Origin of the sequence: Priestia veravalensis (assembly GCF_001457055.1) — a bacterium.
GTDB lineage: Bacteria > Bacillota > Bacilli > Bacillales > Bacillaceae_H > Priestia > Priestia flexa.
This window is the reverse complement of sequence record NZ_KQ758629.1, coordinates 8,104-122,472: the sequence shown is the minus strand read 5'-3', so window position 1 is coordinate 122,472 and position 114,369 is coordinate 8,104. Positions and strand designations below refer to the sequence as shown.

Annotated in this window: 125 protein-coding genes, 1 pseudogene, 2 riboswitches and 3 other annotated features (1 of these 131 only partly in view); of the genes and pseudogenes, 97 read left to right on the top strand and 29 right to left on the bottom strand. The window is 38.2% G+C overall.

From position 1 onward, the window contains the following. A protein-coding gene (locus AS180_RS03390; RefSeq protein ID WP_025911285.1) for a GrpB family protein crosses the window boundary here: on the top strand, positions 1-273 show its end. Its footprint begins 294 nt before the window's first position; 273 of the gene's 567 nt are visible here — the last part of the coding sequence; the start codon falls outside the window, past its left edge; its stop codon occupies positions 271-273. A gap of 37 nt (positions 274-310) precedes the next feature. Here the strand turns inward: AS180_RS03390 and AS180_RS03385 are convergent, their stop codons facing one another. Next, positions 311-994, bottom strand: coding sequence for a DUF4397 domain-containing protein (locus tag AS180_RS03385; RefSeq protein ID WP_025911287.1), 684 nt, complete (start codon positions 992-994; stop codon positions 311-313). A 208-nt stretch (positions 995-1,202) separates the two neighbouring features. Between AS180_RS03385 and AS180_RS22170 the strand changes: the two genes are divergently transcribed. Continuing rightward, positions 1,203-1,364, top strand: coding sequence for a hypothetical protein (locus AS180_RS22170; protein WP_156413433.1), 162 nt, complete (start codon positions 1,203-1,205; stop codon positions 1,362-1,364). Positions 1,365-1,426: 62 nt separating this feature from the next. Here AS180_RS22170 and AS180_RS03380 read toward each other — a convergent pair whose 3' ends face one another. After that, positions 1,427-1,717, bottom strand: coding sequence for a hypothetical protein (locus tag AS180_RS03380; RefSeq protein ID WP_025911288.1), 291 nt, complete (start codon positions 1,715-1,717; stop codon positions 1,427-1,429). 181 nt (positions 1,718-1,898) lie between these two features. On the opposite strand from AS180_RS03380, the gene AS180_RS22165 reads away from it, so the two are divergent. Then, positions 1,899-2,048: a hypothetical protein gene (locus AS180_RS22165; protein WP_156413432.1), complete on the top strand. Its 150-nt coding sequence runs from the start codon at positions 1,899-1,901 to the stop codon at positions 2,046-2,048. Between the two features lie 186 nt (positions 2,049-2,234). Here the strand turns inward: AS180_RS22165 and AS180_RS03375 are convergent, their stop codons facing one another. Beyond that, positions 2,235-2,528: a putative quinol monooxygenase gene (locus tag AS180_RS03375; RefSeq protein ID WP_025911289.1), complete on the bottom strand. Its 294-nt coding sequence runs from the start codon at positions 2,526-2,528 to the stop codon at positions 2,235-2,237. Between the two features lie 177 nt (positions 2,529-2,705). Here AS180_RS03375 and AS180_RS03370 point away from each other — a divergent pair, with 177 nt between their 5' ends. Together AS180_RS03370 and AS180_RS22160 are read left to right on the top strand one after the other, a co-directional pair. After that, positions 2,706-3,020: an ArsR/SmtB family transcription factor gene (locus AS180_RS03370; RefSeq protein WP_025911292.1), complete on the top strand. Its 315-nt coding sequence runs from the start codon at positions 2,706-2,708 to the stop codon at positions 3,018-3,020. 113 nt (positions 3,021-3,133) lie between these two features. Continuing rightward, positions 3,134-3,295, top strand: coding sequence for a hypothetical protein (locus AS180_RS22160; protein WP_156413431.1), 162 nt, complete (start codon positions 3,134-3,136; stop codon positions 3,293-3,295). A gap of 62 nt (positions 3,296-3,357) precedes the next feature. On the opposite strand, the gene AS180_RS21500 is transcribed toward AS180_RS22160, so the two are convergent. Then, positions 3,358-3,720: a CHY zinc finger protein gene (locus tag AS180_RS21500; protein ID WP_076512423.1), complete on the bottom strand. Its 363-nt coding sequence runs from the start codon at positions 3,718-3,720 to the stop codon at positions 3,358-3,360. A gap of 161 nt (positions 3,721-3,881) precedes the next feature. Here AS180_RS21500 and AS180_RS03365 point away from each other — a divergent pair, with 161 nt between their 5' ends. Further along, positions 3,882-4,946, top strand: coding sequence for an undecaprenyldiphospho-muramoylpentapeptide beta-N-acetylglucosaminyltransferase (locus tag AS180_RS03365; protein ID WP_025911295.1), 1,065 nt, complete (start codon positions 3,882-3,884; stop codon positions 4,944-4,946). Between the two features lie 76 nt (positions 4,947-5,022). Here the strand turns inward: AS180_RS03365 and AS180_RS03360 are convergent, their stop codons facing one another. Then, positions 5,023-5,685, bottom strand: a complete 663-nt coding sequence (locus AS180_RS03360; protein WP_025911297.1) for a hypothetical protein — start codon at positions 5,683-5,685, stop codon at positions 5,023-5,025. Between the two features lie 340 nt (positions 5,686-6,025). Here AS180_RS03360 and lepB point away from each other — a divergent pair, with 340 nt between their 5' ends. From lepB to AS180_RS03315, 9 genes are all read left to right on the top strand, one after another. Beyond that, positions 6,026-6,580 (top strand): signal peptidase I, encoded by a 555-nt coding sequence (gene lepB / locus AS180_RS03355; RefSeq protein ID WP_035321281.1) that lies wholly within the window; start codon positions 6,026-6,028, stop codon positions 6,578-6,580. Positions 6,581-6,662: 82 nt separating this feature from the next. Further along, positions 6,663-7,766, top strand: coding sequence for an oxidoreductase (locus tag AS180_RS03350; protein WP_025911301.1), 1,104 nt, complete (start codon positions 6,663-6,665; stop codon positions 7,764-7,766). Positions 7,767-8,009: 243 nt separating this feature from the next. Next, the gene (locus tag AS180_RS03345; protein ID WP_025911303.1) at positions 8,010-8,903 is read left to right on the top strand and encodes a sulfite exporter TauE/SafE family protein; all 894 of its coding nucleotides are present in this window, start codon (positions 8,010-8,012) and stop codon (positions 8,901-8,903) included. A gap of 316 nt (positions 8,904-9,219) precedes the next feature. Then, on the top strand, positions 9,220-9,459 hold the full coding sequence (locus tag AS180_RS03340; RefSeq protein WP_025911304.1) for a hypothetical protein: 240 nt from the start codon (positions 9,220-9,222) through the stop codon (positions 9,457-9,459). Between the two features lie 96 nt (positions 9,460-9,555). Then, complete coding sequence (locus AS180_RS03335; protein ID WP_025911306.1) at positions 9,556-10,023, top strand: hypothetical protein; 468 nt, start codon at positions 9,556-9,558, stop codon at positions 10,021-10,023. A gap of 625 nt (positions 10,024-10,648) precedes the next feature. Then, the gene (locus AS180_RS03330) at positions 10,649-11,095 is read left to right on the top strand and encodes a hypothetical protein (protein WP_035321291.1); all 447 of its coding nucleotides are present in this window, start codon (positions 10,649-10,651) and stop codon (positions 11,093-11,095) included. Between the two features lie 12 nt (positions 11,096-11,107). After that, positions 11,108-11,404, top strand: a complete 297-nt coding sequence (locus tag AS180_RS03325; RefSeq protein ID WP_025911357.1) for a hypothetical protein — start codon at positions 11,108-11,110, stop codon at positions 11,402-11,404. 2 nt (positions 11,405-11,406) lie between these two features. Continuing rightward, positions 11,407-12,699, top strand: a complete 1,293-nt coding sequence (locus AS180_RS03320; RefSeq protein WP_035321296.1) for a glutathionylspermidine synthase family protein — start codon at positions 11,407-11,409, stop codon at positions 12,697-12,699. Next, positions 12,692-13,108, top strand: coding sequence for a DUF350 domain-containing protein (locus tag AS180_RS03315; protein ID WP_081801912.1), 417 nt, complete (start codon positions 12,692-12,694; stop codon positions 13,106-13,108). The genes AS180_RS03320 and AS180_RS03315 overlap by 8 nt, the downstream gene beginning before the upstream one ends. 51 nt (positions 13,109-13,159) lie before the next feature. Here the strand turns inward: AS180_RS03315 and AS180_RS23095 are convergent, their stop codons facing one another. Next, positions 13,160-13,300: a hypothetical protein gene (locus tag AS180_RS23095; RefSeq protein ID WP_175384183.1), complete on the bottom strand. Its 141-nt coding sequence runs from the start codon at positions 13,298-13,300 to the stop codon at positions 13,160-13,162. A gap of 178 nt (positions 13,301-13,478) precedes the next feature. On the opposite strand from AS180_RS23095, the gene AS180_RS03310 reads away from it, so the two are divergent. Then, positions 13,479-13,904, top strand: a complete 426-nt coding sequence (locus tag AS180_RS03310) for a DUF6843 domain-containing protein (RefSeq protein ID WP_061786392.1) — start codon at positions 13,479-13,481, stop codon at positions 13,902-13,904. A gap of 25 nt (positions 13,905-13,929) precedes the next feature. On the opposite strand, the gene AS180_RS03305 is transcribed toward AS180_RS03310, so the two are convergent. Then, positions 13,930-14,382: a hypothetical protein gene (locus AS180_RS03305; RefSeq protein ID WP_025911314.1), complete on the bottom strand. Its 453-nt coding sequence runs from the start codon at positions 14,380-14,382 to the stop codon at positions 13,930-13,932. Between the two features lie 182 nt (positions 14,383-14,564). On the opposite strand from AS180_RS03305, the gene AS180_RS03300 reads away from it, so the two are divergent. Beyond that, positions 14,565-15,902, top strand: coding sequence for a sodium-dependent transporter (locus tag AS180_RS03300; RefSeq protein WP_025911316.1), 1,338 nt, complete (start codon positions 14,565-14,567; stop codon positions 15,900-15,902). Between the two features lie 306 nt (positions 15,903-16,208). Beyond that, complete coding sequence (locus AS180_RS03295; protein WP_225002376.1) at positions 16,209-16,607, top strand: hypothetical protein; 399 nt, start codon at positions 16,209-16,211, stop codon at positions 16,605-16,607. Between the two features lie 61 nt (positions 16,608-16,668). Here the strand turns inward: AS180_RS03295 and AS180_RS03290 are convergent, their stop codons facing one another. Next, positions 16,669-18,366 carry a catalase gene (locus tag AS180_RS03290; protein ID WP_025911319.1) on the bottom strand — a complete coding sequence of 566 codons (1,698 nt, stop codon included), beginning with the start codon at positions 18,364-18,366 and terminating at the stop codon, positions 16,669-16,671. 423 nt (positions 18,367-18,789) lie between these two features. Here AS180_RS03290 and AS180_RS03285 point away from each other — a divergent pair, with 423 nt between their 5' ends. Then, complete coding sequence (locus tag AS180_RS03285) at positions 18,790-19,959, top strand: C40 family peptidase (protein ID WP_025911321.1); 1,170 nt, start codon at positions 18,790-18,792, stop codon at positions 19,957-19,959. 109 nt (positions 19,960-20,068) lie between these two features. Next, positions 20,069-20,380 carry an MTH1187 family thiamine-binding protein gene (locus tag AS180_RS03280; protein WP_025911324.1) on the top strand — a complete coding sequence of 104 codons (312 nt, stop codon included), beginning with the start codon at positions 20,069-20,071 and terminating at the stop codon, positions 20,378-20,380. Positions 20,381-20,685: 305 nt separating this feature from the next. Here AS180_RS03280 and AS180_RS03275 read toward each other — a convergent pair whose 3' ends face one another. Then, positions 20,686-22,287, bottom strand: a complete 1,602-nt coding sequence (locus AS180_RS03275; RefSeq protein WP_025911325.1) for a PucR family transcriptional regulator — start codon at positions 22,285-22,287, stop codon at positions 20,686-20,688. Between the two features lie 264 nt (positions 22,288-22,551). Here AS180_RS03275 and AS180_RS23795 point away from each other — a divergent pair, with 264 nt between their 5' ends. The 12 genes from AS180_RS23795 (at position 22,552) to AS180_RS03220 (ending at position 34,375) form a co-directional block, all read left to right on the top strand. Next, the gene (locus tag AS180_RS23795) at positions 22,552-22,863 is read left to right on the top strand and encodes a hypothetical protein (RefSeq protein WP_258954102.1); all 312 of its coding nucleotides are present in this window, start codon (positions 22,552-22,554) and stop codon (positions 22,861-22,863) included. A gap of 11 nt (positions 22,864-22,874) precedes the next feature. Further along, the gene (locus AS180_RS23790) at positions 22,875-23,108 is read left to right on the top strand and encodes a hypothetical protein (protein WP_258954101.1); all 234 of its coding nucleotides are present in this window, start codon (positions 22,875-22,877) and stop codon (positions 23,106-23,108) included. Positions 23,109-23,201: 93 nt separating this feature from the next. Then, on the top strand, positions 23,202-24,452 hold the full coding sequence (gene allC / locus AS180_RS03265; RefSeq protein ID WP_025911329.1) for an allantoate deiminase: 1,251 nt from the start codon (positions 23,202-23,204) through the stop codon (positions 24,450-24,452). Positions 24,453-24,464: 12 nt separating this feature from the next. Beyond that, positions 24,465-25,706 (top strand): pyridoxal-phosphate-dependent aminotransferase family protein, encoded by a 1,242-nt coding sequence (locus AS180_RS03260; protein WP_025911331.1) that lies wholly within the window; start codon positions 24,465-24,467, stop codon positions 25,704-25,706. A gap of 28 nt (positions 25,707-25,734) precedes the next feature. Further along, positions 25,735-27,348 (top strand): gamma-glutamyltransferase family protein, encoded by a 1,614-nt coding sequence (locus tag AS180_RS03255; protein ID WP_025911333.1) that lies wholly within the window; start codon positions 25,735-25,737, stop codon positions 27,346-27,348. A 33-nt stretch (positions 27,349-27,381) separates the two neighbouring features. Next, positions 27,382-27,960, top strand: a complete 579-nt coding sequence (locus tag AS180_RS03250; protein ID WP_025911334.1) for a chromate transporter — start codon at positions 27,382-27,384, stop codon at positions 27,958-27,960. Continuing rightward, entirely contained in the window at positions 27,957-28,487 is a 531-nt protein-coding gene (locus AS180_RS03245) for a chromate transporter (protein ID WP_025911336.1), read from the top strand. The genes AS180_RS03250 and AS180_RS03245 overlap by 4 nt, the downstream gene beginning before the upstream one ends. Before the next feature lie 265 nt (positions 28,488-28,752). After that, positions 28,753-28,957: a binding site (T-box leader), on the top strand. Positions 28,958-29,026: 69 nt separating this feature from the next. Next, positions 29,027-29,231: a binding site (T-box leader), on the top strand. 91 nt (positions 29,232-29,322) lie between these two features. Beyond that, positions 29,323-30,396 (top strand): bifunctional 3-deoxy-7-phosphoheptulonate synthase/chorismate mutase, encoded by a 1,074-nt coding sequence (locus tag AS180_RS03240; protein WP_062686368.1) that lies wholly within the window; start codon positions 29,323-29,325, stop codon positions 30,394-30,396. 6 nt (positions 30,397-30,402) lie between these two features. After that, positions 30,403-30,607: a binding site (T-box leader), on the top strand. A gap of 68 nt (positions 30,608-30,675) precedes the next feature. Then, positions 30,676-31,842, top strand: a complete 1,167-nt coding sequence (gene aroC / locus AS180_RS03235) for a chorismate synthase (protein ID WP_025911340.1) — start codon at positions 30,676-30,678, stop codon at positions 31,840-31,842. Between the two features lie 20 nt (positions 31,843-31,862). Then, positions 31,863-32,720, top strand: coding sequence for a prephenate dehydrogenase (locus AS180_RS03230; protein ID WP_025911342.1), 858 nt, complete (start codon positions 31,863-31,865; stop codon positions 32,718-32,720). A gap of 22 nt (positions 32,721-32,742) precedes the next feature. Further along, positions 32,743-34,020 (top strand): 3-phosphoshikimate 1-carboxyvinyltransferase, encoded by a 1,278-nt coding sequence (gene aroA / locus AS180_RS03225; protein WP_025911344.1) that lies wholly within the window; start codon positions 32,743-32,745, stop codon positions 34,018-34,020. A gap of 118 nt (positions 34,021-34,138) precedes the next feature. Continuing rightward, a complete protein-coding gene (locus AS180_RS03220; RefSeq protein ID WP_035321301.1) occupies positions 34,139-34,375 on the top strand; it encodes a hypothetical protein in 237 nt (78 codons plus the stop codon). Between the two features lie 12 nt (positions 34,376-34,387). Here the strand turns inward: AS180_RS03220 and AS180_RS03215 are convergent, their stop codons facing one another. Together AS180_RS03215 and AS180_RS22155 are read right to left on the bottom strand one after the other, a co-directional pair. After that, positions 34,388-35,896 (bottom strand): FAD-dependent oxidoreductase, encoded by a 1,509-nt coding sequence (locus AS180_RS03215; RefSeq protein WP_175384184.1) that lies wholly within the window; start codon positions 35,894-35,896, stop codon positions 34,388-34,390. Between the two features lie 196 nt (positions 35,897-36,092). Next, positions 36,093-36,251: a hypothetical protein gene (locus AS180_RS22155; RefSeq protein ID WP_156413430.1), complete on the bottom strand. Its 159-nt coding sequence runs from the start codon at positions 36,249-36,251 to the stop codon at positions 36,093-36,095. 387 nt (positions 36,252-36,638) lie between these two features. On the opposite strand from AS180_RS22155, the gene AS180_RS03210 reads away from it, so the two are divergent. Beyond that, positions 36,639-37,631: an extracellular catalytic domain type 1 short-chain-length polyhydroxyalkanoate depolymerase gene (locus AS180_RS03210; RefSeq protein ID WP_025911346.1), complete on the top strand. Its 993-nt coding sequence runs from the start codon at positions 36,639-36,641 to the stop codon at positions 37,629-37,631. Positions 37,632-37,796: 165 nt separating this feature from the next. Here the strand turns inward: AS180_RS03210 and AS180_RS21490 are convergent, their stop codons facing one another. Further along, positions 37,797-37,901 carry a YjcZ family sporulation protein gene (locus AS180_RS21490; protein ID WP_076512409.1) on the bottom strand — a complete coding sequence of 35 codons (105 nt, stop codon included), beginning with the start codon at positions 37,899-37,901 and terminating at the stop codon, positions 37,797-37,799. A gap of 282 nt (positions 37,902-38,183) precedes the next feature. On the opposite strand from AS180_RS21490, the gene AS180_RS03205 reads away from it, so the two are divergent. The 6 genes from AS180_RS03205 (at position 38,184) to AS180_RS22150 (ending at position 42,416) form a co-directional block, all read left to right on the top strand. After that, positions 38,184-38,600 (top strand): CBS domain-containing protein, encoded by a 417-nt coding sequence (locus AS180_RS03205; RefSeq protein WP_025911347.1) that lies wholly within the window; start codon positions 38,184-38,186, stop codon positions 38,598-38,600. 155 nt (positions 38,601-38,755) lie between these two features. Then, positions 38,756-39,097 carry a hypothetical protein gene (locus AS180_RS03200; protein ID WP_025911349.1) on the top strand — a complete coding sequence of 114 codons (342 nt, stop codon included), beginning with the start codon at positions 38,756-38,758 and terminating at the stop codon, positions 39,095-39,097. 144 nt (positions 39,098-39,241) lie between these two features. Beyond that, positions 39,242-39,556 carry a PadR family transcriptional regulator gene (locus AS180_RS03195; protein ID WP_025911351.1) on the top strand — a complete coding sequence of 105 codons (315 nt, stop codon included), beginning with the start codon at positions 39,242-39,244 and terminating at the stop codon, positions 39,554-39,556. After that, a complete protein-coding gene (chrA, locus tag AS180_RS03190) occupies positions 39,553-40,737 on the top strand; it encodes a chromate efflux transporter (RefSeq protein ID WP_025911353.1) in 1,185 nt (394 codons plus the stop codon). Before AS180_RS03195 ends, chrA begins: the two co-directional genes overlap by 4 nt. A gap of 329 nt (positions 40,738-41,066) precedes the next feature. Further along, positions 41,067-42,017 (top strand): sporulation protein, encoded by a 951-nt coding sequence (locus AS180_RS03185; RefSeq protein WP_025911355.1) that lies wholly within the window; start codon positions 41,067-41,069, stop codon positions 42,015-42,017. Between the two features lie 123 nt (positions 42,018-42,140). Next, positions 42,141-42,416: a hypothetical protein gene (locus AS180_RS22150; protein ID WP_139109145.1), complete on the top strand. Its 276-nt coding sequence runs from the start codon at positions 42,141-42,143 to the stop codon at positions 42,414-42,416. On the opposite strand, the gene AS180_RS03180 is transcribed toward AS180_RS22150, so the two are convergent. After that, positions 42,331-43,683 (bottom strand): hemolysin family protein, encoded by a 1,353-nt coding sequence (locus tag AS180_RS03180; RefSeq protein WP_062686366.1) that lies wholly within the window; start codon positions 43,681-43,683, stop codon positions 42,331-42,333. The genes AS180_RS22150 and AS180_RS03180 overlap by 86 nt on opposite strands. Before the next feature lie 151 nt (positions 43,684-43,834). Between AS180_RS03180 and AS180_RS03175 the strand changes: the two genes are divergently transcribed. Further along, a complete protein-coding gene (locus AS180_RS03175; RefSeq protein ID WP_061786372.1) occupies positions 43,835-44,578 on the top strand; it encodes a YwqG family protein in 744 nt (247 codons plus the stop codon). Between the two features lie 37 nt (positions 44,579-44,615). On the opposite strand, the gene AS180_RS03170 is transcribed toward AS180_RS03175, so the two are convergent. Continuing rightward, positions 44,616-45,248, bottom strand: a complete 633-nt coding sequence (locus AS180_RS03170) for a spore coat protein (protein ID WP_035321250.1) — start codon at positions 45,246-45,248, stop codon at positions 44,616-44,618. A gap of 172 nt (positions 45,249-45,420) precedes the next feature. Here AS180_RS03170 and AS180_RS03165 point away from each other — a divergent pair, with 172 nt between their 5' ends. Beyond that, positions 45,421-45,972 carry a hypothetical protein gene (locus AS180_RS03165; protein ID WP_025911234.1) on the top strand — a complete coding sequence of 184 codons (552 nt, stop codon included), beginning with the start codon at positions 45,421-45,423 and terminating at the stop codon, positions 45,970-45,972. A gap of 18 nt (positions 45,973-45,990) precedes the next feature. Here the strand turns inward: AS180_RS03165 and AS180_RS03160 are convergent, their stop codons facing one another. Next, positions 45,991-46,437, bottom strand: a complete 447-nt coding sequence (locus AS180_RS03160; RefSeq protein WP_025911236.1) for a Dps family protein — start codon at positions 46,435-46,437, stop codon at positions 45,991-45,993. A 172-nt stretch (positions 46,438-46,609) separates the two neighbouring features. Between AS180_RS03160 and AS180_RS03155 the strand changes: the two genes are divergently transcribed. The 5 genes from AS180_RS03155 to AS180_RS03140 all read left to right on the top strand — a co-directional run bounded on the left by AS180_RS03155 (position 46,610) and on the right by AS180_RS03140 (position 50,024). Continuing rightward, positions 46,610-46,888: a Fe-S cluster assembly protein HesB gene (locus AS180_RS03155; RefSeq protein ID WP_025911238.1), complete on the top strand. Its 279-nt coding sequence runs from the start codon at positions 46,610-46,612 to the stop codon at positions 46,886-46,888. A 119-nt stretch (positions 46,889-47,007) separates the two neighbouring features. Further along, on the top strand, positions 47,008-47,184 hold the full coding sequence (locus tag AS180_RS23090) for a hypothetical protein (protein WP_167556128.1): 177 nt from the start codon (positions 47,008-47,010) through the stop codon (positions 47,182-47,184). 588 nt (positions 47,185-47,772) lie between these two features. Continuing rightward, the gene (locus tag AS180_RS03150; RefSeq protein WP_025911240.1) at positions 47,773-47,997 is read left to right on the top strand and encodes a hypothetical protein; all 225 of its coding nucleotides are present in this window, start codon (positions 47,773-47,775) and stop codon (positions 47,995-47,997) included. Positions 47,998-48,412: 415 nt separating this feature from the next. After that, the gene (locus tag AS180_RS03145; RefSeq protein ID WP_025911242.1) at positions 48,413-48,958 is read left to right on the top strand and encodes a copper resistance CopC family protein; all 546 of its coding nucleotides are present in this window, start codon (positions 48,413-48,415) and stop codon (positions 48,956-48,958) included. A 4-nt stretch (positions 48,959-48,962) separates the two neighbouring features. Next, positions 48,963-50,024 carry a copper resistance D family protein gene (locus AS180_RS03140; RefSeq protein ID WP_025911244.1) on the top strand — a complete coding sequence of 354 codons (1,062 nt, stop codon included), beginning with the start codon at positions 48,963-48,965 and terminating at the stop codon, positions 50,022-50,024. 12 nt (positions 50,025-50,036) lie between these two features. On the opposite strand, the gene AS180_RS03135 is transcribed toward AS180_RS03140, so the two are convergent. Beyond that, positions 50,037-50,234 carry a spore germination protein gene (locus AS180_RS03135; RefSeq protein ID WP_025911246.1) on the bottom strand — a complete coding sequence of 66 codons (198 nt, stop codon included), beginning with the start codon at positions 50,232-50,234 and terminating at the stop codon, positions 50,037-50,039. A 159-nt stretch (positions 50,235-50,393) separates the two neighbouring features. On the opposite strand from AS180_RS03135, the gene AS180_RS03130 reads away from it, so the two are divergent. Next, the gene (locus AS180_RS03130; RefSeq protein ID WP_062686365.1) at positions 50,394-52,127 is read left to right on the top strand and encodes an ABC transporter ATP-binding protein; all 1,734 of its coding nucleotides are present in this window, start codon (positions 50,394-50,396) and stop codon (positions 52,125-52,127) included. 142 nt (positions 52,128-52,269) lie between these two features. Then, on the top strand, positions 52,270-52,419 hold the full coding sequence (locus tag AS180_RS22145; RefSeq protein ID WP_153301153.1) for a hypothetical protein: 150 nt from the start codon (positions 52,270-52,272) through the stop codon (positions 52,417-52,419). A gap of 154 nt (positions 52,420-52,573) precedes the next feature. Here the strand turns inward: AS180_RS22145 and AS180_RS23445 are convergent, their stop codons facing one another. After that, positions 52,574-52,711 (bottom strand): hypothetical protein, encoded by a 138-nt coding sequence (locus AS180_RS23445; RefSeq protein ID WP_226372918.1) that lies wholly within the window; start codon positions 52,709-52,711, stop codon positions 52,574-52,576. A 116-nt stretch (positions 52,712-52,827) separates the two neighbouring features. Here AS180_RS23445 and AS180_RS22140 point away from each other — a divergent pair, with 116 nt between their 5' ends. The 3 genes from AS180_RS22140 to AS180_RS22135 all read left to right on the top strand — a co-directional run bounded on the left by AS180_RS22140 (position 52,828) and on the right by AS180_RS22135 (position 54,024). Continuing rightward, positions 52,828-52,989, top strand: coding sequence for a hypothetical protein (locus tag AS180_RS22140; RefSeq protein ID WP_156413429.1), 162 nt, complete (start codon positions 52,828-52,830; stop codon positions 52,987-52,989). A gap of 372 nt (positions 52,990-53,361) precedes the next feature. Then, positions 53,362-53,751, top strand: a complete 390-nt coding sequence (locus AS180_RS03125) for a FixH family protein (RefSeq protein WP_035320781.1) — start codon at positions 53,362-53,364, stop codon at positions 53,749-53,751. Positions 53,752-53,862: 111 nt separating this feature from the next. Next, a complete protein-coding gene (locus AS180_RS22135; protein ID WP_156413424.1) occupies positions 53,863-54,024 on the top strand; it encodes a hypothetical protein in 162 nt (53 codons plus the stop codon). 44 nt (positions 54,025-54,068) lie between these two features. On the opposite strand, the gene AS180_RS03120 is transcribed toward AS180_RS22135, so the two are convergent. From AS180_RS03120 to folE2, 3 genes are all read right to left on the bottom strand, one after another. Beyond that, a complete protein-coding gene (locus tag AS180_RS03120; protein WP_062686363.1) occupies positions 54,069-55,478 on the bottom strand; it encodes a sensor histidine kinase in 1,410 nt (469 codons plus the stop codon). Next, positions 55,475-56,155, bottom strand: a complete 681-nt coding sequence (locus tag AS180_RS03115; protein WP_025910042.1) for a response regulator transcription factor — start codon at positions 56,153-56,155, stop codon at positions 55,475-55,477. The genes AS180_RS03120 and AS180_RS03115 overlap by 4 nt, the downstream gene beginning before the upstream one ends. A gap of 317 nt (positions 56,156-56,472) precedes the next feature. Continuing rightward, complete coding sequence (gene folE2 / locus AS180_RS03110; RefSeq protein ID WP_025910043.1) at positions 56,473-57,384, bottom strand: GTP cyclohydrolase FolE2; 912 nt, start codon at positions 57,382-57,384, stop codon at positions 56,473-56,475. A gap of 262 nt (positions 57,385-57,646) precedes the next feature. On the opposite strand from folE2, the gene AS180_RS03105 reads away from it, so the two are divergent. Further along, positions 57,647-58,978, top strand: a complete 1,332-nt coding sequence (locus tag AS180_RS03105; RefSeq protein ID WP_025910044.1) for a polysaccharide biosynthesis protein — start codon at positions 57,647-57,649, stop codon at positions 58,976-58,978. Positions 58,979-59,044: 66 nt separating this feature from the next. Here AS180_RS03105 and AS180_RS22130 read toward each other — a convergent pair whose 3' ends face one another. Both AS180_RS22130 and AS180_RS03100 read right to left on the bottom strand, forming a co-directional pair. Continuing rightward, on the bottom strand, positions 59,045-59,188 hold the full coding sequence (locus AS180_RS22130) for a hypothetical protein (RefSeq protein ID WP_156413428.1): 144 nt from the start codon (positions 59,186-59,188) through the stop codon (positions 59,045-59,047). A 116-nt stretch (positions 59,189-59,304) separates the two neighbouring features. Continuing rightward, the gene (locus AS180_RS03100; RefSeq protein ID WP_025910045.1) at positions 59,305-61,089 is read right to left on the bottom strand and encodes a transglycosylase domain-containing protein; all 1,785 of its coding nucleotides are present in this window, start codon (positions 61,087-61,089) and stop codon (positions 59,305-59,307) included. Between the two features lie 784 nt (positions 61,090-61,873). On the opposite strand from AS180_RS03100, the gene AS180_RS03095 reads away from it, so the two are divergent. The 27 genes and pseudogenes from AS180_RS03095 (at position 61,874) to metE (ending at position 86,786) form a co-directional block, all read left to right on the top strand. Next, positions 61,874-62,488, top strand: a complete 615-nt coding sequence (locus tag AS180_RS03095; RefSeq protein ID WP_025910046.1) for an alpha/beta hydrolase — start codon at positions 61,874-61,876, stop codon at positions 62,486-62,488. A gap of 241 nt (positions 62,489-62,729) precedes the next feature. Further along, positions 62,730-63,464 carry a polysaccharide deacetylase family protein gene (locus tag AS180_RS03090; protein ID WP_051567149.1) on the top strand — a complete coding sequence of 245 codons (735 nt, stop codon included), beginning with the start codon at positions 62,730-62,732 and terminating at the stop codon, positions 63,462-63,464. Beyond that, complete coding sequence (locus tag AS180_RS03085; RefSeq protein WP_025910048.1) at positions 63,455-64,051, top strand: DedA family protein; 597 nt, start codon at positions 63,455-63,457, stop codon at positions 64,049-64,051. The genes AS180_RS03090 and AS180_RS03085 overlap by 10 nt, the downstream gene beginning before the upstream one ends. Further along, positions 64,048-65,178 (top strand): MGDG synthase family glycosyltransferase, encoded by a 1,131-nt coding sequence (locus tag AS180_RS03080; protein WP_025910049.1) that lies wholly within the window; start codon positions 64,048-64,050, stop codon positions 65,176-65,178. The genes AS180_RS03085 and AS180_RS03080 overlap by 4 nt, the downstream gene beginning before the upstream one ends. Before the next feature lie 79 nt (positions 65,179-65,257). Further along, positions 65,258-66,007 carry an oxygen-insensitive NADPH nitroreductase gene (gene nfsA / locus AS180_RS03075; RefSeq protein WP_025910051.1) on the top strand — a complete coding sequence of 250 codons (750 nt, stop codon included), beginning with the start codon at positions 65,258-65,260 and terminating at the stop codon, positions 66,005-66,007. 280 nt (positions 66,008-66,287) lie between these two features. After that, on the top strand, positions 66,288-67,154 hold the full coding sequence (locus AS180_RS03070) for a 3D domain-containing protein (RefSeq protein WP_025910052.1): 867 nt from the start codon (positions 66,288-66,290) through the stop codon (positions 67,152-67,154). 329 nt (positions 67,155-67,483) lie between these two features. Next, positions 67,484-68,725, top strand: a complete 1,242-nt coding sequence (urtA, locus tag AS180_RS03065; RefSeq protein ID WP_025910053.1) for an urea ABC transporter substrate-binding protein — start codon at positions 67,484-67,486, stop codon at positions 68,723-68,725. 76 nt (positions 68,726-68,801) lie between these two features. Then, entirely contained in the window at positions 68,802-69,704 is a 903-nt protein-coding gene (urtB, locus tag AS180_RS03060; protein WP_025910054.1) for an urea ABC transporter permease subunit UrtB, read from the top strand. 13 nt (positions 69,705-69,717) lie between these two features. Continuing rightward, positions 69,718-70,788, top strand: coding sequence for an urea ABC transporter permease subunit UrtC (gene urtC / locus AS180_RS03055; protein ID WP_025910056.1), 1,071 nt, complete (start codon positions 69,718-69,720; stop codon positions 70,786-70,788). Continuing rightward, entirely contained in the window at positions 70,763-71,515 is a 753-nt protein-coding gene (gene urtD, locus AS180_RS03050) for an urea ABC transporter ATP-binding protein UrtD (protein WP_025910057.1), read from the top strand. Before urtC ends, urtD begins: the two co-directional genes overlap by 26 nt. Beyond that, complete coding sequence (gene urtE, locus AS180_RS03045) at positions 71,509-72,210, top strand: urea ABC transporter ATP-binding subunit UrtE (RefSeq protein ID WP_025910058.1); 702 nt, start codon at positions 71,509-71,511, stop codon at positions 72,208-72,210. Before urtD ends, urtE begins: the two co-directional genes overlap by 7 nt. A gap of 14 nt (positions 72,211-72,224) precedes the next feature. Beyond that, positions 72,225-72,527 (top strand): urease subunit gamma, encoded by a 303-nt coding sequence (locus tag AS180_RS03040; RefSeq protein WP_025910059.1) that lies wholly within the window; start codon positions 72,225-72,227, stop codon positions 72,525-72,527. 12 nt (positions 72,528-72,539) lie between these two features. After that, on the top strand, positions 72,540-72,863 hold the full coding sequence (locus AS180_RS03035; protein WP_025910060.1) for an urease subunit beta: 324 nt from the start codon (positions 72,540-72,542) through the stop codon (positions 72,861-72,863). Between the two features lie 7 nt (positions 72,864-72,870). After that, the gene (gene ureC, locus AS180_RS03030) at positions 72,871-74,580 is read left to right on the top strand and encodes an urease subunit alpha (RefSeq protein ID WP_025910061.1); all 1,710 of its coding nucleotides are present in this window, start codon (positions 72,871-72,873) and stop codon (positions 74,578-74,580) included. Positions 74,581-74,594: 14 nt separating this feature from the next. Next, positions 74,595-75,041 carry an urease accessory protein UreE gene (ureE, locus tag AS180_RS03025; RefSeq protein WP_025910062.1) on the top strand — a complete coding sequence of 149 codons (447 nt, stop codon included), beginning with the start codon at positions 74,595-74,597 and terminating at the stop codon, positions 75,039-75,041. Continuing rightward, positions 75,034-75,720: an urease accessory protein UreF gene (locus AS180_RS03020; protein WP_025910063.1), complete on the top strand. Its 687-nt coding sequence runs from the start codon at positions 75,034-75,036 to the stop codon at positions 75,718-75,720. Before ureE ends, AS180_RS03020 begins: the two co-directional genes overlap by 8 nt. A gap of 47 nt (positions 75,721-75,767) precedes the next feature. Further along, a complete protein-coding gene (gene ureG / locus AS180_RS03015) occupies positions 75,768-76,382 on the top strand; it encodes an urease accessory protein UreG (RefSeq protein ID WP_025910064.1) in 615 nt (204 codons plus the stop codon). Then, the gene (locus AS180_RS03010) at positions 76,379-77,194 is read left to right on the top strand and encodes an urease accessory protein UreD (protein WP_025910066.1); all 816 of its coding nucleotides are present in this window, start codon (positions 76,379-76,381) and stop codon (positions 77,192-77,194) included. Before ureG ends, AS180_RS03010 begins: the two co-directional genes overlap by 4 nt. A 166-nt stretch (positions 77,195-77,360) precedes the next feature. Then, positions 77,361-77,832 (top strand): annotated as a pseudogene (locus AS180_RS03005) (hypothetical protein). Between the two features lie 187 nt (positions 77,833-78,019). After that, entirely contained in the window at positions 78,020-78,430 is a 411-nt protein-coding gene (locus tag AS180_RS03000; RefSeq protein ID WP_051567150.1) for a lysophospholipid acyltransferase family protein, read from the top strand. After that, positions 78,361-79,422 carry a phytoene desaturase family protein gene (locus tag AS180_RS02995; RefSeq protein ID WP_025910068.1) on the top strand — a complete coding sequence of 354 codons (1,062 nt, stop codon included), beginning with the start codon at positions 78,361-78,363 and terminating at the stop codon, positions 79,420-79,422. The genes AS180_RS03000 and AS180_RS02995 overlap by 70 nt, the downstream gene beginning before the upstream one ends. 140 nt (positions 79,423-79,562) lie before the next feature. Then, complete coding sequence (locus tag AS180_RS02990; RefSeq protein WP_025910069.1) at positions 79,563-80,285, top strand: hypothetical protein; 723 nt, start codon at positions 79,563-79,565, stop codon at positions 80,283-80,285. Between the two features lie 116 nt (positions 80,286-80,401). After that, complete coding sequence (locus AS180_RS02985; protein ID WP_062686361.1) at positions 80,402-80,683, top strand: hypothetical protein; 282 nt, start codon at positions 80,402-80,404, stop codon at positions 80,681-80,683. A gap of 228 nt (positions 80,684-80,911) precedes the next feature. Further along, a complete protein-coding gene (locus tag AS180_RS02980; RefSeq protein WP_025910071.1) occupies positions 80,912-82,132 on the top strand; it encodes a dicarboxylate/amino acid:cation symporter in 1,221 nt (406 codons plus the stop codon). Positions 82,133-82,261: 129 nt separating this feature from the next. Then, a complete protein-coding gene (locus AS180_RS02975; protein ID WP_025910072.1) occupies positions 82,262-83,230 on the top strand; it encodes a DHH family phosphoesterase in 969 nt (322 codons plus the stop codon). A gap of 24 nt (positions 83,231-83,254) precedes the next feature. Further along, positions 83,255-84,004, top strand: a complete 750-nt coding sequence (locus tag AS180_RS02970; RefSeq protein ID WP_025910074.1) for a glucose 1-dehydrogenase — start codon at positions 83,255-83,257, stop codon at positions 84,002-84,004. A 177-nt stretch (positions 84,005-84,181) separates the two neighbouring features. Further along, positions 84,182-84,368, top strand: a riboswitch (cobalamin riboswitch). Between the two features lie 141 nt (positions 84,369-84,509). Then, positions 84,510-86,786: a 5-methyltetrahydropteroyltriglutamate--homocysteine S-methyltransferase gene (gene metE, locus AS180_RS02965; protein ID WP_025910075.1), complete on the top strand. Its 2,277-nt coding sequence runs from the start codon at positions 84,510-84,512 to the stop codon at positions 86,784-86,786. A 47-nt stretch (positions 86,787-86,833) separates the two neighbouring features. On the opposite strand, the gene AS180_RS02960 is transcribed toward metE, so the two are convergent. Both AS180_RS02960 and AS180_RS02955 read right to left on the bottom strand, forming a co-directional pair. After that, positions 86,834-87,157 (bottom strand): winged helix-turn-helix transcriptional regulator, encoded by a 324-nt coding sequence (locus AS180_RS02960; protein ID WP_025910077.1) that lies wholly within the window; start codon positions 87,155-87,157, stop codon positions 86,834-86,836. 176 nt (positions 87,158-87,333) lie between these two features. Beyond that, positions 87,334-87,900, bottom strand: a complete 567-nt coding sequence (locus AS180_RS02955) for a YdcF family protein (RefSeq protein WP_062686360.1) — start codon at positions 87,898-87,900, stop codon at positions 87,334-87,336. 193 nt (positions 87,901-88,093) lie between these two features. On the opposite strand from AS180_RS02955, the gene AS180_RS02950 reads away from it, so the two are divergent. The 5 genes from AS180_RS02950 (at position 88,094) to AS180_RS02930 (ending at position 94,030) form a co-directional block, all read left to right on the top strand. Next, entirely contained in the window at positions 88,094-88,372 is a 279-nt protein-coding gene (locus AS180_RS02950; RefSeq protein WP_025910081.1) for a YhdT family protein, read from the top strand. Further along, positions 88,369-89,829 (top strand): sodium/pantothenate symporter, encoded by a 1,461-nt coding sequence (panF, locus tag AS180_RS02945; RefSeq protein WP_025910083.1) that lies wholly within the window; start codon positions 88,369-88,371, stop codon positions 89,827-89,829. Before AS180_RS02950 ends, panF begins: the two co-directional genes overlap by 4 nt. Next, positions 89,828-90,012: riboswitch (cobalamin riboswitch) on the top strand. (Overlaps the previous gene by 2 nt.) Before the next feature lie 107 nt (positions 90,013-90,119). After that, on the top strand, positions 90,120-91,610 hold the full coding sequence (locus AS180_RS02940; protein ID WP_062686358.1) for a cobyric acid synthase: 1,491 nt from the start codon (positions 90,120-90,122) through the stop codon (positions 91,608-91,610). Between the two features lie 99 nt (positions 91,611-91,709). Next, positions 91,710-92,759, top strand: a complete 1,050-nt coding sequence (locus AS180_RS02935; RefSeq protein ID WP_062686357.1) for a FecCD family ABC transporter permease — start codon at positions 91,710-91,712, stop codon at positions 92,757-92,759. Continuing rightward, the gene (locus AS180_RS02930; RefSeq protein WP_062686356.1) at positions 92,756-94,030 is read left to right on the top strand and encodes an ABC transporter ATP-binding protein; all 1,275 of its coding nucleotides are present in this window, start codon (positions 92,756-92,758) and stop codon (positions 94,028-94,030) included. Before AS180_RS02935 ends, AS180_RS02930 begins: the two co-directional genes overlap by 4 nt. Positions 94,031-94,062: 32 nt before the next feature. On the opposite strand, the gene AS180_RS02925 is transcribed toward AS180_RS02930, so the two are convergent. Next, positions 94,063-94,542, bottom strand: coding sequence for an Hsp20/alpha crystallin family protein (locus tag AS180_RS02925; RefSeq protein ID WP_062686355.1), 480 nt, complete (start codon positions 94,540-94,542; stop codon positions 94,063-94,065). 275 nt (positions 94,543-94,817) lie between these two features. Between AS180_RS02925 and AS180_RS02920 the strand changes: the two genes are divergently transcribed. The 3 genes from AS180_RS02920 to AS180_RS02910 all read left to right on the top strand — a co-directional run bounded on the left by AS180_RS02920 (position 94,818) and on the right by AS180_RS02910 (position 96,643). Beyond that, a complete protein-coding gene (locus AS180_RS02920; RefSeq protein WP_062686353.1) occupies positions 94,818-95,960 on the top strand; it encodes an acyl-CoA dehydrogenase family protein in 1,143 nt (380 codons plus the stop codon). Positions 95,961-96,149: 189 nt separating this feature from the next. After that, a complete protein-coding gene (locus tag AS180_RS02915) occupies positions 96,150-96,419 on the top strand; it encodes a hypothetical protein (RefSeq protein ID WP_062686349.1) in 270 nt (89 codons plus the stop codon). Between the two features lie 20 nt (positions 96,420-96,439). Then, a complete protein-coding gene (locus AS180_RS02910; RefSeq protein ID WP_062686348.1) occupies positions 96,440-96,643 on the top strand; it encodes a hypothetical protein in 204 nt (67 codons plus the stop codon). 1 nt (position 96,644) lies between these two features. Here the strand turns inward: AS180_RS02910 and AS180_RS02905 are convergent, their stop codons facing one another. Beyond that, positions 96,645-97,892, bottom strand: coding sequence for a glycosyltransferase family 2 protein (locus AS180_RS02905; protein ID WP_062686346.1), 1,248 nt, complete (start codon positions 97,890-97,892; stop codon positions 96,645-96,647). A gap of 226 nt (positions 97,893-98,118) precedes the next feature. Between AS180_RS02905 and wecB the strand changes: the two genes are divergently transcribed. The 7 genes from wecB (at position 98,119) to AS180_RS02870 (ending at position 105,744) form a co-directional block, all read left to right on the top strand. Beyond that, entirely contained in the window at positions 98,119-99,210 is a 1,092-nt protein-coding gene (gene wecB, locus AS180_RS02900) for a non-hydrolyzing UDP-N-acetylglucosamine 2-epimerase (protein ID WP_062686345.1), read from the top strand. After that, positions 99,203-100,189, top strand: coding sequence for a polysaccharide biosynthesis protein (locus AS180_RS02895; RefSeq protein ID WP_062686344.1), 987 nt, complete (start codon positions 99,203-99,205; stop codon positions 100,187-100,189). The genes wecB and AS180_RS02895 overlap by 8 nt, the downstream gene beginning before the upstream one ends. Next, a complete protein-coding gene (locus AS180_RS02890; RefSeq protein WP_062686343.1) occupies positions 100,190-101,017 on the top strand; it encodes a dTDP-4-dehydrorhamnose reductase family protein in 828 nt (275 codons plus the stop codon). Continuing rightward, a complete protein-coding gene (locus tag AS180_RS02885) occupies positions 100,999-101,904 on the top strand; it encodes an NAD-dependent epimerase/dehydratase family protein (protein WP_062686342.1) in 906 nt (301 codons plus the stop codon). Before AS180_RS02890 ends, AS180_RS02885 begins: the two co-directional genes overlap by 19 nt. A gap of 282 nt (positions 101,905-102,186) precedes the next feature. Further along, positions 102,187-103,458, top strand: coding sequence for a sugar ABC transporter substrate-binding protein (locus tag AS180_RS02880; protein ID WP_025910242.1), 1,272 nt, complete (start codon positions 102,187-102,189; stop codon positions 103,456-103,458). Between the two features lie 130 nt (positions 103,459-103,588). After that, complete coding sequence (locus AS180_RS02875) at positions 103,589-104,899, top strand: carbohydrate ABC transporter permease (protein WP_025910244.1); 1,311 nt, start codon at positions 103,589-103,591, stop codon at positions 104,897-104,899. Between the two features lie 2 nt (positions 104,900-104,901). Beyond that, positions 104,902-105,744: a sugar ABC transporter permease gene (locus AS180_RS02870; protein WP_025910245.1), complete on the top strand. Its 843-nt coding sequence runs from the start codon at positions 104,902-104,904 to the stop codon at positions 105,742-105,744. Between the two features lie 86 nt (positions 105,745-105,830). Here the strand turns inward: AS180_RS02870 and AS180_RS23440 are convergent, their stop codons facing one another. After that, entirely contained in the window at positions 105,831-107,627 is a 1,797-nt protein-coding gene (locus tag AS180_RS23440; RefSeq protein WP_226372917.1) for a glycosyltransferase, read from the bottom strand. 155 nt (positions 107,628-107,782) lie between these two features. Between AS180_RS23440 and AS180_RS02855 the strand changes: the two genes are divergently transcribed. After that, entirely contained in the window at positions 107,783-108,193 is a 411-nt protein-coding gene (locus AS180_RS02855; RefSeq protein ID WP_025910247.1) for a hypothetical protein, read from the top strand. A 46-nt stretch (positions 108,194-108,239) separates the two neighbouring features. Here AS180_RS02855 and AS180_RS23975 read toward each other — a convergent pair whose 3' ends face one another. After that, on the bottom strand, positions 108,240-109,967 hold the full coding sequence (locus AS180_RS23975; protein WP_081801875.1) for a glycosyltransferase: 1,728 nt from the start codon (positions 109,965-109,967) through the stop codon (positions 108,240-108,242). A 175-nt stretch (positions 109,968-110,142) separates the two neighbouring features. Here AS180_RS23975 and AS180_RS02845 point away from each other — a divergent pair, with 175 nt between their 5' ends. Then, positions 110,143-110,856 carry a glycosyltransferase gene (locus tag AS180_RS02845; RefSeq protein ID WP_025910249.1) on the top strand — a complete coding sequence of 238 codons (714 nt, stop codon included), beginning with the start codon at positions 110,143-110,145 and terminating at the stop codon, positions 110,854-110,856. Positions 110,857-110,899: 43 nt separating this feature from the next. Here the strand turns inward: AS180_RS02845 and AS180_RS02840 are convergent, their stop codons facing one another. Beyond that, positions 110,900-111,541 carry a BMQ_0737 family morphogenetic spore coat protein gene (locus AS180_RS02840; protein WP_138116876.1) on the bottom strand — a complete coding sequence of 214 codons (642 nt, stop codon included), beginning with the start codon at positions 111,539-111,541 and terminating at the stop codon, positions 110,900-110,902. A gap of 151 nt (positions 111,542-111,692) precedes the next feature. On the opposite strand from AS180_RS02840, the gene AS180_RS23080 reads away from it, so the two are divergent. Continuing rightward, positions 111,693-114,369: tandem-95 repeat protein (locus AS180_RS23080; RefSeq protein ID WP_175384182.1), on the top strand; the 2,677-nt coding region annotated here is incomplete at its 3' end.

Here is a 114,369-nt window from a genome sequence, read left to right as displayed (position 1 = left end):
ATAAAGGAAAATGACTCCTACTGTGCAATACCAACTCATATTCAACACGCTCATCTGTACGTAACGGCCGTTGATTCAGCCTTTTGGGATGGCTGCTTAGCGTTTCAAGATGAACTTAAGAAAAGTGAAAGGCTACAGGAAGGGTATATAGACCTTAAAAACAAACTTGCATCTTCATACTGGAATAATTATGAGCGATATATGGAAGAAAAACAGGCTTATATTCAAGCGTATGTTTCTTCTAAAACTTTGCAATCAACAGATATAAAATAGAAAAAGCCAGCGCAAAAACGCGCTGGTTTTTTAAGCGTTACTTTGTATCTTCTAAGATAATTGTTTCAAGTTGGCTTGCAGTATTCACGGCTAAAACCGTATAATTCTTACCATTTTCTACTTTAGTACCTGGAAGTCCAAGTATTTCTTTGCCATCTTCGGTTGTTACGCTTAAATCATAAGCACCAGGAGCAAGAGTCTGGTAGTCGGATACTGTTTTGAATGCTAAATTTGTAAACAGTGGAGCGGCTCCTTTTGGTCCAACGTTAACAGCTGGAGCATCAGGTGAAAAGTGAGCAACACGAACTTTTGCTTTATCAGGCGTTCCTACCGTATTGTTGGAGATTGCTTTTAGTTCTAACATATCTACTTTGTTAATAGCAGCAATCGTGTAAGACTTTCCACCTTCTACAACAAGCGTTGCTTTTACTACGGGCTCTTTTGTTCCTTTTGTACCAGTTGCATAAACTTCTACTTCATGTGATCCAGCAGGTACTTGTAAAAAATCCGTAGTATCTTTAAATTTAACACCTTCAACAACGGGTTTTGTATCTAAGAAGATATCAACTGCAGGCGCATCTGGAGAAGCATGTACGATGCGAACATCAGCATTCTTTGCAGGAACTGCTTCGTTAGGCGCTTTTGTTTCAGAAGCAAATACAAGTGTGCGGCTTATGGCAATCAGCATAATCGCCGTAAGTATAACTAATAGTCGTTTCATGTTCTTTCACTCCTCATTTCATCTTGAGACAGTTGTATGTAAGGAAACTGTTCAACTATTAGCGTATACAAATTAAAAGCAACTATACGAAAAAATGAGACTGAGACATAAGTAGTTCAGCCTCTACTATACCTGAACGATTGAGAGTTCATAACTTTTAATCGTTCAGGTTTTTTTTGTTGATTGTGAAAACAATGTTGGAAACAGGGTGGAATGGAGCGTAGGACACTCGACTCCTGCGGGAAATAGAGGAAAACGTGAGATCCCGCAGCGCAGCGAGGAAGCTCAGATTCCTCCCCGCGGAAAGCGAGTGGCCGTAGCGCAATGGAACGAATGTGTTGAGACAAACCAAAGAGATGGGAACAGCTAGTGTTCGTCTTTTAGAAGCAATCATTTTGTTATGTCCCAAACTCATTTTGTTAGGGGGCCCTTTTAGCGATAAGGGCGTAAGAAAAATGTGCGGAATAGAGCAATAACTGCAAGCAACGTAGTTAATCCCCAAGTGAAGATATAGGCTAATCCCAGCCCAATATTTGCATCTAAATAGTTATGTTTGGATTCATCGTATAGAGCATAAAGCAAAGGAGCAGAACAAACGAAAAAACTCGCAAGTAGTGCAATTCCTTTCCAAGGTTTAGGGCGTCTAATTGTCCAGAATAAGCATAAAAAAGCAACGAATAGTAAAAGAAACGTTCCCACTTGTATTACGTTTAAAATAATCATACCGCTAATCACCTTCTTAATAATTGACTATGACTATTATAGGCATAGAACTTGGAAAAAGAAAGGAAAAAGAGGCTGGGACATAAGTAATTCAGCCAATGATAAACCTGAACGATTGAGAGTTTCTCACTTTTAATCGTTTAGGTTTTTTGTTGATTGTGAAAACAATGTTGGAAACAGGGTGGAATGGAGCGTAGGATACTCGACTCCTGCGGGAAACAGAAGGAAAACTGAGATCCCGCAAGCTCAGGTTCCTCCCCGCGGAAAGCGAGTGGCCGTAGCGCAATGGAACGAACGTGTTCTGACAAACCAAAAAGATTGGAACAGCTAGTGTTCGTCTTTTAGAAGCAATCATTTTGTTATGTCCCAAACTCTTTTACATTGAACTGAAATCCATGCTTTTCTAACATGGCGCGAACCTCAGGATAATAGATCGTTTTATAAATAGAACTTACTGTTTGTGACCAGTTGCGTATCCATTAACTTGGCTGGACTCATACTTTCAAAGTGCTTTGAATTATTCGGGCTTAGAAAATGAAGTTTTTGCTTCTAAAGGAGCTACTAACACACCATCTTTAGCAAACTGAACGAACGATACAAAGTGAGCAGATTGATTATGAGCTTGAATAGAAGCCTCATCTTTCCACTGTTCAAGCATTACAAATGAATTTTTTTCAAATGCGTCTTCAAATAATTGATAGCTCACGTTTCCATCCTCTTCAGTAGAATGTTTAATTAATGTTTGAATAGCTTCTAAAAAAGCATCGCGCTTTGCAGGATTAATTTTCATATAAGCTTGAATGGTAATCATATTTATTTCCTCCTAAAATGAAAAGGTTTTTTAGTCGTATTTAAAACGTTAGTCTTATTAGTTCGAAAACCATCGAACAATGAACACTATATCACTTGAAAAGTGGCCATGCAAGCATTAAAGTTCGGAGATTATCAAACATTGAAAAGAGGTATGAGAATGTGATACCTTTTACGTATGAGAAATCCATATCAACCATCCAAATCTGAAATTCGTTTAACGTCTATCTTACATGCTTTGAGTGATCCAAATCGCTTGCGTATTGTACAATGTTTAGGGAAAAGAAAGGAGAGTCACTGTTCTTATTATCAGACGCTTAATGTATCAAAATCAACGCTATCCCACCATTTTAAGGTACTGCGCGAAGCAGGAGTTATCAAGGTTAGAATTGAAGGAACACAGCACTTTTACTCACTGCGAATAGAAGATCTAGAGGAGCTATTTCCAGGTTTGCTCTCAGCAGTAGTTAACGTTAACGAAGAGTTACTATAAAAGAGGCTGGGACATAAGTAATTCAGCCGATGATAAACCTGAACGATTGAGAGTTCATAACTTTTAATCGTTCAGGTTTTTTGGTTGATTGTGAAAACAATGTTGGAAACAGGGTGGAATGGAGCGTAGGACACTCGACTCCTGCGGGAAAGAGAGGGAAAACTGAGATCCCGCAGCGCAGCGAGGAAGCTCAGGTTCCTCCCCGCGGAAAGCGAGTGGCCGTAGCGCAATGGAACGAACGTGTGGAGACAAACCAAAGAGATGGGAACAGCTAGTGTTCGTCTCTTAGAAGCAATCATTTTGTTATGTCCCAAACTCTTCTTAATGAATGAAGCACTTAGACCTCAAAATAGAGGTGAATATGCAAGTTACATCCTGGATTGAAAGCAGCTTGGCAGTGTGGGCATCGTGATTTACAAGATAAGTACTCAGTAACGCTTAGCTCATTATGACATGCACCACAGAGGATAGCTTTTGTATTAAACAGCTTTTGAGGCCAAACTTTAGCTGAGTGATCTGCTGTTTCTTCATGACAGCGATGGCAAGGATAGTAGTCTTCACAGCAATAAAATTTTATTGAAATAATATCTTTAGCGGAATGATAATGAACGCAACGCGTTTCTTGGTCGATTGTTTTTCCTTTAACGTTCTTAATGAGAATCACATCCTTTTTGAAAGCTAAACATGATAATTGTATCATGAAATTGAGCATCGTTTGGATTTTAAACAGTATATATACATAGAAGGTGTTATAATAAATGCGTTAAGCCTTTATCATTTATATAAAGGCAAAGGCAAAGAATCTTTCAATGAATAGAAAATTAAAAATGCGTGAAATGCAGTGTAAAGAGAGGAAATAAGATGAGTAAGAACGTAATTGTATTTACTGGCGGGGGAACAGCTGGCCACGTTACTCCCAATATTGCTATTATGAAAGAGTTAGATCAAGAGAAGTGGGATATTCACTATGTAGGCTCTCATAATGGGATTGAAAAAGAATTAATTACAAACTTAGATATTCCGTATTATGCGATTTCGAGTGGGAAACTTCGTCGATACGTGGATATGGAAAATGTAAAAGACGTCTTTCGAGTAGTTAAAGGTGTAGGAGACGCAAGGCGAGTGTTAAAAAAGCTTAAACCTTCGCTTGTGTTTTCTAAAGGTGGATTTGTAACGGTACCTGTCATTATGGCAGCGAAGTCGCTTAATATTCCAGTATTTATTCATGAGAGTGATTTAACTCCGGGACTGGCAAATAAAATCGCTCAGCGTTTTGCAACAAAAATTTTCACATCATTTGACGAAGCAGCTGCTTATTTTCCGAAAGAAAAAGTGCAGGTTGTGGGTTCGCCGATTCGTCGAGAATTATTTCACGGAAAAGCAAACAACGGTCAAAGCTGGCTCCGCTTTTATGATAAAAAGCCAATTCTTACAATCATGGGTGGAAGCTTAGGTGCGCGAAAAATTAATGAAGTTGTTCGTGAATCGCTTCCAGAACTTCAAAGAAAGTTCCAAATTGTACACCTGTGTGGAAAAGGCAACGTTGATGAGAGCTTAGTTAACTTGCCGAGCTATCGCCAGTTAGAGTACGTGAACGAAGAGCTACCTGACGTGTTAGCAGCGACTGATTACGTCATTACGCGCGGAGGATCTAATGCTATTTTCGAATTTTTAGCTCTTCATAAGCCAATGATGATTATTCCTTTATCTAAAGCGCAAAGCAGAGGAGATCAAATCCTGAATGCAAAAGCCTTTCAAAAGAAAGGTTACTGTACCGTTTTAGAAGAAGAGCAGATTACAAAAGAAACATTTTTACAAGAATTAGAGCTTCTTCAAAAACAAGCAAGTGAAATGAAGCGTACAATGCGTGAAGCGACAAAAACAGACGCTATTTCTGTGTTAGTGAAAGAGATAAATCAAATTTAAAGCATGTAATTTAAGTACCAAAAAAAATCAGCTGCTATAATAAGGAGCTGATTTTTTTATGGGAAAGTTGATGGGTTTACTTTACAACAATCGTTTCTTTTTGCTTTTTGCCTTCTTTTTCCCATGTTACTTCAATCATGGCAAACGTAATGTCTTCTGTTACTTGGCTGCTGTCTTTTACGTCATAAGCTTTAAGGTTATTACTTAATACCGTATCAACAGAAAGAAGCTGTTCGGCATTTTCTTTTTGAATAGGTTGCACGGTGGTATAGCTTTTAACTTCGCCTTCTTCTTTTAGAAATTCTACTTTGCCACGCCAATGTGCTGTTTTTCCTGCTAACGTTTTAATGGGTTTATCTATTCTCTTAGCGGTAGATTTGTGATCATTGGCATGAATAAAGGACAAGATATTATCGCGCATTAACGTCATGGAATAGTTATGATAAAAATCTTTATCAATTTCCCCTTTTTGAAGAGCCCGATCAAGCTGAGAAAATTGCTTATCCGCTAAAAATAAAAGAAGTTCCTGCTCATTAATATTTCGTTTTTCGGCCATTTGAGCAATCGTCGTGCCACTTTTCCATTCTTTTTTAAATTCTTTACTATTTATATGTAAAAACTCTCTTAACTCGGTATAGTTATAGCGATACTGAAAGCGTGGTTCTTCAGCAGCCCATGAGGTAGAGGTACAGGTGAAAAACAGCATTAATGTTGTTAAGAGAAGGATGATTTTTCTCATGTCGATTACTCCTTTCATCTGATTGTTTGTTATTGGTTAGCTTTTAACAGATAGAGTAAATTATGCATTATTCTTTACTTATCACCTCATTAGGCAATATGATGAAGTATGATAAAAAAATGACAATTTGATAAAGAATATGTAAAAGCTAGTCTCTATTAGCTTCATGATGATATAATAAGAGGGGTAAAGACGTAACTTGCGTAATGGAAACCTCTAATGTTAAATTAGGGGTTATTTTTTTACTATGTAAGTTAGTCTTTCTACTATGTAATGAGAATAAATGTGTAAAGAAGAAAATAATAAAACAAATGAATGTTTCAATAAAGGAGTTCAAAACATGGCTACTGAAAAGACGACAAGTGATCAGCTGAGAAGTCTGTTTAAGTCCTTAGTCTGCATAATTGCACTTATATATATTATTCGTACTTTTATATTTGGCCCATATATAGTCCAAGGAGCTTCGATGAACCCGACGCTAGAAAATGGGGAACGATTGTTTGTTAACAAATTGTCTTACGCTATCCATGATTTGCAACGTGGAGATATTATCATTGTTGATGGAAACGGAGAAGCTAAGCATTATGTAAAACGAGTAGTTGGGTTACCTGGAGAGAAAATTGAAATGAAAGATGATGAACTATATATTAATGATAAGAAAGTAAAAGAACCGTATTTAGAGCGTAATTTACAAGCGGCTCGATACTTACAAATGCAGTTAACCGGAGATTTTGGCCCGATTAAGGTCCCTTCAGACTCAATATTTGTAATGGGTGATAATCGATTATATAGCAAAGATAGTCGAAATGGATTAGGGAATGTTAACATCAATGATGTAGTAGGAAAGGCAGAATTTGTTTTCTACCCCATTCAGGACGTAAGGAACGTTTACTAAATAACGTTCCTTTTTTATGTGATAAATCGTCATAAAGGATTGAAATAAAAGCCAAGCTAAAAGAAAAAAGGGTGTGAAACCTTTGAACGCCTCATATGAAAAATTATTTAAACATTTTAAATTTGTCCACGGAATGGAAATGAAAAATCGCCTTGTTATGGGGCCTTTATTTACGCAGAGTTCTCATGAAAATGGAGAGTTGTCTGATAAAGATATGGCTTTTTATCGAGAGCGAATCAAGGATGTTAGCATGGTGATAGTAGGCCCCGCTTATATAGAAGAAGGCGGAAAGACAATGGATGGTCAATTAGGGATTCATAGAGATTATGTAGCAAGAAAACTCCATGAATTTACAGCCATGGCAAAAAGAATGAAGGTTAAAACGATTTTACGCATCTCTCATGGTGGAGCTTTGTCAGCTGAGTATTTAAAAGTTGGGGACAAAGCAGTTGCTCCTAGCAGGGTGGCGGTTCGTAGAAAAGGAAAAAAACCAAAAGAACTGAATGAACCTCAAATAGATCATACGTTACACGCATTTGCTCGTGCAACCGAGCGTGCTATTCAAGCTGGCTTTGATGGGGTTGAAATTGAAGGAGGAAGCGGGCATCTTTTACAGCAGTTTACTTCAAAGCAAGCAAATCATCGTAAAGATACTTTTGGAGGAACAGCTGAAAATCGCCTATCTTTTTCAATTCAAGTTATTCGCACGGTCTCCAAAGTTATTAAAAATACTACTAATAGACCCTTTTTACTTGGTTATGCGATGACTCCGGAGGAAAAGGGATATGGAGGCAATAAGGTAGATGATACCATGGTATGGATTGATCAGTTAATTGAAGAAAAAGTTGACTATGTTCATTTAGAAGTCAAATCTTTTCATGCTAAAACAACGCCTCATAAAGAGGGTGAGGCTGAGGTTGTGCCAGCGATTATTAAACGTGTAAATCAGCGCATTCCCATTATTAGCGGAGGAAATTTATTTACACCTTTACAAGTGGAGGAGGCAATTAGAGGAAAGTTATCAATGGTAACGATTCAACAAGCTTTAAATCTAGATCCTTACTGGGTGGAAAAAGTAAGAAGAAGCGAAGAGCCATTCTATGGAAAGATTCCTGAATTAGAAGAAGTTGAAGCTTATCAAAAATTAGATAGTAATGAGGTTGAAGATTTATTGGAGGAACTTTAAAAAAGAGAAATCATTATTTATGATTTTCAAAAAACATAGTTGACTTCTAGGAATAGTTTGAATTAAAATGAAACCATCTCATAAAAGCTGAATATACTGTAGCTAGCAATGAGTGGGCTGATCGGAAAAACCGAAGGCTTCTAACAATAGGTTAGGAGTCTTTTTTTGTTACCCAAATACAAAAAGGACTTTAACTATAAAAGAAAACAATTTATCATCATGAAAGGGTAAGGAAATAAAAAAATGAAAAAACTACTTACGTTTGCAATTATCGGATTTTTCGCTCAATTAATTGATGGATCGTTAGGAATGGCTTACGGAGTTACATCAACCACGCTATTACTCACATTTGGAATTGCACCTGCTGTTGCATCTGCATCCGTTCATTTAGCGGAGGTCGTAACGACTGCTGCATCAGGAGCTTCCCATATTAGATTTGGAAATGTTGATAAGACAACCGTATTACGCTTAGTAATTCCAGGGTCAATTGGAGCGTTTGTTGGAGCGTGTTTTTTAAGTAACATACCAGGTGATATGGTAAAGCCTTATATCTCTACATTTTTACTGCTATTAGGGGTTTACGTTTTAATTCGGTTTTTATTTATTTTTAAAGTGAGTGAGGAAAGGGAAGCAAAGCCATTATCTGCAAAACAATCAATTCCTTTGGGGTTAATAGCGGGATTCGCTGATGCTACGGGGGGAGGAGGATGGGGACCAATTGCTACCCCAGTTTTATTAACAAAACGTGGATTGAGTGCTCGTAAAGTTATTGGTACAGTAGACACGAGTGAGTTTGCTATTGCGGTTTCAGCTACTTTAGGATTCTTAATTTCGCTTGGTTGGGAACAAGTGAACTGGATGTGGGTAGCTGCTTTAATGATTGGTGGAATTATTGCAGCGCCAATCGCAGCTTGGCTTGTACGAATTATTCCAGCCCATTTATTAGGGGCGTTGGTAGGTGGCTTTATTATTTTGACTAATGCACGAACTCTTTTAATGTCTAGCTCTGTTTCTACTCCTATGCAAACAGCTATCTATGCGTTTATTTTAATTGTTTGGGCTGCTTCCATCACGTTAGCGTTAAGAAGAGGTCAAAAAGAAAAAAAGAAGCGGGAAACCTTGCAAATAAAGTGGTAAATAATTAAAGAGTGAGGCTGGGACATAAGTAATTCAGCCAATGATAAACCTAAACGGTTGAGGGCTCCTCACTTTTAATCGTTCAGGTTTTTTGTTGATTGTGAAAAAGATTTTGGAAACAGGGTGGAATGGAGCGTAAGACACTTAGCTCCTGCGGGAAAGAGAGGGAAAACTGAGATCCCGCAGCGCAATCGAACAAACGTATTCTGACAACGTAAAGAGATGAGAAAAGGAGTTGTTCTTCTTTTTGAAAACTTGTTTTGTTATGTCCCACCTTCATGTATATATTGCCTTATAAAAGAAAGGAGCTATTGATATGCCGTTTAGCTATGTAGAATCGTTATCTTGTCCAAAATGTCAAAAGAAATATGATGCATCTAAAGCTAGAGGGGCAGCGACCTTTGCTGCGGTGAGACAACTAAAAGCGAGTGGGTGGCTAAAAGGAACGGAGCACATAGTTTGCTTAAATACAGGACAAGGAATTAAATACCCAGAGAGCGTAGAAGAACATGTAGAAGTTTTACAACCTAGTGATCGAATTTCATTTATCAGATAATGCTTAATTTAGTAGTGCTATGGTACAATAAGGATAAAAATGACCGAATGAAGATTATATAATCTTCATTGGAATATAAAGGTGTGAAAGAAGTTTGTGGTTTATTTTATTCTAGTTCTTGTAGCAGCAATCGAAATTATTGTTTTAGGAATTAATCGATCCGTATTTGCCAATATCCCATTGGTAGAATTTTATATTGTCCCGCTTATAGCTGTAATAGCAGCTGCTATTTTATTATCAAAGCGACCGAACCGAATGATGCGAGTAGCTCGACAAGGGTTCTTTACAGCAGCCATTATTGTGTTAGTATTTGTCCCAGTTATTTATACAAACAACCTTCCATTATATAGTTACGAAGAGGCAAAAGATATACTCGCCCAGCGAGAACAGCTTCTTCTATCTCAATTTATGGAAGGTGATAAAGTGTATGAAGCAAATGGTCCTCAGAATTCTCAAAAGAGACAATATTTACTTACAGTTGCGCGTGGAGAGCAAGTGTTAAAGTATGCTTTTGACCCTTTTAGCGGAGGTTTTGAACTAATATCGAGAGGTAGCAAAGAGTAAAAGGGGCTGGGGCATAAGTGTTTCAGTCAATGATTTGAGGCTGGGACATAAGTAATTCAGCCAATGATAAACCTGAACGATTGAGAGTTTCTCACTTTTAATCGTTCAGGTTTTTTGTTCGTTGTGAAAACAATATTGGAAACAGGGTGGAATGGAGCGTAAGACACTCGACTTCCCGCAGAAAGTGAGTGTCTGCAGCGCAATGGAACGAACTTGTTTTTACAACTTAACGATGTTAGAACAGTCATGATTCGTCTGTGAAAAGGAACCATGTAGTTACGTCCGAGTTTCTTTTTTGTAAGTTACATGTACTAGTTTGACAAAATTCTTAACGAGATTTTGTATAGATTGAGAGAGGGCTTCTTATCGCAATAGTAAGTTTTGTACTTTTTTTTATTACAGAATTTGTTATTATTAGGTAGGTGCTGTAGGTTATTAAGTTATTACATTATTAGTACAAGGCTCATATGAAATGATCATATTAAAATCAATGATATCTAGTCGATTCAGACAGCTGAATCGATTTTTTTGAGAAAATATTGTTAAAAATTTGAAACTTTCATGTTTGCGTCGCGTATATAATGGTGTAATGTCACACAATCGTCACAAACGGAGGTGAAAAAAGATGGAGAGTTTGTTGGAATACCGTCTATTGAAATTAAATGAAACATATACTTCTATTTATCATTATGAGTCTATTGAACTAGAACAAGTGCTTGCTCGGAGGGAATGTGAATTTTTCGTAAAAGAAGGTGTTACCTATAAGCAGCGTTCGTCTGCTTTTGAAGATGATATTCATGTAATCTACGTTGATGAATATGAGCATGCTCCTAAAGAGGAGAAGGAAAGTGATAGCGAATATTTAACGCTTGAAATTCGAGAACTGAATTCGTATCGTAATCACCCGTTGCTTACAATCAAGTCCCTCTCCAATCACCTTGAAGTGCTCTCATATTTAGGCACTGTTTATAGTTATTTCAACGGTCGAGAATGGGAGCGGGACTCAGCAGAAATTGATGAAGACCGAAAAGTATATGTACTATATGTCACCGAAACAGGAGTTAAGTATTGAGGAGGAAGAAAGATGTCAAAAACAAAAAAAATGATGGCTGGCGTTTTAACCACTGTAATGGTTACTTCACTCGTTGGCTGCGGGTCGAATCGCCCTCCTGAACCGGATGATGACAGCTGTAGAGACTGGGATTGGGATGAAGATACTCAAACATATTATTGTGATAGCTCATCAAGTACAACTGGTGGAGGCCACTACTATCATAATGGAAAAACATATAGCTCTAAAAAATCCTTAACAAGTGACTCATCCTATAAATCTTATAAATCTGGAATTGGATCAGGGACTAAAGGTGGTTTTGGGGGATAAACATGACCGATATACGCAAACAATTCTATGAAAATATCGACTCGTTTTGGCATGATTTATACGATGAAGAGTACGCTTTATACGATATAAAAGTCGAAAAGGCAGAAAAAATTAAGCAGGTTAAAACCGCTGCAGATCGAGTGGGGCATGTATTTTTTAAAACAGCTCATCTTTTACGAGCGCTTGACGACGAAACGTTGCAATCATTAGGATTTCCAAAAGAAGTTTTACCTTATATTCGGCTTCAGACCATGGAGGTAGAAACTGTGATTTCTCGAATTGATTTCATCGTTAACGAATCTGGTATCAAAGTGATGGAGTTAAATGCGGACACTCCTACCTTCATTAAAGAATTATTCCACGTGAATCGTCGTGTTTGCAAGCAGTTTGGTTTACATGATCCTAATCAAAAAGAAGAAGAACATTTATCTCGTGTATTAAAAGAAGCCATTTTCAAAGCTTATGAAAAGCTTGGGAAGACGACGTATCCGCATATTGTTTTTTCATCCCATGGTGACCATGAAGAAGACAAATGGACAACAATGTATTTAATGGAACAAGCCAATGTAAAAGCAAGGTATGAACCGTTAGATAAGCTTAGAATTGTAGATAAGCCAATACATGAACAAGGAGAGCTTATTTTAGAGTCAGGACTATATGATACGACCGGGCAGAAAATTGACGTTCTTTATCGACAAACGTATCCCATTGAACACTTAGTGAACGATAGAGATCCAGTTACAGATGAAGGCGTTGGTGAGATGCTTTTAAAGCTTGTCAAAGATAAACAACTCGCAATTATCAATCCGCCATCTGCTTTTTTATTGCAATCAAAAGCAATTCAAGTTGTGATTTGGGGCCTGTATGAGCAGAAGCATCCGTTTTTTACAAAAGAAGAGCATGAATGGATTTATACTTATTTCTTACCTACATATTTAGAAGAAGATGTTTTTATAAAAAGTCAAAAGCCTTATGTAAAAAAGCCTTCGTTTGGTCGAGAAGGTGATACGGTTGAAATATATGAAGGTTCAGGTAAAAAAGTGGCTGAGGACGCACAAAAAACGTATGAAGATGAAGTGCCTGTTTATCAACAATTCTTAGAACTTGACATAGCAGAAATTGTCACAGAGAAAGGAAAACAAACAGCCCATATTATGTATGGTTGCTTTTTACTAAATGGAAGGCCGAGTGCAGTTGGTATTCGAGCGGGAAATCAAATTACTGATAATGCATCTTATTATTTGCCAATTGGATTAAAAAATGAAAGTGAGGATGAAAAAAATGGCGTTGACTGAATGGATTGAATGGGGAAGTATTGGTAGCTTTCTAGCTCACGTAGTTGTAGGTTTACTTTTGTTATTTCTTGGAATTATCGTATTTGAATTAACAACAAAGTTTAATGACCGTGAACTTATTCGAAAAGGAAACCTTGCCGTGGCACTTAAGTTATGGGGAAAAGGAATTGGTCTTGCAATTGTTATTTACACGGTTTGGAGCAATAGCTTTAACTTAGTTGATGCAGCTGTTTGGGGCATAGTGGGAATTGTAACACAGGTGATTGCTTATTGGATTATTGAATACGTTATGACACCTAAAACAAACTTGGCAAAGAAAGTTGAAGAAGGTAATATTGCCGTTGGTTTTACGCTGTTTGCTGCTGCGATTGCTGTTGGCTTTATTGTTGCGGGAAGCTTAACTTATTAACGTTAGCTGAAATGTTAAAGAATGAACGATAGACAAAAGGCGATTCCTTGATTAAGGGGAATCGCTTTTTGGTACTTTGGATTGCTCAGCATCAAGAAGCTCTTTTGTACGAGCTCGATCGGCTTGAACAATTCGTTGCTGCATATAAAAAGGAATCACAAACAGCAAAATAAATAAAAACAAATAGCCCATGTGCTTTCCTCCACAATTAAAAGTCTTACTTTTATTATGTGAAAAAATAATAAAAATAATTCTCTGTAGAAATTATCATTCAGCATATATTTTTCTCGTGTTCGTTCGCATAGTTTTATATTCAAAACAAACACTAAATACAGCCTTTTATACTGAATAAATTAAAGAGGGTGAATGAATGAAAAAGAGATTTTTGTTGTTAAGCTTTACAATGATGCTATTAATAAGTTGCAGTCGTTCAAATGAAACAGCTAGGCCAAGCCTCTATTTAATTCCCGATGGATATAGAGGTTGGGTGGCGGTTGAATATGATAAAGATAACGGGCAACCTACGGAAATGGAAGGGGAATATACAGTTTTTCATATTGACCAAAACGGCAGAAGTCGAACAAAAACGTTACTGACGCATGAAGGATGGGCTACGAATAAATATTACTATGTAAGCGACGGTGGCGATAGAAAAGAGTTAAAACCAGGAAAAATGATTCATGGCGCAACGGAAGGGACAGAAAATACCAATCATACAATTGAGTTTTTCTTTGTAGGAAGCGCAGATGAATTTGACAAAGCAGGTGATTACAGAAGGGAATATAAATCAAACTAAAAAAGTAGTCAGCTATGAGTGCTGGCTACTTTTCGGAATGAAAAACACTAAATTTGAGCTGTTCAATTTTAGCTAGCGCTTCTTTTTGATCTTCGCTGCTTGTAACCCAGCTAGGAACATAAACATGGAACAAATCGGGCTCGGGAATATGCCTTGGGTGGCCGACTTTAACATAGGATTCAATGTATTGTAAGTGTTCTAAATTATATGCCCATAGCAAATGATTTGGACAAGATGTTTTTAAATACAAAGGCAAGTTGAAAAAGGGATCGAATCCTTCTTTAAATTCAAAAGAAATTTCCATTTTATGTGAAGCACTATCATCATAACCGCAGTTTGAGCATTCACACTGATGTAACCCATTGATATGGCTAACTGAAGTTATACGAGCACAAAGTTGACAGCTTGGACATTGAACTAAAATAAAATCATGAAACTTATATAAGCATTCTTTTTTGTTTTCTTGTTGATTTGTCATCATTTGTACCTCAAATTGTAAAGCTTTTAGAAAAAGTAAAGAGTATTTTTACTTTAAACGTTTACTCTCTATATTATTCATACCATAGCTTTTACAGGAAAACAATAAAAAACCTTTTCGGAACCAAAGTTGTGTGATATAGTATGACAAATCAGAAAAAATATAGAGAATGGTGAGATGAGATGAGTCAACAGGAACAATGGACATCAAAAATTGGCTTTATTTTAGCTTCGGCTGGTTCCGCTATCGGAATTGGAGCTATTTGGAAGCTTCCTTATGTAGCAGGTACAAGTGGGGGAGGAGCGTTCTTTCTTCTATTTATTCTGTTTACAGCTATTATCGGTCTTCCTTTACTACTAGCAGAGTTCGTATTAGGACGTAATACGCAAAAAGAAGCAATTCGTGCTTATGACGCTGTAGCGCCCAAATCCATCTGGAAAGGAATTGGCTACCTAGGCGTAATTACGTGCTTTATTTTGTTATCATTTTATAGTGTAGTTGGCGGCTGGATTTTACAATACTTATTTGCCAGCGTGACAGGTGGACTCAGTGGAGTGAAAGACTATAGTACATTGTTTGGTAACACAATTGCTAATCCAACAAGCGCTGTAATTGCACAGTTTGTATTTTTACTCCTGACAATTATCGTAGTATCTCGAGGGATTCAAAACGGAATTGAAAAAGCAAACAATATTTTAATGCCTGCATTATTTGTACTTTTTATTGCTATTATTATTCGATCTTTAACATTAGATGGCGCAATGGAAGGCGTCAAGTTTTTTCTTTATCCAGATTTTACAAACTTAACGTCTGAAGCTATTTTATTTGCGATGGGTCAGGCATTCTTTTCATTAAGTGTGGGTGTTTCCGTAATGGTAACGTATAGCTCATATTTAACGAAGCAACAGAACTTGCCGAAATCTGCAGTGTCTATTGCTGGTTTAAACATTGTCATATCTCTATTAGCTGGCCTTGCAATTTTTCCAGCAGTTTTTTCAATGGGAGGAGAGCCTGCAGAAGGACCTGGGCTGTTATTTGTAGTTTTACCTACAATTTTTGAACAACTTCCTTTTGGACTAGTATTCCAAACATTGTTTTTAGCGCTATTTTTATTTGCAACATTGACATCTGCTTTTTCTATGCTTGAGATTATTGTGGCGTCATTAGCAAAAGGGAAATCTGGTAAACGTATTAAGTTGTCATGGATATCTGGAGTATTAATTTTTATTGTTGGTATTCCTTCAGCACTATCGTTTGGACCGCTAGCAGACGTAATGATTTTTGGTAAATCAATTTTTGATGCTGCCGATTTTTTAGTAAGTAATATTTTAATGCCGTTAGGTTGTTTGCTCTTAGCTTTATTTGTACCATGGAAAATGAAAAAAGCTGTCTTAATTGAAGAGTTTCAACAAGGTTCTAACAATGTGAAAAAGTGGTTTGCGCTTTGGTTACTAGTCATTCGCTATGTAGCTCCCGTATTAATCATCATTGTATTTGTAAATATGTTAGGCTTTCTTTGATAAGTTGCGAGAGAACGCTGTTTTGACGGCGTTCTTTTTGCTATGAGTAAAAGGGGGGACACGCAGGTGGTTAATTTCTTATATGAGATGTTTGTTGGTGTCGGAGTATTTGTTTTGCTGTTTGTTTTATTAATAATTGCTAGAGTTGTGGGGAGTAGAAAGAAGTAGATGGTAACAAATTCTATTTGAATTTCAAAAAAAATAGTACACGTTATTAAAAAATGTGGTAGTATAATATCCTATGAGCATAATTAGACAATGTTCGCATGTGTTGTGATGAAGCGTTTTTTAGAAAGAGGGATCGTCTTGAGTGAGGAAGTTCTGGTCAAGATTCTATCTCAAGCGTATGAACAAAATAAGACGTTACCAATTGTCTCATTAGCGTCTTTCTTTGACGAAAATAGTTTGCATTTTCGAGTGAAAGCTACGCTGCCAACCGGTCTTACGTATCGTACGCTTATGTCAATTCAGAATAAAACGTGTGTCCAAGATGTGTTAGTGGAAGTACTACAAGTCGATCATGTTAACAATGATGGACCAGTTTCTGAATGTGTTTATATTTTAACAAATGGCACAGCGAAAGAGGTTGAACAGTGGGTTGAACCACTACAGCCGACAATGGTGTGCGAAGGATATTTATATGGCGAACCGTACAATGCGCCACAGCTAAAACATGACTACCGCGTGTTTGCTGTAAAATGGTAATCCCGTTTCGAACAAAAACAGCCCCCCTGCTAGTAGGGGGGCTGTTTTTGTTGAAATATGTTTAATAAGGGTGGGCATCGTGTCCTTTTTGTTCAGCTTCTTGTACAGCATCAGAAGCCTTATTACTTCCTAAAGGAGAACCCCCTTCAATTGGGAAGTGCCCAAATGATGGGGTGATTTCGGATCCAGCTTCCATATCATAAGTGCCATCATCATTCATCGTAAAGCCAATGCCAGCTGCCACTTGTCGACCATAATCTTCGTCGCACTTTGTTAAAAGCTCGATCATACGCTGTTGGATATGTTGGTGACAAGGCTTAAGCCCGTCCACAAGGTTTTGAATCAAATCTTTACGCTCCCATTCTTCTAGTAAACGATAGCGCTCACCAGCTTGCTTGAAATCATTTGTACGTTCAATTTTTTCTTTTTTAAGATGGCCTTCTACTTTGGGTTGATGAGGTTTAGGTCTATCTGTTGCTTCTTTAAGGCCACCTAAAAGCGAAGGTTCATAGTTAACATGAGGGTTTTGGGTCGGTGCCTCATCCACATGGTAAGCCATTTGGCCATCTCGTTGATTTGTTGCTACATGCTTTTTTGGTGCATTGATCGGCAGCTGCAAGTAATTTGCACCAACGCGATGACGCTGAGTATCTGAGTAAGAAAACGTTCTACCTTGAAGCATTTTGTCATCAGAGAAGTCAAGACCATCTACTAACACGCCAGTTCCAAACGATATTTGCTCGGTTTCAGCAAATACATTATTCGGGTTTTTATTAAGGACCATTTTCCCAACTGGTAGAAACGGAAATTGATCTTCAGGCCAAATCTTTGTATCATCTAAAGGGTCAAAATCCAGTTCAGGGTGTTCGCCATCCTCCATAATTTGCATGCAAAGCTCCCATTCTGGATAATCTCCTTTTTCAATTGCCTCATATAAATCTTGCGTAGCGTGACTAATGTTCTTTGCCTGAATAGCTTCAGCTTCGCTCTGAGTAAGATTTTTAATACCTTGTTTTGGCTCCCAGTGGTATTTAACTAAAAAAGCATCCCCATTTTTATTTACCCACTTATATGTATTAACTCCTGAGCCCTGCATTTGACGGTAGTTAGCTGGAATCCCCCATGGAGAAAATAAAAAGGTAATCATGTGCATTGATTCAGGCGTTTGGCAAATGAAATCGAAAATTCGTTCCGTATCTTGTCTGTTTGTAACAGGATCTGGTTTAAATGAGTGGATAAGGTCAGGGAACTTAATTGCATCCCGAATAAAAAAGATTTTTAAGTTATTTCCCACCAAGTCCCAATTTCCATCCTCTGTGTAAAATTTAACTGCAAATCCTCGAGGGTCACGCATCGTTTCTGGAGAATCTTTTCCATGAGTAACAGTGGAAAAACGTACAAACACAGGAGTTTGCTTACCTGCTCCTGAAAAAACTTTTGCACGCGTATAATTCTCTACAGGTTCGTCACCTAGTTTTCCATATGTTTCAAAGTATCCGTGAGCACCGGTTCCTCTAGCGTGAACTACGCGTTCTGGTATACGTTCCCTATCGAAATGGGCAAGTTTTTCAATTAGTTGATAGTTCTCTAAAGTAGCAGGGCCGCGATTTCCAATTGTGCGACTGTTTTGGTTATCACGAATGGGGTGTCCTTGACGAGTTGTTAATGTTTGTTCATCTTCACCTTCAGTAAATCGCTTATCTTCAGAATCACCGGCGCCATTTACGTTCGTACCGTGAATTCCGTCTTTGTTAGACATTTACGTATTCCTCCAATCAGCTTAAGTTATTACAGTAAACTATTTTTTCCATGTTTTATCATTTTATGCATCTATTTCATTTGAAAAGGTGCATAAACGAAAAAAACACAAAAAAGTTTCAGCTTTTGGTAAAAATATGACGAACTATACAAAAAAATAATTGAAATATAAACATAATGTTAACGGTGATTTTAGAACCAATCTTACCCTCCGAAAAGGAATTTAAATGTAAAATAAAGTTAATTAAATAATCTTATATACTTATAAAGTACTGAAAATGTCATTCTGTAGGCATAGAAACGGAAGAAAAATGTCGGTTCTTGTAACAAAAATGTAATATTGGTGATGTTATTTTGTAATACAGTGTTGTTACAATGTAAACGTCTTAGATTAGTAGATTATGACAATGGAGGAACCTTTTCTATGAAAAAGTTAATATATTCTTTAGCATTATGTGGATCTTTAACAGTAGTACCAACAATTAGTGAAGCGGCATTAGGTGATACAACTTTACGTCCAGGAATGAGTAATTCAGATGTAAAACAATTACAACAACAATTAAAAAACAAGGGTTATTTTACATACGGTACAACTACAAATTATTATGGAACAATTACAAAGAGCGCAGTTATGAACTTTCAGCGTGCGAACGGATTAGCTGCAGATGGAATTGCCGGTAAAAATACATTTAGTAAACTGTTAGGAAGTAGTTCTAATTCTTCTAGCACATCTAGCACTTTATTACGTGTTGGTTCTAGAGGTGCAAATGTTCAATCTCTACAACAGCAGCTGAAAAACAAAGGTTATTTCAAGGGAAATACTACTCAATATTTTGGGTCAATTACGAAAAATGCAGTTATGGCTTTTCAACGTGCGAATGGTCTGTCAGTAGATGGAATTGCAGGGCCAGCTACGCTTAATAAACTGAAAAATGGTGGAACTAGCGCTGGTTCAGGCTCTACTTCAACGGGTACATCATCTATATTACGTTCGGGCATGTCTGGTTCATCAGTAAGTAGCTTGCAACAAAAATTAAAAAATAAAGGTTATTTCTCTGCTAACGTAACGGGATACTACGGTTCAATTACAACAAGTGCAGTTCGCTCGTTCCAACGCGCAAATGGCTTGTCAGCAGATGGAATTGCAGGGCCAGCTACGATGAACAAATTAAATTCTAGCTCAAGTTCAAACAACACTACGTCTAAGCCAAGCGTTAGTACGCCATCAAGCTCTAGTGCTTCAAAAGTAACTTCATATGGGAAACGTTTCGTGGGAACACCATACGTATGGGGAGGGACTTCTCCAAGTGGATTTGACTGCAGTGGATTCTTAAACTATGTATATCGTAACGCTGCAGGAGTTAGCTTACCGCGTACAGTTGCGGGTATCTACAGCACAGGAACTCGTGTTAGCACACCGAGCCCAGGAGATATTGTATTCTTTGAAACATATCAGCCGGGTGCAAGTCATGCAGGAATTTACTTAGGTGGAGGTCAGTTCCTTCATGCATCATCATCTAAAGGTGTTATGATTAGCTCTATGAGTAACTCATACTGGCAGCCTCGTTATTTAGGTGCGAAACGTTATCTATAAGTTTTAAAAGGGGATAATATACTATCCTCTTTTTTGTCATTGAAACAAGACAAGTATGACTTTTGTTTCTTTTTGGTATGATAAACATGAAAAAGGAGGAAGAAGTAATATGGCGATTGTAGATTTAACGATTATACCGGTAGGGACTAAAACGCCCAGCGTTAGCCAATACGTAGCGGATATTCAGAAAGTGTTAGAGAAATACAAAGAGGAGGTAGAGTATCAGTTAACTCCCATGAATACGCTTATTGAAGGTGAGCTTGGTCTTTTGTTGAAAATTGTTCAAGAGCTACATGAAGTTCCGTTTGAAAATGGAATCGAGCGAGTGTGTACTAACTTGCGTATCGATGATCGACGAGATAAAAAGCATACAATGGCTGGTAAATTAAAGGCTGTTGAATTAAAAATGAATCAAAACTAGCAGCTACCATCAGCTGCTAGTTTTTTTGTTACTTGTTTACCAAGAAGATGGTAACAAGGAGTATGTATGCATTTCATCATGGTACAGAAATTTTGTTAGTTGCGAGCCGTTAAACGTAAAGGAGTATGCTGGTTCTGCTTTTTCTCCTTTGGGAAATAAAATAGAGATTTTAGTGCCGCTTGAAGTAGTTGGAACTGTAAAAAATCTGAGTTAGTTAAATTGGTATAATCTAGAAGGGAATCTTTTGAATAAATTAATAAAGACTCTGAAACTGAGCTCTTACAGGGATGTAAGAGCTCAGTTTTTTAAATAAAGTTAGAGTGTAAATGAGTGTGGATTTGAAACGCAATTCGTAGTCGAAGCGTTTCTTCCGGTGTATGAACCGACCTCCCTAATATTTCTTCACACTTTTCAATTCGATAAATAACGGTGTTTCTATGAATAAATAACTGTTTGGCTGTTTCTGATATTTGACAATTTAAGTTTAGGTAAGTAGATAACGTGTCTAATAAAATAGGTTGGTCTTTTCGATCGTAGTGAAGAAGTCCTTCCAGCGCTTTTTCGTGATATTCTTCCAAGTCTGCAGAGGGAATAAGTCTTAAAAGTTCTCGAAATTGTTTTGGTTGATAAAATTGAATAGGTGCTGCTTGGTCGGTCATTTGAATGTTTTCAAGTGCTTCGATGGCCTCTTTGTACGAATCTATCACGGTTAATAGCGTCTGGCTTTGGTTTCCTATTCCGAAGCATACGTTTTGTTTATAATGTCTTTTTACAACCTTTTGAATAAGGATGAGCTGGTTTGCGATAAACTGATGCTTATCGTAACTATCAGGGAAAAATAAAATGACGTAGCGATTATCCTGTGTGAATAATAAGCTTGGAATAGGCTGTTTTGACAATTCGTACTCGATGAGCTCATAAATCATTTCGCTATCTGTGTATGTATAATGCTGTAATGGGATTTTCCCAACAGCACAAATGTACTTTTTGTCAGGAGAAAGTCCAATCTGCTTTCCGTGATAAGTGGCTTCATCTATATTTTTGAAGTAATCATGAGTTAGTTGATGGAAATATTCATTTTTCTTTCGGCGCTCTGCTTCTTTTAAAGCATGTTGACGCATCATTTCAAAGGAAAGTACATTCGCTGCTTGTTCAATTGTTAATAAGGATGATTCGTTTGGCAACATGCTGCGATAAATAACTAAAAAGTTGCTCTTGTGTGTATGTGTAGGAATTAAAAATAAGCTGAGTTCTTGTTTTGTTTTTGTGATAGAAAACGTAGCATAGCTGGCTTTAAGGTGAAAATAATTATTTATCTGAACGGCGATCTTTTCTAAAGAAGCTGATGCTTTTTCTTCTTTTTTCTCTGTGTGAAACAATAAATTTCCGTGAAGGTCGAATAGCCCAATTGGAGCGTCGCATAACGTTTGAAGTGAATGTAATATTTTTTCAACACCGTTTCCTTGTAGAATATAGGAGGAAAAGAGTTGATGAGTCATCATCGCTTGTTGAAGATCGCTTGTTTTTTTATCTAAAATAAAGCTTAAAGATTCGTTGATAATGGAACCAAGTGCTTCGTCTGTTTGTAAGTCGATGATAGGAAAGTTTAGCTTCTCTGCGAGTTCGCAAATAGATGAAGGTACTTGTTCGAAGAATCGCTTCGTTTTTATTGCTAGACCTGCGCACTGTTTTTTTGCCATGCCCTCAACCAATTGTAATAGGTTCTCTTCTTTTTCTTTAAAGTGATAGCCGGTTGTGACGAGCAGCTCCCCTTCTTTTAGAAACGTTAAAATATCTGGAGCGTCCATCATGTTAATATTTTGGACGGTTCTTGTTAACCCATTTTTTCCGGCCACAACAGATGCGCTAGCATAAGGCCGACTGCTTAATAATGTTTGTAACTCCATGTTCCCACCCCTTGTTATAAAAAGTTACATTAAATATTGCTATATTCCTATTTTAAAACATAAATTGGTTAAAATAAATAAAAAATTCAGAAAAAAATGTATAAAAAGTAAATGAATCGAGATAAAATCTTTTGTAAGATATATTATATAACATAATATGTAATAAAATATAACAATACGGAGGGGTTGGATGTCGCAGCCAGTTTTAAAAGAACATTCATTAAAAGAAGTAAAGAAAAAAGAGAATTTCCTCATATTTACTTCATGTTAGCCATTATCATTGGTGTAATGACTATTGCTACATATCTAGTTCCAGCAGGAGCGTATGATCGAGTTCAAGGAGAAGATGGGAGGGAAATGATTGACCCTACTTCGTATGCAGAATTGGAGTCAAGTCCTGTCAGTTTGCTAGGGATGCTAAAAGCTGTTCCCCAAGGCATGGTTGAAGCAGCTCCTGTGATTTTCTTTACATTTGTCATTGGAGGAGTATTTGTAACGCTTCGGTCAGCAGGTGTAATCGAACTTGGGGTTGGAAAAATAGCAAAAAGTTTTTTTCTCATAAGCCGAAGCTACTAATTCCGGTATTTATGTTTACTTTTGCACTAATAGCATGCTTTATTGGAACGCCTGAATTAGCAATTGTATATGTCCCAGTGATTATGCCACTTATGCTTTCGTTGGGGTATGACGGGGTTACAGCTGCAGCGATTTCTGGAGTAGGATGGAACCGCTGGGTAAAGTTTATTCTTCCTCTTTTCCTGCTGTCGATGACCGCGGGGGCTATACTGTTAGTCGTGGCAAACCTAATCGGTTGGTCTTAGTTATATTATCCAAAAAAACACCTTTTTTTTGGAGGATTTGTCAATGAAAACAACTTTTAGATTTCGTAAAATGAAAAGAAAGAGGTGGAAAAGATGGTTGCTGAAATGAAGGGGAAATCGAAGCTCTGCTTACAGGTTGAAAAAGACCTTCAGTGGCTTTCTCAATTTGGAGCGGATACTAGAAAAGGTGTTACACGTTTACTATATTCAACAGAATGGTACGCTGCTCAAGAAGCATTAAAAGAGAAGATGACAGAAAATCAACTAACTGCTTACTATGATGATGTGGGGAATCTTTATGGAAGACTTGAGGGGATAGAACAGAATCAAAAAACCATTCTAGTCGGATCACATGTGGATACAGTTGTGTATGGAGGCAAATATGACGGAGCGTTTGGAATTATCGCAGGTCTTATAGCAGTAGAGCACTTACGAAAAACGTACGGAATGCCAAAGCGGTCGATTGAAGTAGTGTCTCTCTGTGAGGAAGAAGGAAGTCGATTTCCTTTAACTTATTGGGGGTCTGGTCACATTGTTGGATTATACAGCTATGAAAATATGAGTCAAGAAATAAAAGATCGAGAAAATATTACGTTAAAGAAAGCAATGGAACAATACCAATTTGGAAAAGGTCACTATAAAAAGCCGTTTAGACAAGATATTTCACATTTTATTGAGCTACATATTGAGCAAGGTGAGCAGCTTGAAAAAAAACAGCTTGATATCGGAATTGTATCAAGTATTGCAGGACAAAAAAGGTTTACAGTAACCGTGCAAGGAGAGAGCAATCATGCTGGAACAACACCGATGACTCACCGTAAAGACGCTTTAGCAGCAAGCTGTCGTTTCATTACGTCTCTCTTGGATATGAGCAAAAAATACGAAGAGAAGCTGTATATGACGGTAGGAAAGTTAGATGTTTCACCTAACGTACCAAATGTTATACCTGGAAAAGTCAGCTTTAGTATTGATATAAGACACGGTGAAGATGGTGTCTTGGATAAAGTTGAACATGAGATAAAAGTGATGCTACGAGAAATTGCTATAAATGCAGGTGTAACAACAGAAATTAATCGGTGGATGAATGAAAAACCAGTACAAATGGATAAAAATTTATCTGAAATTTCTAAAAATATTTCCGAGGAAAAGAACATTTCATATATGAGCATGGTGAGCGGGGCTGGTCACGATTCACAGGTGTTTGGACCAAAATTACCTACTTGCTTACTGTTTGTACCAAGTAAAAATGGAATTAGTCACTCACCTAAAGAATACACAAGCGCTGAGCAGCTTGAGAAAGGAATTCAGGTATTAATTGAGTTACTTTACAAATTAGCCTATTAGGAGGATGTTAAGATGATAAATAAAAAAATACTAAATGCTCCACCGAGAACAATCATGACACCTGGACCTGTAGAAGCAGACCCTAGGGTGCTAAGGGTGCTTGGAACGCCAATCCTTGGTCAGTTCGACCCTGCATTTACAACGATTATGAATGAAACGATGGAGATGCTAAGAGAATTGTTTCAAACCAAAAATAAATGGGCATTCCCAATCGATGGAACTTCAAGAGCTGGGCTTGAAGCAGTGTTAGCAAGCATTATTGAACCAGGAGATACGGTATTTGTACCTATATTTGGACGGTTTGGTCACCTGTTAACAGAGATTTCTGAGCGATACGGAGCAGTTGTCCACAATATTGAATGTGAATGGGGAAGCGTGTTTGAACCAGAACAAGTTATTCGTGAGATCAAGAGAACCAATCCGAAAATAGTAGCTATGGTTCATGGTGAAACATCTACAGGTAGAGTTCAGTCCTTAAAAGAAATAGGGAAAGCTTGCCGAGAAAACGATGCTTTATTTATTGTTGATGCCGTCGCAACAATTGGGGGTATAGATGTTAAAGTGGATGATTGGTATATTGATGCACTTATTGCTGGAACACAAAAGTGTATATCTGTACCTTCAGGGATGGCACCGATTACTTATAATGAACGAGTGGAGCATCATATTACTCAACGAAAAAAAGTGGAGAAAGGAATTGCTACAGAAGCAGATAACAATGTTCGAACACGACCGAATATTATTAGTAATTATTTTGATTTAAGTCAATTACAAGATTACTGGAGTGATCGTCGCCTTAATCATCATACGGAAGCAACATCAATGTTATATGCTCTTCATGAAGGAGTTCGGATCTTACTTGAAGAAGGTTTAGATATACGGTTTGCTCGTCATAAATTACATGAAAAAGCACTTGTTGCAGGTATTAAAGCAATGGGGTTATCGTTATTTGGCAATGAGGCTTCAAAGTTAACAACCGTGACGTGCGTTATTATTCCAAGCGGCATTAATGGAGAAGACGTTCGCAGTACGCTACTTGATCAATTTGGAATTGAAATAGCAAGCTCGTTTGGTCCGCTTCACGGTAAGATTTGGAGAATTGGTACGATGGGATATAGCTGTCGACAGGATAACGTTTTATATACGCTGGCCGGGCTTGAGGCAACCTTGTTAAGAAAAGGAACTTTAATAAATGCAGGGAAAGCCTTACAAGCTGCTTTAGATGTTTATGATAGTGAATTGGTTCATGTGTAGAAATAGATCATGTTGGGGAGTGGGAGAAATGAATGAATTTTTTTTAACGCATCCATACGGTTCGCAAAGAATGTGTACATTTGGAAAAAATGGAATGGTTGCAACAAGTCAACCTTTAGCAGCGCAGGCAGGTTTAGATATGCTAAAAAAAGGAGGTAACGCAGTTGATGCGGCAATTGCAACAGCAGCGTGCTTAACAGTAGTCGAGCCGACGTCAAATGGCATTGGAGGAGATGCGTTTGCTCTTGTTTGGATAAATGATGAACTGCACGGCTTAAATGCTAGCGGACCTGCTCCTAAAAAGCTTTCAATAGAAGCTTTAAAAGAGAGAGGTATAACAGAAGAAATGCCCGAGTATGGCTTAACACCTGTAACAGTTCCTGGTGCACCTAGTGCCTGGGCTGCATTATCAAAACGATTTGGAAAGCTTCCTTTAACAGAAGTACTGCAACCTGCAATTACATATGCTCAAGAGGGGTTCCCTATCTCTCCGATTTTAGGTTACAATTGGAATGTTGCATACGAGAAGTTTAAAGGCGAATTAAAAGGGGAAGAGTTTGCTGGCTGGTTTGAAACATTTGGAATAAATGGAAAATCGCCAAAAATTGGTGAAGTGTGGTCATCAAGTGATCATGCAGATACGCTTATTGAGATTGCGGAAACAGAAGCTGAATCATTTTATCGAGGAAGAATTGCTGAAAAAATTGATGCGTTTTCTAAAGCTCATGGAGGCTTTATTCGAAAAGAAGATTTGGCAGCTTTTCAACCTGAATGGGTTAAGCCAATTTCGGTGTCTTATAGAGGCTATGATGTTTGGGAGATTCCGCCTAACGGTCAAGGCTTAATTGCTCTTTTAGCACTAAATACCTTAAAAGGTTATGAGTTTAAAACTAAAGATTCAGTGGATACGTACCATAAGCAAATTGAAGCGATGAAACTAGCTTTTGCAGATGGAAAGAAATTTATTACTGATTCTAAGCATATGAAGGTGGCTATAGAAGATCTGTTACACGATGAATATGCTGATGCACGTCGAGCTTTAATCGGTGACGATGCAAGGCTACCAGAAGCTGGTCAACCACTTCACAGTGGAACCGTTTATTTAGCAACGGCTGATGATGAAGGGAATATGGTTTCTTTTATTCAAAGCAACTATAAAGGCTTTGGATCAGGAGTAGTTGTTCCAGGAACAGGCATTGCTCTTCAAAACCGCGGACACAATTTTTCACTCGATGAGAGTCACGATAATCGACTAGAGCCAGGTAAAAGAACATATCATACTATTATCCCAGGCTTTTTAACAAAAGGTAATCAAGCGGTTGGACCATTTGGTGTAATGGGAGCGTTCATGCAGCCTCAAGGTCATGTTCAAGTCATTATGAATATGGTTGATTTTGATTTAAATCCTCAAGCGGCACTAGATGCACCAAGGTGGCAATGGATTAATGATAAAACAGTTCTTGTAGAAAAAGATATGCCAAGTTATATTGTGGAAGCGTTAGAGAGAAAAGGTCATGATGTTCAAGTGGCAACAAGTCGTCATTCGTTTGGTCGTGGACAAATTATTCGCAGAGATCCTCAAACAGGGGTATTGTTTGGAGGAACAGAGCCTCGAACAGATGGGGCTGTTCTAACGTATTAAGGAGAGATTACAACAAAGAAAGGAGCGTATAAAATGCAGCAATTACATATTTTTATCGCGTTTTTTCGCTCAGGTATGCTTGGTTACGGAGGTGGGCCGTCCGCTATACCACTTGTTAAAAAAGAGGTTGTTGATACATACAAGTGGATGGATAGCGATGAGTTTGGTGACGTATTAGCAATTGCTAATACGCTACCAGGTCCTATTGCAACAAAGCTAGCCGGATATATTGGGTATCGGGTTGGCGGAGTGATAGGGATGATTAACGCATTAATTGCGGCAGTAGCACCAACTGTCTTGCTTATGGTTCTCCTTTTGACAACCCTTACGCAGTTTAAAGACCAGGCATGGGTAATCGGAATGACTAAAGCTGTTGTACCTGTAGTTGGGGTTATGTTAGCTGTTATGACGTGGGATTTCTTGAAAAAATCTACTGGTGGATTAGGTTGGACAAAAGCTATTTTACTGGCATTTGTAAGTTTGGTACTGATGGAGTTTATTCATATTCATCCAGCAATTATTATTATTTTACTAATGGTTGCAGCGTGGATTCCCGTTAAAAGAAAGCAAAAAGAAAAAGAAGTTCAGGAACAAAAGAGGGAAACTGTATGATTTATTGGCAATTGTTTATGGCTTTTTTTGTATCAAATATTTTAGGTTATGGAGGGGGACCAGCCTCAATTCCATTAATTCAAAAAGAAGTAGTTGACCGCTACGGGTGGTTAACGGTTAATGAGTTTAGTGAAATGTTGGCAATTGGTAATGCGCTACCGGGTCCAATCGCAACAAAAATGGCAGGTTTTATTGGCTATCAAGAAGCAGGTATCCTGGGGGCGTTTGTTTCATTACTAGCTACAATTGCTCCTTCTGTCATACTTCTAGTTGTCTTATTACGGATCTTATATAAGTATAAAGATTCACCAAACGTGAAGAAAATGACAAACTTTATTCGCCCTGTTATTGCTGTTCTACTTGGAGTTATGGCTTATGATTTCTTTGCAAGCTCTTATGTGGATTCAGGGGTATGGCAGACGTTATTTTTAATTGTTACGAGCTTTGTACTGATGGAGAGATTACGTGTTCATCCAGCGATTGTTATTGTAGGTGCTCTTGCTTACGGTGCTATTTTTCTTGCTTAAAAAAGACCTCGAGTATGAGGCCTTTTTTTGTGTGAAAATAATAAAAACCAGTATTATTTATAAAAAAATGAAGTTAATTGAAAACGTTTTATATGCTTATAATTCAACGTTTTAAGGAAGTCTATGGGGAAAGTTTGTAAAAGATTATAAAAAAAAACCTAAAAAAGTATTGACGATTTAGGTAAAACCATTCATAATACAAATCAACATCACACAACATCATCTAAACGTTAAAACAAACGTTTAAACACACATACATAGTCAATATTGAGCGTTGATAGGAGCAATAGTAGAAAAGGTTTCCCTGTTTCAGAGAGCTGACGGTCGGTGCGAGTCAGAACACAAACCCTTCGAAGTACATTCCTTGAGCATCTTTTCTGAGTAGGAAAAGACGGCATAGCCGTTATCGTAATGAAGAGGCAAGCAAATGCTTGCAACTAGGGTGGTACCGCGATTAATTCGTCCCTACTGACCTTACCTTAAGGGTGAGATCAGTAGGGACTTTTTGTATTTACCGCCCTATAGAAAATTAAATAATTAAACAAGCGATGAAAAGAGCATAGTAGCAACGTGTTTCCCTGTTTCAGAGAGCTGACGGTCGGTGCGAGTCAGAACACAAACTAGTTGTGAATTACATTCTTGGAGCTTACTTTTGCATAGCAAAAGCGGCATAGCCGTTATCGTAATGAAGAGGCAAGCAAATGCTTGCAATTAGGGTGGTACCGCGATCAATTCGTCCCTACTGACACAATCAGTAGGGACTTTTTGTATATTCCGCACTCAGCGGACATGTAAGATACTATAAAAACATACAAAATCTAGGAGGGTCTTAACAATGACAAAAACTTTAGAGCAATTACGTGGACAAATCGATCAATTAAATTTAGAAATTTTAGAATTATTAAATAAACGTGGTGAGATTGCAAAAGAAATTGGTGAACTAAAAGGTACACAAGGTGTAAAATGTTTTGATCCAGTTCGTGAGCGTGAATCATTAAATCACATTTTAGCAAACCATAACGGACCATTTGAAGCATCAACAGTTCAACATATTTTTAAAGAAATTTTCAAGGCAAGCTTAGAGCTTCAAGAAGATGATCATAGAAAAGCGCTTCTTGTATCTCGTAAAAAGAAATCTGACGATACAGTAGTCGATGTAAACGGAACGAAAGTTGGAGATGGAAACTTACAGTTCGTTATGGGACCATGTGCAGTAGAAAGCTACGAGCAAGTAAAACAAGTTGGCTTAGCTCTAAAAGAACAAGGCATTACGCTAATGCGTGGAGGAGCATTTAAGCCTCGTACATCACCATATGATTTCCAAGGTTTAGGTGTAGAAGGTTTGCAAATCTTACGTAAAGTTGGAGATGAGTTAGGTCTTCAAATTATCAGTGAAATTGTTTCACCACAAGATATTGAAACAGCATTAGAGTACGTAGATGTAATTCAAATTGGTGCACGTAACATGCAAAACTTTGAATTATTAAAAGCAGCAGGTTCAGTTGATAAACCGATCCTACTAAAACGCGGCTTAGCTGCAACAATTGAAGAGTTCATTAACGCTGCTGAGTACATTATGTCTCGTGGAAATGGTAACATCATCCTTTGTGAGCGTGGTATCCGCACATACGAGCGTGCAACTCGTAACACATTAGATATCTCAGCAGTACCAATCTTAAAACAAGAAACGCATTTACCAGTTGTTGTAGATGTAACGCATTCAACTGGACGTAAAGACTTATTATTACCTTGTGCAAAAGCTGCAATTGCGATTGGTGCAGATGCAGTTATGGCTGAAGTTCATCCAGATCCAGCTGTGGCATTATCAGATTCAGCACAACAAATGAACATTCCTGAATTCCATGACTTCATGGCAGAATTAAAAGGTTCGGCAGTTAAGTTATCATAATTATATAGCGATGCAATGAGAGGACTCTAGTAGCAAGCATCTCCCTGTTATAGAGAGCTGATGGACGGTGTAAATCAGTACAAAGATGTGAGCAAAATACACTCCTTGAGCACTCTGTAAAGAGCGGTCGACTGATCGTTAAACAATGAAGGTGGTAAGTAAGAATAGCTTGCAACTAGGGTGGTATCGCGAGAATAAGCTCGTCCCTATCTTAAAAGAGGGGCGAGCTTATTTTATTAGGTGAAAAGATTGAATTTTACAAATTGGAGGATGGAAACGATGAGATATTTAACAGCAGGAGAGTCACATGGTCCACAATTAACAGCAATTGTTGAAGGGGTACCAGCGGGGCTTGAATTAACGGCAGAACATATTAATGAAGATTTAGCTAGAAGACAAAAAGGTCATGGTCGTGGTCGTCGCATGCAAATTGAAACAGACCGTGTACAAATTGTAGGTGGAGTAAGACATGGGGCTACTTTAGGTTCACCAGTGGCACTCGTAGTAGAAAACAAAGATTTTACACATTGGAGAAATATCATGGGAGCTGACCCTGTGGATGAAGATGCAGAAGTGAAGCGTCAAATTACAAAGCCAAGACCAGGTCATGCAGATTTAAACGGTGCAATTAAATACGGACATCGTGACATGAGAAACGTTTTAGAACGTTCATCTGCTCGTGAAACAACAGTTCGTGTTGCAACGGGAGCTGTTGCAAAGCAAATTTTAAAAGCTGTTGGTGTCAATATTGCATGTCATGTTCTAGAAATTGGCGGTGTCAAAGCAGAGCAGACATCATACCAATCCTTAGCGGAACTTCAAGAAAAAACGGAAGCATCTCCCGTGCGTTGCTTGGATGAAGAAGCTGGACAAAAGATGATGAAAGCAATTGATGAAGCCAAAGAAAACGGTGATAGCATTGGCGGTGTAGTAGAAGTAGTCGTAGAAGGGATGCCAACAGCGGTTGGAAGCTATGTACACTACGATCGCAAGCTAGATTCAAAGCTTGCAGCGGCGATTATGAGCATAAATGCTTTTAAGGGTGTAGAGATTGGTGTTGGATTCGAAGCAGCACGTAAGCCAGGAAGTGAAGTGCACGATGAAATTTTATGGAGTGAAGAGCAAGGTTACACGCGTAAAACAAACAATGCAGGCGGATTAGAAGGTGGTATGACTACTGGAATGCCAATCGTTGTGCGAGGCGTAATGAAGCCAATCCCAACGTTATATAAACCGCTTCAAAGCGTAGATATTGATACAAAAGAACCGTTTGCAGCTAGTATTGAACGCTCTGATAGCTGTGCAGTTCCAGCAGCAGCTGTTGTAGCTGAATCAGTTATTGCATGGGAATTAGCTTCGGCTATTATTGAACAATTTGGTTCAGACCGCATTGATTTGCTGCAACAAAACATTAATGAGCATCGAAAGCATGCAGCGCAATTTTAACATATAAAGGAGAATGAAAGGTGAAAAAACGTGTATTACTGATTGGTGTTGGTCTTATCGGAGGTTCACTGGCACTTTCTATTAAAAAAAATGAAAACGTGCATATTGTGGGAGCAGATATTAATATAGAAGAAATGCGTGTGGCAATGGCACACGCAGTCATTGACGAACAAGCAGATGATGTAAAAAAAGAAGCTGAAATGGCAGATTATATTATTTTAGCAACGCCGGTAGAAGAGACAGCTAATTGGATACACGTTCTTTCAAAGTGGACATTGCAACAAAATGTTGTTATAACAGATGTTGGAAGTACTAAAGTAGCAGTAATGGAAACGGCATTTTTGTTAAAAGAAAAAGGAGTAACGTTCATTGGCGGACACCCAATGGCTGGTTCTCACCAAAGTGGTGCAAGTAATGCACGAGCAGATCTATTTTATGAAGCTCGCTATATGTTAACCCCTTTTGAAGACGAAAATCCACAAAAGATAGATGCGCTTATGCATTTACTTGCGCCGACACAAGCTCACTTTGTCTTTATAGATGCGATTACACATGACCAAGTAACAGGGGTTATCAGTCATTTGCCTCATGTAATTGCCACCAGTCTTGTTCGTCAAGTGAAAGGATACTCAGCAAAGAATACGCTTATTACTGAGATGGCAGCGGGAGGCTTTCGAGACCTTACTCGGATCGCATCAAGTAGCCCGCATATGTGGAGAGATATTCTAAAACAAAATCGCTACACGCTGTTAGCACTTTTAGATGATTGGATGAAAGAAATGGAGCAAGTGAAGAACTTGCTCGAAAAGGGAGATAGTCATGAATTGTTTCATTACTTTTCAGATGCTAAACAATTCAGAGATTCCCTGCACGTATAAATTATTATAAAGGAGAATGAATATGACACTTCAAGGATTAAACGGGGTAATTCAAGTTCCAGGTGATAAATCGATTTCGCACAGATCGGTAATGTTTGGATCAATTGCAGAAGGAACAACAACCATCTCAGGATTCCTACCAGGTGATGATTGCCTTAGCACTATTTCTTGCTTTCGTAAATTAGGCGTAGAAATTGAAGTTGTGAATGAAGAAACAGTTATTGTAAAAGGTCGTGGCATTCAAGGGCTACAAGAGCCGACTGAAGTATTGGACGTTGGAAATTCAGGAACAACAATTCGTTTAATAATGGGGATTTTATCAAATACGGCACATCATCATACGCTGATAGGAGATGAGTCTATTGCAAAACGTCCCATGAAGCGAGTGACAGACCCTTTACGTAGCATGGGAATTCAATTAGATGGACGTGAAGAAGGCAACTTTACTCCTCTTTCTTTAAGAGGTGGAAATGTAAAAGGAATTACATATAAATCTCCGGTAGCTAGTGCGCAGGTAAAGTCAGCGATTTTATTAGCTGGGCTACAAGCCGAAGGCGTTACAACGGTTATTGAGCCAGAAAAGTCGCGAGATCATACTGAGCGAATGCTAGAAGCTTTTGGTGTTCAAGTGAAAGAAGAAGGATTATCTGTTTCAATTGAAGGTGGACAAACGTTAACGGGTACACATATTGAAGTGCCCGGAGATATTTCATCGGCTGCGTTTTTCTTAGTAGCAGGGTCTATTATTTCAAACAGTCAAATTGAATTAAAAAAGGTTGGTATGAACCCAACTCGCACAGGAATTTTAGATGTATTACTTAATATGGGTGCATCTATTGAAGAAAAGAATTTAAAGACAGATGTAGCAGAACCTTTTGCAGATTTAGTTGTAAAGTCAGCACCTTTAAAAGGCACTGAAGTAGGAGGCGATCTCATTCCTCGTTTAATTGATGAAATTCCAATTATCGCGCTGGCTGCAACTCAGGCTCAAGGAACGACAGTTATTAAAGATGCAGCTGAATTAAAAGTGAAAGAAACAAATCGAATTGACACAGTCGTTAATGAGCTAAATAAAATGGGTGCTAATATTGAAGCAACAGAAGATGGAATGATTATTCATGGAGGAACGCCGCTTCATGGTGCAAGCGTAAATAGTCATGGAGATCACCGTATTGGCATGATGCTAGCAGTTGCTTCTTGTATTGCAGAAGGTGAAACAATCATTAAAAACCGCGAAGCTGTATCGGTATCATACCCATCATTCTTTGCTCATCTAGATAAACTTAAAGGAAGTAAATAATCGATTAAAAACTAGGTGAAAAGATCGGTATTTCATATTTAACTTGAATATACCTAGGTTTTCTTTTAACTATCTTATATAATGGAAGAAAGTACGAAAGAGAATTTGGTGAATTACAATGTTTTTAATGTTTGTCTATATCGGAGGGATTTTATTCTTTCTAAAAGTTTTAAAGGATAGAGATTTTATTTGGCTATTGTTTTTGTTGCCATTTAGCTTTTTTGTTTTGTTTTATGAAACAAGCTATTTTAATCATATCCCAGTTTGGGGAAAGCTTGTTTTTTTTACCTCTTCCTTTTTAATGATGTACGCAATGATTTTAGTCTATAATCGATTCTTTCGAAAAGAAGCATAAAGAAAGCACACATTATTGTGTGCTTTCTTCGTCGTTTAGATTAATCGTTTTTAGCGGCGTTTTAGCTGGACCCTCTAAGACCGTACCATCATAAGAAAAGCGGGATCCATGACATGGACAGTCCCATGTGCTATCTCCAGCATTCCAGTTCACTTCACAGCCTAAATGTGTACAAGTAGTGTCAACACAATGGATTTTTCCACCTTCATCTTTGTAGGCTCCTGCTCGTTTACTGTTTACATAAATGATATTTCCTTCTCCTTTTTCTAGTTGTTCAACGGACTTTTTAGGCAAATCAAGCTTTCCACGAATAAAATGATCTGCAACATCTAAATTTTGACGTAAGAAGTAGCGGATACTTGGATCAGCATGAAAACGAGAAGGCTTATATACTTCTTCATACGGATTCTTCCGTTGCATAATAAGGTCTGTAATAAGCTGTGCGGCTACCGTTCCGTGCGTCATTCCCCATTTTTTAAATCCTGTTGCAATAAAGATGTTTTCTTTGCTTTCTTTCAATTTACCAATATAAGGGATCTTGTCAATGGTAATAAGATCTTGAGCTGACCATCGATAGGGATAGGAAAGAACGTTAAAGTTTTCTTCTGCAAATCGCTGTAACGATTGATAGTGGTATTCTGTATTGATTCCTTGTCCTACTTTATGACCTTCACCACCAATTAACACTACTTCCTCCCCATTTAAAGTAGCTGAGCGCAGCGAGTGTGTTGGTTGGTCTGCTCCTAAGTACATACCTCCCGGAAATTTTTGTTTTGTTTTTGCCGCTAATACGTAAGAGCGCTTGGCGTACATTCGAGTATAAAAAAACCCTGCTCCATCATAAAAAGGAAAATGTGTACAAATTGCAACATGCTGACAGGATATTCGGTGGCCATCCCTCGTAATGACAGTAGGGGATGTACCTTCTTCAATATCATTTGCTACGGTATTTTCAAAAATCACTCCGCCCTTTTCCAAAAACTGTTTGGCAAGGTGAGTTAAATATTGGAGAGGATGAAATTGAGCTTGATTTTTCATAATAGCTGCAGCGCGAATATCAAACTGAAACGGAAGCGATGTTTTAAAATCGCATGGAATGTTAAGTTTTTCATACGCACGAAATTCTTTATGTATCCGATGATCAAATTCTAGTGTAGCACCATACAAGTAAGCGTCTTGCGTTGAGAATTGGCAATCAATGTTTTCTTTTTCGATTAGATCTTTCATAAAGTGTAGAGCGTTATCATTTGCTTCATAATAAAGCTTTGCTTGCTCAACGCCAATATGTCCAATTAGTTCATCATAAATAACGTCATGCTGAGCAGTAATTTTGGCTGTTGTATGACCAGTTGTCCCATTTAAAATTTCATTAGCTTCTAGAAGTGCCACGTTTAGCCCTTCGTTCTGCAACAAATAAGCCGTTGTAATTCCAGTAATTCCACCACCAACTACTACCACATCTACTTTGCGATTTTCCTGTAATGTACTGCCTTTTGGGAGTTTAACTTCTTCTCTCCACATCGGCTGTGCCTTTTTGGGAATATCCAACACTATCTCCACCTTTTTCGTTGTATATGCATAATGTTTCCAAATAAGGTCGTGAATATGCCTATAAATCATTAAAGAGCTTAGCGTTGTCCTCTAAGCTCAGTCTATATCAAAGATTTTCGTTGCTTAAAATAGTGTTCATTATATAAAGTGCTAGCGTGTGTAGGGATTAAATCCGTACATTAATTTTGACTGTATCATCAACAGAACCCGTATCGATAATAATAATTTCATCAACTAGTTGATGAATGCTTAACAAACAGCAGTCTAATGCAGGCTTATTAGCGACAGCACGGATTGTAACCAATGGTGTAGCAGTCCCATCCATGGTTGTAGGAGGTTTGGTTAGTTTACTAAACTATAAGGGATAAAGTATCGTCACTTTAGCAGCAGGCTCGACAATTTCACTACAGTTATTTGGTTTACTTGGTGCAGCCGTATTGACTACTGGAGCCGGTGTTACGTTAACCATTGTTTGTTTATCATAATAAAAATGATATTTGTCAAAAAACGTTCATAGAATAGAAGTATATGAACATTAATGTGTTCAAGACTAGCTAACGGGGTATAGAATAAGTACACTGACGACGTTCTTATTCGTTTAATTATAACTGGGCAAACGATTTGTTTGTCCTTTTATCATCTTCTAGTGACAATTTTCACATATAGGTGTAAACAGAAAAATGAAAACGTTGACAAAAAGAGGTGGAATGTTATGACAGGCTCACTACCTTTTGTTATTATGGCTTTGTTACTTCTCTCTTTAGATCACGATCAGGAATTCTCAACACAATCTGGTGGTACGTTTAAAACATATACTTATCAAGGAAAGAAATTTAAAGTTTATTTGCCTAAAAATTATTATTTCTTGAAAACGTATCCTCTTATGGTTATGCTGCACGGTTGTACACAGAGCGCAGGCGATTTCGCAAAAGGAACAAACATGAACACACTTGCAGATGAAAAAGGATTTATCGTTATCTATCCTCAGCAATCAAGTAATGCAAATTTAAAGAAGTGCTGGAACTGGTTTGAGCCTCTTCATCAACTGAGAGGTTTGGGAGAGCCTGCTATTATTGCTGGGATGGTTAAAAAAGTAAAGCGTATGCACTTTATTCAACACGACAAAGTGTTTATTGCAGGGCTATCTGCTGGCGGAGCAATGAGCATCGTTATGGGCGTTACGTATCCTGAATTATTTTCTGGAATCGGCGTGGCGGCTGGACTTGAGTATCAGGCAGCATTAAATGTATTTAATGCGTACGCAGCAATGGCGAATCAAGGTCCTCCACCTGTGAGACAAGGTAGAGTTGCACATCAGGTAATGGGTAAGCGAGCTAAGCCGATGCCGGTGATTGTGTTTCATGGAAATGCGGACTCTACGGTAAATGTTTTAAATGCAGATCAAGTCGTAGAACAGTGGATTACTACGAATAATTTAGCGTTTGATGGAAAGGTTGAAGGGTGGATTGACCATAAGCCTAAAGTGGTTAGAGAAGAAAAAAGGCAGTTTGGAAGAGATTTTACCTATGCTCAATATGCAAGCCCCAAAGGAGAAATTTCAATCGATCAATACACTGTAAATGGTATGGGACACGCGTGGTCTGGCGGAAGCGCAGAAGGAAGCTATACGGATGAAAAAGGTCCTGATTCAAGTAGGATTATGTGGGAGTTTTTTATGAAAAACGGAAATGCTTTTCGTGTATAAACTAATAAATAAAAAGCTCAGTCCGGTTCATATACTGAGCTTTCTACTATGATATCAAGACATTTACTTATGATAAATAGCCTTGTATAGCAGGAATATTCAGGTGTGTAAAGAATATGTAATATAAAGGAAGAAGAGCTGACGAGTCAGCTCTCCACTTATTCATTAGTATCCCCAGCCACCATAGCAACTGCAACCTACGATAACTAAAAGAATGAATAGTACGACTAAAAATGCAAAACCACCATTGTAACCGCCATAAGAACCCATTCGTAACGCCTCCTTCCTTATATTACACTTTTATTGTACGCAAGACGCTTGAAAAGGTGACGATAATAGGCGGGAATACTAAATGTGCGAACTTATGTAATTTCTCGATTAGAGTGAATAAAATGTGTAATATAAGATTGATGATATGCTTGTTAGGGAATAGTAATGAAGAAAACGTGTAAACATGTATATACTAATTATAATTTGTTACTGTTCGAAATAAATAACAAGAAAAGTAAACAGATAAGAAGGACGTTTAGTGGGGAAAAAGGAGAGTAAAAAATGAATTTGGCATTTTTTTTGATTCCAAAACAAGAAGTAGTAACCCTTAATATTCAATCAACCTTAAGGCAGGCGCTTGAGAAGATGGAGCACCATCGCTATTCTACGGTACCTTTGGTAGATGATGAAGGTAAATACGTTGGTGTTTTAACTGAAGGGGACTTGCTTTGGAAGTTAAAAAGTCTAGGAGATTATCGCTTTCAAGATATGGAAAATATTAAGGTAACAGAGGTTGATCGTTATCAAGATTATCAACCAATTCCAATTTATGGAGAAATTGATGGGATTATTACAAAGGCAATCGAGCAAAATTTTGTACCTGTTGTTGATGATCAAGGAGTCTTTATCGGTATTATTCGTAGAAGAGAAATATTAGAGTTTTATTCAGATAATATAATTAAACGTATGATTAAGTGAAAAAAGCCTTTACATCCAAAACGATGTAAAGGCTTTTTTTTAGAAGAAATATAAAAAAAGGCGCAGTTACTTAATTGCAACAATGCACGTACTTATAGGATTGTACATAGTTTATTACTATAAATAAAATATTCTATGTTGAAAGGTGAATTTATATGACAGAAAAACATCGTAAAGAAGCAGAAAAAAAGTTTCATCAATCAAATCAATACTACTTTAAAGCAGAAGCTAAATGTAAGAAAAGAAGATGCAAACGCAAAGAAGAAGATTATGCCAAAGCGGAATGTCGTGTAGAAAAAGGGAACTGTAAAAAGAAGGAAGAGCGAGTAGAAAGAGAAAAAGGGCACTGCAAAAAGAAGGAAGAACGTGCAGAAAGACATCGCCTTCGTGATGAGCGTAGAGCGGAAAGACAGGATCGAAAAGAAAAAAAACAGCATGATGAAAAAAGTACGCATCATAAGAAAAAGGGAGATAACTGGAATCGCCTACTATATTAAGAGTGTAAAACCTTACATCGGGTAAGGTTTTTTTATTTTAATAAAAAAATAAAGTTTACAAACACTTAACATTATGATTAACTTTATCATGTTATGATATCAATATCCGATATCAAAATATGATATTGGATAAGGGGGATCCTTATGTTACGCGAATTCTTTCTGGGAAGTATTAAAATCCACATTTTGTACCATGCCAGCGTCGAGCCAATTTACGGGTCGTATATGATTGAAGAACTTCATTCACATGGTTACGATATTAGCCCTGGAACCATTTATCCTACGCTTCATCATTTGGAGAAAGATGGGCTTTTAATAAAAGAAGAGCGAATTGTAAAAGGGAAAATTCGCAAGTATTATACGATTACTGAAAAAGGGCAAGAGGTGCTTCAAGGTGCAAAAGAGCAAATTCGTGAATTAGCTAGAGAAGTATTAAAAGAAGGAGAGGATACAACATGAATCAATCAGTGTTTCGAAGGTGGATTGAAATTTTACTGATTTCAACTAAGCTTGGGTTAACCTCTTTTGGTGGGCCTATTGCACATTTAGGATATTTCAGAGAAGAATATGTAAAAAAGAGAAAGTGGCTTGATGAAAAAAGTTATGCGGATTTGATTGCATTGTGTCAATTTTTACCGGGACCAGCTAGCAGTCAAGTGGGAATTTCGATTGGGATGCTGCGCGGTGGGATTTTTGGAGGCGTGTTGTCATGGATAGGTTTTACAATGCCTTCAGTTATTGTGCTTATCGTGTTTGCATATTTAGTGCAAGGATTTGACGCATCAAGTGCAGGCTGGATTAATGGTCTGAAAATTGTTGCTGTTGCAGTAGTTGCCCAAGCGGTTCTTGGCATGGGAAAAAACTTAGCGCCAGATCGACCTCGTATTGCGATGGCTATACTCGCAGCGCTAATTACTTTGTTTTTTCCAAGCGTTATTGGACAAATTGGTACTATTATAGCTGCTGGCATAATAGGATATGTTCTATATAAAGAAATGAAAATGGATGATGTGCAGGACATGCCTATTACAATCAGCCGAAAAGTTGGCGTGCTGGCATGGATTGTATTTATCGCATTATTAGTAGGATTACCACTTTTACGTACCGCAATTCCTACTGTTTGGATGAGCATAATTGATATTTACTATCGAGTTGGTTCGATTGTCTTTGGAGGAGGCCACGTTGTTCTTCCAATGCTAGAACGTGAAGTAGTACCAATTAACATGGTGACAGAGTCTGAATTTCTAGCCGGATACGGTGCAACTCAAGCAGTTCCAGGGCCTTTATTTACGTTTGCGAGCTACCTTGGAACAGTAACCGCTGGTTGGTCCGGTGCCTTAGTTGCAACTGTTGCAATGTTTCTACCGTCATTCTTGCTTGTTCTTGGAACCTTACCATTTTGGAATGTTCTTCGTAGAAAACCAAGCGTACGAGCAGCTTTAATGGGCGTAAATGCAGCTGTTGTAGGAATTTTGCTTGCAGCATTATATGATCCAGTTTTTACTAGTGCAATCAAAACAACACCAGACTTTGCATTAGTGCTTGTGGCATTTGGCTTATTAATGTACTGGAAAGTAGCTCCCTGGATTGTTGTACTTGCAACTGCTCTAGGTGGTTATCTACTATCGGTTTTTTTCTAATACCAATGACTATTCACTTCTAACTGGGCGAACGCATAGTATAGATAACTATGCGTTATCACTGAAGAGGAAAAATCCATGGAGTGGATTGAAGAGCTATTACGTGATAAAGAAATTGCGGCTTAGTTAATTAAAACAGTCGGTGTTAGCATTATTGTGATAGGCTATATTTGTTTATTTGTCGGCGAAGCGAGCTGAACATTTTACAAAAGATGAAAGAATTAAGGGTGCGATAAAAGTTCTCGGAGTGAGAACTTTTTTTTGAAACTTATATAAAAAGCGTTCGTATGTAGTAATACAAGTGTAAGTAATTTAAAAGGAGGATTATCATGTTAAAGAAAATATTTGCAAAGATGGGTGTAGGCGCTGCAAAAGTCGACCTCACTTTGAAAGAAAATACATATAAGCTAGGTGAGCATGTGGAAGGAAAAATCAAAGTCCAAGGTGGCAAAATTGAGCAGCACATTAATTTTATAAATGTAGAACTATGGCTGGAGGTGCGTGGACGTAACGGTCAGTTTCATACACATAAAGTAGCGAGCATCCCAATCGTTTCTTCTTTCCTTATTAGAGAAGGAGAAGAGAAAGAATGGGGTTTTAAATATGATTTACCAATGGATATTCCTATTTCAGCAAGCAATTGTAGCTATTTCTTTCAAACACATTTAGATATTGAAGGAGGAGCAGATGCCAAAGATCGAGATGACATCCGTATTAAAGCTCCTGAGGCACTTTATCAATTTGTAGAAGCACTTGAAAGTTTAGGGTTTAGAGAGAAACAGCATTCTGGCCAATTTAACGGTTATAAACAAGAGTTTGAGTTTTTCCCAACCTCTCAATTTCAACGCCGTATTCGAGAGCTAGAATTTGAGGTAGCTGTAGAAGATAAAGGTCTTCGTATTTTGCTTGAACTGGATTTACCAAGCTTTGGTCGAGAGCGTGAAATAAAGCGAGAAATCTCTTTTTCAACTGAAGAACTCAGTAATAATAAGAAGCTTCAGCAATCACTTCATCAAATTATTGAAGAAATGATTGACAATCCAGCTAGCTATGAACACTTTCAGCCTTCTCATTACCAAAGAGGCGAGTATAAAAGAGGTATGAGCGGTCTTGGAGGCGCTATGGGAGGGTTTGCAGCAGGTATGATAGGTGGTATGCTTTTAGGAGAAGTGATGGATGACATGTTTGAAGATGTGGCATTTGATGACATACAAGAAGACTTAGAAGGAGCCGATGATCTCTTTGATGGTGACTTTTTTAGCGGAGACGATGAGTGGTAATAAGAAACAAAGGAGACTGAGACATAAGTAGTTCAGCCTCTACTATACCTGAACGATTGAGAGTTCATAACTTTTAATCGTTCAGGTTTTTTGGTTGATTGTGAAAACAATGTTGGAAACAGGGTGGAATGGAGCGTAGGACACTCGACTCCTGCGGGAAAGAGAGGGAAAACTGAGATCCCGCAGCGCAGCGAGGAAGCTCAGGTTCCTCCCCGCGGAAAGCGAGTGGCCGTAGCGCAATGGAACGAACGTGTTGAGACAAATCAAAGAGATGAGAACAGCTATTGTTCGTCTTTTAGAAGCCATCATTTTGTTATGTCCCAAACTCTTCTTTTTTTATTTTATCTTCATTACTACTTGAAGAATTTTCTTTTCGTTTCTTTACTTCCACGTATTTAATATGAAAGTCTTCAATGACTAACACTTTAAAATAAAAATCATTATATTGTACTATATCGTTTTTAACAACATCGAATCGTTCAGTTAGTACCCAACCGGCAATCGTATCTACTTCGTCGTCGCTAATATCTGTACCAAGCAAATCATTTACTTCGCTAATTAACATTTTGCCATCTAAAATATAATGATTTTCTTTAATTTTTTGTACATAGGGAATTTCGTCTGCATCAAACTCATCACGAATTTCACCAACAATTTCTTCAACGATGTCTTCAATTGTGACTAAACCAGCTGTACCGCCATACTCATCAAATAAAATCGCCATTTGGACACGATCTTTTTGCATTTTTACTAATAAATCATGAATCGGGATGGTTTCAATTACTTTTAAAATTGGCTTGACATAGGATTCTAAAGTGTTTGTACCATCCTTTTGGTTAAACACAATGTCATTATAAATTTCTTTGATATTTACAAGCCCAACTATTTTATCTTTGTCACCATCTTCAATAATTGGATAGCGAGTATATTTTTCCACATTGGCCACTTGTAGAAAAACTTCTACAATATCATCTTTTGATGCAGTTACAATCTCAGTGCGAGGTACCATCACTTCTTTTGCTAAGCGGTCATCAAAATCAAAAATCTTATTCATATACTTATATTCAGATTGGTTAATTTCTCCGCCTTTTAAGCTTTCAGAAAGTAAAATTCGAATTTCTTCTTCGCTATGAGCTACCTCATGCTCAGAAGCAGGCTGTAACCCAAACATACGAGTTAGGAGCTGAGCGGATCCGTTTAGTGTTTTAATAAATGGATACATAATTTTATAAAACCCAATAATTGGCTTAGAAAATAATAAAGTAATTCGTTCTGCCATTTGAATAGCGAACGTTTTCGGTGCTAGTTCACCTACCACAACATGTAAAAATGTAATAATGACAAATGCAATCGCAAATGACAGAATGCCTGCTAAACGTTCATTCATATTGATATCGTCAAAAAGAGGATGTAGGATGCGTTCAAGTGTTGGTTCACCAAGCCAACCAAGACCTAGAGCTGTAATGGTAATTCCAAGCTGACAAGCAGATAGATATTCGTCTAGATGCGTGATAACATGCTTAGCCGCTATCGCTTTTTTATTTCCTTCATCAACAAGCTGGTTAATGCGCGAGCTTCTCACTTTTACAATTGCGAACTCAGTTGCTACGAAAAAGGCAGTTAAGCCAATTAAAAGAGCAACGAGGAAAAGATTTAAAATCGTCAAACGTTTCACCACCTATTTAGTACGTGTATATAGTAAGTGTTATCTAAACGAAGGAAGAACATGTATTGAAACAATCCCCAGCGCTATTTAAAAAGAGAAAGAAGCGTTCTCATTAATGGGTTTGTGCTATACTAGCCTAGAGGTGAAAATAGTGAATATATTGGATAATTTAATTTTGAAACATGGACTTCAAACACTAAAGGAAGATATATATAGCTCTTTGTATACATGTGTTATGGTACACCCAACACGTGCTGACGAACTGGAAGTGGGTACATCAAAATTAGGAGGATACCCAGATTTACCGGAAGATTTTTACTGGCCTAAACAGGATGGAGAATATCTACAGTTTATTGGTCAAATCAATCTATCTCAGTTAGAAGGTGCGTGGAAGCAAGATTTACTTCTTCCTGACACGGGTTATCTGTACTTCTTTTATGATGGTGAAGCATATGGTGAAGCGGATCAACAAAATGGTTGGCGCGTACTTTTTTATGAAGGGACAGCAGATGATTTAACTGCAACAAAAGTAGACGTTTCAAGCATATACCTACAGTGTGGGGTAGAGTTTAGCTATGATATCCGACTTGGAGATACATATATAGAAGACGATCAGCTGTATGATCAATTTGATGCTCTTATGTTAGAAATCAATGGTAACATTCCATTTCACCAAATTGGGGGAACAGCGTGGGATATCCAAGGGGACGTTTTGGAAGAATGTCAAGAGTTCTCTGGTAAGAAAGGCGACTGGCAGTTATTATTTCAAATTGACTCTGATGATCAGCTTAATATGATGTGGGGCGACGTTGGAATCTTATATTATTGTATTGAAAGACAAGCTCTTGAAAAAAAACAATTCGAAAACACATGGTTAATCATGCAATGTTCATAAGAAAAACACCTGCTTTCACACAAAGCAGATGCTTTTTTTAATGTAACGTTTTATTGTTTGGAAGCTCGGGAGGCTGTGTAGATTTTGCGAAACTTTGCGTCATTTGCTGTACATCTTGAGCGGCTAGCTGCGGTACTTGGTAATCATGACGCTTGTTTTGATAGTGGGCTACTTCATATGCCATTTCAATCCAATTAGGAACGCTATCAGCGAATAAGCGGCGTACAATAGGATTTGTAATTTCAAGTGAGGTCATGGTAACGAGTGAAGCATGACCTTTTAATAAGCCTAACATGTGCCCAGAAATTCCTTTATCGCTAATGTCATTAATGGATTGATTTGGTTTTTTAGGCTGACTTGCTTTTAATCCGTATACAAAATCGTTTGATTCTGCCATGTTATAGGTTTGCGTTGGACTAGAAGGGTCTTGGCCTGTTGAAAAAGATTCTACAATACGGTTGTAGTCTTCCAAAATAAAACTATATTGACGATCTAACATTTGCTTTAACTCTTCATCTTGAATGTATTGTCGAAACATCATGAACTGATCTAAAACATTGATCATGCCAGCTAGCGTTTCATGAACGTCAAATAGTTCATGTCCTCCGTGATTCATAACTTGAGGAACCTTACCAGTATGCATATTCATATGTGTTTGTTCGTTATTCATATCCATCCTCCTAGTGTAATAAATACGTTGTTTAGTGTAAAGAATCCAAGCATCTTTATACGTACAAAAAGAAAAATATTGAAAGGTTTTAGATTTTATTGATGATATCAAAGGAATTTTACAACACATATCGAATATGAACTTTAACTTTAAGGATTGGAGATATAGCTTAATGAATGAGTTAATGGTATGGTCGGAGCAACTACAAGCAGAAGCAACAAGCTTATTGGAAGAATATCAGCTTTTACATTTATGCAAACAATATGGCAACCCTCTCATTGCAGGCAGCTTTGATTTAAATGTCATGGTACTTCGTCATCTCGATGTTTACATTGGAAGCGATAAGGTTATTGAAGATTTATTTTTTGCACTTGGTAAAGACTTAGCATTGAGAATGAAGCCCGTTAAAATGATCTTTATTGGTAATAAAGAAAAGGAAGAAGAAATGACTTGGGCTGTATACACAGACATCGAAGGACATGAATGGAAAATTAATGTGAATGTTGTGTCTGAAGCAACCATACAGCAGATGCTACAAAAACAGCAAAAGTTAAAAGCAAAAATGACAGAGAAGAAAAGAGAGCAGATTTTATTTTTTAAACAGCAAAATGGGTATAATCGCTATTATAAAAGTGCACATGTGTATGAAGCAGTTTTGGTTGAAGGTGTTCAAGATGATATGACTTTTTTTAAATGGCTACAACATAAAAAACGAGCCAAGTAAAGTAGGCTCGTCTTTTATTTATACTAATTCTTTTACTGGTAAAAACGCATTAAGCATCCAGATATGCTTTTCAAAACGACCAACTGTGCCGATGAATAAGTCAGCAGTAACGTGATCATTTGCTTCTTCAGCAATCTTAATCCCCACTTTGAGCTGTTGAACGAGAATTAGGTAATCATTAACAACAGATTCAATCATTTCGTGAGCAGTTTGTTCATTTCCCTCTTCACTTAAAGTAGCTAGGCTTAAAAAACCTTTTAACGTAGCTACAGGCTGTCCACCAATTGCTAATAAACGCTCTGCATATTCATCGATATCCGCAGCCGTTTCTGTATATAGTTCTTCAAATTTCTCATGAAGAGTAAAGAACTGAGGTCCTTTTACATACCAATGAAAGCGGTGGAGCTTCGTGTAAAATACGTTTAAGTTAGCAATTTGTTGATTTAAGAATTGTTCTAAATTCATGTGTCATTCCTCCTGGTTTAACTGATATATATAGATTATAACATATATTAAATTATAATCAATACTTATTTATAATTATTATAATTTAATAACGAACCTTTTTTCTTTAATGAGAAGAGTTAGGAGGTTATGTTAAGATAGCTAAGAGAATATAGTAAAGGGAAGAGATTGAATGATTATTACAAATGAAGCAAAAGCATTGATTGAAGAGATTTTATCAGAACAAGAAATTGAAGGTATTCGTCTTTACTTTAAAGGAATTAGCTGTGAAATTCCAAATATCGGATTGTCATTTGAAGAAGCCCAAGAAAATGATGAACTGCAGGTCATTAACGGTATATCAGTAGCAATCCAAGAGGCGATTCTACCTTATACAAAAGAACTTTTACTAGATGTTCATCTAACACCATACGGACCTGGGCTAGCTTTAGTAGGTGCCAAAGGTCAATAAGTAAAGGTTTTGAAAAAAGTCGATAAATAATTTGTTAGAATGTCTGACAAATCTGTTGGAATAATGGAAAAATATTGTTTTACTTAATTTAAGCGTTAATGAAAACGAGGGGGGATTACATGCTTCTTTCTCATCATGTAACGGTTGAACAACGTAAAAAAATTAAACATTTTAAACAGTTAATTCGAGACTCGCGTTCAGCCAAAGAACGTTTGATGTATCAGCAGCAGTTAAATCAATTTGTTGAGCGACTGTTTATCGAGAATCGTCTTCAGCGTCATGGAGAGCACAAGTGAGTAACAAGGCTGGGACATACGTATTTCAGTCAAGGATCTATCCGAACTGTCGGGAGTTAACTCCTTTTGATAGTTCGGATATTTTTTGTTGGTTTGAAAACAATTTAAAAAAGCGAGTGTTTGCAGCGCAATGAAACAAACTTGTTCTTACAACCTAACTATTTTAGAAACATCACCATTCGTCTTTGGGAAAGAATCATTTCGTTATGTGCTAGACTCTTTATTAGGTATTATTTCACTATCTTTTGAAAGCGTTTTCTGTTAAAGTTAAACTATAATTAGTTCCAATATAACATATGTAAAATGCGTTCTAAAAAGCAAGAAGGAGTTGGTTTGCATGAGTGAAAATGGAAACTTCTTACTGGGCTTACTATGGGGAACGTCTTTAAGTATTCCGCTTTGGCTTTCTGTCTTTGGATGGATAAAGTTATTATTAAAGATCAGTTTATAACACCTAACGGACAAGCTAATAAGTTGCTAGATTACCGGCTAGATACAAACCAGTATCTAGTCTTTTTATTTTGATAAATATTTTTTGGGGTTAGAGAAATGCTATTACTAACTAGGATGAAGAAGGAGGGAAGGAAGATGAAGTTACTAATTGGTGTTTTACTTTTAAGCGGTATCATTACGGCGATTGAGCTTCCTTCTTTATTAAAAAAAGAGCAGAAAAAAGAACTCTATTTATTTTCTTTCTTTCTACTCTTTAGCATGACTCTAAATATTTTACATAGCATGCACTTTCCGCTCCCTAATCCGTTAGATTGGCTGATTGCAATTTTTAAGCCTATTAACCACCTAATTGTAAACTAGAGATGAGGTGACGTGCTATTACAAAGGTCGATATGCATCAGGAAGCAGTAATCATTAGCCCCAAACAGTTTTTTATTATTTCAATATGTATTTGAAATGATTATCTTAATTGCTATCTTTCCATTTGTAAGAAACCAAAAAGCAGCTACAAAAGCATATGTTAGGTAGTACGGGTGGAATATTAATGCTATCGATTGTGATTGTAATTGCTTTGTTAGTATTTGGTGTGTTGTTACCGTTTCTTGTCGGAGGGTTTATCATTCTAAAAAAACAGCTGCACAAACAATGATGGAACTTCATTTGTGAATTTTTTGTAGCAAAATTGTGTTGTTTATTGAGAAGACACAAAGAAAAACGTACACTTGGTAATGGATAGAAACAAATACATAGAAAATTTAAATGAAGGTGAAAATTAATGAGAAAAATCATGATGTTTTTAATGGTAATGTTACTCGCTCTTCCAACGGTGAGTTTTGCCCATACGCATGTTCAAACAACCGTACCTGAAAACGGGGCTACGGTTACGTCTCAGCTAACTGAAATAAAACTTAGCTTTGAGACACATATTGAAAAAGTAAGTACACTGACCGTGACAAAAGATGGTCAAGAACTTTCAATTGATTCACAGGAAGTATCAGGTCATGATTTAATAGGTACATTTGAAGAGCCGCTTCCAAATGGAGAATATGAAGTGAAGTGGAACATTGTAGGAGAAGATGGTCATGTTATGGAAGATGCAATTTCATTTACCGTGAATGCAGATCAAGAAGAAGTAACATCTGAAAATAAAGATACACAAAAAGAGTCTGCTACAGAAGAAGCTGAAAAAAGCAGCTCTCCAGATGAGCAAACAGAAGCTGAATCAACAAGCGAAAACTCATCTTTCTTCGTTATTATGATTGTAGCAGTGGTTATCGTAGCAACAGCACTCATCTTTGTGTTTAGAAAAAAGAAAGGCTGATTCAATGTCAGTAGTTTTACCGCTATTTGAATGGGTTACGTATATTGGTTTAGCGTTCTTACTCGGTACAGCAGTTTTACAGTATATCTCTGAAGAGAACAAGCCTGCTTTAAGTATATCGAGTAAGTGGCTAATTGGCAGTGCTTCTGCAGTAGGAATTTTTTCTATAGGCCCAGTTTTAGAAATTGTGCTTGCATTTTCAAAAATTAGAGGTTTCTCAGATACAATTCAGGCAGTACTATTTGGAAGTAAAACAGGTCATGCATGGTTGATTGTTGTACTTTCCTCGATGTTATTGATTCTTACGATTGTCGTAAAAAGTCATCCTCATATCTATACAATACTAACTATTGGTCTAGTGCTTGGGATCTCTTATGCTGGCCACGCCGCCTCGATTTCGCCGCTTAACGGCATGCTTTCGCATTTTCTTCACGTGCTGTTTGTCGGTCTTTGGAGCGGAGTTGTTTTAACCGTTTCCTTTTTTATACAAAAAGCTGTGAATTGGAAACCTTTTTTAACATGGTTTACTCCCTTTGCAGTAGGGTGTTTTATTCTACTTTCACTAAGCGGAGTAATTGCCATGCTTATTATAGTAGGACTCCCTAACTACATAAATTCATGGTCTACAAACTATGGACAAGGTTTGTTACTTAAACAAATAAGTATTATTTTATTAATCGTTTTTGCAGTAATCAATGGTATTTTGCTTCGTAAAGTGAAACGCTCACATACTTTTCGCCCAACTAGATGGCTAAGAGTTGAAGCGGTGACCTTACTAATTATTTTCTTTGTAACAGGCGTGATGGTTAATCAATCACCGCCTACAAATCTACAGTATGCAGAAGCAAATTCTCTGCTTCCATTTATTTATGGTCAGCCAATCACCTTACCAATTACGTTTCACTTTACAATCGTAGGTGCAATCTTCTCGTTTTTGGCAATCTTCTTTCTTGCATATATCTTTGTTATTTTTTATAAAAAAATAAATGCCTGGTTTAGTTTGCTAAGTGGAGCATTGTTTGTATTTTCTTTATACATTGCTATGATTACAAGCATTTCTTTTTAATAAAAAAGGCTTTCAACGTTGTTTGAAAGTCTTTTTTCGTTGCCGTAATTTTTTACCTGATTTGCTATCATTAGCTGGTTCATCACCTGTTGTGGGCGATACGCTATTTTCTTTTGAGTTAGTGAAAGGAGAAATGTAGCATACGTCACCAAAATTAACAATTCCACCGGTGATTTTTCCAATGTAAACGGATTTAATCCAAACGGGCATAATCATCATCCTTTTTTTGAGCACTCTTTATATATTATGACAAGCCATTTTATCATGTATAGACGAGTGTAAAGGGAAAGTAAATATTTCTATATTTGTTTTCATTTCGTGTACAATAGAAATGGAAAACGTAGAATTTAGAAAGATAGAAGGTAAATTATGAACAAATCTAAAGAAGCTAAAACAAACTTTTCATTTAAAAAGCTCTGGAGACTAACCAATCCATCAAAAGGAAAGCTTAGTGTTTCTTTTGTATTTGCATTAGCAAATACAGGGTCTTCTCTTGTTATTCCTTTACTAATTAAAGAGCTGATGGATACAATTAACAGCGGTTTATCAAAACAAATGATTGCAGTTTTAATTGGACTATTTATTATTCAAATGATTACCAGCGCTTTATCTCTATATCTTTTGGCGCAAGTGGGACAAGGCGTGGTTGAGAAGCTGCGCACAACGATTTGGGATAAGCTTGTTAAGCTGCCGGTATCATTTTACGACCGCAATCGCTCTGGCGAAATGGTGAGTAGAATCACAAATGACACAACCATTGTGATGAACTTACTATCAACAGAAATGATAGAGTTTGTCAAAAATATTTTATCAATCAGTATATCAATTGTTATTTTGTTTACGCTAGATATTCCAATGACGCTCATTTTATTAGCGATTATTCCAGTAATGTTCTTATTGGTTATGCCACTTGCCAGAAAGATTCATAAGATCTCTCGTGAACAGCAGGATAAAATGTCAAAGCTCACGGCGTTTTTAGCTCAAATGCTTAGTGAGATACGTTTAATTAAAGTATCAAGTTCTGAAAGGAAAGAAATTGAAGAGGGGAAAAGCTCATTTCACTCACTTTTTTTATTTGGGATACGCCGTGCAAAGATTGAAGCGATTATAACGCCAATTATTAGTACCGTGATGACAAGCGTTATGATTGCAATTGTAGGATTTGGTGCATACCGCGTTAGTCAGGAGTTTATTAGCGCAGGAGAGCTAGTAGCATTTGTTCTTTATCTCTTTCAAATTATGGTACCTGTTGGTTCACTTACTCGCTTTATTACAAGCTTTCAACAAACGAAAGGTGCATCAGAGCGTATTTTTGCTATCTTGGATGAAGAAGAAGAGTCTTTTCATCATGGAGAACAAGTTAAGCGAATTGGTGATTTAACGTTTCAACGTGTTGCGTTTAAATACGAGGAAAAATTGGTGTTGAAAAATATTTCATTTTCTGCTCGAAAAGGAGAAGTAACGGCGTTAGTTGGTCCAAGCGGTGCAGGGAAATCAACCGTTTTTTCACTGCTTGAGCGCTTCTATGCCCCATCTTCTGGTCAAATCTTATTAGAGGGTAAAGATAGTCAGGTTATTAATCTAAGAGAGTGGCGTCAGTTGTTTAGCTATGTGCAGCAGGACTCGCCAATTTTAGCAGGAACGATTCGTGAAAATTTAACGTATGGGCTAGAGCGTACAATTTCAGACGCTGAAATAATTGAAGCAACAAAGCAGGCAAATGCTCATGAGTTCATTATTAATTTTGACGATGGATACGATACAATGCTTGGTGAAAGAGGAGTAAACTTATCTGGAGGTCAGCGTCAACGAATTGCAATTGCAAGAGCGCTGCTTCGCAATCCTCAATTTTTACTTCTTGATGAAGCGACAGCAAGTCTTGATTCGGAGTCTGAAAAGCTTGTGCAAGAGTCGCTTGAACGAGTTATGAAAGGGCGAACTTCCCTTGTCATTGCACACCGCTTATCAACGGTTATAAGTGCTGATCAAATCGTAGTAATTGAAGATGGAGAAGTGACGGGGAATGGAACACATGAAGAGCTTCTAAGCACGCACACCTTTTATCGCCGCTTGGTTCAACAGCAGTTCCAAACAGAATCTTGATAATGTAAAAAGAGCGTACTAGAGTGGTAGTGCGCTTTTTTTAGTGGAAAATCACTATCTTTGTCGAAGGTCTTGTGAGACATCCTAGAACTATGATAGAGTGAACGTTAAAACCATTTACTGAAAAAAAGGGGGCTAGATAATGAAAGTAGGAGATAACGTTTTTTATAACAGTAAATCATATAAGCTTATTCATGTATATCGTAATGGAACATTAGAGCTTTTGTCGACCCAACAACCGGACTTTGGAAAGACCATTATTGTTGATGCTGCTAAAGTTAAAAATAACTGAGAGTGAGAAGTAACATGATTGAATTATAAAACCCCCTTTACCTTCAGCAAGGTGAAAGTAAAGGGGGGTAATCAGTTAAGCTTTTAGCTTTTTCACAAGTTCATCGCCCATCAGTTCTGAAGAGAACGGATCACGGCTTGTAATGATTTGGTCGTTAGCCCAAACAGCATACTCTTGTATGTCCTGCTTCTTCTAGCTTTAATAAAGGAGCAAATAGTTCTTCTGCCCACCATCCAGTCTTATACTCTTTTTCTTCATATCCGCTTGATAATACGGCTAATTTACGTGCCATGAAAAAGAGGCTGGGACATAAGTAATTCAGCCAATGATAAACCTGAACGATTGAGAGTTTCTCACTTTTAATCGTTCAGGTTTTTTGTTGATTGTGAAAACAATGTTGGAAACAGGGTGGAATGGAGCGTAGGACACTCGACTCCTGCGGGAAAGAGAGGGAAAACGGAGATCCCGCAGCGCAGCGAGGAAGCTCAGGTTCCTCCTCGCGGAAAGCGAGTGGCCGTAGCGCAATGGAACGAACATGTTGAGACATATCAAAGAGATGGGAACAGCTAGTGTTCGTTTTTTAGAAGCCATCATTTTGTTATGTCCCAAACTCAAGGATTGATCTTCTAGATATGTAATAGAAGTATGAAGTTGTTTAGGTATCTGTTGTGTTATAAACAAGATAGGAATGTTCAAGCTCTGTTTGAGTTTATGAAGCACTTCGTAAAATGAATGACTGTACTTATATGCAAGGCTATTTACAACTAGCAGAGAAGACATAAAAACACCTTCTTCTTTAAAACAAATCGAAATTATTATTATTTATAATAATAGACAGCTTATGTTTTGTAAATCATGAAATTTTGCAAAAACTTCATGATTTTCTCACATTTACAGTTTATAGTAAATAATGAGGGGATTATATGGAAGGGAGCGGTCAAATTGAACGCAAAGAAAATTGTATGTCTAGTAAGTATATGTGGTTTTCTAATGGGGTGTGGGGTAGATCAAGAGCAAGAAGCGAGTGCTGAACCTAAAATGCTAGATGTGAAGCTGAATGGTCCATCTGAAGTATCTAAAGATGAAACCGTTATCTTTAAAGCGGTTGTTACATATGGTGATGAGAAAGTTGAAAACGCAGATGACGTACAATTTGAAATTGAGAAAGAAAATGCAGAGGGACAAGGGGAAATGATTGAAGCAAAACATCGCAAGGACGGCATATACGAAGTGGAAACGGATTTTCAAGAGCCTGGAATTTATACAGTTCAATCGCACGTAACGGCAAAAGACTCTCATAATATGCCTAAAATACGTGTGGAAGTAAAATGAAGAGACTGAGACATAAGTAGTTCAGTCCTTACTATACCTGAACGATTGAGAGTTCATAACTTTTAATCGTTCAGGTTTTTTGTTGATTGTGAAAACAATGTTGGAAACAGGGTGGAATGGAGCGTAGGACACTCGACTCCTGCGGGAAAGAGAGGAAAACGTGAGATCCCGCAGCGCAGCGAGGAAGCTCAGGTTCCTCCCCGCGGAAAGCGAGTGGCCGTAGCGCAATGGAACGAACGAGTTGAGACAAATCAAAGAGATGGGAACAGCTAGTGTTCGTCTTTTAGAAGCACTCATTTTGTTATGTCTCAAACTCTCTATTGGAAAGATTCGTAAGGAAACGTAATTGTAACGGTAGTTCCTTGACCAAGATTACTTTTAAAGTTTAAGGTTCCATCGTGATAATGAATAATTTCCTTAGATATCGCTAATCCAAGGCCCGTACCACCTTTGTCGCGAGTCCGAGCTTTATCCGCTCTGAAAAAACGTTCTCCTAAGCGACTTAAATCTGCTTTTGATATGCCGATTCCCGTATCAGTTACGTTGATGTCAACTTTATTTTCATCATGGGAAAGTGAGATGTCAATGTGTCCTTCCGCATTCGTGTAACGAATTGCATTATGAATCAGATTATAGAATACCTGTTTTAAACGGAGTTCATTTGCATTCATGATAATATCTTCATCTAAGTTGGCTGAAACTGTTAACCGCTTTTTAGCAATGCTAATGGCTAAAACGTCAAGCGTTTCATTAATAAGCTGAGCCAAAACAAGAGGCGACTTTGTCATGGTGAGCGTTTCGGATTGAAGCTGAGATAAGTCTAAAAGATCATGAACAAGTGCATTCATTCTTGTCGTTTCTCGTTGTATTACGTGCAAATAATCGTTTCGTTCTTGTTGGCTCATAGTTGAATCTTGTAAAAGTTCACTGTAGCCCTTTATATAGCTAAGCGGTGTGCGTAGTTCATGAGCGACGTTTGCAAGAAACTCACGCTTTTGTTCATCACTTTTTTTTAAGGAAGATGCCATGGAGTTAAACGCTTCAGCAAGGTGACCAACTTCGTCATTGCTGGTAGAAGGTATACGTATAGAAAAGTTTCCTTTTGCAATTTCATTTGAAAAAGTTTTCATTCGCTGTAATGGATTCACAATTGCTTTTGTAATCCGATTACCAATTAAATATAGAAAAATAAACGTAATAACTGCGACAATCGGTAAGATTTTTGCTGCTTTTGTAAAAACTTCATTCAATGAAGCTAAAGGGACATATAGGTAAACGATACCTGCTAGCTCATTTGTTTTTTGATCAATTAGCGGTACAATAGCACCAATAAGATTGCGTTCAAATTTTTCTTCGTAGCCTTTTTTAACAATGTATTCGCCTTTTAAGAGTTTTTTTCGTTCTGCTTTTGAAATAATAGGCTTATCTTCTTTAGAAAATGGAGAGTATCCACTCAGCTCTTCGGGATTATTAAAAATTAAAATTTCCGCTTCTGAGACTGTATTATGCCAGTTCACGTTTCCAATTAAAAAATCGGAAATTTTACCTGTGTGATAGTGAGCAGCAATTTGTTGGCCTTCTGCTACAAGTGAGCTTTCTGTTTTGTCTACATAGAGTGATTCGTAAAGAAACTGAATAAATAAAAATGAAAATACGATAGAAAAACATAGAAGGCCGCTTATTAATAAGCGGAGCTTGGTTGTTAGAGAAAGTGAAAGCTTTTTCATACTTCTGCTTTATAACCGATTCCCCATACGGTTTGAATCAAGTCACCTTCCGCTTTTAACTTTAAGCGCAGCGTTTTGATATGAGTATCAACGGTACGCTCACTTCCTAGGTAATCTAGTCCCCAAATTTGACGTAGCAGCTGTTCACGTGTGAAGGCTCGTCCAATGTGGTTGCATAAATAGACGAGTAGTTCATACTCCTTTAACGTCAGCGATATCGCTTCATCATTTACATATACAGTTCGACCAAGCTTGTTGATTTTAACGTTTCCAAATCGCTGATAGACTTCAACTGAACGTGGAAGTGCAGTTGTACGGCGGAGGACAGCCTCAATACGTGCTATTAGTTCTCCGCTGCTAAACGGCTTAACAATGTAGTCGTCCCCTCCAATCTTTAATCCATGTATACGATCAAATTCATCTCCGCGTGCAGTCAAAAAGATGATTGGAATAGATGGGTGGACGCTTCTTATTCGTTCAGCTAATGTAAACCCATCCATGATTGGCATCATCACGTCGATGAGAATAAGGGAAGGAAGCATATGAGCTAATTCATCTAATGCTTCTTCTCCATTTGAAGCTTCGATGCACATATAGCCTTCTCGCTGAAGAGATAGCTTGATTAAATGTCGCATTTGTTGTTCATCATCGACAATTAATATAGTTGGCTTTTGCATTTTCATCATGCCCTTTCTCAGTATAAAGTTCTTCTTTTAGTATATCGGAAATATGTGAGAAATCAGTGAACTTTTGCAATCGTTTGCTTTATTGTAGCTTGTGAAGAGATTGTAATATAACGAAACAATTCTCTCTCAAAAACAAACCATGCCGTTTCTAAATAGTATAAGTTGTGAGAATACGTCCGTTCGATGGAGCTAGTTTTTTTAAATTGTGTTCCGAAGCAGCAAAAAAATATCCGAACTACCAAAAGTATTTAACTTTCTATAGTTCGGACCTAGCATTAACTGAAATATCTATGTCTCACCCTTATTAGTTAGCAGGGCTGTTTGTCAAATGTAATCGTTGCAACAGCATCGTGTAAGTGAATAGACTCTTCATTACGACATGATACAGTAAAGGCTTCTACAAATGGATACTCGTATAAGTCAGCAGCTACTAAGCGGACCATATCTTCAACAAATCGTGGATTTTCATATGCTTGTTCAGTGACCATTTTTTCATCTGGACGTTTAAGAATCGGGTGGATTTTAGCACTTGCGTTTGATTCGATGGCCTCTAATAAAGCATGTTTCCAGTCAATAGCATCATTGATTGAATCAGCTAACCGAACATCTATCGATACGTAGCCACGCTGGTTATGAGCGCTATATTCACTGATTTCTTTTGAACAAGGACAGAGTGTTTTTACAACAGCTGTTAATCCAACTTCAAACGTCACACCAGCTTCTTTTGTGTAAGAAACTTTCAAACGAGCTTCAGAATGGTTAAGACCTGATAATCCTGAAGAAGGTGCTACTTGGTCATAAAACCATGGAAATGAAATCTCTACTTTAGCATCAGGGATACGTAGGCGATCAGAGAGTTCCGTTACAAATGAAGTAAGGGAAGCAAACGTTAAATTCAACTCACTGCGCTTGCGATACTCTTCTAAAAGTTCCGTAAAGCGACTCATGTTTGTGCCTTTTGAATCCTTCGGAATAGAAGAAGTGAGAGTGAAAGTAGCGATTGTAGGCGTAGCTCCACCTGGGGCATATATGTTTACAGGTATTTTAACGTTGGAAACACCAACCGCTTGAATATCAAATAAAAAATCTTTCTTTTTATTTTGTAAATCAGCCATTTCTTCTTTTTTAGTGGGCTTTGTTTTTGGGCCAGGATCTACTGAACCGAATAGTTTATGGCGTTCTTGCTTTGAAGGTAAGTTTATTGTTGTCATCGTTGTCATGGCTCTTTCTCCTTTCACCTAAGAGAAGGTGGTCGCTAAAAATATGAATCTGGAAAAATTTTAACCTACTTTGTTCTTTTCTTGCAATGATTAATTTAGGAAAATGGAGTGCTCTGTGCCAAACAGGCATAAAGTTGCTCTATTTCTCATAAGGTGAACATAACATGAAAGTAGGACAAAGTATAGAAGGGTTATCTAAAGAAATTGATAATTAGATTGTTGTCATACATGTAGGTAGGACAAGAATTGAGGAGATTAGTAGATGAATACTTTTCTAAAAGGAACATTTATCTTAGCAGGAGCTGCTTTTGCAGGGGAGCTCATTGAATTTTTAGTGAATATGGTATTAGCACGAGAGCTTGGCAAAGAGGGAATGGGGATGTATATGACGGTTCTCCCTATTATTTTTCTCGTTGCCACAGTAGCAAATTTAGAGCTGCCGATTTCTATTTCAAAGTTTATTGCAGAACATAATCGACATGAGCATCGCAATATGATGAAGCATGCCACCACGTTTGCAACGGTATTAAGCCTCGTTATTTTTTTCGTCACGTTTGGTGTTGTTTCTTTTTTTCCTTTCTTTACACATTACCATCCCTACTTAAAGTGGGCCGTATTAATCTTTATTCCAATTGTCTCTTTCTCGGCCGTATTGAGGGGATATTTTACCGGAAAAAACAGTATGTCAACCATTGCGGTTTCAAACTTTATCCGAAAAGCCTTTCAATTAACAATCTTATTTGTTATTTTTCAAATGTTTCAGTTTACAGATGTGAAAACTTCTCTGTTCATTGCTATCTGTACCTTAATTGGAACAGAAGCTGTTATCTTACTTTATTTTTTTATCACGTATGTGACTCAATTGAACGTCATTACAAGAGGGCATAGAGCACAATTAACCTCTCAAGATGTTCGAAAGAAGCTACTGAGCGTTTCGTTGCCAACAACTGGTTTGCGCTTGTTTAATGCGATTTGTAATGCTATCCAGCCATTTTTGATTAAGCATGCTCTTATTTTGTCAGGGATGACGCTTAGCGGTGCAACGCAGCACTTTGGGATGCTCACAGGAGTAGCGATGAGCATTGGGTTTTTTCCAGCATTTTTTGCTCATTCTCTTTTAGTAGCTCTTATTCCTGCGGTATCTGAAGCACACGCAAAGGATCAAGAAAAGCAATTGCAAAAGCTGCTTCTCCAAAGTATGCAGCTTACGTTTATTTACGGTATTCCATCTGTTTTGGTTATGTATATTTTTGCGGAGCCATTAACGAGCTTATTCTTTCATTCCACAGAAGCTGTTTTTTATCTGCAGGCACTGTGGCCATATTTTCTGTTTCATTTCTTTGCCATTCCGCTTCAAGCCTACTTAATTGGGTTAGGGTACGTGAAAGATGCGCTATTTCATACGATTTGGTCTCACGTTGTTTCCTTTTCACTTATGTTTGTACTCGGTTCGCAGCCAACGATTGGCATGACAGGAGTTATTATCGGTATGAATGCTGGTATCGTTGTATTGACGCTTTTACACTACGTCACAATCTGTCGAGTCATTAACGTTTCGTTTTTTTCGCTTAAAAAACATAAAACAATTTTATAAAAAATGAGGGTGGGACATAACAAAACAAATTTTCAAAAAAGACGAACAATCCCTTTTCTCACCTCTTTACGTTGTCAGAACACGTTCGTTCCATTGCGCTACAGCCACTCGCTTTCCGCGGGGAGGAACGTGAGCTTCCTCGCTGGGCTGCGGGACCTCAGGTTTCCCTCTCTTTCCCGCAGGAGTCGAGTGTCCTACGCTCCATTCCACCCTGTTTCCAACATTGTTTGCACAATCAAAAAAACCTGAACGATTGAAAGTGAGGAGCTCTCAACCGTTCAGGTTTAACATTGGCTGAATTACTGATGTCCCAGCCTCTTTTAGATTTACCAACTATCCATAATAGATTTAAATAATTTAGCAGGGTCTTCGCCACCACCGCTTGTTAATTTCTTTCTTTTCTTATCAGTTTTCTGTTTTTCAAACCCTGTATGAATAGAGATGACAGCTTCGTCCGTATAGCCAACAAACCAAGCGTCTCCATAATCTTGGGTTGTACCAGTTTTACCAGCGGCATCCTTAGAAGAACGAGCGTTAGCTCCTGTACCATAGCTTTTTTCAATAACATCTTCAAGCATGGACGTCATTGTATCCGCGTTTTGTGGACTCATGACTTCTTCTGTTTCAATCTCTGGTTCTTGTTCTTCGCCACCGCGCATTTGAATCTTTTTAATCGCATAAGGCTTCGTCATTTTCCCTTCGTTTGCAAAGACTGAGTAGCCTTGCGCTAATTGAAGAGGAGAGAAAGTCGTTGTGGTTCCTCCTAAAGCTAGCGATAAGTTTCGATCTTTATCAGTTAAAGGAAGTCCAGCTTTTTCCATAAAGTCGAACGAATCTCTAAAGCCAATGTCGTTTAAAAGCGATACGGCTGTTGTATTGACTGAACGAGCAATGGCTTCTCGCATCGGTATTTCTCCAAGATAGCGACCGCTTGCATTTTGAGGCTTATAGCCATTAAAGTCTACCGGCTCATCCACAAGAGTAGTTGTTGGGCTGTAGTCGCCAGTTTCAAGCGCAGGCCCATAAACAGCAAGGGGCTTAATAGCTGATCCAGGCTGGTAACCGATTGTAGCTCGGTTTAGTCCGTTTGTTTGATAATTTCGCCCACCGTAAATAGCTGATATACCGCCTGTTTTTGGATTGATAGCGGCGATTCCAACTTCTACTTTGTGTGATGCCGTATCGTCTGCAAACACGTGATTAGTTACGGAGCGATTAATGGATTCCTGTAGAAGTGGGTCGAAATCAGTATAAATTTCGTAGCCGCCTTTGTATAAATCTTCTGCCGTAACACCGTACGTTTTCTCAGCTTCACGAACAACATAGTCTACGAAAGCTTGATGACTATTTCGTTGCTTAAACGTTACGTCAGGCTTGACAATTCGTTCATTGATAGCTTGATTATACTCATCTTGCGTAATGACTTCTTGGTCTAACATAAGCTGGAGAACGACGTTTCGACGCTTGGTTGCTTCTTCTGTGCTACTAGCAGGTGAGTATGTGCTTGGCGCTTTTGGAAGTCCAGCTAGCAGTGCCGCTTCACCAACACTTAATTGGGATACGTCTTTGTTAAAGTAAAGCTGAGATGCGGCTCCAATACCATATACGCCGCTACCAAAATATATTTGATTCATATATAGTTCTAAAATTTGATCTTTTGAAAACTGCTTTTCAAGTCCGATTGATAAAAGCATTTCGTCAAACTTGCGCTTAAACGTTTTATCGTTAGATAGATATAAGTTTCGTGCAAGTTGTTGGGTGATAGTACTTGCACCCTCAGCTTTGCTCATCGTGATGACATTTTTAAACACAGCACGCGCAATTCCCTGCATGTCAATTCCAAAATGGTCATAAAAGCGACGGTCTTCTGTTGCAACAAATGCCATTTTGACATGATCAGGCACTTCGTCAATGGACACATTTTGTCTTGGAACCGTCTTATATAATTCATCAAGTGGTCGATTATTTTTGTCGTAAATGACAGTGCTTTGTACAGCCTGCAGCTTGCTGTATGATAAGCTAGCTGTTTGTTCAAATTGCTTTAACACATAAGTGACACCAAGAAGGATCACTAGAATAACGGTTAAAACAGCGAGAATAAATTTTCTCATGGTTTCTCACTCCACACTAATTAATAATTCCGTGTTCAATAAGATAGAGCTTTAACTTCTATCCTTATGGTAAGTTAGCACATAGAGTGTAAGCATGAAGAGAAAGGGTTTTTGATAACCTTAATCATGGCATGTCCTTTATGTAGCTTATTGACAACGGTGGTTGTTTGTTTCACTAGAGATGGTTTAACTAGTTACTCTTTTTAATTGTTAAGGTTGGTTTACACTTGTACGCATACTTATTGAAGAGGTTGCCTATACTTATCGGCATAATCTTATTCAATAGTACAGTCTTCTACAACAAAAGAAGTTAAATTTTTCTTGTTTACAACAAACTTAAACAAGACGGATACATCTTGCATTTAGTGTACCCATAAATTTTGGTTTGTCAAATAAAACAATATCTAATTACGCTAGGTATTGCTTCTTCATGCGTTATTTTAAATAGTAAAAGTAATCGTTCAACACTAGGTCATTTACTACTATCGGTACAATATAGAAAATATTAACAAGAGAAAGGGGGTTTATTACAAAAAGCTGTGAAATGTTGAGCAACAGTAAAATTAAAAGATAAGAGAAAACCTTGTAATGAATAATTAGTCATGCGATGTATGGACTATTCAATGCATAATTGATAAGAATTTGCCGTTTTAAGTGCTTGTTAGTATGTTCAATTTATTTAAGGTTGTGTATTGAGCAACACCTTTACATTTATAAGAAGAGTTCGTATAATAATAAATATCTTTAATTCGAGATATTTATATGCAGAGGAGTGAAGAGAGAGATGAAACATATCTTTAAACAAGGAATAAATAGTAAAAAGCCAGTTTTGCTAATGCTTCACGGAACGGGTGGAACAGAAGAGGATTTGTTGCCAATTGCAGAAATGATTGACCCTGAAGCGTCTGTGTTATCGGTTAGAGGGAGCGTATTAGAACAAGGGATGCCGAGATTTTTTAAGCGTTTAAGAGAGGGTGTTTTTGATATAGAAGATTTAGCAGTTCGAACAAAAGAGCTAAATAATTTCTTAGACGAAGCAGCTGAAGAATATGCCTTTGATAGGAAGAATATTATAGCAATTGGTTATTCAAACGGTGCTAATATTGCGGGGAGCTTACTGTTTCACTATGAACAGTCATTAAAAGGTGCAGTGCTTTTCCACCCGATGGTACCAAGAAGAGATATTAAAGTACCTAATGCACAAGGTATTCCGATTTTTATTGGTGCAGGAGTAAACGACCCAATTTGTCCAGCGGACGAAACGAAAGAATTAACAACACTTCTTCAAGGTGCAGGAGCTACTGTCGACGTTCACTGGGAGTCTTTTGGTCATCAGCTTACGCGAACAGAAGTAGAAGCGGCAAAAGCATGGTATAGACGCATTCATGAAAGTAAATAAAAAGAAGCTGAGACGTAACTATTTCAGTTAATGATAAATCCGAACTAGTAAGAGTTAGCTCTTTTATGGTTCGGATTTTTTGTTGATTCGTCTTTAAGAAGAGCTCATTTAGTTATATCCCATCCTTTTTTTGAGTTGCACAGTACTATCAAGCTTGTTAGGATGAAAATGTTTAAAAAATGAAACAAAAGACTTAAAAAAACGTTATAATGAAAGAATATTAAGGATGAGGTAATTTGGAATGATTGTAATAAAATGGTTTTTGGTTGTTTCATTAGTAATTGGATTTTGTTGGCTTTTGTATGCAGTATTCCCAACCTATTTATACCGGTGGTTTCATCCAAACGTATATATAAATGTAAAGAGAGCTCAATCATTTGCTTTAACATTTGATGATGGGCCTCACAGAGAATATACGGTTCAGATTTTAAATTTGCTAAAAGAACATGAAATGAAAGCAACTTTTTTTGTAGTAGGGTCAATTGCAGAAGAACAACCCGATCTACTTAAACGAATGGTCATGGAAGGGCATGAAATTGGTATCCATCATTATAATCATGTAAGTGCCTGGTTTTTAACACCAGGTCGATTAAAGAAAGAAATTCAAATGTGTAAAGATGTTATTATAGAAGCAGCTGGAGTAGAGCCCATATTTTATCGTCCGCCATGGGGGCACTTGAATTTATTTAGCATTTGGTGTGCAAGACCTTACCATACAATTATTTGGTCTAATATATTTGGAGATTGGTCGCTTAAGAAAACAAAAAGAGCATTAGAAGCTGAGATGAAGAGTAAATTAAAACGTGGCGCAGTCTATGTGTTGCATGATAATGGAGAAACAAAAGGAGCAGATGAAAAAGCACCAGAGCATACAATTGGTGCTTTGAGAGAATTCATTCCATATGCCAAGCAGCACAAGATGAATAGTAAGACGCTCTCTGAATTACAAAAGGAAGGAACAAGCACGTGGAATTAACAATGGTGTCACATTATATTAATGCATTTGGTTATACCACAATATTTTTAATTTTATTTTGCGGGATTGTTGGTATTCCAGCTCCTGAAGAGTCATTCTTAATTATTCTTGGAATGTTTATTGCAAAAGGCCAGCTGTTGTTGTATTCATCAACAATCTATGCCTGCCTAGGTGTTATCGTTGGTATGCTGGTAGCTTATGCGCTGGGTAGATATGCAGGAGTCCCATTCTTTAGTAAGTATGGAAAGTATGTTGGACTAACTGAACCAAAATTAAAAGCTGCTCGTGAGAAGTTTCATAAGCATGGAAAGTGGACAATTTTATTTGGCTTATTTGTTCCTGGTCTTCGGCAAATTAGCCCGTACCTTGCAGGAATTAGTCATTATCCTTTTTTATTATATGTTTGTTTTTCCGTAATAGGCGGAATTGTATGGGTACTATCTTTTTTATTACTAGGCTATTTTGTTGGAGATCAAGTTCATATTTCAATTATTGTCGGGGGAGCCATTTTATTTTTTGTTGTTTACGTTATACTACAGCTGCGAAAAAAGCGAAGCACCCGCTTTAAAGGGAGTGATCATTCATGAAAAAGATTTTATTTTTGCCCTTGTTTAAGAGGGCATCTGGACATCATCAGGTAGCGGATGCTGTAATGGAAATAATCGTGGCAAATTATAAGCAAATTTCTGTGAAAAAGATTGATTGCCTAAGTTACTGGAGCAAACCTCTTGAACAGTTAATTTCATCTTTATATATGAAATGGATTTCTATGTTTCCAAAGCAGTTTGAGAAATTTTATCACGAACACGTCTATAAAGTGGAGAATCATACATGTGATGATTTTGTTGTTAAGAGCTGGCCGATTATTGAATACAATATGAAGCGGTTAGTTGAGTCTGAGAAGCCAGACGTTATTGTTTGCACTCACAGCTTTCCTTCGCGTGTCATTAGCGGATTGAAAGAAAAAGGAATCATTGATACACCCCTTGTTAATATCTATACTGACTTTTTAGTAAGCGATGTGTGGGGGAAAAATGGTGTAGATATTCATTGTGTACCTGATAAGGAAACAAAAAACTTTTTACAAAGTATTCACGATGTGCCTGCTCGTAACATTTATGTGACTGGAATTCCAGTTCATGCTGCTTTTACGAATAAACGAATAGACTTAAAATCTGAAAAGATGATTCTAATAGCTGGAGGGAATGCGGGGCTTGGTAATGTAAAACAAATGCTTAGCTCTGTTCCCTACGATAGTATTTATCAATATGTGGTACTATGCGGAAACAACAAAAAGCTATTTCAAGAGCTCGTAAAGTTAAATCATCCAAGCATTACACCCCTTCCGTATATTGCTTGCAGAAAAAGAATGAATTGCTTATATGAACAAGCTAGTGCAGTTGTGACAAAAGCGGGTGGTGTTACCATTAGTGAAGCTTTACGTAAACGCCTACCGATTTTTATTCATTCTTCACTTCCAGGACAAGAACAAGTTAATATTCAAACGTTAAAAAGAAAGGGTTTATTGATGCCTCTTAACAAAGCACAGCTGCTTGAAGATCAGTTGGTGGAAGTGCTTGAAAATGATGTGCAGCGCAACCGGCTACTACGAAGAATGGATGAATACATTGAAAGCATTGAGTACTCGGTTTCTGACGTATTGGCGAACCAGTTTCATCTATATGAATACGAAACAACAAAGAGTCGGTTATAAAGCAGAAAAATATTGAAAAAAGAAAATGTTCGTTATACTAAGAAGCGAATGAATTAAAATGAAAAAGGAGTTCTGAAAAATGAACGAAGTTATTGAAACAATTTTAAGTCATCGCTCTGTTAGAAAATACCAGGATAAACCTTTAACGAATGAGCAAATTCATAAGATCGTAGAAAGTGCTCAAGCAGCATCCACATCAAGCTATATACAGGCATATTCAATTATTGGAGTTAAAAATCAACAAACCAAGAATCGCTTAGCTGAATTAGCGGGTAATCAACCGTATGTTGCTCAAAATGGTCACTTGCTTATTTTTTGTGCAGACCTGCATAGGCATGATGTTATTGCTCAAATAGAAGGTAAAGATTTATCTGAGTCCCTTGAAAGTGCCGAAAAATTCATGGTTGCTTTAATAGACGCAGCTTTAGCAGCTCAAAATGCTTCGGTTGCTGCGGAGTCAATGGGCCTTGGAATTTGTTATATTGGCGGTCTTCGAAATCAACTTCAAGACGTTCAAGAATTATTAAAGCTACCTGGTCGCGTACTGCCTCTATTCGGTTTAACGATTGGATACCCGGCTGCTGATACGGATAAAAAGCCTCGTTTACCTCAAGCTAATGTGTATCATGAAGAAGTATACGAGCAAGATCAAAATAAGTTTATTGAAGAATTAAAAGCCTATGATGAACAAATTTCTTCTTATTATAATGAGCGTACGAATGGAAAAAGAAACGATACGTGGACTGGTCAAATGGCTCATATGCTATCGAACCCAACGCGTATGTATATGAAAGAGTACGTAGAGAAGCAAGGCTTTAATAAAAAATAAATAACCAGTTATATGCAATTGATGAAATGCACCCTAGTTGTTAGAGATTTCTAGCAATTAGGGTGCATTTTTTATGAATAAAAAGGAATAGGAGGGTTTGTTTGTAAAAAACAACAAATAAATAGAAAGTGTTGAAGCATATGGACAAATTATCAGAAATATTACAGTTTCATGTTAAAAAAGCGTTATTTTTGTAATGGAAGTTGAATGTTCCTGTAATGGCTGTGCAATCTCTAGGTGATATCATTCAATCATTGAGTAAATAAGGAGGTATTCGTAAATGAAGAAATTTATATTTACTCTAGGAACAACAGCAATCCTTTCAGCAGGATTTGCAGGTGGAGCATCTGCAAGTGGAAACGACACGTATCAAGTCCAAAAAGGTGATACGTTATGGAGCATCGCTCAAAACCACGATGTGAGCGTTGACGAATTAAAAGATGCAAATAACTTAACATCAACGATTATTCATCCAGAACAAAATTTAAATGTATCAATCATAAAAGAAATTACACATAAAGTTGAGCGCGGCGATACATTATGGTCAATCAGCCAAAAGTATGGCGTAACAGTAGAGCAAATTAAAGCTTGGAACGGATTAGGAAATGATCTTATCATTCCAGGTCAGGTCTTTGCTATTGAAACAAGTGGAGGTTCACAAGCTGTAGCACAACCAGCTCCAGCACCAAAAGCTGAACCAGTGCAAGAAGCTGCGCCGGCGCCTAAAGAAGAACCAGCCGAACAACCGGCACCAGAAGCTGAACAAAAACAAGAGCCAGCTCAGGAAGCTGCTGCACCAGCCCCACAACCTGAGCCAGCTAAAGAAGAACAACCTGCTGAACAATCACAACAGAGCGGTAAGCAGTTAACAGTTGAAGCAACTGCGTATACAGCTAGCTGTGAAGGATGTAGCGGTGTAACTGCTACGGGAGTAGATTTGAAAGCAAATCCAAACCAAAAAGTAATTGCTGTAGATCCTAGCGTAATCCCATTAGGTTCAAAAGTATATGTTGAAGGCTATGGAGAAGCAATCGCTGCTGATACTGGCGGAGCGATTAAAGGTAATAAAATCGACGTATTTGTTCCTGCACAAGCTGATGCAGAGCAATGGGGTCGTAAAACAGTTAACATTACAGTATTAGATTAATAGTGTATAAGAAAAAAGAGATGTCTGATTTCAGGCATCTCTTTTTTATGATTACATACAGAAAACGAATAATCTACAAAAAAACACCTTTAATGTTAGCGCTTTCTGGGAAAGGTTTCAAAAAATACCTTGATTTTGTCAGAAAATTTATTATAATTAGAAATATCATCGGATGTGAGGAAAAATAACATGATGATGTGAAGGGAGGTTTATACATAAAAAGCTTCTCATGGCGGTGAGAAGCTTGAATTGGGCATAACAAATTGGGGTATGTATGCCTAATTCTAATTATAACACAAATAATTAGAATGTGATAAGGAGTGGCACAATTGAAACCAATCAGTTGGAAAACAGTTTTATCAGCTATAGCAGTCTCAACGCTTGTTCTTGCAGGTTGCGGGAAAACAACTAGCACAGAAGGGCAAAAAGCGATGATAGATACATCTGGGGACACTGTGAAAGTGGGGGTTTTACATTCACTAAGTGGAACCATGTCTATTAGTGAAGTTTCATTGCGCGATGCAGAATTGATGGCCATTGATGAAATAAATGCATCAGGAGGAGTGCTTGGTAAAAAAATTGAGCCTGTAATTGAAGATGGAGCTTCTGATTGGCCTACGTTTGCTGAAAAGGCAAAAAAACTTTTGCAAAAAGATCAAGTAGCAACAATCTTTGGAGGATGGACGTCAGCGAGTCGTAAAGCGATGCTGCCTGTAGTTGAACAAAATAACGGCTTGTTATGGTACCCAGTCCAATATGAAGGAATGGAGTCATCACCTAACATATTCTATACGGGCGCCACAACTAACCAGCAAATTGTACCTGCTGTCACATGGTTGCTTGAAAATAAAGGAAAAAAAGTTTTTCTAATAGGTTCAGACTATGTGTTTCCACGAACAGCTAACAAAGTCATTAAATCTCAGTTGAAAGCAGAAGGGGGCGCGTTAGCTGGGGAAGAATATACACCTCTTGGGCACACAGATTATAGCACGCTAATTAGTAAAATTAAAGACGCGAAGCCTGATGTAATATTCAATACATTAAACGGTGACAGTAATGTTGCTTTCTTTAAACAATTAAAAGATGTTGGTATTACTTCTGCTGATATTCCGGTACTATCTGTAAGCGTAGCAGAAGAAGAGATAAGAGGAATTGGTGCCTCTGTATTAGAGGGGCATTATGCATCTTGGAATTACTATCAAACAACAGACACTCCCGAAAATGAAGAATTTGTAGCAAACTATAAAAAGAAATACGGAGATGACCGCGTAACTGGTGACCCAATAGAAGCTGCCTATACAGCAGTATATTTATGGGCCAAAGCGGTGGAGAAAGCAGGAAGCTTTGAGATTGATAAAGTGAAGAAAGCAGCTGATGGAATTGAATTTAATGCGCCGAGTGGAGTAGTGAAAATAGAAGGAGCTAATCAGCATATCTGGAAAACAGCTCGAATCGGTCAAGTGCAAGCTGACGGTCAGTTTAAAGAAGTATGGAAATCCGGTGAATCGATTAAGCCTGATCCATACCTTGAAAGCTATGAATGGGGAGCTTCACTCAGCAATAAAAAATAGTGATTACTAAGCTTTCAAAAGATAAGATGTGCTAAGTATACATCTTATCTTTTGAAGATAGAGAGGAGTCATTTTATTGTCCATTTTTATTACACAGCTCTTTAATGGATTAAGTTTAGGGTCAATCATGCTTCTTATTGCGTTAGGACTTGCGATTACGTTTGGACTAATGAATGTAATTAATATGGCGCATGGCGAATTAATTATGGTGGGTGCCTACACTACTTATGTGGTACAACAAATTGTTTCTTCATATTTACCTCAGCAAATGCTTGCTTATTATTTTATTCTAGCAATTCCTTTAGCATTTTTAATCAGCGCAGTATTAGGAATAATCATTGAAAAGACCGTCATTCGTTTTTTGTATGATCGTCCGTTAGATAGTTTGCTAGCCACGTGGGGAGTGAGTTTAATTTTACAACAAGCGGCTCGTTCTATATTTGGAGCGCCGAATGTAGCAGTTAAGACACCCGATTGGCTAGACGGTGGATTTAGTATTCTTGGGGCAACTCTTCCGTATAAAAGGCTTTTTATTTTAGCATTAGCTGTTTTTAGCATAGTTGGCCTTTCTTATTTCCTTTATAAAACAGCAATTGGTCGAAAAATGAAAGCCGTTATGCTTAATCGAGAAATGGCTTCTTGCTTAGGGGTTTCAACCAAGAAGGTAGATAGCTATGCCTTTGCGTTAGGTTCAGGTTTTGCGGGCCTTGCAGGTTGCGCACTCACAGTTATTGGACCAATTGGACCTTCAATTGGTACCAACTATATTATTGATGCGTTTATGATTGTAATATTAGGTGGGATTGGCAAGCTGACAGGAACAGTGATTGGCGCCTTAGGAATTGGGATTTTAAGTACAACGATTGAATATACAACGAGCGCCACCATTGCAAAAGTAATTGTGTTTGCACTAATTATTGCATTTTTACAATGGAAGCCGTCTGGCCTTGTAAGTATGCGAACACGCTCATTGGATTAAAGGAGGATTATCCATGAAATTTAATCGCACATATGCTATATATATCGTTGTACTTATTGGCTTTCTAGTAGCACCACTTTTCCTGCAAGAGTTTCGTTTGGGTTTATTAGCGAAGTTTTTATGCTATGCCATTGTGGCAATAGGAATTTCTTTAATATGGGGCTATACAGGTATTTTAAGCTTAGGGCATGGCGTGTTTTTTGGACTAGGAGCTTATTGCATGGGCATGTATCTAAAGCTAGAAGGTTCGACTACTGGTCTTCCAGATTTTATGGAGTGGAGTGGCGTTACGACTCTTCCTGCTTTTTGGAAGCCGTTTACGAACCCCGTATTTGCAATTGGTGCAGGGATCATAGTACCAATGCTGTTAGCAACAGTTCTTGGTTACTTTACGTTTAAAAATCGCATCCGTGGGGTTTATTTTTCGTTAATTTCTCAAGCAATTGTTGTCGTTGTAGTCACTTTATTTATTGGAAAACAAGATTTAACAGGAGGAACAAATGGTCTTACCAGCTTTTATACATTTTTGGGGATGTCATTAGCGGATTCTTTTGTTCAACAAATTCTTTACTTTGTCACAGTAGGTGTATTGGCAATTGTTTTTGCACTTTCCATCTGGCTAACTAAAAGTAGAGCTGGGAAAGTATTAATGGCTATACGAGATGGTGAAAACCGCGTTCGTTTTCTAGGTTTTAATCCAACTTCTTATAAAGTGTTTGTATATTCTTTATCAGCTGCTTTTGCTGGTGTAGCAGGTATGTTGTTTGTTCTTCAGGTAGGGATTATTTCACCTGCAATGATGGGCATAACGCCATCTATCGAAATGGTTTTATGGGTAGCGATTGGAGGGCGACATTCTCTTCTTGGTGCTGTGTTTGGTGCTATCTTTACAAATGGTGCGAAAAGTTTATTTAGCGAGACATACCCAGATATTTGGCTAATCCTTTTAGGTTTATTGTTTATTGTAGTCGTGTTGTTCTTACCGAATGGTATGGCTGGACTTGTTCAATCAATACAGAACAAATTTAAAAAGCTTAAATCTAGAAAGGAGAAATCTCATGAGCCAGATACTATGGTGCGATAATGTTATGGTTGATTTTGATGGATTCAAAGCCTTGCAGGGTGTGGACTTAATGATTGAACCGAATGAAGTGAGGTTTTTAATTGGTCCTAACGGGGCTGGGAAGACAACAATTTTAGATGTCATCTGTGGGAAAACAAAAGCAACATCTGGAAGAGTTTTGTTTGAAGAGGTGGTTAACCTTGGAAGCCTTCAAGAACATAAAATTGTTCAAAAGGGAATTGCAAGAAAGTTTCAAAACCCTTCTATCTTCTCACAGTTAAGTGTGTTTGAAAATTTGGAACTATCAATCAGGCAAAAAAGAAATCTCACCTCTGTTTTATTTGCCAGAATGACTGGAGAGACAAAAAATCATATTGAAAAAGTACTTGAGCAAATTGGTTTGCAAGACTTCGTATACAAGCAAGCTGGAGAGTTATCACATGGGCAAAAGCAATGGCTAGAGATTGGAATGCAGCTTATGCAAAACCCAAGCTTGTTACTTCTAGATGAGCCCATTGCTGGAATGACTGGGAAAGAACGAGAAAAAACCGGTGAATTAATGCATGAGATCTCCGCGTCATGTTCTGTACTTGTAGTGGAGCACGATATGGATTTTGTCAGAAAGTATTCTAAGCAAGTTACGGTCATGCATGAAGGGAAAATACTTTGCGAAGGTAATATGACAGATGTTCAAGAAAATGAGCACGTTCAAGAAGTATACCTTGGGAGGAGGAAGCAAACATGCTAAATGTAGCAAATCTACAAGCGGGGTATGATGAAACCACGATCTTACGTGACGTTTCAATTAAAGTTGAAAAAGGAAAAATTATTGCAGTTCTTGGGCGTAATGGAGTTGGAAAAACAACGTTAATGAAAACACTAATGGGTTTACTGAAGCCGAGTGCAGGAGATGTTGTTTGGAGAAATCACTCCGTAAAAGGTCTTAGACCAGAGCAGCGAGCAAAAAAAGGGATAGGTTATGTTCCTCAAGGAAGGGATATCTTTTCAACATTAACAGTAGAGGAAAATTTATTGTTAGGTCTTGAAGCGCTTCAAAAAAAACCAAAAAAAGACGTTATTCCATCACATGTGTTTGAGCTGTTTCCAGTTCTTCATGAAATGTTACAGAGGAAAGGAGGTGATTTAAGCGGTGGTCAACAGCAGCAGCTTGCGATTGCCCGTGCTTTAGTAGGAAATCCTGAACTTTTGTTGCTGGATGAACCAATGGAAGGAATACAACCCTCTATTGTTCAGCTTATTGAAAGGGTCATTATTAAAATTGCTAGAGAACAAGGTGTTGGCATCGTTTTAGTAGAGCATAACGTAGATTTAGCACTAGCTTGTTCGGACTTTTTTTACATTTTAGATCATGGTCGAATTGTTGCACAAGGAGATTCAAAAAATGTGAACTTAGAAGCTATTCAAAAGCATTTAGTAGTATAGAAAGGGAGGTTTAAATGAAACTCACACAACGAGAGCAAGAAAAACTTATGGTGGTTGTCGCTGCAGACCTTGCGAGGCGTAGGCAAAAGCGGGGGCTAAAACTGAACTATCCAGAAGCAGTTGCCGTTATTACATATGAAATAACAGAAGGCGCCAGAGATGGTCGAACTGTTGCCGAATTAATGCAGCTCGGAACACAAATCTTGTCACGAGATGATGTAATGGAAGGTATTCCTGAAATGATTCATGATATTCAAGTAGAAGCAACGTTTCCAGATGGAACAAAACTTGTGACGATACATGATCCAATTCGATAGGGGGGAGAAGAAGTGATTCCCGGAGAATACAAGTTACGTAAAGATGAAATTGTTTGTAACAAAGATAAGGGTATAGTCGAGATGTTAGTAACCAACCGAGGTGATCGTCCTATTCAAGTGGGATCTCATTTTCATTTCTATGAAGTTAATTACGGATTAGAGTTTAACCGCAAAGAAGCGTTTGGCTATCACTTGAATATTCCTGCTGGTACGGCCGTTCGCTTTGAACCAGGTGATCCTAAAAATGTACAGCTTGTACCCTTTTCAGGATCACAGCATGTATATGGATTAAATAATAAAACAAATGGACCCACGGGCCAGCTAAAAGAGGAGTAGGTCGAACATGAGCTTTAAAATGTCAAGAAAACAGTATGCAGATATGTTTGGGCCGACGGTTGGAGATGCTGTAAGGCTAGCGGATACCGACCTTTTTATTGAAATTGAACAGGACTTTACAACCTATGGTGATGAAGTGAAGTTTGGGGGAGGAAAAGTCATCCGTGATGGGATGGGACAGCATCCTCTTGCGACAAGAAGTGAAGCAGCAGATCTTGTTTTTACGAATGCCATCATCATGGATTATACGGGGATATACAAAGCAGATATTGGTGTAAAAGATGGCATGATTCAAACCATTGGAAAAGCGGGAAATCCATTATTAATGGATGATGTTGATCTTGTTATTGGGGCTAGTACAGAAATTATTGCTGCGGAAGGAAAAATTGTGACGGCTGGAGGAATTGATGCGCACATTCACTTTATCTGTCCACAACAAATTGAAACCGCCTTATCGTCTGGAGTAACAACAATGATTGGAGGAGGGACAGGTCCTGCAACGGGAACAAACGCGACGACGTGTACACCTGGAGCGTGGTATATCGAGCGGATGCTAGAAGCAGCTGAGGCTTTTTCCATGAATTTAGGCTTTTTAGGTAAAGGGAATGCATCAGCAAAAACGCCTCTTATCGAACAAATTGAGGCTGGAGCGATTGGCCTTAAGCTTCATGAAGATTGGGGTACCACCGCATCAGCAATCGATACAAGTCTGCAAGTTGCGGATGAATATGATGTACAGATTGCGATTCACACAGATACGCTAAATGAAGGTGGGTTTGTCGAAGATACGATGAGAGCAATTGGAAATCGTGTTATTCATACGTATCATACGGAAGGAGCAGGTGGTGGACATGCACCTGACATTATGAAGATGGCAAGCTTTAAGAACATTCTGCCGTCATCAACGAATCCAACTAGACCGTATACGATTAACACTCTAGAAGAACATTTAGATATGCTGATGGTTTGTCATCACCTAGATCCTTCTGTACCAGAAGATATTGCATTTGCAGATTCCCGTATTCGTAAAGAAACGATTGCAGCTGAAGATATTCTGCATGACCTTGGAGTTTTTAGCATGATCTCTTCTGATTCGCAAGCAATGGGTCGTGTTGGTGAAGTGATTACGAGAACGTGGCAAACAGCAGATAAGATGAAAAAGCAAAGAGGAAAACTAAAAGGTGATAACGGTATTGGTGATAATGAACGGATTAAGCGATATATCGCAAAATATACAATTAATCCAGCTATCACCCACGGCATTTCAGAATACGTAGGTTCAGTAGAAGTTGGTAAGCTTGCAGACTTAGTCGTTTGGGATCCAGCGTTTTTTGGTGTAAAGCCAGAGTTGATTATTAAAGGCGGAATGATTGCTCACAGTCAAATGGGTGATCCTAATGCCTCTATACCTACTCCTCAGCCGGTTCTATATCGCCCGATGTTTGCTTCTTTCGGGAAAGCACGCAGTAAAACGTCGATAACATTTATCTCGCAAGCTGCATATAACCGAGGAGTACATCGAACCTTGGGATTGGAGAAACGGATTAAGCCTGTAAAAGGGATTCGTTCACTAAGTAAAACGGACATGAAGCTAAATGGTGAAATGCCTAAAATTGATGTGGATCCACAAACGTACGAAGTGCGAGTGGATGATGAATTAATTACGTGTGAGCCAGCAGAAGTATTGCCTATGGCACAACGATACTTTTTATTTTGAGGTGAAAACAAACAATGTTAATCGAGCAAATTGTTGGAAATGTCGCTACGCTAGAAAAGAAAGCGCCACATATTGAAAAAGTGTATTTAGAAAGTGATCATCTATTAAAGCGCGTGCAGCGAGTTGTGACCGATCACGGTAAAGAACTAGGAATTCGTTTGAAAGACAATCGTGAGCTTGTAGATGGTGATGTGCTTTATATGGATGAGAAGAATATGATTGTTATTCAAGTAATAGCAGATGACTTATTAACGATTCAACCCACAAGTATTAAGCAGATGGGGGAGATTGCTCATCAGCTTGGAAACCGGCATCTGCCAGCTCAATTTGAAGAAAACGAAATGCTTGTTCAATATGATTATTTAGTCGAAGAGCTTCTTAACGAGCTAAGCATTCCGTATAAGCGTGAAAAAAGAACGGTTCAAAAAGCATTTAGACATATTGGACATAGTCATGACTAATCAACTGTTAGCGCTTGTACAGCTGTGTGATTCAAACTTTCCATCCGGCGCTTTTTCACATTCATTTGGCATGGAAACCTATATTCAAAAAGAGCGAATTATAAATGCTGTTACGTTTTCAGAAGCTCTTAGTACGTATGTTGAAACACAGCTTACTTATACAGATGGGTTAGCTTGCCGACTGGCATATGAATTTGCTTCAGAAGGGCACCTTCAGAAAATAAAGGAATTAGATCAAGAGCTGTATGCACTGGCGCTAGCAAAAGAAACAAGAGAAGGGACAAGGAGAATTGGTCAGAGAATGGTCAAGCTTTGCGTCGATCTGTTTGGTGGGAAGCTTTTAGAATGCTACGAACAAGAGATTCAGCGGAAGGAGTGTTTTGGTCATCCATCAATTGTTTTTGCCATTATAGCTGAGCAATTACAGGTGTGTAAACAAACAGCTGTTTCTACGCATTTGTACGCCACTGTGTCATCGCTTATTCAAAATGCAGTTCGTGGTATCCCAATTGGACAAACAGATGGTCAACGAATTTCGCTTGCTTTTCATGAGAAAATTGACCAGGCAGTAATGAATATTCTTCAAGCGGATTCAAGTGAGCTTGGTGCAATGATGCCCGGTCTTGAAATCGCTCAAATGCAGCATGAACGTCTGCACGTTCGCTTATTTATGTCTTAATACAAAACGATATAAGGGAGGGAAGCCTTTGTGGCGAAGGCGAAAAAATGAATGCAATGAGAATTGGTATTGGAGGTCCTGTAGGGGCGGGGAAAACGATGCTTGTAGAAAGACTAACGAGAGCACTGCAAAGTGAGCTAAGCATGGCCGTTATTACAAATGATATCTATACAAAAGAAGATGCTCAGTTTTTAGTGAAAAATAGCGTATTACCTCAAGAACGCATCATTGGTGTGGAAACAGGAGGTTGTCCGCATACCGCTATTCGAGAAGATGCTTCTATGAACTTTGCGGCAATCGACGAGCTGGTTGAAAGACATCCTGACGTTGAGCTGATCTTTGTGGAAAGCGGTGGAGATAATTTAGCAGCAACGTTTAGTCCAGAACTTGTCGATTTTTCTATTTATATTATTGACGTCGCTCAGGGTGAAAAGATTCCGCGTAAAGGTGGACAAGGAATGATTAAATCAGACTTGTTTATTATTAATAAGACGGATTTAGCTCCGTATGTTGGTGCAAGCTTAGATGTAATGAAAGAAGATACAATTGCAGCCCGAGGTAAAAAGCCTTTTGTATTTACAAATTTGAAAAAGGATCAAGGACTGGATGAAGTAATTCAGTGGATCAAAAAAGAAGTATTGCTTATCGGCATTAAATCATGAGCTATACAGGCTATTTAAAGCTTGAGTCGCACAAGGTGAAAGGTAAGACGGTTGTTTATAACACATATCATGACGGAGCTTTTAAGGTGGCTCGCCCAATTTACATGGAAGAGCATACCCCAACAATCTACCTTCTACATGTAGGAGGTGGATATGTTGGTGGAGACCGTTATAAAGCGTGTATTACGGCTGAAGAGGGTGCACATTTATGCTTGACGACACAGGCTGCAACAAAAGTATACCGAACGCCAAACGCACCTGTAGTTCAGGAAACAGAGCTGCTCTTAAAAAAAGGAGCAGTGATTGAATACCTTCCAGATCCGCTTATTTTATACGAAGATGCGCAGTTTATACAAGAAACAACTGTACATATGGAAGAGAAAGCAACATTTTTTATCTCTGACGTTATTACGCCAGGCTGGTCACCTAATGGAGAGATATTTAAGTATGATTCACTGCGTTCGAAGCTCAAAGTTTATCAAAACAATCAGTTAATGGTGTTTGACCATTTGTTTTTATCGCCTCATGAAGACATCCATGCGATTATGAAAATGGAGGGCTACACACATTTCGGTTCTTTTTTAGCAGTGGCTGAAGGAATTATCGATTCGGTCATTGATGAATTGTATGATGAAGTAATAAGTGAAGAGCAGCATGGATATATAGGGATTTCAAAATTAGCGATTAATGGATGTGCCATTAGAATTTTGGGAAATGATACAAAAACGCTTGAAAGTATTATTAATAGATGTTTTCAGTTCCTGAGAAAGCGCCTGTTAGGCTTAGAGGTGGTTCATCTTCGTAAATATTAAGAGCTGCCTTTGAGTAATGGTGTTAAGTGAACTTACAGAAAATTACATTTAGGGGTATAAATTTTTCTCCTTTACTAAAACTATTGGTAAATCAATGCGAGGTAGATAAGGATGAAAAAACAATTACCATGCCGAGTGCCCCCTGTATATATTCTAAATTGTGAGAATGAATTTTTTGACTAGGCTAGAAGCGATCTTGTGGAATATTGCCCCCAGGGTTTAGTCAATTATTAAACAAGCAGTACGTAAAAGGGATTGTGTTTATAGTATTAGAATTTTTAATCAATATGGGCGCACATTTTAACTCTGCAATACAATTAAGTTTTTTAGGTGAAACTGAACAGGCGTTAGCAACTGTAGACATGCAGTGGATTATGTTTTACCCATGCTTGTATTTTTTTGCAATGTGGGATGGTTTTAAAGATGCAGAAGCAGATCCCCCTCCTCTTTACTCGTTTATACCGTTTGCATGCTGTGCTTACTTTGTAACAGTAGGCATCATGTATGCTTCAGTTGTGAAAATTAACGGAGTACTGCTTGGGCCGATTTGGCTACCGATGCTGTCTGTGATTCCAGGACTGATAGTTGGATTGCCGATTCAGCTTTTACTAGCTAAAAAAGCAAATGCTACGCCATAGACATGAAATGAAAGTTAAATTCTTCAGCTTATCTTTCATGTCTATTTTTATGCCAAATATAGATATGGTTGTACATAACATAGTGAAGAATATATTGAAAATAGAGCATTTTCGGTTAATCAAGCCTCGCCAAAGCATATTATGAAATCGCTCCTGTATGCAAGGGAATTGTTAAGAGAAAAAAGGGGTGTGGATTTTTCCACAGGGAAAGGAAGAACATTTAGAGAAGCGACCTCTGCAATTTTCGGACGGCCCATCTTTTATCATGTTAAAAGAAAAGGGTGTACAAGCTATTCCAATTGCATATTACTATAGTTTTCGTCATGATCAGCGTCCAGAGCTATTTATTAAAGTGGGTAAACGTATAGAAGTAAATACAGAAACAAGTCGAAGTGAATTAACTCATAAGCTAGAGCAGGCCGTAACTACTGAGTTAGATAGCATTAAAAGTAAGCTTGTTAGCGAGGACCTTTCAACATTTGACGTGTTTATGACGGGTAGAAAAACGTTGAGCGAGTGGCTAACTTGGTGGAAAGAGAAGGTGAGGCACAAAATCAGTTCTTTTATCGAACGTTTTCATCGTGGAAAGATTATATGAACCCGTCTTTGTTTACGAGCCTTCTTAAAGTGAAGCCATTTGAAACAATTGATTCTTTTCACAGGCGTTTTTTTGAAAATGAAAAAGTGATTAACGCATTCAATCGTTACGCCACGTATATAGGCTCTTCACCATACGTTTCACCTGCTACCTTTTCATTAATTGGTCATTTAGAAATGAACGAAGAAGTTTACTATGTTCAGGGGGGGAACCCTAGAATCGCTGAAGGATTTGCTACGGTATTTCAAAAAGCAGGAGGAACTTTAGTGCTGAATGAACAAGTAGAAAAAGTGCAGGTGAAGAACAAGAAAGCAGTGGGAATTAAGCTTGAGAATGGTGAAAAACTGCCCGCAGACTCAATTATTGTTAATGGTGACCTACTGCAAGCCTACCCGTTTCTGGTAGATGAAGCGAACCGCCCGCATTTTACAAATAAGATGGTTAGTAAATTTGAACCCTCTATTTCAGCTTATGTCATTTTATCTGGAACAAAAAATAGAAACGACTCGCTTATTCATCACCAAGTATACTTTGAAGAAGATTATAAAAGAGAATTCTATGAACTGTTTGAGAAAAAGCAGCTTCCATCAGATCCAACAATCTACATTTGTAATTCTTCTTATACAGATAGAAGCGTAGCGCCTGGTGATAACTTATTTATTCTTGTCAACGCACCAGCAGGAATGAGTAATGATAATGGGTACGAACAAGTTATCTATGAAAAGCTAAAGAGGTTCGATATCGATATTACATCTACCTTATCATGGCAAAAAGTCATTACACCAAGCTGGATTGAAAAGCAATTCGGAGCGTATAAAGGGGCTCTTTACGGTATTAGTGCTAATCGGAAAATGGATAGCTTTCTACGGCCCAGCAACGTGTCCAAAGACGTAAGAGGGCTTTATTTTGTCGGTGGAACAACTCATCCAGGAGGTGGGTCACCAATGGTTACAATCAGTGGTATAAACGTGGCCAACTTAATTTCCACATAATATTTTCATTGTAAATAACTTCATATATTTGATACTATAGGAAAAGGAAACCATTGATAAGAACAGCAGCTTTTTTGTATAAGAAACCATACGGAAAGTTGATTACATAATGAAAAGTGAAAAGGTGATTAAAGCGGTTTATGATTGCATTTACTTGTTTAGTCGTGATCATCAGTATTGTTCGTCCTTATTTTGAAAGTATTATGGTCAGACGAATAATATCTGAAGAGAAAAAAGTTCGATATTATAAAGAACAATCGTTTTTTTATGTTCTTATTTTACTTCTTTACGTAGTCATTATGCTGTACTATGCGCTACCAGTAGAGAAGTGGGGTCTTCAAACGGTATACTTGGATACCATACAGCAAAAGAACATGTTTCCAGCCTGGGTTGAGTACTTATTATTGCTTATCTTTTTAGGGTTTATTGTATTGTCAATTATGCTTCAATGGATGAAAGATCATGGAGAAACGGTATTTATGGAACAGGAGATGCCTACTTCAATTGAGGCAACGGTTCCAAAAACGAAACGAGAACGCAAGTGGTGGCTTACATACAGTGGAACTTCAAGCGTAGTAGAAACGCTGGTATATTTTCCAAGTCTTTATATCTATATTCATGATGTTCTACAAATTCAAAATAGCTGGGTACTAGCCGTTTTAATCGGTTTAGGTTATTTCATGTCACAGTTAGCGTTTCAAAAAGATCGTTTAAGCCTTCAGACATTAGTTGTTGGAGTTGGTTTGGGCGCTATGTATATTATGTCAGATTCGATTGCAATCATTGCATTTTACTACGCATTTAGCTTTTTAGTTTATGACATTTACCAACAAGACCGCAATATACCTATGAAAGCAGGATGAAGAAAAAGGCTGAGACATAAGTAATTCAGCCAATGATATACCTGAACGACTGAGAGTTCATAACTTTTAATCGTTCAGGTTTTTTGGTTGATTGTGAAAACAATGTTGGAAACAGGGTGGAATGGAACGTAGGACACTCGACTCCTGCGGGAAAGAGAGGGAAAACGGAGATCCCGCAGCGCAGCGAGGAAGCTCAGGTTCCTCCCCGCGGAAAGCGAGTGACCGTAGCGCAATGGAACGAACGTGTTCAGACAAACCAAAAAGATTGGAACAGCTATTGTTCGTCTCTTAGAAGCAATCATTTTGATCAGCTAGCTCCTCATGAGATAGCTACATTTGATAAAAATAAGTCGCTGGAAATTTTACATATCTTCTTTAAAGGGATTTCTCCCAATTGATTTTAAAAAAACGAACAAAGATGACTATTCTCATTTTTTTGTTCGTTTTTTTAGTTTTTTGAGGGTTGACACGTGTCTTTATGGAGAATAAGATGGTAGTGTGATAAACGGAAAGTGTATAGTATGCAGTGAACAAAATATGTATAAATATGCAAAAAAGGGGAGTTGCTGCGTAGCAGTTAAGGCGATGGGATACAGCGGGAATATCATTATGAGGAGAGAACAACTATGAAAAAACCATCGTTACTAACGCAGGTTTTAGTAGCATTCGTCGTAGCTGTTGCGCTCGGACTCATCTTTGGAGACAAGATGTCTGTCGTGCAGCCGCTTGGCGATTTGTTTCTAAGGCTCATTAAGTTTATTATGGCGCCTTTGATTTTAACGACGCTCATTGTAGGCGTAACAAGTTTACAAGATACCAAGCAGCTTTTTAGTATGGGAGGGAGAACGATTGTTTTCTACCTCTTTACAACGTTGATTGCTGTGACGATTGGTATCGTATATGCTGTGATTTTATCACCTGGTACAGGAGCTAACGTGTCGTTACAGCAAGGAGCCACTGCGCCGAGTGGAGAAGCACCAACGCTTACGGAGACGTTGTTAAACATGATTCCGGAAAATCCATTTGCAGCGTTAATGGAAGGGAATATCCTACAAATTATCTTTATGGCAATTGCAATTGGTTTAGGGATTTTATTTGTAGGAGAGCCAGCAAAGCCAATTCAAAAGCTATTTGAATCTTTTTCCACAGTCATGTTTAAAATTACAAGTGGTATCATGGTCATTGCACCAATTGGTATCTTTGGAATGGTAGCACCAATTATTGGTGAGTATGGTTTAGCTGTTTTAGCACCTCTCGCTAAGGTGATTATTGCTGTAGCATTAGGTTGTTTAACGCAGCTTCTCGTTGTGTATTCTCTTGCGGTTAAAGGCTTTGCTGGGATGAGTCCACTTACATTTTTAAAAGGAATAGCACCAGCCGGCCTTGTAGCTTTTAGTACAGCAAGTAGTGGTGCAACGCTACCTGTTTCAATGAAAAACGTTCAGGAAAACCTTGGCGTTTCAAAGGAAACAGCAAGCTTTGTTTTACCGTTAGGTGCCACAATGAATATGGACGGTAGTGCGATTTACCAAGGTGTTGCTGCGCTATTTATTGCACAATTTTATGGAATTGATCTCGGTATGAGTGAAATTTTACTAATCATGTTTACAACTACCATTGCATCAATTGGTACTGCGGGCGTGCCAGGTGCAGGGATGATTATGTTAACAATGGTACTAGCAGCCGTCAACCTTCCAGTTGAAGGAATTGCTTTAATTGCAGCAATCGATCGTATTCTTGATATGTTCCGTACGTCGGTTAATATTGTCGGAGATGCTGCAGCTTCTGTTGTTGTAGACTCATATGAGAAGAAATCAAAAGAAAAAGCGAATCAGCAAGCATCGTGAATTTTTGTGCGTACATCCTTATGAAAGGTGAGGATGTACGCATTTTTTTTCATTCCTTGCTATAATGGAAAAAGATTCACGCATACTAAAGTGAATGAGTAATTGATAACGATTTAAAGGAGTTTTTTGATGACAAAAGTAAAGTTAATTTCACATAATGATTTAGATGGGGTAAGCCCAGCTTTATTAGCTCGCTTAGCATTTGGTGATGAGAACCTTGATTACGACACGGTAGGAATCGGACGCATAAACGATACGGTGCTGCATTTTATAGAAGAAGATAATGATGGACAAGACTTATACATAACGGATATTAGCGTAAATGATGAAGTAGCAGCTAAGCTGGATGAACTTGTGAAAAATGGTCAAAAGGTTACGCTTATTGATCATCATATTTCTGCACTTCCTCTTTCTGAAAAATACGATTGGGTCCATGTGATACCAGAAGATAAGAATGGGACGAAAACAGCAGCTACATCGCTTTTTTATACATATCTACTAGAAAACAAGATGTTGGAACGTACGAAGATGCTGGATGAATACGTAGAGCTTGTACGTTTATTCGATACGTGGGATTGGTTTCACGAGAAAAATGAAAAAGCAAAAAGACTTAATCACCTTTACTACTTAATTTCTCATGAAGAGTTTAAAGATACGGTTCACGAAACGCTACAAGCATCTTATACTGGTGCCAGTCAAAGCTTTGAATTTACAGAAAAGCACGCGATTTTACTTGAAGCTGAAGAGAAGCGAATTGAAAAATATATCTATGACAAACAAAAGCAAATGATGCAAGCAGAAGTAGAGATTGCAGAGCAAAAATACAAGGTAGGGATTGTGTTCGCAGATACATATCAGTCAGAGTTGGGAAATGCATTATGCCTAGAGCATGAAGAAATCGACTTTTCAGTAATGGTTGATATGGGAAGGAAAAAGCTAGGGTTTCGAGCAGTGAAAGATAAGATTAATTTAGCTGAAATCGTGGGTCACATTGGTGGTGGAGGCCATCCAAAAGCATCCGGCTGCAAATTAACGAGCGAAACCTTCAAGCTATTTGTAACCGACCACTTGTTTCAACCAGACGAAAAAAGTGAATAAACTAAGTGTAGAGGAGGGATGACTTTGACATTTGAACGTGAGGTTGTTGTGGTAACTGGTGGCGCAAATGGAATTGGAAAAGGTGTGGCAAGCGCCTATGCCAAAAAAGGTGCCAAAGTGATAATCGCAGATATTGATGAAGAACAAGGGGAGAAGCATGCTAAAACGCTGCGTGAAGCAGGTGCACAGGCAATGTTTATTCACACAGATGTAAGAAAAGAAGAGGATGTTATCAACCTCATGAAAGAAACTGTTTCAGCTTATGGTACGATTAACATTCTGGTTAATAATGCTGGAGTAACAAAGTGGAAGTCTCCGTATGAGTTAACGCTAGATGAATGGGATGATATCATAAATCTTAATTTACGAAGCGTATTTTTATGCTCAAGAGAAGCTGCCAAAGTGATGCGAAATAACAAAATAGGTGGTTCAATTGTAAACTTAGCTTCTACGCGTGCCGTTATGTCAGAGCCACACACCGAAGCATACGCTGCTACAAAAGGTGGCATTGTGGCGCTAACGCATGCTCTTGCCATTTCACTTGGACCAGACAAGATTACCGTCAACGCAATTTCTCCTGGCTGGATTGAAACTCAGCAATATGAGGAGCTTCGAGATGTTGATCATGCTCAGCATCCGTCTAACCGAGTTGGCACTCCAGCAGATATTGCAAAAGCGTGCCTTTACCTGACGCATCCAGACAATGATTTTGTAACGGGGACAAACGTAGTTGTCGATGGTGGAATGACGCGCAAGATGATTTATGAACATTAACTAAAGTAAGCAGGCTATAGGCTATACCTATAGCCTGCTATTTTTATTTTGTATAAAAACACAGTTATATGAAAGCGTATTCTTTTTAAAATTTAGAAAAATCAGACTTGATTTACTTATCGAAATCATGTATCGTTATGTTCAATTCCTAATTGAAAAGGAATTAGTGTATAAAGTGAATATGTTCATGCAAAAGGTGCTAAGACACTTGTTTTAGCTTAAAAGGGAAGATCGGTGAAAATCCGACACGGTCGCGCCACTGTAAGGAGGAGCCTATTATCAGTAAACCACTGTTTATGAAACGGGAAGGTGATAATAGGTGATGATTCTAAGTCAGGAGACCTGCCTGTTGTTTGCACTCACAACCTACGCGTAATAGGGAGAGGTGATTAGCTTGGTATTGAAACAAAAGTATATGTTGTTCAATACTTCTTAAAGCTGTCGTCTAACTCTCTTTCCAGAGAGTTTTTTATTGCAGAAAAATAGACGAAACGAGGAGATTGAAATGACAGTGAATACAGCAACAATTGGGTATCCAAGAATCGGTAGAAACAGAGAATGGAAAAAAGCAATTGAAGCTTATTGGAAGCAGGAAACAACGGAAGCAGAGCTGCACAACCAACTTCATGAGTTGTATGTTAATCAGCTTCGTATTCAAAAAGATAAGGGGATTGATTTTGTTTCAGTAGGTGACTTTAGTTATTACGATCACATGCTTGATACGGCGGTTATGTTTAATATTATTCCAGCTCGTTTCAAAAAGCAAAATCTATCCGCTCTTGATACATATTATGCAATGGCAAGAGGGAACAAAGAAGCAGAGGCATGTGAGATGACTAAGTGGTTTAATACCAACTATCACTACATTGTCCCAGAGTTTACTGACGTAACGCCGGCATTGAATGAAAACAGACCATTAGCATATTGGCAAAAAGCAAAGGACGAATTGGCACTTAACGGTAAGCCTCTTCTAATTGGGCCAGCAACCTTTATCTTATTAGGCAAAGGATTTAAACAAGAAGAAGTATCAAGCTTATTTGCTCAATTAACTCCGCTTTATATTCAAGTGATTAAGGAGTTACATGAAGCGGGAGCAGAGTGGATTCAAATTGATGAACCAATTTTTGTAACGAATAAAGCAGAAGGGTACTGGAAGGAGGTTGAGGCATTTTATCAGCGTATTTCAGAGGAAGTACCTGGTGCTAATCTTATCATCCAAACGTATTTTGAAGCATTAGATAATTACCAATCTGTTGTGAACCTTCCTGTGAATGCTTTTGGGTTGGATTTTGTACATGATGAGAGAAAAAATAGTGAAGCGATAAAAGCACACGGTTTTCCAAAAGGGAAAAAGCTTTTTGCAGGCGTTATTGATGGTCGTAACGTGTGGAAAAGTAACTTAATTGAAAAAGCTGCACTTGTAAGTGAATTGCAAAAATTAGTGGGTAAAGAAGAGGTAATTGTTCAGCCATCTAGTACACTGCTTCATGTCCCTGTAACGGTAGAAACTGAACAAGAGCTACCAGCTGATATTCGAGCAGGCTTAAGTTTTGCTGAAGAAAAGCTGACTGAGCTAGAACTTTTAAAGGACCTTTTAAAAGGGGATAGCGAAGCAGTAAAAGCACATCAGCAAGAGATTGAGGCATTTTCGAAGGTTGCAAACCGCGTTCACACGAAAACGAGAGCAGAGCTAGAACAGATTGATGATCAAGCCTTATCTCGTGCTTCTGTGGCTGAGCGCCAGCGTTTGCAAAAAGAAAAGTTTGATTTACCGCTTTTACCAACTACAACAATTGGAAGCTTGCCACAAACAGCAGAGGTTCGTTCGAAGCGCTTAAAATGGAAGCAAGGTCAGTTAACGAACGAACAGTATGAAGCGTTTATAAAAGAAGAAACAAAGCGCTGGATTGAGGTTCAAGAAGAAATTGGTATTGATGTGCTGGTTCACGGTGAGTTTGAACGTACGGATATGGTTGAATTTTTTGGTGAGCGCTTAGGCGGAATGTTAACAACGAAAAACGGTTGGGTTCAATCATATGGTTCACGCTGCGTAAGACCACCTGTTGTATACGGAGATGTCTATTTAGTCGAGCCGATGACGGTTAAAGAAATTGTCTATGCACAAAGTTTAACCGAAAAAGTCGTAAAAGGAATGCTGACGGGGCCAATTACCATCTTAAACTGGTCATTCCCACGTACAGACATCTCGAAGTATGAAAGCATGAATCAAATTGCATTAGCCATTCGAAAAGAAGTTAAAGCGCTTGAAGAAGCCGGTGTTCACATGATACAAGTAGATGAACCTGCGCTGCGAGAAGGATTGCCAATTCGAGCTGAAAAGCAAGCCGCGTATTTAAATGCTACTGTTGAAGCGTTCCGTCTAGCAACAACGGGTGTAGAAGATACAACGCAAATTCATACGCATATGTGCTATTCGAAATTTGATGACATGATTGACACAATCTCTGCACTAGACGCAGATGTCATTTCAATTGAAGCATCCAGAAGTCATGGCAATATTATTTCTTCATTCGAGCAGTATTCATACGATAAAGAAATCGGGCTTGGCATTTACGACATTCATAGCCCTCGTATTCCAAGCTTTGAAGAAATGACAAATAATCTTGACCGTGCTCTTCGCGTGTTAAACCCAGCACAATTTTGGGTTAATCCAGACTGCGGTTTGAAAACACGAAATGAAAAGCAGGTAATCGATGCTTTAACTCAAATGGTAAACGTTACGAAGAAGTATCGTGAAAAGTTAGCAGCAGTCGCACAATAAAATGAAACAAAGAAAACCCCCTTTTATATGGGGGTTCTTTGTTTACGTTATGACAAATTATCTTGTTCCAGCCATTGCTGCGACCATTTTTCAATTTCTATCATAATAGGTTCAAGCGCTTTTCCTTTTTCCGTCAAGGAATACTCGATGCGTACAGGCGTTTCTGGAAAGACCTCACGCTTGACAATCCCTTGTTGTTCAAGGTCTTTCAAGCGTTCTGATAGTACGCGGCCGCTTACTGAAATGGATGATTCGATGGCACAAAAACGCTGGGGTCCAGACAGAAGCTTATAAATAATGAGCCCGGTCCAGCGCTGACTTAAAATCGTCATTGCTTTTTCAAAGCGTGGACATAAGGTTGATTGATTCATTTGTTTCACTCCTATAACACATATTATAGCACAAAGCATTAGGTGCTACACTTCTTAAAACTTCACGACCAAAGAGAAGAACCTTACATAAAGTAAGCGAAAGGAGTATTGAAGTAAAGCTGTTGAGAGAAACTAGTTAATAACCAATTACTTATCTATCTAAAAAACGAAATGGCTTATTCACGATCAAATAGCCAAGTTTTAATAATTGCTGCATACTCACGACCATATGATTGAAGCTTCACGACGTTTGGTGTTTCTGCACCTAATGGGTATACGTTATATCCTTGTCTTTTGGCAATCAGTGATGCGCGGTATAAATGAAACTGGTTGCTGACGAGTACAATATGTTTGTCATTGATATCAATAAGCTTTTTGGTATAGAGAAAGTTTTCATAAGTGGAAGTAGATTGATTTTCTTGTATAATGCGAGCAGAGTCAACGCCGTGATTTACTAAAAAAGTAGACATCGCTTCCGCTTCAGAGATGTCTTCATCATCACCTTGTCCACCTGAGACAATAGCAATAGTTGAAGGATTATCTTCTAGATAACGCAGCGCAGTAATCATGCGCTCTCGTAAACTTAAAGATAGCTCTTTTCCATTTACCTTAGCTCCAAGAATCATAATGTAGTCTGCGTTTTTTGGAGGAGGTGAACTAGCTGCAGAATAAATATGATATGACGCAAACAACACGTATCCAATTAGTAAAGAAGTAAGTACGTAGATAAATTTTCTTTTCATAAGCTACTCCCATCGTTTATTCCTATTTAGTATAATGCAGTAATTGGTATAAAAAGTAGTATTTATTTAATATTTAAGCGGTAAATAGGAAAAAATGTCATGAATTTAGCAAAAGGGATAGCTTCATATGTTTTGGAACGTTATAATCATTATGCACATCTTCTGCAACATTTCAAAGAAGGAGAGAACGAACATGAAGAAAAAAGCCGATTGGCGTTATCGAATCGCACATAAAGAAGCTTTAATCGGTATCGGTCTGGCTCTTTTCCACTTTGCATGGTGGTTTGGTTTTGCGTACGGACTTGGTTCAAAGCCCGTATCAGAGTATACATACATATTGGGGTTTCCGGCCTGGTTTTTTTATAGCTGCATACTTGGAATCCCGCTCATTATTTTACTGGTCTGGATTATTGTTCGCTTTTTCTTTTCAGATCTTCCTTTAGAAGATGAAGAAAGAGGTGAGAGCGAATGAACTGGGCTGTTGTTGTTCCTCTTGTTGTGTTTGTTCTATTAATTTTTGCGATTGGCTTTATTACCGCTAAAAAAACAAGCACGGCAAGTTCATTTATTAATGATTATTTTCTAGGAAGCAGAGAGCTTGGAGGGTTTGTTCTTGCCATGACGATGGTCGCGACGTACGGAAGTGCGAGCAGCTTTATTGGTGGTCCTGGTACAGCATATCAAACCGGACTTGCTTGGGTACTATTGTCCGTGATTCAAGTTGTAACAGGTTACTTTGTTCTCACAACTCTTGGCAAAAAATTCGCCATTGTTTCGCGAAAGATGAATGCCGTTACGCTTGTTGATTTTTTGAAAAAGCGATATGAAAGCAATATTGTTGTGATTGTTTCTGCTGTAAGCATTGTCCTTTTTCTATTTGCTTCTTTAGCTGCTCAGTGGGTTGGAGGAGCTAGATTAATTGAAGGTTTTGTAGGCATTTCATACAAAAGTGCGCTTGTCATCTTTGCAGTCACCGTACTTGTTTATGTATCAATTGGTGGGTTTCGTGCTGTCGTACTAACCGATGCCCTGCAGGGAATTGTAATGCTTGTAGGGACGATTATTTTACTAATCGCTACTATTTATGCTGGCGGCGGTGTCGAAGCAATCATGAAAGACTTAGTGAATGAAAATCCAAATCTTGTGAGCCCGTACGGAGCAGATCGTTCATTAACACCGCTTTATGTGTCATCGTTTTGGATTTTAGTTGGAGTAGGAGTTGTGGGACTGCCACAGGTGGCCGTTCGAGCGATGTCTTATAAAAACTCGAAAGCGATGCATCAAGCCATGCTTATCGGTACGGTAGTAGTTGGTGTGATTATGTTAGGGATGCATCTTATTGGTGTGTTTGCTCGTGCTGTAATTCCAGGAATTGAAGTGGGAGACACTGTGATGCCGACGTTAACTCTTGAAGTATTACCACCTTGGTTAGCAGGAGTTGTACTTGCTGCGCCGATGGCAGCCATTATGTCGACGGTAGACTCTATTTTATTAATCATTAGCTCTGCTATTGTAAAAGATTTGTATTTAAACTACGTTAATCCGAAAGCAAAAGAGCAGCAGGTGAAAAGATGGAGCTTCTTAACAACAATGATTATTGGAATTTTAGTATTTTTGTTTGCTATTAACCCACCTGATTTACTCATTTGGTTTAACTTATTTTCATTTGGTGGACTTGAAGCAGTATTTATTTGGCCAATTGTGTTAGGATTATATTGGACAAAAGGAAATAAATATGGAGCAATTTCGGGAATGGTGACGGGGCTTTTAGTGTATATTTTAATTCACACATACGCTCCTAACCCATTTGGCATGCATACGGTTGTGCTTCCCGTTGTTCTGTCTTTATTGGTTTTTGTAACTGCAAGTATAATGACACAATCAAAAACAAAGAACCTACAAGAACAGCTTCGTAAAAAATATTTATAAACGATTATGTTTTAAAAGTGCCTTATGCGTTTAAGGATAATAGGGAAATCGGTGGAAATCCGATGCAGCCCCCGCTACTGTAAGTGTGGATGAACCTGCAACAAACTGCTAGCAATGAGCTAGGAAGGTGCAGAAGTAAAGTGAAGCACAAGCCAGGAGACCTGCTTTTAAACATTAACTCTTATTTTTCGGCGGGGAAAATAGGTGACGTGCACATCAAAAGAATGAAGATGTTGTCATGAAGCCTTGGTTTTTAGCCAAGGCTTTTTGCTATGAAAGGCGTGATACAGATGAAAAAAGCAATTCCTCTTATGATTCAAGGAACGCACTCGGACGCTGGAAAAAGTTTACTTACAACTGCTTTTTGCCGAATTTTTGCAGAAGATGGTTTCAAAACAGCGCCGTTTAAATCACAAAATATGGCACTTAACTCTTATATTACAAAGGATGGAAAAGAGATTGGACGTGCTCAAGGAATTCAAGCTGAAGCTGCTGGAGTGGAAGCAACGACCAATATGAATCCGGTTTTAATCAAACCGACAAGAGAGTATGAGGCGCAGGTCGTCGTTCATGGTGTTCCTTTGCAAAATATGTATGCGTACGAGTATAGGAAAGATTTCTTTGAAACCGGACGTGAGATTATCACCAAAGCGTATGAAGAGCTTGCTTCTGAGTACGAGCATATTGTCATTGAAGGAGCAGGGAGACCTGCTGAAATTAACTTAAACGACCGTGAACTTGTGAATATGCGAGTGGCTGATATTGCACAGTCTCCCGTTATTTTAGTAGGAGATATCGATAAGGGAGGCGTTTTTGCTAGCTTAGTAGGAACAATTCAGCTGCTTCCAAAAGAGCATAAGTCAAAAGTGGTAGGTGTGATTATTAATAAATTTCGAGGTGACTTGTCGCTGTTGCAACCAGGGCTTGATTGGTTTGAAGAGTATACGGGACTTCCTGTTCTAGGCGTCGTTCCTTATCTGGATGATGTGGAGATTGATGCAGAAGATTCACTTGCTTTAACTACGTACCCTACTCTTCCAAATCCAGCTAAAGAACTTGATGTTGCCGTTATTTCTTATCCTCGCATGTCGAACTTTACAGATCTAGATCCTATTCGTTTTGAAGATGATTGCCACGTAAGGCTTGTGACAAAACCTTCTCAGCTTGGAACGCCTGATTTAATCATTTTACCTGGGAGCAAGAATACGTTAGAAGACGCAAAGTACTTGTATGAAACGGGCTTAGCAGAAGCTATTTTGACAAAGAAGAATAAGGTGGATATTGCTGGAATCTGCGGTGGGTATCAAATTTTAGGTGAAGTGATAAGTGACCCAAATGAAGTGGAATCAACCCAAAAATCTGTTAAAGGGCTAGGTCTTTTACCTATTGAAACTGTAATGAAAACAAATAAGCGAACAGAACGGGTAACGGGAAGGGCTATTTTACACGATGAGTCCTATCAAATTGAAGGTTACGAAATTCATATGGGCGAAACAACGTCTACCAAGCCAACTGTACATTTTGCTGAGCTAAATGGTATAAAAGAAGGAGCAGTTTTTGGTCGCGTCATTGGTACATACATACATGATGTTTTTCATAATGATGGCTTTCGACGTGCATATTTAAACGATATTCGACAGCAAAAAGGATTAGTGCCGATTAAGAAAACGTTTAATAGTAGGGCGCGAAAGGAAGAGTCTTTTCAAAAGCTGGCTGCACATGTACGAAAAGCAATTGATATGAAACAAATTTATGAAATCATGAGTGAATATAAAAAGTAATTCACTATCAAACGGTTGGGGCGTGCTATCTGTAAAAGATTCTTTACAAAAAGGTTAAAATCCCGGCCCTCGGTTTCCGATAGAGGGAGTTGATGCAAGATGAAAAAAATCGCAAACAAAATTGTCTTATTTTATGTCTTTAGTATAATCCTTGTTTTAACTACAGTTATTACTGGTGTTTTTGTAGGTACCGTGTCTTTAACCGTTACAGACGTTATTAAAATTATTGTTCAAAACATGTCTGGATTATCTTTATATCATGGCCCCAGTAACATGGAGCTCATTATTTGGGAAATTCGATTTCCACGCGTAGTCGTTGCCTTTTTAGTTGGAGCAGCTCTTGCCATTGCGGGGGCAGCTTTTCAAGGCTTGCTTCGAAACTCATTAGCGGACCCGTATACCATCGGGGTGTCTTCTGGAGCCACTCTTGGCACGGTGCTTGCTATCTTTTTTAACTGGCAGCTATTTGGGATGCATACCTATACGCTACCGATTATTGGGATTGTATCTGGCTTTTTAACGCTTTTACTCGTATTTGGTATTACAAAGTTAGCGAGCGGGACATTAGCTAACGAAACTATTATTTTAGCAGGTATTATTTTGTCATCGTTCATGAGCGCTATGATTTCTCTTATGGTTGCATTATCATCAGAGCAAGGAGTGCGTGAAATTTTGTATTGGCTGATGGGAAGTGTGTCAATGAGAGGTTGGGGACATGTTCAGCTTTTACTCCCGTTTTTCATCATCGGTACGGTCGGCTTACTTGCGAATACCCGCGAGCTAAATGGCTTTGCGTTTGGCGATCAGTCTGCACAGTTTATGGGAATTAACGTAAAAAGCAGAAAGCGTATCATTTTGGTATCGGCAGCTATTTTGACAGGTGCATCCGTATCTGTCTCTGGAGCAATCGGCTTTGTTGGACTTGTCATTCCTCACTTAGTAAGGTTGGTGGTAGGTGCAAACCACAAGCATGTGCTTCCTCTTTCTATTCTGATTGGAGGAAGCTATCTTGTGTTGGCAGACCTTGTAGCACGAACCATTCTAAACCCACAGGAGCTTCCAATTGGTGTGGTAACTGCGATCATCGGCTCACCTATTTTTACGCTGTTGCTTATTAAAGAAAGGATTAGGAAAAGAGGGATTGAATGATTGAGGTTTGTAACGTAACTGGTGGGTATAAAAAGCATAAGCCTACTGTAAAAAGCGTAGCTTTCACCGTGGAAAAAGGCTCATTTTGCACGCTTCTTGGACCAAACGGGAGCGGAAAGACCACGCTCATTCGCTTGATGATGGGCGTGCTACCGCTAACAGCAGGAGAAATTAAGTTAGAACAAAAGTCAATTTCCTCCTATTCAGCTACGCAGTTAGCGCAAAAAATAGCGGTTATGACGCAGGAAAACCAAATCGGTCTAGAGTTTACCGTTCGTGAAATTGTGGCGCTTGGTCGCTATCCTTTCCAAACGAAACGGTTTTTAAATAATGAATCACCTTATGATAAAGAAGTGATTGAAAGAGTGATGAAAAGAACGGATGTGTGGCGATATCGTCATCACTCATTCAATGCTTTAAGCGGTGGGGAAAAACAGCGTGTTCTTTTAGCTAAATCTTTAGCGCAAGAACCTGAATATTTGTTGTTAGATGAACCGACAAATCATCTAGACGTAAAGCACGCAATGGAACTGCTGCATTTATTAAAAGAGCTGCAGCGAGAAGAAAACTTAACCATTGTGGCGATTTTACATGATTTAAACATTGCAGCACTATTTGCTGATGACGCCATCTTGTTAAAAGATGGAGAGGTTTATGCAAGAGGTATTGAAGAGATTTTTAGTGACCAGCAAACTCTTCAGCACGTCTATGGAGTTGATTTACACGTACTTTATCATCCTGGAGTCCATAAAAGGCAGCTTGCATATGTCCCCCCGAAAGAAGAGAAGGTACTACAAGCTTTTTCCAACTTATATACGCTCATAGAAAATGAACGTTGTCTGTCAGTAAGCTTTGAACATTCCCTGCGCACCCTTTCTACGGGAGATAGCGGAAAGGGTATCCATTGGTGTAAGCAAATCGTTCAGTACACAGATGAAGAGAAAAGCAGCGATTTACTTTCGTGGTCTGGGATCGATCATCGCTTTACACGAATTTCATTTTACGAAGATGGAGTATATACGTGGCTATTCTTGTTTACAAAAAGTAAGGAACAGGTGAACGTCGTAGTTGTTACGGATATGCCTCTTAAAGATGAATCACTTTTAGAAACAGCAATGGAAGTAAGTGCTCAGCTTGGAGGGGTGGGAATCAATCGAGGGAATTTTGCAGCTTGTGCTGTTAGAAATACGGATACAAAAGCAGTAGATGCTAAAAAAATTAAAGCTATTATAAAACGAGAAGTTGATAAATATCAGCTTGTTATGCAATGAAAAAAGGCTCGCCGTGTAAACAGCGAGCATTTTTAGTCGAAGCGATGAACATCAATTTCTGTTTCAGGTAAATTTGTATACTTTATGAGCTTGACTTCAAGAATGCCGTTTCTGCACGTAGCTTTACTTCCTTTTCGGCTGACCGTACAAGGAAGTTGACACTCTTCTGTGAAATCTTCACCATCATACGTACCCGTAATCGTACATGAGTAAGGTGTATAGGCAACCTTGACTTCTTCAACTTTATTAGGTGTTGGAAAAGAAAGTTGGACGATACATTCATCGTGCGTTTGAAAGACGTTTGATGTTAATGAACTTCGCTGTTGCTCAGAAGAAAGCGGCTGATTGTACATTTGATGTGCTTGCTTAAAGAAGTCGTTTTCTTTCATATATTGTGGAAAAGACTGACCCATTGCGTTGGATAACACTTGCTGTACATATTGATCGATATCTTTCATATTCATCTTTCCAAATCCATTTTCTTTAAAAGGTGATTTTCCAAACGGAAACATAGCGAACCTCCTTTAGCGACAAATGCCGTTTATGTAGCTTATGAATGCAATAAAAATAGGTGCATATCACAAATGAAATCGCCTTTTCCATATTTGGAAAAAGCGATTGAGAGAGAGGATTAATTATACATATGTTACAAATGCCTAATAGGTGCTTATACTTCTTTTCGTAATAATGAGCATCCAAAGTGCATCATAGAAAATAGATGTGCTATGATAATAAATATTAAACCGATGGGCGTAGTAGAGATTTAGTGAAAAAGGAGCGGTTGATAGTGCACAATTCATTTATCACGGATTCAAACAAAGAATCGTACCAAAAGCTTGCAGCTCTCATTCCAGCTTTTAAAGAGCGTGCTCAAGAAATTGATGAAAAAAGTAGCTTTCCCTTCCAAAACATTGAAGACTTAAAAAATGTTGGTTACACAACATGGTCATTAAGTGAAGCGAATGGAGGGGAAAACTTATCTCTGTATGACTTTCTATTGTATCAAGAGTTAATTGCTCAAGGTGATTCGTCCACGGCGTTAAGCATTGGCTGGCATATGGGCATTACGATGGATCTTCGTGATAAGCAGCCGTGGAAGCCAGAAACGCTTGAATTTTTATTTGGAAAAATTCAAAAAGGAGCGCTTGTTAACAGTGCGGCAACGGAACCGAAAACAGGGAGCCCTACGAGAGGAGGCCTTCCTGAAACCAAAGCAGAGCGTACAAAAGATGGCTGGGTGTTAAATGGCCGAAAAACGTTTACAACGATGTCACCTGTACTGGATTATTTTTTAGTTAAAGCTTTTGTGCCAGAAGCAAATCAGGTAGCACAGTTTATTATCCCAAGAGATACCCCCGGACTTTCGATTGAAGAAACATGGGATATGATTGCAATGAGAGGAACTGGAAGTCATGACTTAGTGCTGAAAGACGTTTGGATTCCCAAAGAATATTTAGCTGAATATATTGGTGGTAGTAAAAAGCCTGGCGCAAACGGATGGTTATTGCATATTCCAGCATGTTACATTGGCATTGCTATCGCAGCGAGAGACTACGCAGTAGAGTTTGCTAAAACCTACTCACCAAATAGTATAGAAGGAACAATCAGTGAACTTCCAAATGTGCAAATGCAAATGGGAGAAATTGAGCTTGAGCTTATGAAAGCACGTCACTTCATGTATAGCGTTGCGCGCAAATGGGATGAAGGACAAAAGCGTGAAGAATTGGCAGGAGAATTAGCTGCTGTAAAGCATGTGGTCACAAATAGTGCATTTCAGGTAGTAGACAAAGCAATGCGAATTGTTGGTGCACGCAGCTTGCAGCGACAAAATCCTCTTCAGCGCTATTATCGTGACGTGCGAGCAGGTCTTCATAACCCGCCGATGGACGATATGACGCTCATTAATTTAGCAAAACAAGCGTTTAAATAATCATACTAAGAAAACGGCAAGAGTGGAATTAAGTAAACATCCGCTCTTGCCGTTTTTTTACAAATATTTATTTTTATAGGTCAAGCATCTATGCATAACATGTTTAAGCTACATAGACTGTAGAGAATATTTAGTGAAAAAGCCAAGGTTTTTTGCTGAATATCAAGAGATGAAAGGAGACGATTTTTTATGAAAAGAGCAGTTGCACTTCGTGCTATTTGCTGTAATGGAGGAACAATTCCGGAGCCTGTTGAACCACCTACTTCCCCAACACCACTTTTAGGTACTTTATTAACGCTAGTAAATGAGCGCGTAACATTAGAAATTTCATCAGGTATCGAACCAACAATTACAGGTGTTTTATCATTTGTAGGTACAGACTATGTAGTTGTTGTTGAAGACGATTTATCCGTAACATTCGTTTTAGTTTCTCAAATTGAAACGGTAACACCACTTTAATTAAAAGGAGGAATAATGGTATGTTTGAAAGCTTATTACTTTCTCAATTGGCAAGATATGTTGGTCAGCGAGCTGAAATTGGATTAGATAACCGAATCATTGATGGAGTTATTACGCTTGTTGGTCCTGATTATGTCACGGTTGTTGAATCGATGGGGTATGGTGCTATGCCTGTATTTGTCCCCCTAACTTCTATTAACACAATTCGTTTCTTCACTGCCTAAATTAATCCAAGGTTTTAATGAAATCGCTCCAATTGGAGTGATTTTTTTTTGTGATGCTTTTCACGTGATCACGAACGTTGTATACAGTGAAATCTCGGTAGCATACCGAATAGCGCTTCATTAGCTCATTTAAGACGCTGACATCTTCGTACATACGCCCATCTAAAAAAGAAAGAACGGGAAATCCTCCAATTGCTTTTAGAAAAGACGTACGATAAATGCGTGGCCCCATAGGAAATGCGTAGCCTAAAAGCTCATTTTTTGAGCGAATGGACCGTCCGTGCACAACACCCATTGGCTTTAATCCATTGTGTGGTGTTTCTTTCCACCTTCGTAAATTTCCATACAAAATAGCAGCGTCTGAAGGAATAGAAGGTAAGTGATTTGAAATAACTGATAAAGCGTTGGGATCAAGCCAGTCGTCTGCATCAAGCTCTAGTACGAATTCTGTATCAACTAAAGGTAGAAGGGTGTTTAGAGCGCGTGCTTTTCCTCCATTTTCTTTTTGAATGAGCTGAAAGCCTAGCTGTGATTGAAGAAAAGCTAAGTCTTCAGCAGTTCCATCCGTAGAGCCATCGTCAACTACAAAAAGTTGTTTCTTTTGAAAAGAAACGCTTTGAATGAAGCATGAAGAAACGGCTGTATGAATAAATGGCTTTGCGTTATAAGCTGCTAGCATAATTGATAGAGGAGAGCTGGCTTTATGCTCAGTAGTAAACTGATAGAGTTGGCTAGTTTCTAAAAAAGCAGAAGCAAGGCGGGTTTCTTTTTGAATTCCCATCTTCACCGCTTTTTTTGTATCCACAGGTATGCATTGATCTGAAGGAAGGGTGCGTACCCAATATGCAAACATCGCTTCAACAAAAGGAAATGCGTGTATTTCAGGAAATGGAAATAATTTTAAATCGGCGCTTTTAAAAAACAGAGGTAGTTTTAACTCTTCATCTGTTAATGGATAAGTGTATAGCTTCATTTTATCTAGCGTTTGCTTTTTTAAAAGCGGAAGGTTTACGTCGTCTCCTTTAAATAAAAACAATACGTGCTCCTCATTTAAACGTTGAACTCTTTTGTTAAGCTCGCTTCCTATACAACTAGAAAGAGATATAGTATCCGCGTGGTGCGGAATCAATTGCAGAACTTCTGACTTGGCAATGACGGTAACCGACGCACCGTCGCTCAGTTTGGCTAAAAGCTGCTGAATTACATGCGGACTTTCATGCCCAAAAAGAAAAATGTGCATATTTGTCATAATACTCTCCTTTTAACTTAGTCAATTATAGGCTGAACGCTAGTTTTTTTAAAAATTTCCATGCATACAAGGTATATATATTCTATGAGGTTTGGATTAATGTTGAGAGGTAGGTTAATAGCATAAAGATAATAATCTCGCCTATAGCAAGTCTTACTTCCCAGCATAGAGTAATAAGAGGATACAGCAAAGACGGAGTCTAAACTATGTATAGGATGTGTAGAGAATGAAAGTGATGACCATTTTAGGTACGAGGCCTGAAATTATACGTCTAAGTTTGATTATTGACAAATTAGACCGCTATGCAACTAAGCATATTTTAGTTCATACAGGTCAAAATTTTACCGCTTCCCTTAGCGACGTATTTTTTCAAGAGTTACAGGTTAGAAAGCCAAACTACGTGCTTGCTAATCAGCAAGCCACGTTAGGACAGCAACTTTCAACAATGTATGCTCAGTTAGAAGCAATTTTTTTGAAAGAAAAGCCTGATAAAGTTTTGGTGTTGGGTGATACAAATAGCGGACTAAGTGCAATTCTAGCAGAACGTATGGGAATTACAGTGATGCATATGGAAGCTGGAAATCGTTGCTTTGATCTCGAAGTACCCGAGGAAAAGAATAGAAAAGTAATTGACGCCATTTCAAGCATTAACCTTCCTTATACTCCTCAAAGTAAAGAAAATCTTATTCGAGAAGGTGTTCCAAAGAACCGAATTGTGGTTTCTGGAAATCCTATTTTTGAAGTGTTAAACCATTACGCTCCTCAAATTAACGCAAGTTCTATTTTAGAAGCACTAAGCATCAAAAAAAATGATTATTTCTTAGTCACGATACATCGTGCTGAAAATGTTGATTATGAAGACCGTTTAGTTGAAATTATGAATGGTCTTAATAAAGTGGCCGAATCATTTCAAAAACGTATGATTTGCAGCATTCATCCACGAACAAAATCACGCATTGATAAGCATCCTTCTCTTCAAATTCATCCACTTGTTGAGTTTCATGAACCATTCGGCTTTTTTGACTTTGTGAAGCTTGAAAAAAATGCGCTTTGTGTTTTAACAGATAGCGGTACCGTTCAGGAAGAATGTTGCTTGTTTCATGTTCCAACAGTAACGGTTCGAAAAACAACAGAACGTCCTGAAACGATTGATTGTGGAAGCAACATGCTATCAGGCTTAAACGGGGATCAAATTGTAAACTGCGTCAAAGTCATGGTAAATCAGTCAAATAGATGGTCTTACCCGGAAGGCTACGATTATCCGGATGTTTCAGATAAAGTAATAAAAGTAATTTTAGGAGGTCTTAACAGTGTTTAAAAACCAAACGATTTTAGTTACAGGTGGCACAGGCTCATGGGGATACGAATTAGTACGGCAGTTATTAACGCTTGATCCAAAGGAAATTAGAATTATTTCACGCAATGAATCCAGTCAATTTACAATGAAGCAAGAGTTTGACAACGATCCAAAGCTTCAATTTTTAATAGGGGATATTAAAGAAAAAGATTCATTGATTGAAGCATGCCAAGGCGTGGATTATGTGTTTCATCTTGCAGCTTTAAAACATGTTCCCGTCTGTGAAGATCAGCCGTTAGAAGCATTAAAAACAAACGTACACGGTACGCAAAACGTTATTGACGCAGCCATCATTTGTAATGTGAAGCGCGTAATTTACATTTCAACTGATAAAGCGGCGAATCCATCGAATTTCTATGGGCTTTCAAAGGCCATGGGCGAACGTTTAATTATTCATGCGAATACACTAAACACGAAGACAAAATTTGTATGCATTCGCGGTGGAAACGTACTTGGAACAAACGGAAGCGTTATTCACGTATTTAAAAAGCAAATTCAAGAAAAAGGAAAAGTAGGAATTACTGATTTAGACATGACGCGCTTTTTCTTAACGCTAGAAGATGCAATCAAGCTTGTCTTTAAAGCAACATTTGAAAGCCTTGGCGGTGAGATTTTCGTTATGAAAATGCCAACATGCAAAATCATTGACCTTGCTTATGTGTTAATCGATGCTTCAAACAAAGAAAATGTCGATATCGAAATACTAGGCATTCGTCCTGGTGAAAAAATTCACGAATTGCTTCTGTCGGAATACGAAAGCACAACAACGATTGCTTATGATGAAGAATATTTTGTCATCTTACCGCCAATTCATATTCCAGGTCTAAAAGAGCATTATGCAAACTTTAAGCCTGTGAACCTTGTGAACTATAATTCTAGCAAAGAGTTAATGACGAAGGAAGAAATTAAAGAGATGTTAGAGAAAGGACGGTTTATCTAAATGAAAATACTAATCCTTGGTGGAAAAGGAATGGCTGGTCACGTTATCACTTCTTATTTTAAGCAAAAACCTCAGTACGAAGTAGTCTATACATCAAGGGATTTAGATGACAAAGAAGGATTGTATGTTGATGTAACAAACGCAACTGATCTTGAAAAGTTAATGGAACAAGAAAAGCCGGATATTACGATTAACTGTATTGGTATTTTAAATCATCATGCGGAGCAGCATAGTAAACTTGCTTTCCACGTTAATAGCGTTCTTCCCCATCAGCTTGTAAAATTAACGGAGCGCTACCAAGGGAAGCTTATTCATATTAGTACAGATTGCGTCTTTTTAGGGGACAAAGGCAACTATACGGAAAGTGATGCTCCTGACGGGACATCCATTTATGCTCAATCCAAGCAGTTAGGTGAAATTATTAGCGATAAGCACCTAACGGTTCGAACTTCAATCATTGGACCTGAGTTAAAAACCGACGGAATTGGCCTATTTCTATGGTTTATGAAGCAAACTGGAAAAATCAAAGGCTATAAGCGAGCGCTATGGAACGGTGTCACAACAATAGAGCTTGCTAAGGCAATTGAAGTGTTTATTCAACAGGACGTGACGGGACTTTATCATCTTGCAACCGAGCCGAAAATTTCCAAATTCGACCTTCTTCAGCTCATGAAAGAAGTGTTTCAAAAAGATGATGTTACGATTGAAGAAGATGAAGCATTTGTGTTGGATCGCACCATTAAAAATACGCGAATAGACCATATTTACACGCCGCCTACTTACCGAGTCATGCTGGAAGAGATGAAAGATTGGATTCAAAAGCAATGAGAAAGCGCATCCTTATTACCGGAGCAAGCGGTTTTACAGGGAAGCACGCAGTCGTGCATTTTATGAAAAAAGACTATGAAGTAACTGCTGCAATGCGCAAGGAAATGTCTTGTGAAGGTGCAAGCGTAGTTAGCTGTGATTTAGAAAACGAAGACCAGGTCATGAAGCTCATTGAAGACGCAAATCCTCATTATATTCTCCACCTTGCTGGTCAAAATCATGTCGGTAGCTCATGGGAACAGCCTTTATCTTACGTTAACAGCAATGTAATTGGAACGCTTCATTTATTAGAAGCAGTGAGAAAAAAAGTGCCTACTGCTCGAATTGTAGTAGCCGGATCCGCGCTCCAGTATAATCCTTCAGATAGTTCAACACTGACTCATCCATATAGCTTTTCAAAAACGATGCAGATTCTAGTCTCAGAGGCATGGGCAAAGCTCTATAATCTCGATGTGGTTATTGCAAAGCCTTCAAATTTAATTGGACCTGGGCATTCCAACGGTGTTTGTTCGATTTTCGCCAAAAAAATTGCTGCTATGGAAAAAGGCGATGAAAAGAAAGAGCTTCACATTAGCAATTTAGAAGCCAGGCGCAATTTTATTGATGTGAGAGACGCTGTTGCAGCATATGAACATTTATTCTTATTTGGTCAAAGGAAGGCAGTTTATGAAATCGCCTCCTCTGTCTGCTATTCATTAAAAGAAGTTGCCTCTATGCTGAGAACGCTTGCTCACGTAGATTTCCAGATTACGAATGATGAAGCGAACAGTGAACCTTTCTTAATACCAGATACGTCACCCCTTCAACTTATAGGCTGGAAACCAAACTATTCGCTTGAGAAATCGCTTTTAGATATTCTGACATTTCATCGACAAACCAAGGATTAAAGTAGTACACGTTTTCATATAAATCAATAAACAAAAGAAAGCTGTCTAAAAAGGCAGCTTTTCTTTTTATAAGGAGGGGAGTGTAAATAATCAATATTGAAAATAAAGTTTGGTTTTCCATAAAAATATGAAAAAGAGTAGTTGTCAAATGGTTGATTATAAGTATAATAGAGATTGTAGATTGTGCAAACGTTTTCGCTATAAAATGAAAGCGTTCTATTTTTAGGGAGTTGTACAAGCGGTTGCACAAGTCAAACATAATAGGTCAACGGAGGGGTTAAAATGAAGAAAGCGTTATCAGTTTTCATGACTTCAGCGCTAACAGTAGGTATGTTAGCAGCATGTGGTCCAGAAGAAGGCGCAACAAGCACGACACCAGGATCTGGGAGTGGGGGAGAAAAACCAGAAAAGCTAGTTGTTTGGGAAGATAAAGATAAAGGACCAGCACTAGACTATGCAATTAAAAGTTTTGAAAAAGAACATGGTATTAAAATTGAGTATAAAGAAGTAGAAACAACAAAAATTCAGGAGCAGCTAGCATTGGACGGGCCTGCCGGAACAGCTCCAGACGTTGTAACAATTCCTCATGATAACATCGGTCCAGCTGTTACAAAAGGGTTGCTTGCAGAGTTGACAACTACTTCAGATGAGACAACATCTCGCTTTAGTGAATCATCAATTGATGCAATGACGTTTGACGGCAAGCTTTACGGTTTACCAAAAGCAACGGAAACGCCAGTACTTGTGTATAATAAAGCGTTTATGAAAGAGGCTCCAAAAACAATGGACGAACTTAAAGCCTTTTCAGAAGACTTCACAAAAGACGGGAAGTATGGCTTTTTAGCGCTACTGGATAACTATTACTTTGCACATGGTTTCCTAAGTGGTTACGGTGGTTACGTATTCGGTGAAAAAGACGGTTCATTTGATACAAAAGACTTGGGTGTCAACAATGCTGAAGCAGTTGAAGCAGTTGACTACATCAACACTTGGTACCAAGACAAGCTGTTACCGAATGGTATTATTGGAGAAAATGGTGGTAGCGCATTAGACGGTCTATTTAACGAAGGTAAAGTAGCTTCTGTTATGAATGGTGCATGGTCTTTCCAAGGCTATAAAGCAGCGGGAATTGATATTGGTGCCGCTCCAATGCCAAAGTTACCAAACGGTGAACCAGTTAAAACGTTTATGGGTGTAAAAGGTTGGAACGTTACATCATTCTCAACTAATAAAGAATGGGCTGAAAAATTTATTGACCATATCACAAACGATGAGAATGCAAAGAAACGCTTTGAGTTAACACAAGAAATTCCACCAAATACAGCATTGCTTGAAGATCCAATTATTAAAGACAATGAGTTAGCTTCTGCAGTTGCTATGCAATCTCAAGATGCAGTACCGATGCCGTCAATTCCTGAAATGTCAGAAGTTTGGCCTCCAATGCAAAGCGCAGTTCAAACCGTTATCACGGGTAAAGCAGATTCTAAAAAAGCTCTAGATGAAGCACGTAAAACAATTGAAGAAAACATCAAAGCAAACCACAGCGGTAAATAAATCAATCTGTTTAAGGAAAGAAGTACCTTTGATTCTTCAGGGGTACTCTTTCCTTACTAATAAGGCAAGCGTTTGCGCTATGAAAAGACTTACTATTTTGCTTATTTAGAATGAAAAGGAGAGGCCATACATGGAGCTAAAACATGCTGAAAATCAGCCCGAGCAAACATTTCAAGGTAGCAACCATCGTAAAATAGCGTTAGGATTATCAATCATCCCCGGGTTAGGTCAGCTATATAATCGTCAAATTCTAAAAGGAATGTTGTTTCTTTTACTTACTATTTCCTTCGTTGTTGTATTTAAAGATTTTTTGAACATTGGTTTATGGGGACTTGTGACACTTGGTGAAGTGCTGCCGCGAGACCATTCAATCTTTTTGCTAGTATACGGAATCTTGTCCGTTATTTTACTCGTGTTTGCACTCGGGTTTTATGTTTTTAACTTACGTGATGCCTATAAAAACGGAGAGAAGCGTGATTTAGGACTACGTATCAGTACGGTAAAAGAGCAATATCACAATTTACTAGATAACGGATTTCCGTATCTCATGATTTCACCAGGTTTTGTTCTTCTTGTTTTTGTTGTCATTTTTCCAATTTTGTTTGTTATTTTATTAGCATTTACAAACTATGATCTCTACCACTCACCGCCAGCAAAGCTTGTCGATTGGGTAGGATTTAAGAACTTTATTGATATGGCAACGGTGCCAATTTGGCGAGAAACGTTTATCAGCGTGTTTGCATGGACGTTAATTTGGACATTTGGCGCAACAACCCTTCAAGTAGCATTGGGCATCTTTTTAGCGATTTTAATTAATCAAAAAGATTTAAAAGGGAAAGCAATTATTCGTACTGTATTTATTTTACCTTGGGCAGTACCAGGCTTTGTTTCCATCCTAGTGTTTGCAGGAATGTTTAACGAGACCTTCGGAGCGATTAATAATGACATCCTCGCTTTTTTAGGAATTGAAGGAATAAATTGGATGACGGAACCGCTTTGGAGCCGAGTGGCTTTAATTATGATCCAGACATGGTTAGGATTTCCATTTATCTTCGCGATGACAACAGGTGTGCTTCAATCAATTCCAGAGGAGTTGTACGAAGCGGCAACTGTAGATGGGGCAACGGCTGTTCAAAAATTCATGAAAATTACGTTACCGCTTGTTCTTTTTGCAACGGCACCAATTTTAATTACCCAGTACACGTTTAACTTTAACAACTTTAACGTGATTTACTTATTTAATGCTGGTGGACCTGCGGTATCAGGTCAAACAGCTGGAAGTACAGATATTCTAATATCATGGATTTATAAGCTGACGATGACGACTCAGCAATATGGAAAAGCTGCAGCCATTACAATGTTATTGTCAGTGATTGTTATCACTGTGGCGCTATGGCAATTTAAGCGCACAAAATCATTCCAAGAAGAGGATATGATGTAACTATGAGTATAAAAACAAAAAAAACCATTCGTCTCACTTTATCATACGCAGTTGTACTAGTTATGTTTGCCATTATCTTATATCCAATTCTTTGGATTATTGGTTCGTCTTTAAATCCCGGAGATAGCCTGTCTGGTTCAAAAATGTTTCCGGAAAATGCTACGTTCAAGCACTATGCAGCTCTATTTGATACGAGCCAAAGTAATTATTTAATTTGGTATGCGAACTCGTTGAAAATTAGTATCTCAACAATGATTTTATCTCTTATTTTAGTTAGCCTAACTGCCTATTCATTTTCTCGCTATCGATTTGTTGGAAGAAAAAATGGATTATTAACGTTTTTGGTGTTACAAATGATTCCAAACTTTGCAGCATTAATTGCTATTTTTGTGCTTGCGACGGTTACAAAGTTAATTGATACACACCTTGGGTTAATTTTAATCTATGTAGGTGGAGCTATTCCAATGAATACATGGTTAATGAAAGGGTATTTAGATACGATTCCAAAAGAGCTAGATGAGTCCGCAAAGATGGACGGAGCTGGGCATCTTCGTATCTTTTTCCAAATCGTTATGCCATTAGCCAAACCAATCATTGCTGTTATTGCATTATTTACGTTTACAGCTCCGTTTGGAGATTTCATTTTAGCAAAGGTATTGCTTCGTTCAGGCGAAAATTACACGCTGGCAGTTGGTTTATATGATATGATTTCAAGACAATTCGGAAATCAGTTTACAGCTTTTGCGGCAGGGTCTGTACTCATTGCCGTTCCGATTGCTCTTTTATTCCTAGTTTGTCAAAAGTACTTTATCTCAGGCTTAACAGCCGGAGGGACAAAGGGATAATTATATGAATCTTAATCGTATAGGAATGCACAGCTTCCTTATATGAACATCAACACAAATAAACAGGCACAGTGAAATGTGCCTGTTTATTTGTGTGCATCTTGTAAAAAGGAATAGCATGCTTTTTCAAACGCTGCGATGCTGTTTGAGAGCTGCCACTTTTCAGCTTCTTGCTGTCCGTTAACTTTTAACTTCGCAAGTAGGGCAGAATCTTGAATTAAGCGGCCAATATCTTTCCCAAGTCGATTTTCATAGCGATAAGACATTAAGCAGGTTTCTTCATGACGACCGTATTCGGTATTCCCACCTGCATAGACACATACGATTGCAGCACCACATTTCATTGCTTCAAGCCCAGGTAAAACAGCTGTTTCATAAATGGACGAAGTAACAAAAATATCTGCTCGGTTGTAATAAGCGCACAGTTCATAGTCATCTTTTGGAGAATAAAATAAAAAGCCTTCCTTATTTCGCAAGTCTTGTAGAGTAGGAGACTGAGCAAACTCATTTGGTGGACAAATCAGGTTAATTCGTACACTTGGAAACTGTTTTTTGACAACCTTTAGTTGCTCAATTAAATAATCCTGATCCCGCTGCCAAGAATATCCGCCTTCTGGTATTCTCACAATAGCAGAGATGGTGAACGGTTTTCTTTTATTAGAGAGTGAAAGCTTTGAAAAGTTAGGGTTGACATAAATAGGAATATGTTCACCTTTAATCCCATGAAGTAACGAGATTAATTCTTGCTGATACCGTGAGATGACAAGCAAATAGGGTGTTGTATTGTAAGACTGAAAAGAAACGCTTTGTTCAGGAAGAAACACGGGCTCGTAGCATAAGCTAAAGCGCGCGTGAACGCCTTTTCCTTGAGCGCTTGCAGCTGCAGCAGACGGAACGGTTGAGTAGAAGTTTGAGATAATTAAGTCACTGTTGGGATAGTCTTGCTCCGTTATCACAGCACCAGGAGTCCTTGTAATCTTTGCTTTTACGTCATACTCTATGTCACCTTGTGGAGGCATTAAAATGGTTACATTATGCCCTAAATCAACAAGGCCGTTACTAATATCAGCAAGCATGCGCTGAGCGCCACCTTTGCACAGCGTTAAAATAGGAAACGTAATGTTTAAAGGCGTATTTAAAGATTGAGTTGTTAAAGAGTTAGCCTGAGCAGATGAATTCTTTTCAAGATTTACCATGTTGGCTAACACGGGACGATGAGCTTCTTGAACTGCTTTTACTTCAAGATCAATTTCCGACGTATGTTTTTTTGTTCCCATCTCATCATGCACGCGGTAGTGAACAAGCGGTTCATTAAGGTAATAAAACTCATAAGCAGGAACGCAGCGCAGCCAGTAATCATAATCTTGGGTAAATCGAAGAGCTTCATTAAATAAGCCAAGCGTAGTGAATACCTCCATTTTCATCATGATTGTACAGCCGTTAATGCTACACCCAATTTGAAGGTGTTCAATAAAATCTAGCTTGCGGTCAAAATAAACACCGGCTAAAGGCACAGTTACTTCACTGTTGTTATTAATAAGTGCATAGTTTGAATGACTAATATAAGCGTTATGTGCTTTCATAAAGTTTAGCTGCTTTTCTACTTTATCATGAACAAACAAATCATCCGAGCTAAGCCATGCAAAATATTCGCCCGTTGCGTGCTGAATACCCATGTTTAAAGCGCTGGCAGTTCCTCCGTTTTGCTTTTCTACATAGCGAATTTGATTTAAATAAGGCGTGATTTTTTCAGTATGCATCGTTGATCCGTCATTTACTACAACCACTTCGATGTTTGGGTACGTTTGTCCAAGTGCGCTTTCAATTGCTTGATTAACATAGGAACAATTATAAAAAGGAATAATAATTGATACTTTTTCCATTTTAAATCCCTTCTTTCTTTCATGCTTAAAATGAAAGGCTTGTTATAAAATTTGAAAGAATAAAACAGTTGAAAAATAGTTTTATTGTCCAAGCACTTTTAGACAAAATTCATATAATAAAATGTAAGTATATTCCAATTTAGGGAGAGAATAAATTGAGACCTATTGATGACTTTAGTGCAAGCGTGCCAAGTAACTTTAACAATAGTTTAGATCGAGTCATTCCGACTAGCGGAACTGTTGTTTTAGCTGAATTCGGACTAGCTGTTCCTCGTTCTAGTTCCAATGTTTTGTTAGAAGGGACCGTTGGTATTCGCTCTTTCTTAGGGTTACCAAACATCTTAGTTAATGTGTTACGTGACGGTGGTATTATCGGATCTGTTCAGGTAAGCACGCTGGCAGTAAATGAAATTCGACTTGCTACATTTCAAATTGTAGATGCAAATGCTCCTGTTGGCTATCATGCGTACACGATTACTGCTGAGTTGTTAAATCCGCTCCTAACACAAGCTCGTGTTACCGGTCCTCTAACGTTTACTGGAACTACAATTGGCCCTGTTTCATAATATGAACCTTTCTATTCGTTAACATTTAGCGGACAGAAGGGGTTTTTTAAAGCTGAGAGAGCATTTGTTTAAAGTGAACTGCATATTCCTGCGGTGAAAAATGCTGAATAATATGCGTAATACCTTGATTTCGGATAGTTTCACGCAAAGCTTTATCAGTAAGAAGCTCGATGCCTTCTCTGACTGCTTCCTCAATATTACCTAGGGTGAAAAATTTTCCTGTTTGATTATGAATAATAAAGCTTTTGACACCGTCAGAATCCGTTGATAAAACGGGGCATCTACATACCATGGCTTCTAATACAGCATAGCCGAAACCTTCTACTTTAGAAGTTGAGCATAAAAATCCTCCAGAATCCCCAATGGTTGAAAAATACTCTGCCATTTTGGCATGAGGTTGATTGGCGTAAATAGTTAAATGACTTCTAAGGTTGAGCTGGTCAAGCAAACGCTCAAACGCTTCACGTTCAGTTGGAGTTGAAAGCGTATTGTCTTCGAACATCCAAAGCTTGATATCAGAAGAATGTTTTATAATATCAGCTCCAATGCGAAGGAAATCACGCCAATTTTTATTATCCTCAATCCTTCCTACCCATCCGATAATTGGTGTAGGATGCTTTGGTAGCGGTTGATAATGAAATTGCTTTGTATCAAAACAGTTATGAAAGCAAAACTGTGATTTTGAAGAGAAATATTGCTGAAAAGCATTGATAAGATGAGGGGTGTTAGGATATAGAATGGCATCGCTATAGTTTTTAATATAAGAATGCGCATGCCCTTTCAAATAAGCATTTGTGTACTCTTTATCCGTTCCTAATCCTTGCACTTCATAAATCAAATGCCCCTTATAACCTAAATGTCTCAACCTTTTTAAAAGAAGATAATCTGTATTAACAATAATAGCGTCATAGCTTCCTTTTGAAATAATTTCTTTTATTTTTACATCTTCATTTGTTACAAAGACAGAAGCGGTTACTTTGTTTTGCAGACCAGTTCCAGACTGCGTATATAAAAAATCACATTGGATATCTGATTCAGACAAAGCGTAAAAGCGCTGTCGATTTAGCGTTTCAACGCCACCGCTTGGAATATAAAACGTAAATAATAGTTTTTTTCTATCTGAGTCTACGGGTGTTACTGTAGTAGGAAAGGATGCTTTAATGACAGGCTGAGCAGTTGTTTCTTTACAAAGTGGCCAGTACCTAATCATATGATCTTCTACATGTTCAATGGTTTTTTTGAAAAAGGCTTGGATAAACGGTTCTGTTCGTACGATGTTCCAAAGCCTAACCTCTTGTAAATCACCTTGGAAGTAGCCATATGAAGAATGGCCACCGAAACAAAAATGTGGAACGATTTTTCTTCGACGGCTTAAAATTCCTTTTTTGACAAATTTTCCATTTATATACAGAGAAGGAATACGATTGTGATAAACGAGTGCAAGGTGCGTCCATTCTTCCACTACAGAAGGAAAGACAAGCGTTGGTGTAAAATGATTTTTCCCCACTTCATAAATAGAGATGCCGTTCGTTCCAACGGAAATGGCAACGGACGCTTCAGTATTGTTGAGAACTTGGTCATCATCAGGCGCAATGACAAACGGCTGGTTTTTAAAGGTAGAGATACCTGAGCGAGCCTCGTTTTCAAGAAACTGTTCCTTTGAAGGGCGTACCCAAAATTCAATCGTAAATGTATTCGAAATAGGAACAGAAGTCGGTGGGTCTGCTTTAAGTTGTTCACTACCTGAAAATGATGCGTAAGAAGAGTGAAGCATTGGAAAGGACCTCCTCTTTTTTAAATTTTACATATAAGCATACGTTTCCATTTCATTCATGCTATTTCATACATATATGTTAGAGGGGGCGTTTATGTTCATTTGACATAAAAACTCTCAATAAGCACGGATTTAGTATTGGTTCATACGTTAATGGAAAGGAGGAGTTTAGATAGTGAAAAAAGTATCAATTATTATCCCTTTTTATAACTGTGCCTACATCGATCAAGCACTTGATAGTGTGTTTAAGCAAACGTATCCACACATTGAAGTTATTGTAATCAACGATGGGTCCACTGAACACTATGAGAAAATTACCCCTTACTTAGATCGAATCATTTACATTGAAAAGGGAAACGGAGGGACGGCTAGCGCATTAAATATGGGGCTGAGTCGTGCGACCGGAGATTATATTTGTTGGTTAAGTTCAGATGATATGTACTCCACAAATAAAATTGAAAATCAGCTGGCATACATGCTTAAAACTAACGCATCTTTTTCCTATACAAATTATCATTTAATTAATAAGGCAGGGGCAATTACGTCTAGAGGAATCGGTATTTACTACCCTACTCGACTTCAGATACTAAAAGAGATGAGCAAAGGTAATTTTATTAACGGCTGTAGCGTTATGATTAAAAAAGAAGTATTCGACCGGGTAGGGATATTTGATGAAACCTTACCGTATACGCATGATTATGATATGTGGCTGAGAATTATCGAACAGTTTTCTGTTTACTATATTGATGAGCCGCTTCTATACTATAGAATTCATGAGAAGATGGGAACTATGCAGCATGCGCGAACTATTAAAAAGGAAGTAAAACGTGTGAAAGCTGCTCATAAAGATTCCATACAGCAAGTGATTGCACAAGAACAAGCTAGATAAAAAGAGCACTGTTTCAGAGTCCGAAACAGTGCTTTTAATTATGTTAATAGTGGCTATGTTTACAATGACTGGATTGAAGCTCTTCTCTTGGATGAATGTAAGCACCTTCGAGTTGGATGGTTTTACTGCAACCACTTGTTACGTTTTGACAAATGCTTACTTCTACGCGAAGCTCTTGCTCACGGTTTATGCATGAAGGAGTTACGGTAAACTCGACGCTTGTCACGTCACTTTGAACAGTTGTACCTGTCGGTGCATAAAGGTATACGGTTTCTTGAATGGTAAAGGGAATGGGGTTAGATCGACAAATTTGACCAGTTGTTTGATCAACTAGCTTAAGCACATAACGTCCTTGTTTTTGCATGACTGCCCGATAAAGAGAGGAGCAATTATCTTCGTCATTTACTTTCTTTTTCGTACGCATCATTGAGTTGGTTAGTTCAGTCGTAGTAATGCCTCGTTCTGGTGAGGTTGGACATCCATTTTCATCTACAATCATAGCTTCAATAAAAAAGCGATTGCGCTGTAACAGAAGTTCGCATAAATTAATGCCGTTAATAATTTCATCGGTTCCATCGCTTTTGAAGACGTCTAGCTCACCCTCGTACTTTTTTTGTACCCAATCATAAAGGTGAAATGCATTTACACAATGAGTTTGGTGAGAGGATGACACTGTTATATTCATTCCTTTCTAGTAGAATCTATGAGTTAGTATACTCAAGTTCCTATAGAAAGTGTGTTAGGTAAACGTCTTAGTTTTTTATGCATTTTAGGAACATTTTGTAAAAAGGGGTTATATACTTTTAAGTGTATTTAAAAAACGAGGTGAACATACTGTGCCCTATATTAATCGGTTTTTAGGGAATGCAAACGGGGCTATTACATTTACGGGAAATACCTTTGGCCTCAGTAAGCAAAACAATGTAAATACCCCCGGTACTGCCCATTCTATTGGAACCTTTTTTAGCGCAAATGCAAGCTCAGTGGATGGGTCTTATCCGATTGGTACAACGGCTGACTGGCGGCAAAATGCTTCAAGTACCATATTGCGGTTGCCATCTACAACAACTAGAATTTTATACGCTGAACTAATTTGGGGTGGTTTGTATACATCCACAGATGAAAACGTCAGCGCCTTTATTAATAATTCAATTACGTTTCGCACACCTTCAGGAAGCTTTACTATTGCACCTGACACCGCTACGCGCTCAACGCTAACCGTATCTCCGAATCTCTTTTATGTACGAAGTGCCAACGTAACGAACTTAATCACAACTCCAGGAACGTATACAGCTCTTGGAGTTCCAGGTACACAAGGAAACTTAGACAATACGCTAAACTCAGCGGGATGGACACTTGCTGTTGTATACGAAGACCCACTGCAAAGATCTCGGAATCTATCCCTTTTTGTTGGAGCTGAGCTAACGAGTAGTGCCGGGACTTCAACGGCGACGGTATCTGGTTTTGGTACACCTGTAACTGGAGCTGTCAACGGACGTCTACTAATTAGTTCAATTGAAGGGGATTCAGTCATAGTTGGAGACCAATTTTTATTTGGTCCAACTCCAACAACGCTTCAAGCGGTATCAGGTCCTAATAATCCACTTACGAACTTTTTTGCATCTCAAATTAATAATGATGCCGGTACCATCGATACGTCAGGTACGTTTGGGAACGTCAACCATCCTATTGGAACCAATATTTCAGGTGCTCGTCAAGGGTGGGATATTACAAACATTGATGTATCACCGTGGTTACAAAACAATCAATCGACTGCGGCAGTCCGAGGAGCCACTAGTGGAGACACGTATGTCGTCAATACTTTGGGGCTTCAAATTGATATTAATGCACCTGTCTTTACAATTAATAAAACAGCTAACGTGTCATCAGCAAGAACTGGAGACGTTATTACGTATACCGTTACGATTCAAAATACAGGAACAGCAGCAGCAAACCTGGTGGTTGCGACAGATGCGCTGTCCAATGCGACTACCTTTGTACCGAATAGCTTATTTGTGAATGGAGTGCAACAGCCTAATAAGAATATTCAAAGTGGAATTTCTCTTGGTACAGTAGGCATTAATCAAACCATTACTTTAACCTATCAAGTTCAAGTAGCTGGGCCGTTAACAAATGTTCCGCAGCTGTCCAATCAGGTCTTTATTGAATATCGATTTGAAAGTACACCTGGAAACACGTTGACAGGTGCATCATCTTCAACAATTAATAATGTAACAGCTGTCAATAGGCCTCCAACAGTTCCCAATTATACCGTGACAAACCCAGAAGATACGCCAGCAATTGGCCAAATAGTAGGAACTGATGTAGACGGGAATCCACTGATATACCAATTGGGAACAGCACCCGTAAACGGAATTGTAACGGTCAATCCGAATGGTCAATTTGTCTATACGCCAAACGCAAATTTTAACGGAACAGATAGCTTTACTGTTGTTGTAAGCGACGGTCAAGGAGGAACAGCCGTTTCAACAGTTACTCTTATTATTACACCGGTCAACGATGCGCCAGTTACGCAAAATTATTTTGTTCAAACGCTAGAGGACACCCCGCTTACGGGGCAAATTTTTGCGACGGATGCAGATGGGAATCCGCTGACGTTCAGCTTACAAACAGCACCAGCAAATGGCGTAGTTACGCTCAATGCTGACGGAACTTATACGTATACACCCACTATAAACTTTAACGGAACGGATCAATTTGCAGCCTTAGTGAGTGATGGTCAAGGAGGAACAGCTGTTTCAGTCGTTACCATAACGGTTATTCCTGTGAATGACTCACCTGTTGTTCCAAACTATACGTTTACCACACAAGAAGATTCAGCAGTAATAGGAGCGGTTGTAGCCGTTGATCCTGATCAAGATTCGCTAACTTATCAACTTCAAAATTCACCTGCAAATGGCGTGGCGGTTGTGAATCCAGATGGCACGTTTACGTATACGCCAAACCTTAATTTTAATGGGACAGATGCGTTTACAGTATTAGTAAGTGATGGTCAAGGAGGAACAGCCGTTTCAACTGTTACCATTAACGTTTTACCAGTGAATGATCCACCAGTTACAGGGAATTTATCATTTACAATCAATGAAGATACTACGTTATCAAATCGCGTGACCGCTACAGATCCTGATGGAGATCCTTTAACGTTTTCCCTGCAAAATGCACCAACAAATGGAACGGTACTTGTCAATGCAGATGGCACGTTTACTTATACCCCAAATTTGAATTTTAATGGAACAGATGTCTTTACTGTGTTGGTGAGTGATGGTCAAGGGGGAACAGCGGTATCCACAGTAACCGTTACGATTCTACCTATTAATGACCTACCAACGGTACCCAACTATACGTTTAATACACAAGAAGATGTATCTGTTGTTGGAACCATTGTAGGAAATGATGTAGACGGAAATCCTTTAACATACACACTTCAAACCCAAGGAACTAACGGAACGGCAATTGTGAATGCAGATGGGACGTTTACGTATACGCCAACCT

What these genes read in the sequence shown, in the direction of transcription:
- AS180_RS02960 (WP_025910077.1), bottom strand. Translation starts at nt 87,157, where the DNA reads ATGAATCAATCAACCTTATGTCCACGCTTTGAAAAAGCAATGACGATT.
- chrA (WP_025911353.1), top strand. Translation starts at nt 39,553, where the DNA reads ATGAATCAATCAGTGTTTCGAAGGTGGATTGAAATTTTACTGATTTCA.
- AS180_RS21500 (WP_076512423.1), bottom strand. Translation starts at nt 3,720, where the DNA reads ATGATACAATTATCATGTTTAGCTTTCAAAAAGGATGTGATTCTCATT.
- AS180_RS03310 (WP_061786392.1), top strand. Translation starts at nt 13,479, where the DNA reads ATGAAAAAGAGATTTTTGTTGTTAAGCTTTACAATGATGCTATTAATA.
- AS180_RS23975 (WP_081801875.1), bottom strand. Translation starts at nt 109,967, where the DNA reads ATGCTTCACTCTTCTTACGCATCATTTTCAGGTAGTGAACAACTTAAA.
- AS180_RS03330 (WP_035321291.1), top strand. Translation starts at nt 10,649, where the DNA reads ATGGAGAGTTTGTTGGAATACCGTCTATTGAAATTAAATGAAACATAT.
- folE2 (WP_025910043.1), bottom strand. Translation starts at nt 57,384, where the DNA reads ATGACAACGATGACAACAATAAACTTACCTTCAAAGCAAGAACGCCAT.
- AS180_RS03275 (WP_025911325.1), bottom strand. Translation starts at nt 22,287, where the DNA reads ATGGAGTTACAAACATTATTAAGCAGTCGGCCTTATGCTAGCGCATCT.
- AS180_RS03170 (WP_035321250.1), bottom strand. Translation starts at nt 45,248, where the DNA reads ATGAATAACGAACAAACACATATGAATATGCATACTGGTAAGGTTCCT.
- AS180_RS03100 (WP_025910045.1), bottom strand. Translation starts at nt 61,089, where the DNA reads ATGAGAAAATTTATTCTCGCTGTTTTAACCGTTATTCTAGTGATCCTT.
- AS180_RS03205 (WP_025911347.1), top strand. Translation starts at nt 38,184, where the DNA reads ATGAATTTGGCATTTTTTTTGATTCCAAAACAAGAAGTAGTAACCCTT.
- AS180_RS03370 (WP_025911292.1), top strand. Translation starts at nt 2,706, where the DNA reads ATGAGAAATCCATATCAACCATCCAAATCTGAAATTCGTTTAACGTCT.
- AS180_RS03365 (WP_025911295.1), top strand. Translation starts at nt 3,882, where the DNA reads ATGAGTAAGAACGTAATTGTATTTACTGGCGGGGGAACAGCTGGCCAC.
- wecB (WP_062686345.1), top strand. Translation starts at nt 98,119, where the DNA reads ATGAAAGTGATGACCATTTTAGGTACGAGGCCTGAAATTATACGTCTA.
- panF (WP_025910083.1), top strand. Translation starts at nt 88,369, where the DNA reads ATGAACTGGGCTGTTGTTGTTCCTCTTGTTGTGTTTGTTCTATTAATT.
- urtC (WP_025910056.1), top strand. Translation starts at nt 69,718, where the DNA reads ATGAAATTTAATCGCACATATGCTATATATATCGTTGTACTTATTGGC.
- AS180_RS03105 (WP_025910044.1), top strand. Translation starts at nt 57,647, where the DNA reads ATGAATACTTTTCTAAAAGGAACATTTATCTTAGCAGGAGCTGCTTTT.
- AS180_RS03140 (WP_025911244.1), top strand. Translation starts at nt 48,963, where the DNA reads ATGTCAGTAGTTTTACCGCTATTTGAATGGGTTACGTATATTGGTTTA.
- allC (WP_025911329.1), top strand. Translation starts at nt 23,202, where the DNA reads ATGGTTGCTGAAATGAAGGGGAAATCGAAGCTCTGCTTACAGGTTGAA.
- AS180_RS02925 (WP_062686355.1), bottom strand. Translation starts at nt 94,542, where the DNA reads ATGTTTCCGTTTGGAAAATCACCTTTTAAAGAAAATGGATTTGGAAAG.
- AS180_RS02935 (WP_062686357.1), top strand. Translation starts at nt 91,710, where the DNA reads ATGAAAAAAATCGCAAACAAAATTGTCTTATTTTATGTCTTTAGTATA.
- AS180_RS03250 (WP_025911334.1), top strand. Translation starts at nt 27,382, where the DNA reads ATGCAGCAATTACATATTTTTATCGCGTTTTTTCGCTCAGGTATGCTT.
- AS180_RS02840 (WP_138116876.1), bottom strand. Translation starts at nt 111,541, where the DNA reads ATGAATATAACAGTGTCATCCTCTCACCAAACTCATTGTGTAAATGCA.
- AS180_RS03380 (WP_025911288.1), bottom strand. Translation starts at nt 1,717, where the DNA reads ATGATTATTTTAAACGTAATACAAGTGGGAACGTTTCTTTTACTATTC.
- AS180_RS02950 (WP_025910081.1), top strand. Translation starts at nt 88,094, where the DNA reads ATGAAGAAAAAAGCCGATTGGCGTTATCGAATCGCACATAAAGAAGCT.
- lepB (WP_035321281.1), top strand. Translation starts at nt 6,026, where the DNA reads ATGGCTACTGAAAAGACGACAAGTGATCAGCTGAGAAGTCTGTTTAAG.
- AS180_RS03070 (WP_025910052.1), top strand. Translation starts at nt 66,288, where the DNA reads ATGAAGAAATTTATATTTACTCTAGGAACAACAGCAATCCTTTCAGCA.
- metE (WP_025910075.1), top strand. Translation starts at nt 84,510, where the DNA reads ATGACAGTGAATACAGCAACAATTGGGTATCCAAGAATCGGTAGAAAC.
- AS180_RS02870 (WP_025910245.1), top strand. Translation starts at nt 104,902, where the DNA reads ATGAGTATAAAAACAAAAAAAACCATTCGTCTCACTTTATCATACGCA.
- AS180_RS03160 (WP_025911236.1), bottom strand. Translation starts at nt 46,437, where the DNA reads ATGAATTTAGAACAATTCTTAAATCAACAAATTGCTAACTTAAACGTA.
- ureC (WP_025910061.1), top strand. Translation starts at nt 72,871, where the DNA reads ATGAGCTTTAAAATGTCAAGAAAACAGTATGCAGATATGTTTGGGCCG.
- AS180_RS02910 (WP_062686348.1), top strand. Translation starts at nt 96,440, where the DNA reads ATGTTTGAAAGCTTATTACTTTCTCAATTGGCAAGATATGTTGGTCAG.
- AS180_RS03185 (WP_025911355.1), top strand. Translation starts at nt 41,067, where the DNA reads ATGTTAAAGAAAATATTTGCAAAGATGGGTGTAGGCGCTGCAAAAGTC.
- AS180_RS02880 (WP_025910242.1), top strand. Translation starts at nt 102,187, where the DNA reads ATGAAGAAAGCGTTATCAGTTTTCATGACTTCAGCGCTAACAGTAGGT.
- AS180_RS03095 (WP_025910046.1), top strand. Translation starts at nt 61,874, where the DNA reads ATGAAACATATCTTTAAACAAGGAATAAATAGTAAAAAGCCAGTTTTG.
- AS180_RS03220 (WP_035321301.1), top strand. Translation starts at nt 34,139, where the DNA reads ATGTTTTTAATGTTTGTCTATATCGGAGGGATTTTATTCTTTCTAAAA.
- AS180_RS23790 (WP_258954101.1), top strand. Translation starts at nt 22,875, where the DNA reads ATGTTTACTTTTGCACTAATAGCATGCTTTATTGGAACGCCTGAATTA.
- AS180_RS03020 (WP_025910063.1), top strand. Translation starts at nt 75,034, where the DNA reads ATGACTAATCAACTGTTAGCGCTTGTACAGCTGTGTGATTCAAACTTT.
- AS180_RS23795 (WP_258954102.1), top strand. Translation starts at nt 22,552, where the DNA reads ATGTTAGCCATTATCATTGGTGTAATGACTATTGCTACATATCTAGTT.
- AS180_RS03240 (WP_062686368.1), top strand. Translation starts at nt 29,323, where the DNA reads ATGACAAAAACTTTAGAGCAATTACGTGGACAAATCGATCAATTAAAT.
- AS180_RS03300 (WP_025911316.1), top strand. Translation starts at nt 14,565, where the DNA reads ATGAGTCAACAGGAACAATGGACATCAAAAATTGGCTTTATTTTAGCT.
- AS180_RS21490 (WP_076512409.1), bottom strand. Translation starts at nt 37,901, where the DNA reads ATGGGTTCTTATGGCGGTTACAATGGTGGTTTTGCATTTTTAGTCGTA.
- AS180_RS03215 (WP_175384184.1), bottom strand. Translation starts at nt 35,896, where the DNA reads ATGTGGAGAGAAGAAGTTAAACTCCCAAAAGGCAGTACATTACAGGAA.
- AS180_RS02955 (WP_062686360.1), bottom strand. Translation starts at nt 87,900, where the DNA reads ATGAAAAGAAAATTTATCTACGTACTTACTTCTTTACTAATTGGATAC.
- aroC (WP_025911340.1), top strand. Translation starts at nt 30,676, where the DNA reads ATGAGATATTTAACAGCAGGAGAGTCACATGGTCCACAATTAACAGCA.
- ureG (WP_025910064.1), top strand. Translation starts at nt 75,768, where the DNA reads ATGAATGCAATGAGAATTGGTATTGGAGGTCCTGTAGGGGCGGGGAAA.
- AS180_RS03195 (WP_025911351.1), top strand. Translation starts at nt 39,242, where the DNA reads ATGTTACGCGAATTCTTTCTGGGAAGTATTAAAATCCACATTTTGTAC.
- AS180_RS03010 (WP_025910066.1), top strand. Translation starts at nt 76,379, where the DNA reads ATGAGCTATACAGGCTATTTAAAGCTTGAGTCGCACAAGGTGAAAGGT.
- AS180_RS22145 (WP_153301153.1), top strand. Translation starts at nt 52,270, where the DNA reads ATGAAAGTAGGAGATAACGTTTTTTATAACAGTAAATCATATAAGCTT.
- AS180_RS03080 (WP_025910049.1), top strand. Translation starts at nt 64,048, where the DNA reads ATGAAAAAGATTTTATTTTTGCCCTTGTTTAAGAGGGCATCTGGACAT.
- AS180_RS03210 (WP_025911346.1), top strand. Translation starts at nt 36,639, where the DNA reads ATGACAGGCTCACTACCTTTTGTTATTATGGCTTTGTTACTTCTCTCT.
- AS180_RS03325 (WP_025911357.1), top strand. Translation starts at nt 11,108, where the DNA reads ATGTCAAAAACAAAAAAAATGATGGCTGGCGTTTTAACCACTGTAATG.
- AS180_RS03345 (WP_025911303.1), top strand. Translation starts at nt 8,010, where the DNA reads ATGAAAAAACTACTTACGTTTGCAATTATCGGATTTTTCGCTCAATTA.
- AS180_RS02915 (WP_062686349.1), top strand. Translation starts at nt 96,150, where the DNA reads ATGAAAAGAGCAGTTGCACTTCGTGCTATTTGCTGTAATGGAGGAACA.
- aroA (WP_025911344.1), top strand. Translation starts at nt 32,743, where the DNA reads ATGACACTTCAAGGATTAAACGGGGTAATTCAAGTTCCAGGTGATAAA.
- ureE (WP_025910062.1), top strand. Translation starts at nt 74,595, where the DNA reads ATGTTAATCGAGCAAATTGTTGGAAATGTCGCTACGCTAGAAAAGAAA.
- AS180_RS03245 (WP_025911336.1), top strand. Translation starts at nt 27,957, where the DNA reads ATGATTTATTGGCAATTGTTTATGGCTTTTTTTGTATCAAATATTTTA.
- AS180_RS03155 (WP_025911238.1), top strand. Translation starts at nt 46,610, where the DNA reads ATGATTATTACAAATGAAGCAAAAGCATTGATTGAAGAGATTTTATCA.
- AS180_RS03200 (WP_025911349.1), top strand. Translation starts at nt 38,756, where the DNA reads ATGACAGAAAAACATCGTAAAGAAGCAGAAAAAAAGTTTCATCAATCA.
- AS180_RS02980 (WP_025910071.1), top strand. Translation starts at nt 80,912, where the DNA reads ATGAAAAAACCATCGTTACTAACGCAGGTTTTAGTAGCATTCGTCGTA.
- AS180_RS03120 (WP_062686363.1), bottom strand. Translation starts at nt 55,478, where the DNA reads ATGAAAAAGCTTTCACTTTCTCTAACAACCAAGCTCCGCTTATTAATA.
- AS180_RS02940 (WP_062686358.1), top strand. Translation starts at nt 90,120, where the DNA reads ATGAAAAAAGCAATTCCTCTTATGATTCAAGGAACGCACTCGGACGCT.
- urtE (WP_025910058.1), top strand. Translation starts at nt 71,509, where the DNA reads ATGCTAAATGTAGCAAATCTACAAGCGGGGTATGATGAAACCACGATC.
- AS180_RS03145 (WP_025911242.1), top strand. Translation starts at nt 48,413, where the DNA reads ATGAGAAAAATCATGATGTTTTTAATGGTAATGTTACTCGCTCTTCCA.
- AS180_RS03165 (WP_025911234.1), top strand. Translation starts at nt 45,421, where the DNA reads ATGAATGAGTTAATGGTATGGTCGGAGCAACTACAAGCAGAAGCAACA.
- AS180_RS02875 (WP_025910244.1), top strand. Translation starts at nt 103,589, where the DNA reads ATGGAGCTAAAACATGCTGAAAATCAGCCCGAGCAAACATTTCAAGGT.
- AS180_RS03260 (WP_025911331.1), top strand. Translation starts at nt 24,465, where the DNA reads ATGATAAATAAAAAAATACTAAATGCTCCACCGAGAACAATCATGACA.
- AS180_RS03385 (WP_025911287.1), bottom strand. Translation starts at nt 994, where the DNA reads ATGAAACGACTATTAGTTATACTTACGGCGATTATGCTGATTGCCATA.
- AS180_RS23090 (WP_167556128.1), top strand. Translation starts at nt 47,008, where the DNA reads ATGCTTCTTTCTCATCATGTAACGGTTGAACAACGTAAAAAAATTAAA.
- AS180_RS02975 (WP_025910072.1), top strand. Translation starts at nt 82,262, where the DNA reads ATGACAAAAGTAAAGTTAATTTCACATAATGATTTAGATGGGGTAAGC.
- AS180_RS23095 (WP_175384183.1), bottom strand. Translation starts at nt 13,300, where the DNA reads ATGGGCTATTTGTTTTTATTTATTTTGCTGTTTGTGATTCCTTTTTAT.
- AS180_RS03150 (WP_025911240.1), top strand. Translation starts at nt 47,773, where the DNA reads ATGAAGTTACTAATTGGTGTTTTACTTTTAAGCGGTATCATTACGGCG.
- AS180_RS03280 (WP_025911324.1), top strand. Translation starts at nt 20,069, where the DNA reads ATGGCGATTGTAGATTTAACGATTATACCGGTAGGGACTAAAACGCCC.
- AS180_RS03320 (WP_035321296.1), top strand. Translation starts at nt 11,407, where the DNA reads ATGACCGATATACGCAAACAATTCTATGAAAATATCGACTCGTTTTGG.
- urtD (WP_025910057.1), top strand. Translation starts at nt 70,763, where the DNA reads ATGAGCCAGATACTATGGTGCGATAATGTTATGGTTGATTTTGATGGA.
- AS180_RS03360 (WP_025911297.1), bottom strand. Translation starts at nt 5,685, where the DNA reads ATGAGAAAAATCATCCTTCTCTTAACAACATTAATGCTGTTTTTCACC.
- nfsA (WP_025910051.1), top strand. Translation starts at nt 65,258, where the DNA reads ATGAACGAAGTTATTGAAACAATTTTAAGTCATCGCTCTGTTAGAAAA.
- AS180_RS03305 (WP_025911314.1), bottom strand. Translation starts at nt 14,382, where the DNA reads ATGACAAATCAACAAGAAAACAAAAAAGAATGCTTATATAAGTTTCAT.
- AS180_RS22155 (WP_156413430.1), bottom strand. Translation starts at nt 36,251, where the DNA reads ATGGATGGGACTGCTACACCATTGGTTACAATCCGTGCTGTCGCTAAT.
- AS180_RS02990 (WP_025910069.1), top strand. Translation starts at nt 79,563, where the DNA reads ATGATTGCATTTACTTGTTTAGTCGTGATCATCAGTATTGTTCGTCCT.
- AS180_RS02905 (WP_062686346.1), bottom strand. Translation starts at nt 97,892, where the DNA reads ATGACAAATATGCACATTTTTCTTTTTGGGCATGAAAGTCCGCATGTA.
- AS180_RS03340 (WP_025911304.1), top strand. Translation starts at nt 9,220, where the DNA reads ATGCCGTTTAGCTATGTAGAATCGTTATCTTGTCCAAAATGTCAAAAG.
- AS180_RS03255 (WP_025911333.1), top strand. Translation starts at nt 25,735, where the DNA reads ATGAATGAATTTTTTTTAACGCATCCATACGGTTCGCAAAGAATGTGT.
- AS180_RS03090 (WP_051567149.1), top strand. Translation starts at nt 62,730, where the DNA reads ATGATTGTAATAAAATGGTTTTTGGTTGTTTCATTAGTAATTGGATTT.
- AS180_RS23445 (WP_226372918.1), bottom strand. Translation starts at nt 52,711, where the DNA reads ATGGCACGTAAATTAGCCGTATTATCAAGCGGATATGAAGAAAAAGAG.
- AS180_RS03135 (WP_025911246.1), bottom strand. Translation starts at nt 50,234, where the DNA reads ATGCCCGTTTGGATTAAATCCGTTTACATTGGAAAAATCACCGGTGGA.
- AS180_RS03040 (WP_025910059.1), top strand. Translation starts at nt 72,225, where the DNA reads ATGAAACTCACACAACGAGAGCAAGAAAAACTTATGGTGGTTGTCGCT.
- AS180_RS03115 (WP_025910042.1), bottom strand. Translation starts at nt 56,155, where the DNA reads ATGCAAAAGCCAACTATATTAATTGTCGATGATGAACAACAAATGCGA.
- AS180_RS02930 (WP_062686356.1), top strand. Translation starts at nt 92,756, where the DNA reads ATGATTGAGGTTTGTAACGTAACTGGTGGGTATAAAAAGCATAAGCCT.
- AS180_RS03290 (WP_025911319.1), bottom strand. Translation starts at nt 18,366, where the DNA reads ATGTCTAACAAAGACGGAATTCACGGTACGAACGTAAATGGCGCCGGT.
- AS180_RS02890 (WP_062686343.1), top strand. Translation starts at nt 100,190, where the DNA reads ATGAAAATACTAATCCTTGGTGGAAAAGGAATGGCTGGTCACGTTATC.
- AS180_RS03285 (WP_025911321.1), top strand. Translation starts at nt 18,790, where the DNA reads ATGAAAAAGTTAATATATTCTTTAGCATTATGTGGATCTTTAACAGTA.
- AS180_RS03375 (WP_025911289.1), bottom strand. Translation starts at nt 2,528, where the DNA reads ATGATTACCATTCAAGCTTATATGAAAATTAATCCTGCAAAGCGCGAT.
- AS180_RS23440 (WP_226372917.1), bottom strand. Translation starts at nt 107,627, where the DNA reads ATGGAAAAAGTATCAATTATTATTCCTTTTTATAATTGTTCCTATGTT.
- AS180_RS03130 (WP_062686365.1), top strand. Translation starts at nt 50,394, where the DNA reads ATGAACAAATCTAAAGAAGCTAAAACAAACTTTTCATTTAAAAAGCTC.